At 63.7% G+C, this 111,856-nt stretch carries 108 protein-coding genes, 1 tRNA gene and 1 pseudogene (2 of these 110 running past the window's edge); 57 read left to right on the top strand and 53 right to left on the bottom strand.

Going from position 1 to position 111,856, the window contains the following annotated elements; all coding sequences use genetic code 11:
* Window positions 1-859, top strand: partial view of a ComEC/Rec2 family competence protein gene (locus BLR26_RS14320; RefSeq protein ID WP_093381590.1) — the 3' portion only. 428 nt of this gene lie to the left of the window's left edge; 859 of the gene's 1,287 nt are visible here — the last part of the coding sequence; its start codon lies beyond the left edge, outside the window; its stop codon occupies window positions 857-859.
* A 27-nt stretch (window positions 860-886) separates the two neighbouring features.
* Here the strand turns inward: BLR26_RS14320 and BLR26_RS14315 are convergent, their stop codons facing one another.
* Window positions 887-1,507 (bottom strand): TetR/AcrR family transcriptional regulator, encoded by a 621-nt coding sequence (locus BLR26_RS14315; RefSeq protein ID WP_045194080.1) that lies wholly within the window; start codon window positions 1,505-1,507, stop codon window positions 887-889.
* Between the two features lie 159 nt (window positions 1,508-1,666).
* On the opposite strand from BLR26_RS14315, the gene dkgB reads away from it, so the two are divergent.
* Window positions 1,667-2,470, top strand: a complete 804-nt coding sequence (dkgB, locus tag BLR26_RS14310; RefSeq protein ID WP_093381587.1) for a 2,5-didehydrogluconate reductase DkgB — start codon at window positions 1,667-1,669, stop codon at window positions 2,468-2,470.
* Here dkgB and BLR26_RS14305 read toward each other — a convergent pair.
* Window positions 2,467-2,709 carry a DUF2790 domain-containing protein gene (locus tag BLR26_RS14305; RefSeq protein ID WP_045194082.1) on the bottom strand — a complete coding sequence of 81 codons (243 nt, stop codon included), beginning with the start codon at window positions 2,707-2,709 and terminating at the stop codon, window positions 2,467-2,469. The genes dkgB and BLR26_RS14305 overlap by 4 nt on opposite strands.
* Before the next feature lie 160 nt (window positions 2,710-2,869).
* On the opposite strand from BLR26_RS14305, the gene BLR26_RS14300 reads away from it, so the two are divergent.
* Both BLR26_RS14300 and BLR26_RS14295 read left to right on the top strand, forming a co-directional pair.
* Window positions 2,870-4,300 carry a MocR-like pyridoxine biosynthesis transcription factor PdxR gene (locus BLR26_RS14300; protein WP_045194083.1) on the top strand — a complete coding sequence of 477 codons (1,431 nt, stop codon included), beginning with the start codon at window positions 2,870-2,872 and terminating at the stop codon, window positions 4,298-4,300.
* A gap of 102 nt (window positions 4,301-4,402) precedes the next feature.
* Window positions 4,403-4,840: a carboxymuconolactone decarboxylase family protein gene (locus BLR26_RS14295; protein ID WP_045194084.1), complete on the top strand. Its 438-nt coding sequence runs from the start codon at window positions 4,403-4,405 to the stop codon at window positions 4,838-4,840.
* 47 nt (window positions 4,841-4,887) lie between these two features.
* On the opposite strand, the gene BLR26_RS14290 is transcribed toward BLR26_RS14295, so the two are convergent.
* The 3 genes from BLR26_RS14290 to BLR26_RS14280 form a co-directional block, all read right to left on the bottom strand.
* Window positions 4,888-6,318 carry a short-chain fatty acid transporter gene (locus BLR26_RS14290; protein ID WP_093381584.1) on the bottom strand — a complete coding sequence of 477 codons (1,431 nt, stop codon included), beginning with the start codon at window positions 6,316-6,318 and terminating at the stop codon, window positions 4,888-4,890.
* 135 nt (window positions 6,319-6,453) lie between these two features.
* Window positions 6,454-7,110 (bottom strand): CoA transferase subunit B, encoded by a 657-nt coding sequence (locus BLR26_RS14285; RefSeq protein WP_045194086.1) that lies wholly within the window; start codon window positions 7,108-7,110, stop codon window positions 6,454-6,456.
* A 32-nt stretch (window positions 7,111-7,142) separates the two neighbouring features.
* Entirely contained in the window at window positions 7,143-7,841 is a 699-nt protein-coding gene (locus tag BLR26_RS14280) for a CoA transferase subunit A (protein ID WP_038994784.1), read from the bottom strand.
* Between the two features lie 137 nt (window positions 7,842-7,978).
* Between BLR26_RS14280 and BLR26_RS14275 the strand changes: the two genes are divergently transcribed.
* The gene (locus BLR26_RS14275; protein WP_093381581.1) at window positions 7,979-8,872 is read left to right on the top strand and encodes a LysR family transcriptional regulator; all 894 of its coding nucleotides are present in this window, start codon (window positions 7,979-7,981) and stop codon (window positions 8,870-8,872) included.
* Between the two features lie 13 nt (window positions 8,873-8,885).
* Here BLR26_RS14275 and BLR26_RS14270 read toward each other — a convergent pair whose 3' ends face one another.
* Complete coding sequence (locus BLR26_RS14270) at window positions 8,886-9,989, bottom strand: DUF2235 domain-containing protein (RefSeq protein WP_093381578.1); 1,104 nt, start codon at window positions 9,987-9,989, stop codon at window positions 8,886-8,888.
* Between the two features lie 130 nt (window positions 9,990-10,119).
* Here BLR26_RS14270 and BLR26_RS14265 point away from each other — a divergent pair, with 130 nt between their 5' ends.
* From BLR26_RS14265 to BLR26_RS14255, 3 genes are read left to right on the top strand one after another with little or no spacing between them, the layout of a single operon-like run.
* Complete coding sequence (locus tag BLR26_RS14265; RefSeq protein WP_093381575.1) at window positions 10,120-12,339, top strand: AAA family ATPase; 2,220 nt, start codon at window positions 10,120-10,122, stop codon at window positions 12,337-12,339.
* Entirely contained in the window at window positions 12,336-13,193 is an 858-nt protein-coding gene (locus BLR26_RS14260) for an HNH endonuclease family protein (RefSeq protein ID WP_093381572.1), read from the top strand. Before BLR26_RS14265 ends, BLR26_RS14260 begins: the two co-directional genes overlap by 4 nt.
* Window positions 13,193-14,041, top strand: coding sequence for an aldo/keto reductase (locus BLR26_RS14255; protein ID WP_093381570.1), 849 nt, complete (start codon window positions 13,193-13,195; stop codon window positions 14,039-14,041). Before BLR26_RS14260 ends, BLR26_RS14255 begins: the two co-directional genes overlap by 1 nt.
* Before the next feature lie 15 nt (window positions 14,042-14,056).
* Here BLR26_RS14255 and BLR26_RS14250 read toward each other — a convergent pair whose 3' ends face one another.
* The 4 genes from BLR26_RS14250 to lexA are packed head-to-tail and all read right to left on the bottom strand — an operon-like array spanning window position 14,057 to window position 19,793.
* Complete coding sequence (locus BLR26_RS14250; protein ID WP_218124484.1) at window positions 14,057-17,161, bottom strand: error-prone DNA polymerase; 3,105 nt, start codon at window positions 17,159-17,161, stop codon at window positions 14,057-14,059.
* Window positions 17,137-18,552: a Y-family DNA polymerase gene (locus BLR26_RS14245; RefSeq protein ID WP_093381567.1), complete on the bottom strand. Its 1,416-nt coding sequence runs from the start codon at window positions 18,550-18,552 to the stop codon at window positions 17,137-17,139. Before BLR26_RS14245 ends, BLR26_RS14250 begins: the two co-directional genes overlap by 25 nt.
* A 6-nt stretch (window positions 18,553-18,558) precedes the next feature.
* Entirely contained in the window at window positions 18,559-19,176 is a 618-nt protein-coding gene (gene imuA / locus BLR26_RS14240; protein WP_093381566.1) for a translesion DNA synthesis-associated protein ImuA, read from the bottom strand.
* Window positions 19,176-19,793, bottom strand: coding sequence for a transcriptional repressor LexA (gene lexA / locus BLR26_RS14235; RefSeq protein WP_045194093.1), 618 nt, complete (start codon window positions 19,791-19,793; stop codon window positions 19,176-19,178). The genes imuA and lexA overlap by 1 nt, the downstream gene beginning before the upstream one ends.
* A gap of 77 nt (window positions 19,794-19,870) precedes the next feature.
* Here lexA and BLR26_RS14230 point away from each other — a divergent pair, with 77 nt between their 5' ends.
* From BLR26_RS14230 to BLR26_RS14215, 4 genes are all read left to right on the top strand, one after another.
* Window positions 19,871-20,527 (top strand): HAD family hydrolase, encoded by a 657-nt coding sequence (locus tag BLR26_RS14230; protein ID WP_093381565.1) that lies wholly within the window; start codon window positions 19,871-19,873, stop codon window positions 20,525-20,527.
* 293 nt (window positions 20,528-20,820) lie between these two features.
* A complete protein-coding gene (locus tag BLR26_RS14225; RefSeq protein ID WP_093381564.1) occupies window positions 20,821-21,540 on the top strand; it encodes a DUF899 domain-containing protein in 720 nt (239 codons plus the stop codon).
* Window positions 21,541-21,584: 44 nt separating this feature from the next.
* Entirely contained in the window at window positions 21,585-23,456 is a 1,872-nt protein-coding gene (locus BLR26_RS14220) for a hypothetical protein (protein WP_143013273.1), read from the top strand.
* A gap of 83 nt (window positions 23,457-23,539) precedes the next feature.
* Complete coding sequence (locus tag BLR26_RS14215) at window positions 23,540-24,457, top strand: bestrophin family protein (RefSeq protein WP_093381557.1); 918 nt, start codon at window positions 23,540-23,542, stop codon at window positions 24,455-24,457.
* Here BLR26_RS14215 and BLR26_RS14210 read toward each other — a convergent pair.
* On the bottom strand, window positions 24,438-25,430 hold the full coding sequence (locus BLR26_RS14210) for a bile acid:sodium symporter family protein (RefSeq protein WP_093381554.1): 993 nt from the start codon (window positions 25,428-25,430) through the stop codon (window positions 24,438-24,440). The two genes, BLR26_RS14215 and BLR26_RS14210, sit on opposite strands and share 20 nt — an antisense overlap.
* A gap of 79 nt (window positions 25,431-25,509) precedes the next feature.
* Between BLR26_RS14210 and BLR26_RS14205 the strand changes: the two genes are divergently transcribed.
* The 5 genes from BLR26_RS14205 to BLR26_RS14185 all read left to right on the top strand — a co-directional run bounded on the left by BLR26_RS14205 (window position 25,510) and on the right by BLR26_RS14185 (window position 30,966).
* The gene (locus BLR26_RS14205) at window positions 25,510-26,322 is read left to right on the top strand and encodes an AraC family transcriptional regulator (RefSeq protein ID WP_093381551.1); all 813 of its coding nucleotides are present in this window, start codon (window positions 25,510-25,512) and stop codon (window positions 26,320-26,322) included.
* 81 nt (window positions 26,323-26,403) lie between these two features.
* Window positions 26,404-26,799, top strand: coding sequence for a hypothetical protein (locus BLR26_RS14200; protein ID WP_093381548.1), 396 nt, complete (start codon window positions 26,404-26,406; stop codon window positions 26,797-26,799).
* A gap of 5 nt (window positions 26,800-26,804) precedes the next feature.
* A complete protein-coding gene (locus tag BLR26_RS14195) occupies window positions 26,805-29,465 on the top strand; it encodes a DUF4132 domain-containing protein (RefSeq protein ID WP_093381544.1) in 2,661 nt (886 codons plus the stop codon).
* A gap of 29 nt (window positions 29,466-29,494) precedes the next feature.
* A complete protein-coding gene (locus tag BLR26_RS14190) occupies window positions 29,495-29,920 on the top strand; it encodes a hypothetical protein (protein ID WP_093381540.1) in 426 nt (141 codons plus the stop codon).
* A complete protein-coding gene (locus BLR26_RS14185) occupies window positions 29,917-30,966 on the top strand; it encodes an NAD(P)/FAD-dependent oxidoreductase (protein ID WP_093381535.1) in 1,050 nt (349 codons plus the stop codon). Before BLR26_RS14190 ends, BLR26_RS14185 begins: the two co-directional genes overlap by 4 nt.
* Here BLR26_RS14185 and BLR26_RS14180 read toward each other — a convergent pair.
* On the bottom strand, window positions 30,956-31,831 hold the full coding sequence (locus BLR26_RS14180; RefSeq protein ID WP_093381532.1) for a LysR family transcriptional regulator: 876 nt from the start codon (window positions 31,829-31,831) through the stop codon (window positions 30,956-30,958). The two genes, BLR26_RS14185 and BLR26_RS14180, sit on opposite strands and share 11 nt — an antisense overlap.
* Before the next feature lie 131 nt (window positions 31,832-31,962).
* Between BLR26_RS14180 and ampC the strand changes: the two genes are divergently transcribed.
* On the top strand, window positions 31,963-33,120 hold the full coding sequence (gene ampC / locus BLR26_RS14175; protein WP_093381529.1) for a class C beta-lactamase: 1,158 nt from the start codon (window positions 31,963-31,965) through the stop codon (window positions 33,118-33,120).
* A gap of 12 nt (window positions 33,121-33,132) precedes the next feature.
* Here ampC and BLR26_RS14170 read toward each other — a convergent pair whose 3' ends face one another.
* Both BLR26_RS14170 and BLR26_RS14165 read right to left on the bottom strand, forming a co-directional pair.
* The gene (locus tag BLR26_RS14170) at window positions 33,133-33,756 is read right to left on the bottom strand and encodes a glutathione S-transferase family protein (RefSeq protein ID WP_093387487.1); all 624 of its coding nucleotides are present in this window, start codon (window positions 33,754-33,756) and stop codon (window positions 33,133-33,135) included.
* A 3-nt stretch (window positions 33,757-33,759) separates the two neighbouring features.
* Entirely contained in the window at window positions 33,760-34,551 is a 792-nt protein-coding gene (locus BLR26_RS14165) for a helix-turn-helix transcriptional regulator (protein ID WP_093381526.1), read from the bottom strand.
* Between the two features lie 166 nt (window positions 34,552-34,717).
* On the opposite strand from BLR26_RS14165, the gene BLR26_RS14160 reads away from it, so the two are divergent.
* The 3 genes from BLR26_RS14160 to BLR26_RS14150 all read left to right on the top strand — a co-directional run bounded on the left by BLR26_RS14160 (window position 34,718) and on the right by BLR26_RS14150 (window position 38,141).
* The gene (locus BLR26_RS14160) at window positions 34,718-35,812 is read left to right on the top strand and encodes a DmpA family aminopeptidase (protein ID WP_093381523.1); all 1,095 of its coding nucleotides are present in this window, start codon (window positions 34,718-34,720) and stop codon (window positions 35,810-35,812) included.
* Window positions 35,813-35,898: 86 nt separating this feature from the next.
* A complete protein-coding gene (gene ppnN, locus BLR26_RS14155) occupies window positions 35,899-37,272 on the top strand; it encodes a nucleotide 5'-monophosphate nucleosidase PpnN (RefSeq protein WP_045194108.1) in 1,374 nt (457 codons plus the stop codon).
* Window positions 37,273-37,454: 182 nt separating this feature from the next.
* The gene (locus tag BLR26_RS14150; RefSeq protein ID WP_093381520.1) at window positions 37,455-38,141 is read left to right on the top strand and encodes a TIGR04211 family SH3 domain-containing protein; all 687 of its coding nucleotides are present in this window, start codon (window positions 37,455-37,457) and stop codon (window positions 38,139-38,141) included.
* Between the two features lie 60 nt (window positions 38,142-38,201).
* Here BLR26_RS14150 and BLR26_RS14145 read toward each other — a convergent pair whose 3' ends face one another.
* Window positions 38,202-39,086, bottom strand: a complete 885-nt coding sequence (locus BLR26_RS14145; RefSeq protein ID WP_093381518.1) for a DMT family transporter — start codon at window positions 39,084-39,086, stop codon at window positions 38,202-38,204.
* A 96-nt stretch (window positions 39,087-39,182) separates the two neighbouring features.
* Here BLR26_RS14145 and BLR26_RS14140 point away from each other — a divergent pair, with 96 nt between their 5' ends.
* A complete protein-coding gene (locus BLR26_RS14140; RefSeq protein ID WP_093381515.1) occupies window positions 39,183-39,740 on the top strand; it encodes a helix-turn-helix domain-containing protein in 558 nt (185 codons plus the stop codon).
* Window positions 39,741-39,754: 14 nt separating this feature from the next.
* Complete coding sequence (locus BLR26_RS14135; RefSeq protein ID WP_093381512.1) at window positions 39,755-40,264, top strand: methylated-DNA--[protein]-cysteine S-methyltransferase; 510 nt, start codon at window positions 39,755-39,757, stop codon at window positions 40,262-40,264.
* A gap of 235 nt (window positions 40,265-40,499) precedes the next feature.
* Here BLR26_RS14135 and BLR26_RS14130 read toward each other — a convergent pair whose 3' ends face one another.
* The 3 genes from BLR26_RS14130 to BLR26_RS14120 form a co-directional block, all read right to left on the bottom strand.
* A complete protein-coding gene (locus BLR26_RS14130; RefSeq protein WP_093381510.1) occupies window positions 40,500-42,899 on the bottom strand; it encodes a TonB-dependent siderophore receptor in 2,400 nt (799 codons plus the stop codon).
* 97 nt (window positions 42,900-42,996) lie between these two features.
* Entirely contained in the window at window positions 42,997-43,962 is a 966-nt protein-coding gene (locus BLR26_RS14125; protein ID WP_093381508.1) for a FecR domain-containing protein, read from the bottom strand.
* Entirely contained in the window at window positions 43,962-44,495 is a 534-nt protein-coding gene (locus BLR26_RS14120; RefSeq protein WP_093381507.1) for a sigma-70 family RNA polymerase sigma factor, read from the bottom strand. Before BLR26_RS14120 ends, BLR26_RS14125 begins: the two co-directional genes overlap by 1 nt.
* A 189-nt stretch (window positions 44,496-44,684) precedes the next feature.
* Here BLR26_RS14120 and BLR26_RS14115 point away from each other — a divergent pair, with 189 nt between their 5' ends.
* The 3 genes from BLR26_RS14115 (at window position 44,685) to BLR26_RS14105 (ending at window position 47,313) form a co-directional block, all read left to right on the top strand.
* Window positions 44,685-45,272, top strand: coding sequence for an SMI1/KNR4 family protein (locus tag BLR26_RS14115; protein ID WP_093381506.1), 588 nt, complete (start codon window positions 44,685-44,687; stop codon window positions 45,270-45,272).
* A gap of 94 nt (window positions 45,273-45,366) precedes the next feature.
* Complete coding sequence (locus tag BLR26_RS14110; protein WP_093381505.1) at window positions 45,367-46,182, top strand: carbon-nitrogen hydrolase family protein; 816 nt, start codon at window positions 45,367-45,369, stop codon at window positions 46,180-46,182.
* 36 nt (window positions 46,183-46,218) lie between these two features.
* Entirely contained in the window at window positions 46,219-47,313 is a 1,095-nt protein-coding gene (locus BLR26_RS14105; protein WP_093381504.1) for a polyamine ABC transporter substrate-binding protein, read from the top strand.
* A 32-nt stretch (window positions 47,314-47,345) separates the two neighbouring features.
* On the opposite strand, the gene BLR26_RS14100 is transcribed toward BLR26_RS14105, so the two are convergent.
* Window positions 47,346-47,927 carry a DUF4174 domain-containing protein gene (locus BLR26_RS14100; protein WP_093381503.1) on the bottom strand — a complete coding sequence of 194 codons (582 nt, stop codon included), beginning with the start codon at window positions 47,925-47,927 and terminating at the stop codon, window positions 47,346-47,348.
* Window positions 47,928-48,150: 223 nt separating this feature from the next.
* Between BLR26_RS14100 and BLR26_RS14095 the strand changes: the two genes are divergently transcribed.
* Window positions 48,151-48,654 carry an anthrone oxygenase family protein gene (locus tag BLR26_RS14095; RefSeq protein WP_045194118.1) on the top strand — a complete coding sequence of 168 codons (504 nt, stop codon included), beginning with the start codon at window positions 48,151-48,153 and terminating at the stop codon, window positions 48,652-48,654.
* A gap of 62 nt (window positions 48,655-48,716) precedes the next feature.
* On the opposite strand, the gene BLR26_RS14090 is transcribed toward BLR26_RS14095, so the two are convergent.
* The gene (locus BLR26_RS14090) at window positions 48,717-51,077 is read right to left on the bottom strand and encodes a DNA polymerase II (protein ID WP_093381500.1); all 2,361 of its coding nucleotides are present in this window, start codon (window positions 51,075-51,077) and stop codon (window positions 48,717-48,719) included.
* Between the two features lie 66 nt (window positions 51,078-51,143).
* Entirely contained in the window at window positions 51,144-52,352 is a 1,209-nt protein-coding gene (locus BLR26_RS14085) for an MFS transporter (RefSeq protein ID WP_093381498.1), read from the bottom strand.
* Between the two features lie 113 nt (window positions 52,353-52,465).
* Between BLR26_RS14085 and BLR26_RS14080 the strand changes: the two genes are divergently transcribed.
* Entirely contained in the window at window positions 52,466-53,371 is a 906-nt protein-coding gene (locus tag BLR26_RS14080; RefSeq protein ID WP_093381496.1) for a LysR family transcriptional regulator, read from the top strand.
* Here the strand turns inward: BLR26_RS14080 and BLR26_RS14075 are convergent.
* Window positions 53,368-54,267: a LysR substrate-binding domain-containing protein gene (locus tag BLR26_RS14075; protein WP_093381494.1), complete on the bottom strand. Its 900-nt coding sequence runs from the start codon at window positions 54,265-54,267 to the stop codon at window positions 53,368-53,370. The genes BLR26_RS14080 and BLR26_RS14075 overlap by 4 nt on opposite strands.
* Before the next feature lie 112 nt (window positions 54,268-54,379).
* Here BLR26_RS14075 and BLR26_RS14070 point away from each other — a divergent pair, with 112 nt between their 5' ends.
* The 6 genes from BLR26_RS14070 to BLR26_RS14045 all read left to right on the top strand — a co-directional run bounded on the left by BLR26_RS14070 (window position 54,380) and on the right by BLR26_RS14045 (window position 58,202).
* Window positions 54,380-54,997 carry a LysE family translocator gene (locus tag BLR26_RS14070; RefSeq protein WP_093381492.1) on the top strand — a complete coding sequence of 206 codons (618 nt, stop codon included), beginning with the start codon at window positions 54,380-54,382 and terminating at the stop codon, window positions 54,995-54,997.
* A 118-nt stretch (window positions 54,998-55,115) separates the two neighbouring features.
* Window positions 55,116-55,844 carry a hypothetical protein gene (locus tag BLR26_RS14065; RefSeq protein WP_045195644.1) on the top strand — a complete coding sequence of 243 codons (729 nt, stop codon included), beginning with the start codon at window positions 55,116-55,118 and terminating at the stop codon, window positions 55,842-55,844.
* Between the two features lie 104 nt (window positions 55,845-55,948).
* Window positions 55,949-56,647 (top strand): AzlC family ABC transporter permease, encoded by a 699-nt coding sequence (locus tag BLR26_RS14060; RefSeq protein WP_045195646.1) that lies wholly within the window; start codon window positions 55,949-55,951, stop codon window positions 56,645-56,647.
* Window positions 56,644-56,967, top strand: a complete 324-nt coding sequence (locus BLR26_RS14055; RefSeq protein WP_093381490.1) for an AzlD domain-containing protein — start codon at window positions 56,644-56,646, stop codon at window positions 56,965-56,967. Before BLR26_RS14060 ends, BLR26_RS14055 begins: the two co-directional genes overlap by 4 nt.
* Window positions 56,964-57,794 (top strand): helix-turn-helix transcriptional regulator, encoded by an 831-nt coding sequence (locus BLR26_RS14050; RefSeq protein ID WP_045194125.1) that lies wholly within the window; start codon window positions 56,964-56,966, stop codon window positions 57,792-57,794. The genes BLR26_RS14055 and BLR26_RS14050 overlap by 4 nt, the downstream gene beginning before the upstream one ends.
* 12 nt (window positions 57,795-57,806) lie before the next feature.
* A complete protein-coding gene (locus BLR26_RS14045; RefSeq protein WP_093381488.1) occupies window positions 57,807-58,202 on the top strand; it encodes a hypothetical protein in 396 nt (131 codons plus the stop codon).
* Window positions 58,203-58,221: 19 nt separating this feature from the next.
* On the opposite strand, the gene BLR26_RS14040 is transcribed toward BLR26_RS14045, so the two are convergent.
* Window positions 58,222-58,992: an AraC family transcriptional regulator gene (locus BLR26_RS14040; RefSeq protein WP_093381485.1), complete on the bottom strand. Its 771-nt coding sequence runs from the start codon at window positions 58,990-58,992 to the stop codon at window positions 58,222-58,224.
* 100 nt (window positions 58,993-59,092) lie between these two features.
* Between BLR26_RS14040 and BLR26_RS14035 the strand changes: the two genes are divergently transcribed.
* Window positions 59,093-60,220 carry a Bcr/CflA family efflux MFS transporter gene (locus BLR26_RS14035; RefSeq protein WP_093381482.1) on the top strand — a complete coding sequence of 376 codons (1,128 nt, stop codon included), beginning with the start codon at window positions 59,093-59,095 and terminating at the stop codon, window positions 60,218-60,220.
* A 1-nt stretch (window position 60,221) separates the two neighbouring features.
* Here BLR26_RS14035 and BLR26_RS14030 read toward each other — a convergent pair whose 3' ends face one another.
* The 6 genes from BLR26_RS14030 to BLR26_RS14005 all read right to left on the bottom strand — a co-directional run bounded on the left by BLR26_RS14030 (window position 60,222) and on the right by BLR26_RS14005 (window position 67,062).
* Window positions 60,222-62,501, bottom strand: a complete 2,280-nt coding sequence (locus BLR26_RS14030; RefSeq protein WP_093381479.1) for a KAP family P-loop NTPase fold protein — start codon at window positions 62,499-62,501, stop codon at window positions 60,222-60,224.
* A 126-nt stretch (window positions 62,502-62,627) separates the two neighbouring features.
* Window positions 62,628-63,383 carry an ABC transporter permease gene (locus tag BLR26_RS14025; protein ID WP_093381477.1) on the bottom strand — a complete coding sequence of 252 codons (756 nt, stop codon included), beginning with the start codon at window positions 63,381-63,383 and terminating at the stop codon, window positions 62,628-62,630.
* A complete protein-coding gene (locus BLR26_RS14020) occupies window positions 63,383-64,582 on the bottom strand; it encodes an ABC transporter substrate-binding protein (protein WP_093381475.1) in 1,200 nt (399 codons plus the stop codon). The genes BLR26_RS14025 and BLR26_RS14020 overlap by 1 nt, the downstream gene beginning before the upstream one ends.
* A complete protein-coding gene (locus BLR26_RS14015) occupies window positions 64,548-65,396 on the bottom strand; it encodes an ABC transporter ATP-binding protein (RefSeq protein WP_093381472.1) in 849 nt (282 codons plus the stop codon). Before BLR26_RS14015 ends, BLR26_RS14020 begins: the two co-directional genes overlap by 35 nt.
* Entirely contained in the window at window positions 65,393-66,454 is a 1,062-nt protein-coding gene (locus tag BLR26_RS14010) for an acyl-CoA dehydrogenase family protein (protein WP_093381470.1), read from the bottom strand. The genes BLR26_RS14015 and BLR26_RS14010 overlap by 4 nt, the downstream gene beginning before the upstream one ends.
* A gap of 50 nt (window positions 66,455-66,504) precedes the next feature.
* Window positions 66,505-67,062: a carboxymuconolactone decarboxylase family protein gene (locus BLR26_RS14005; protein ID WP_093381468.1), complete on the bottom strand. Its 558-nt coding sequence runs from the start codon at window positions 67,060-67,062 to the stop codon at window positions 66,505-66,507.
* 106 nt (window positions 67,063-67,168) lie between these two features.
* Here BLR26_RS14005 and BLR26_RS14000 point away from each other — a divergent pair, with 106 nt between their 5' ends.
* The gene (locus BLR26_RS14000) at window positions 67,169-68,080 is read left to right on the top strand and encodes an AraC family transcriptional regulator (RefSeq protein ID WP_093381466.1); all 912 of its coding nucleotides are present in this window, start codon (window positions 67,169-67,171) and stop codon (window positions 68,078-68,080) included.
* 139 nt (window positions 68,081-68,219) lie between these two features.
* Complete coding sequence (locus BLR26_RS13995; RefSeq protein ID WP_093381464.1) at window positions 68,220-69,845, top strand: methyl-accepting chemotaxis protein; 1,626 nt, start codon at window positions 68,220-68,222, stop codon at window positions 69,843-69,845.
* A gap of 63 nt (window positions 69,846-69,908) precedes the next feature.
* Here the strand turns inward: BLR26_RS13995 and BLR26_RS13990 are convergent, their stop codons facing one another.
* Window positions 69,909-70,262 (bottom strand): DUF1428 domain-containing protein, encoded by a 354-nt coding sequence (locus BLR26_RS13990; protein WP_093381462.1) that lies wholly within the window; start codon window positions 70,260-70,262, stop codon window positions 69,909-69,911.
* 140 nt (window positions 70,263-70,402) lie between these two features.
* Window positions 70,403-72,622 carry a TonB-dependent receptor gene (locus tag BLR26_RS13985; RefSeq protein WP_093381460.1) on the bottom strand — a complete coding sequence of 740 codons (2,220 nt, stop codon included), beginning with the start codon at window positions 72,620-72,622 and terminating at the stop codon, window positions 70,403-70,405.
* A gap of 236 nt (window positions 72,623-72,858) precedes the next feature.
* Here BLR26_RS13985 and BLR26_RS13980 point away from each other — a divergent pair, with 236 nt between their 5' ends.
* Window positions 72,859-73,719, top strand: a complete 861-nt coding sequence (locus BLR26_RS13980; protein WP_371128678.1) for an AraC family transcriptional regulator — start codon at window positions 72,859-72,861, stop codon at window positions 73,717-73,719.
* 165 nt (window positions 73,720-73,884) lie between these two features.
* Here BLR26_RS13980 and BLR26_RS13975 read toward each other — a convergent pair whose 3' ends face one another.
* Entirely contained in the window at window positions 73,885-74,361 is a 477-nt protein-coding gene (locus tag BLR26_RS13975) for a hypothetical protein (protein WP_093381455.1), read from the bottom strand.
* Window positions 74,362-74,515: 154 nt separating this feature from the next.
* Between BLR26_RS13975 and BLR26_RS13970 the strand changes: the two genes are divergently transcribed.
* From BLR26_RS13970 to BLR26_RS13955, 4 genes and pseudogenes are all read left to right on the top strand, one after another.
* The gene (locus BLR26_RS13970) at window positions 74,516-74,710 is read left to right on the top strand and encodes a hypothetical protein (RefSeq protein WP_176794245.1); all 195 of its coding nucleotides are present in this window, start codon (window positions 74,516-74,518) and stop codon (window positions 74,708-74,710) included.
* A complete protein-coding gene (locus tag BLR26_RS13965; RefSeq protein WP_045194142.1) occupies window positions 74,707-75,039 on the top strand; it encodes a low molecular weight protein tyrosine phosphatase family protein in 333 nt (110 codons plus the stop codon). The genes BLR26_RS13970 and BLR26_RS13965 overlap by 4 nt, the downstream gene beginning before the upstream one ends.
* A gap of 89 nt (window positions 75,040-75,128) precedes the next feature.
* Window positions 75,129-76,000 (top strand): annotated as a pseudogene (locus BLR26_RS13960) (diguanylate cyclase domain-containing protein).
* A gap of 4 nt (window positions 76,001-76,004) precedes the next feature.
* Window positions 76,005-76,163 (top strand): DUF2986 domain-containing protein, encoded by a 159-nt coding sequence (locus BLR26_RS13955; protein WP_093381451.1) that lies wholly within the window; start codon window positions 76,005-76,007, stop codon window positions 76,161-76,163.
* Between the two features lie 150 nt (window positions 76,164-76,313).
* Here BLR26_RS13955 and BLR26_RS27130 read toward each other — a convergent pair whose 3' ends face one another.
* The 5 genes from BLR26_RS27130 to BLR26_RS13935 form a co-directional block, all read right to left on the bottom strand.
* Entirely contained in the window at window positions 76,314-76,604 is a 291-nt protein-coding gene (locus tag BLR26_RS27130; protein ID WP_143013272.1) for a hypothetical protein, read from the bottom strand.
* Window positions 76,601-77,329: a DUF4225 domain-containing protein gene (locus BLR26_RS13950; protein WP_256326721.1), complete on the bottom strand. Its 729-nt coding sequence runs from the start codon at window positions 77,327-77,329 to the stop codon at window positions 76,601-76,603. The genes BLR26_RS27130 and BLR26_RS13950 overlap by 4 nt, the downstream gene beginning before the upstream one ends.
* Window positions 77,302-77,796, bottom strand: a complete 495-nt coding sequence (locus BLR26_RS13945) for an Hcp family type VI secretion system effector (protein ID WP_093387481.1) — start codon at window positions 77,794-77,796, stop codon at window positions 77,302-77,304. The genes BLR26_RS13950 and BLR26_RS13945 overlap by 28 nt, the downstream gene beginning before the upstream one ends.
* Window positions 77,797-77,937: 141 nt before the next feature.
* A complete protein-coding gene (locus BLR26_RS13940) occupies window positions 77,938-78,417 on the bottom strand; it encodes an isochorismatase family protein (protein WP_045194144.1) in 480 nt (159 codons plus the stop codon).
* A 16-nt stretch (window positions 78,418-78,433) separates the two neighbouring features.
* Complete coding sequence (locus tag BLR26_RS13935) at window positions 78,434-78,901, bottom strand: NUDIX hydrolase (protein WP_093381448.1); 468 nt, start codon at window positions 78,899-78,901, stop codon at window positions 78,434-78,436.
* 131 nt (window positions 78,902-79,032) lie between these two features.
* Between BLR26_RS13935 and BLR26_RS13930 the strand changes: the two genes are divergently transcribed.
* The 4 genes from BLR26_RS13930 (at window position 79,033) to BLR26_RS13915 (ending at window position 82,890) form a co-directional block, all read left to right on the top strand.
* A complete protein-coding gene (locus tag BLR26_RS13930; RefSeq protein WP_093381446.1) occupies window positions 79,033-79,419 on the top strand; it encodes a hypothetical protein in 387 nt (128 codons plus the stop codon).
* Window positions 79,420-79,671: 252 nt separating this feature from the next.
* Window positions 79,672-81,258 (top strand): hypothetical protein, encoded by a 1,587-nt coding sequence (locus tag BLR26_RS13925; protein WP_093381444.1) that lies wholly within the window; start codon window positions 79,672-79,674, stop codon window positions 81,256-81,258.
* A gap of 169 nt (window positions 81,259-81,427) precedes the next feature.
* Window positions 81,428-82,366: a YncE family protein gene (locus tag BLR26_RS13920; protein ID WP_093381442.1), complete on the top strand. Its 939-nt coding sequence runs from the start codon at window positions 81,428-81,430 to the stop codon at window positions 82,364-82,366.
* Between the two features lie 11 nt (window positions 82,367-82,377).
* Entirely contained in the window at window positions 82,378-82,890 is a 513-nt protein-coding gene (locus tag BLR26_RS13915) for a hypothetical protein (RefSeq protein ID WP_093381439.1), read from the top strand.
* Here the strand turns inward: BLR26_RS13915 and BLR26_RS13910 are convergent.
* The 7 genes from BLR26_RS13910 to BLR26_RS13880 form a co-directional block, all read right to left on the bottom strand.
* Window positions 82,878-85,313: a TonB-dependent siderophore receptor gene (locus BLR26_RS13910; protein ID WP_093381437.1), complete on the bottom strand. Its 2,436-nt coding sequence runs from the start codon at window positions 85,311-85,313 to the stop codon at window positions 82,878-82,880. The two genes, BLR26_RS13915 and BLR26_RS13910, sit on opposite strands and share 13 nt — an antisense overlap.
* 108 nt (window positions 85,314-85,421) lie before the next feature.
* Complete coding sequence (locus BLR26_RS13905) at window positions 85,422-86,381, bottom strand: DUF4880 domain-containing protein (protein ID WP_256326720.1); 960 nt, start codon at window positions 86,379-86,381, stop codon at window positions 85,422-85,424.
* 5 nt (window positions 86,382-86,386) lie between these two features.
* Window positions 86,387-86,890 (bottom strand): sigma-70 family RNA polymerase sigma factor, encoded by a 504-nt coding sequence (locus BLR26_RS13900; protein WP_045194157.1) that lies wholly within the window; start codon window positions 86,888-86,890, stop codon window positions 86,387-86,389.
* Window positions 86,891-87,050: 160 nt separating this feature from the next.
* The gene (locus BLR26_RS13895; RefSeq protein ID WP_045194159.1) at window positions 87,051-87,863 is read right to left on the bottom strand and encodes a class I SAM-dependent methyltransferase; all 813 of its coding nucleotides are present in this window, start codon (window positions 87,861-87,863) and stop codon (window positions 87,051-87,053) included.
* A 164-nt stretch (window positions 87,864-88,027) separates the two neighbouring features.
* Window positions 88,028-90,232, bottom strand: coding sequence for an OsmC domain/YcaO domain-containing protein (locus BLR26_RS13890; protein ID WP_093381433.1), 2,205 nt, complete (start codon window positions 90,230-90,232; stop codon window positions 88,028-88,030).
* Between the two features lie 233 nt (window positions 90,233-90,465).
* Entirely contained in the window at window positions 90,466-90,945 is a 480-nt protein-coding gene (locus BLR26_RS13885) for a DUF1842 domain-containing protein (RefSeq protein ID WP_093381430.1), read from the bottom strand.
* 19 nt (window positions 90,946-90,964) lie between these two features.
* A complete protein-coding gene (locus tag BLR26_RS13880) occupies window positions 90,965-91,564 on the bottom strand; it encodes a DUF1842 domain-containing protein (RefSeq protein ID WP_093381428.1) in 600 nt (199 codons plus the stop codon).
* A 446-nt stretch (window positions 91,565-92,010) separates the two neighbouring features.
* Here BLR26_RS13880 and BLR26_RS13875 point away from each other — a divergent pair, with 446 nt between their 5' ends.
* Window positions 92,011-92,997 (top strand): AraC family transcriptional regulator, encoded by a 987-nt coding sequence (locus tag BLR26_RS13875; RefSeq protein WP_371128645.1) that lies wholly within the window; start codon window positions 92,011-92,013, stop codon window positions 92,995-92,997.
* Here the strand turns inward: BLR26_RS13875 and BLR26_RS13870 are convergent.
* Complete coding sequence (locus tag BLR26_RS13870) at window positions 92,994-94,913, bottom strand: tyrosine-protein phosphatase (protein ID WP_093381423.1); 1,920 nt, start codon at window positions 94,911-94,913, stop codon at window positions 92,994-92,996. The two genes, BLR26_RS13875 and BLR26_RS13870, sit on opposite strands and share 4 nt — an antisense overlap.
* Window positions 94,914-94,924: 11 nt before the next feature.
* On the opposite strand from BLR26_RS13870, the gene BLR26_RS13865 reads away from it, so the two are divergent.
* From BLR26_RS13865 to BLR26_RS13835, 7 genes are all read left to right on the top strand, one after another.
* A complete protein-coding gene (locus tag BLR26_RS13865; protein ID WP_093381421.1) occupies window positions 94,925-95,755 on the top strand; it encodes a histidine phosphatase family protein in 831 nt (276 codons plus the stop codon).
* 129 nt (window positions 95,756-95,884) lie between these two features.
* On the top strand, window positions 95,885-96,298 hold the full coding sequence (locus tag BLR26_RS13860) for a hypothetical protein (protein ID WP_045194173.1): 414 nt from the start codon (window positions 95,885-95,887) through the stop codon (window positions 96,296-96,298).
* Window positions 96,299-96,303: 5 nt separating this feature from the next.
* Window positions 96,304-96,582 carry a barstar family protein gene (locus BLR26_RS13855; RefSeq protein ID WP_371128677.1) on the top strand — a complete coding sequence of 93 codons (279 nt, stop codon included), beginning with the start codon at window positions 96,304-96,306 and terminating at the stop codon, window positions 96,580-96,582.
* A gap of 193 nt (window positions 96,583-96,775) precedes the next feature.
* Window positions 96,776-98,452: an MFS transporter gene (locus BLR26_RS13850; protein ID WP_093381417.1), complete on the top strand. Its 1,677-nt coding sequence runs from the start codon at window positions 96,776-96,778 to the stop codon at window positions 98,450-98,452.
* Between the two features lie 149 nt (window positions 98,453-98,601).
* On the top strand, window positions 98,602-101,019 hold the full coding sequence (locus BLR26_RS13845; protein WP_093381415.1) for a glucose/quinate/shikimate family membrane-bound PQQ-dependent dehydrogenase: 2,418 nt from the start codon (window positions 98,602-98,604) through the stop codon (window positions 101,017-101,019).
* Between the two features lie 103 nt (window positions 101,020-101,122).
* Window positions 101,123-102,388 (top strand): carbohydrate porin, encoded by a 1,266-nt coding sequence (locus BLR26_RS13840; protein WP_093381412.1) that lies wholly within the window; start codon window positions 101,123-101,125, stop codon window positions 102,386-102,388.
* A gap of 89 nt (window positions 102,389-102,477) precedes the next feature.
* Window positions 102,478-102,909 carry an MAPEG family protein gene (locus tag BLR26_RS13835; RefSeq protein ID WP_093381410.1) on the top strand — a complete coding sequence of 144 codons (432 nt, stop codon included), beginning with the start codon at window positions 102,478-102,480 and terminating at the stop codon, window positions 102,907-102,909.
* 49 nt (window positions 102,910-102,958) lie between these two features.
* On the opposite strand, the gene BLR26_RS13830 is transcribed toward BLR26_RS13835, so the two are convergent.
* The 4 genes from BLR26_RS13830 to BLR26_RS13815 all read right to left on the bottom strand — a co-directional run bounded on the left by BLR26_RS13830 (window position 102,959) and on the right by BLR26_RS13815 (window position 106,402).
* Window positions 102,959-103,033, bottom strand: a tRNA-Gln gene (locus BLR26_RS13830).
* A gap of 270 nt (window positions 103,034-103,303) precedes the next feature.
* Window positions 103,304-104,539 carry a saccharopine dehydrogenase family protein gene (locus tag BLR26_RS13825; RefSeq protein WP_093381407.1) on the bottom strand — a complete coding sequence of 412 codons (1,236 nt, stop codon included), beginning with the start codon at window positions 104,537-104,539 and terminating at the stop codon, window positions 103,304-103,306.
* Between the two features lie 27 nt (window positions 104,540-104,566).
* A complete protein-coding gene (gene nspC, locus BLR26_RS13820; protein WP_093387478.1) occupies window positions 104,567-105,664 on the bottom strand; it encodes a carboxynorspermidine decarboxylase in 1,098 nt (365 codons plus the stop codon).
* A 114-nt stretch (window positions 105,665-105,778) separates the two neighbouring features.
* Complete coding sequence (locus tag BLR26_RS13815) at window positions 105,779-106,402, bottom strand: LysE family translocator (protein ID WP_093381404.1); 624 nt, start codon at window positions 106,400-106,402, stop codon at window positions 105,779-105,781.
* A gap of 154 nt (window positions 106,403-106,556) precedes the next feature.
* Between BLR26_RS13815 and BLR26_RS13810 the strand changes: the two genes are divergently transcribed.
* The 3 genes from BLR26_RS13810 (at window position 106,557) to BLR26_RS13800 (ending at window position 108,571) form a co-directional block, all read left to right on the top strand.
* Entirely contained in the window at window positions 106,557-107,009 is a 453-nt protein-coding gene (locus tag BLR26_RS13810) for an Lrp/AsnC family transcriptional regulator (RefSeq protein WP_093381402.1), read from the top strand.
* Window positions 107,010-107,086: 77 nt separating this feature from the next.
* Complete coding sequence (locus BLR26_RS13805) at window positions 107,087-107,923, top strand: AraC family transcriptional regulator (RefSeq protein WP_093381400.1); 837 nt, start codon at window positions 107,087-107,089, stop codon at window positions 107,921-107,923.
* A 51-nt stretch (window positions 107,924-107,974) separates the two neighbouring features.
* A complete protein-coding gene (locus BLR26_RS13800; protein WP_093387475.1) occupies window positions 107,975-108,571 on the top strand; it encodes a LysE family translocator in 597 nt (198 codons plus the stop codon).
* A gap of 33 nt (window positions 108,572-108,604) precedes the next feature.
* On the opposite strand, the gene gltS is transcribed toward BLR26_RS13800, so the two are convergent.
* The 4 genes from gltS to BLR26_RS13780 form a co-directional block, all read right to left on the bottom strand.
* A complete protein-coding gene (gltS, locus tag BLR26_RS13795) occupies window positions 108,605-109,813 on the bottom strand; it encodes a sodium/glutamate symporter (protein WP_093381397.1) in 1,209 nt (402 codons plus the stop codon).
* A 43-nt stretch (window positions 109,814-109,856) separates the two neighbouring features.
* Window positions 109,857-110,795, bottom strand: coding sequence for a formimidoylglutamase (gene hutG / locus BLR26_RS13790; protein ID WP_093381395.1), 939 nt, complete (start codon window positions 110,793-110,795; stop codon window positions 109,857-109,859).
* Between the two features lie 18 nt (window positions 110,796-110,813).
* Window positions 110,814-111,539 carry an IclR family transcriptional regulator gene (locus BLR26_RS13785; protein WP_038995818.1) on the bottom strand — a complete coding sequence of 242 codons (726 nt, stop codon included), beginning with the start codon at window positions 111,537-111,539 and terminating at the stop codon, window positions 110,814-110,816.
* A 78-nt stretch (window positions 111,540-111,617) separates the two neighbouring features.
* Window positions 111,618-111,856, bottom strand: partial view of a LysR family transcriptional regulator gene (locus BLR26_RS13780; protein ID WP_093381393.1) — the 3' portion only. Its footprint extends 670 nt past the window's final position; only the last 239 of its 909 coding nucleotides appear in the window; its start codon lies beyond the right edge, outside the window; it ends in the stop codon at window positions 111,618-111,620.

Genomic DNA, 111,856 nt, shown 5'->3' with positions numbered 1-111,856 from the left:
CAGCGCCGTGGTCAAGCTGCTCGACCAGGGCAAGCATGGGTTGTCCGCAGAGCTGGCCAGGCGCCTGGGGTTTATCGGCGAAGACAACATCTCCAACGCCAGCGCGGTGAACAACCTGGCGAGCATGGGCAAGCGCAACGCCTATGCCTTTTTTGGCAGCGAAGATGCCCTGGCCGAACTGTTGCCCGGTGTGCGTACCCATGTTCTCGGCCCGCCCACGGTCGAGCAGAGCGCCTCGATCCGCAAGCAGCGCAGCCGTGACCCGGCCGAGTTCTGGCACCTGCACCGGCAACTGGTCGATGCCCAGGTCACTGCGCCGGACGACGACCCCGGGCCCTTTGCCGACTACCCGGCGACCCGTGGCAGCAAGCTGCCGATGAGCACCCGCTGGATCGCCCGGCGGGTGCGCGAAGCCCGTGGCGAGCAGTTGCTGCAGATCGTCACTGCGCTGGACAAGCAAATGAACAACACCAGCCTGATCCTGCTGTTCGAGGTGGCGGGCAAGAAGCTGCTGTTCCCGGGCGATGCGCAGATCGAGAACTGGAGTTACGCACTGAGCCAGCCGGACATTCGCGCGTTGCTGGCAGACGTCGACCTGTACAAGGTCGGCCACCACGGCAGCCTCAATGCCACGCCAAAAAGCCTCTGGGGCGGCTTCAACAAACGCGGCAAGGCTGGCATGCCACAACGCTTGACCAGCGTACTGTCGACCATGCCCGGCAAGCACGGCAACCCCGAGGCCGGCACCGAAGTGCCAAGGCGGCCGTTGCTGGACGCGCTGGGCAAGGAGAGCGAGTTGCACAGCACCGATGGCTTGGAGCCGGGAAGCTTGTACGAGGAGATCGAGTTCAGCTTTTGACCGCTGGCTTGCCAGCGATGCTTTGGATCAGGGCTCAAGCCCGATCCCCCTGAGGATCACACTGGTCACCGTCTGCACCGCCCGTTCGAACTGCAGCTCCGACAGCGGTTGGTGATCGTTGAGCAGCCCGACCTGGTGGCTGAAGTCGGCGTAGTGCTGGGTCGAGGCCCAGATCATGTACAGCAGGCCCGAGGGCTCCACCGCCAGGATCCGCCCGTCCTCGATCCACTGGCGGATCTTCGCTTCTTTCATTTTCGCCCAGTCGTACAGCGGGTCGTCCAGCGCCGCGCCGAGGTTCGGCGCACCATGGATGATCTCGTTGGCCCAGACTTTGGAGCCATGGGGCCGGGTGCGCGAATGGTTCATCTTGGCGCGGATGTAGCTGCTCAGCACGATGCGCGGATCGTCATACAGTTCAAAACACAGGGCATCCTGCTTCCACACATCGAGCAGGCCGAACAGCACCGCCTGGTACAGCTCGGCCTTGGTGCTGAAGTAATAGTGCACGTTGCTGCGTGGAAGCTGCGCGGCCTCGGCGATGTCGGCCATGGCGGTGCCGGCGAAGCCTTTTTCGGCAAAGACCTTTTCCGCTGCCAGAAGGATGTTGTCAACGTTGCGTTGACGAATGCTGAGCTTGTGCTGGGCCATGGCCGAATCCGTTGCGACTGACCCTGCAAGGCTACCATTGCCGGAGCATTCGTGCGCTGCAAGCAAAAAGCTTGTGCGGCAACGGGCATTTTTCTGCGCGGGCACAGTCGCAATACTGCACGTCTTGTTTATCAACGCTCGCACCGGAGGAACCCGCTCATGACTATTCCCGCCCTTGGCCTTGGCACCTTCCGCCTCAAGGATCAGGTAGTGATCGATTCGGTGGCCACCGCCCTCGAACTCGGTTACCGCGCCATCGACACCGCGCAGATCTACGGCAACGAAGCCGAGGTCGGCCAGGCCGTGGCCGCCAGCGGCATCGACCGTGACGAGCTGTTCATCACCAGCAAGATCTGGACCGAGAACCTGGCCGCCGACAAGCTGATCCCCAGCCTCAAGGACAGCCTGCACAAGCTGCGCAGCGACTACCTCGACCTGACCCTGATCCACTGGCCATCGCCCCAGGGCGCAGTGCCGGTCAGCGAGTTCATGGGCGCCCTGGCCGAAGCGCAAAAGCAGGGCCTGACCCGGCAGATCGGCGTGTCCAACTTCACCATCGACCTGCTGCGCCAAGCCATTGAGGTGGTCGGCAAGGACGCCATCGCCACCAACCAGATCGAGCTGCACCCGTACCTGCAGAACCGCAGGCTGGTGGACTTCATGCACAGCCAGGGGATTGCCGTGACCTCGTACATGACCCTGGGCTACGGCAAGGTCCTGCACGACCCGGTGATCAAGCAGATCGCCGCGCAGCACGGCGCCACCCCGGCGCAGGTGACCCTGGCATGGGCCCTGCAGCTGGGTTATGCGGTGATCCCGTCCTCGACCCGGCGCGAGAACCTGGCCGGCAACCTCAAGGCCCGCGAACTCAAGCTCAGCGCTGACGACATGGGCAGGATCGCCGCCCTCGACAGCGGCCTGCGCCTGACCAGCCCCGAGAGCCTGGCGCCAGCCTGGGACTAACCGCGGTCGGTGCAGACCCGGGCCAGTTTCAGGTACTGCAGGCTGTGTTGCCGGCCCGCGGAGTCGACATAGACCATGCTGGCCAGCACCACCTCGCAGGTGTCGCTGGCCGGTTCGCTCAGCTGCAGCACCCGGGCGACATCCACGGGCATGCCATAGTGATAGACCGGCACCGGTGTGGCGGCCTGGGCCGTCGCCGCCAGCAACAGGCTCAAACCCGGCAGATAACGCAGGCTCATGGTGATTCTCCTGTGCACGCAAGCGGTTCGCCGCAGTGCCGGCGAACCTCGACCCGTTGAGTGTGGCGCGCTGCGGGCATAGGCGTTGCACCAGGGGATCAACGGCAGCGAATCAGGTAACCTGAACGCCAGACAAACGCCTGCGGATACGCCCCTCACCATGGAACTCCACATCAGCCTGCAGGGCCGCAAGGGCCTGGCCGAGCAGCTTTACCAGCAGTTGCGCGACGGCATTGACAGCGGCCGCCTGGCGGCCGGCACGCAACTGCCCCCCAGCCGCCTGCTGGCCGAGCAACTGGGGGTGTCGCGCAAGACCGTGGCCGAAGCCTATTCGCGCCTGACCTACGACAACCTGCTCAGCGGCCAGGTCGGCAAAGGCAGCTTTATCACCCCTGCCGCCACCCGCAACCCACCACCCAGTACCAGCATCCCCCTGGCCAGCGCCGCCACCCTGGCCAAATGGCAGGCCCGGGCCAACCCGCTGGCTGACCTCAAACTGCCGATGTTGCGCTACGACTTTATCGGCGGCGCCTCGAGCAAGGTGCAATTCCCCTTCGATGACTGGCGCCGCTGCAGCCAATACGCCCTGCGCCAGATCCGCCACAGCAGCGCCCGCTACAGCGCCCACCAGGGCCTGCCGGAGTTGCGCGAGGCGATCGCCCGGCATATCGCCTTCGCCCGCGGCGTGCGTTGCAGCAGCCAGGACGTGGTGGTCTGCAACGGCGCCCAGCAAGCCCTGGACCTGATCACCCGGGTGCTGGTCGAACCCGGTTGCCAGGTGGCCATGGAAGACCCCGGCTACACCCCGGCGCGCCAGTTGTTCCTGGCCCAGGGCGCCGAGCTGCAATGCGTGCCGGTCGACGCCGAGGGCATGTGCGTCGAGCAGATCGCCGAGGGTACACGGCTGATCTACGTCACCCCGTCGCACCAGTTCCCGCTGGGCATGCCGATGAGCCCGGCGCGCCGCCAGGCCTTGCTCGAACGTGCCGCAGCGCTGGGCGCGATCATCATCGAGGACGACTACGACAGCGAGTTTCGCTATGAAGGGCGGCCCACCGACTCGTTGCAAAGCCTCGACCGCCACGGCCTGGTGGCCTATGTCGGGACCTTCTCCAAAACACTTCTGCCGGAGCTGCGCCTGGGTTACTGCATCGTCCCCGAAGCGCTGCGCGAGGCGATCTGCATCGCCAAGCAACTGACCGACTGGCACACCCCGACCCTCAACCAGTGGGCACTGGCGCAGTTCATCAGCGAAGGTTCGCTGCAAAAGCACATCCGCCGCGTGCACGAGGTCTATGCCGCGCGCCGCGAATGCATCCTGGCCCGCCTGCAGGGTGACCTGGCGCCCTGGTTCGAGGTAGTGCCGGCCACTGCCGGTTATCACCTGAGCGCCCTGGCCCGGGGCGAGCTGGATGTCGAGTTTCTGATCAGCATGGCGCGCAAGGTCGAGGTCGGCCTGTATTCACTGGCGCCCTTCCATGCCCGCGTGCCGGTGCGCCAGGGCCTGCTGCTGGGCTTTGGCGCCATCGAACGGCTGGACATCGACCCGGCCCTGGACCGCCTGCGCGACGTGCTCCAGGCCCTTGACTGATTGGCCTCCTGACAAAGGGCAAAATTGGCTATTCGAGTACGCCGTACCTGGCGCTAAGGTAGCGCCATCGCCGCCTGTGGCGGACCTTAGCGGAGAGCAGCAATGAGCAATCGTATCGAATGGGCCAAACACTCGCCTGAAGCCTACAAAGCCATGGTCGGCCTGGAAATGGCCCTGGGTAAATCGGGGCTTGAGAATTCGCTGCTGGAGCTGGTGCGCCTGCGTGCTTCGCAAATCAATGGCTGCGCCTACTGCGTCAACCTGCACGCCAACGATGCACGCAAAAGCGGCGAAAGCGAAGCGCGCCTGCAGACCCTGAGCGTCTGGGACGAAACCGAATTCTTCAGCCCGCGCGAGCGGGCGGCGCTGGCCTGGGTCGAAAGCCTGACCCGCCTGCCCGACCAGCGCGCCCCGGAGCACCAGTACCGCGCGCTGCTCGAGCACTTCAGCGAAGCCGAAGTGGTCAACCTGACCCTGGCCATCGCCACCATCAACGCCTGGAACCGCTTCGGCGTCGGCTTTGCGATGATTCCTGGCTGATCTGTGTTTGGACACAGACTGTGGGAGCGGGCCTTGCAGTGTTTCAATCAGCCCGCCGGGGTCGGCATCACCGGCGGCGTGTACTGCAAGGTGGTGCCGAGGATCCACAGCAGGAACAGCACCAGCGGCACGTGCACCAGCAACTGCACGAACGAGAAGCCGATCAGGTCGCGCGCCTTCAGGCCCAGCACGCCCAGCAGCGGCAGCATGTAGAACGGGTTGATCAGGTTCGGCAGCGCCTCGGCGGCGTTGTAGATCTGCACCGCCCAGCCCAGGTGGTACTGCAGGTCGTTGGCCACCAGCATCACGTACGGCGCTTCGATGATCCACTTGCCGCCGCCCGAAGGGATGAAGAAGCCCAGCACCGCCGAGTACACGCCCATCCGCAAGGCATAGGTGTCGTGGGTGGCGATCTGTACGAAGAAGGTCGAGATGTGGTGCGCCAGGCTCTGCGCATCGGCGCCCTGGACCTGGGTCAGGATCGCTGCGATCGAGCCGTACAGCGGGAACTGGATCAGCACCCCGGTGGTGGTCGGCACCGCCCGGGCCACGGCATCGAGGAAGCTGCGCGGGCGCCAGTGCAGCAAGGCACCGGCCATGATGAACAGCAGGTTGTAGGTGTTCAGCCCGGAAATCGCGGTGATCGCAGGTTTGGTCGAAAACTCGTTGTACAGCCAGCCAGCGGCCAGCGCCACCAGCAGCAGGATCAGGATCGGGCTGTACTCCAGCCACTCGCCCGGGCGGGTGCGCTGCGGTGTTGGCGGTGCCGAGAAGCTTGGGTCGACGCCGCAGGCTTCGGCGCTGCGGGCGCTGTTGGGGCCCGGCGCAGTGGCATAGGCCACGACCAGCGAAACCACCACCAGCGCGGCGAGCATCACCCCCGACTGCCAGAGGAAGATGGTCTCGGTGAACGGGATCACCCCGGTGATCGCCAGGATCGACGGCGGCAGGCTGGCCGGGTTGGCCTGCAGTTGCGCGGCCGAAGACGACAGGCCCAGGGCCCACACCGCACCCAGGCCCAGGTAGGCGGCGGCACCGGCGGCGCGGTAGTCCATTTTAAGGTCGGTGCGCCGGGCCAGGGCGCGCACCAGCAAACCGCCGAACACCAGCGACAGGCCCCAGTTGAGCAACGAGGCGACCATCGAGATCAACGCCACCCAGCACACCGCCGAACGACCGTTGTTGGGGAGGCGCGCCAGGCGGTCGATCAACTTGACCGCAGGTGGCGAGCTGGCCACCACGTAACCGCCGATGACCACGAAAGCCATCTGCATGGTGAACGGGATCAGGCTCCAGAAACCGTCACCGAAGGCCTTGGCGGTATCGGTGGGTTTGCCGCCCATGGCGAGGGCAGCGACCGACACCAGCACCACGGCCAGGGCGGCGAACACCCAGGAGTCGGGGAACCAGCGTTCGGCCCAGTTCGAGCAACGCAGGGCAAAACGGGCGGAGCGGCTGTCTTGGATATCAGCGGCCACGGGATTTTCCTTTTATCGTTATTTTTCTGGAACAGCCAAAAGCCCCATCGCGGGGCAAGTCGGATCGCCGCACCGCCGCTCCCACAAATACCTGTAGGAGCGAGCTTGACCCGCGATGGGGCCCGAAAGCACGACTCAGAAGGTCATTTCTTTAACATCATCCGCCACAATCAGCTTGCCCGCGGTCTTTTCGATGATCTCTTCAACCGTCACCCCCGGCGCAGTCTCGCGCAGGATGAAGGCGCCGTTCTCGATCTCAAGGTATGCCAGGTCGGTGAGCACCTTGCGGATGCAGCCGGCGCCGGTCAGCGGCAGGCTGCAACGCGGCAGCAGCTTGGACTCGCCGTCCTTCGAGGCGTGGGTCATGGTGACGATGATGTTGTCGGCACCGGCCACCAGGTCCATCGCCCCGCCCATGCCCTTGACCAGCTTGCCGGGGATCATCCACGAGGCGATGTTGCCTTGCACGTCCACTTCAAAGGCGCCGAGCACGGTGAGGTCGACGTGACCGCCGCGGATCATGGCGAAGGATTCGGCCGAGTTGAAGATCGAGGCGCCGGTGCGGGCGGTGACGGTCTGCTTGCCGGCGTTGATCATGTCGGCGTCCAGCTGCGCTTCGGTGGGGAATTCACCCATGCCCAGCAGGCCGTTTTCCGATTGCAGCATTACGTCCATATCGGCCGGGACGTAGTTGGCCACCAGGGTCGGGATGCCAATGCCGAGGTTGACGTAGTAGCCATCCTTGAGTTCACGGGCTACACGTTGGGCCATTTGTTCGCGGGTAAGTGCCATGGTCAGGATCTCTTTATTGTTCTGGGGTCGGGTCAGGCTTTGACGGTGCGTTTTTCGATACGCTTCTCGAAGGTGCCGACGATGACCCGGTCGACATAGATGCCCGGGGTATGGATTTCGGTCGGCAGCAGCACGCCCGGCTCGACGATCTCTTCGACCTCGACCACGGTGATCTTGCCGGCGGTGGCGGCCAGCGGGTTGAAGTTCTGCGCGGTGTTGCGGTACACCACGTTGCCGTAGTGGTCGGCCTTCCAGCCCTTGACGATGGCGAAGTCGCCGGTGATGGACTCTTCAAGGATGTACTTGCGGCCGTTGAATTCGCGCACCTCTTTGCCTTCGGCGACCGGGGTGCCGTAGCCGGTGGCGGTGAAGAAGGCCGGGATGCCGGCGCCGCCAGCGCGCATTTTCTCGGCCAGGGTGCCTTGCGGGGTGAGTTCCACTTCAAGTTCGCCGCTGAGCAGCTGGCGCTCGAACTCGGCGTTTTCGCCCACGTAGGAGGCAACCATCTTGCGGATCTGGTGCTCTTCAAGCAGCACGCCCAGGCCAAAGCCGTCGACGCCGCAGTTGTTGGAAACCACGGTCAGGCCCTTGACGCCACGGCGCTTGATTTCGGCAATGAGGTTTTCCGGGATGCCGCACAGGCCGAAACCACCGGCCAGTACCGTCATGTTGTCGGTCAGGCCTTCAAGGGCCTGTTCATAGGTTGCTACGCGCTTGTCCAGTCCGGCCATGCTGATCCGCCTTTTGTAGTTGTTGATCCGACAGGGGTGTCGGCGAGCGTTTGAACCATCTTCACCCCTGAGCACTTATTTGTTAATTTTGTTTTTATGATCGATTGATTAACTTTTCAAAAGAATAGCCTAGCCCGATGAACGTCAAACAGCTGCGCGCCTTCGTCACCGTCGCCAAATACCAGAGCTTTGCCCAGGCTGGCGAACACCTGCACCTGTCGCAGCCTGCCCTGAGCCTGACCATCAAGGCCCTGGAGGACAACCTCGGCGGCGCCCTGCTCAGCCGCACCACCCGCAGCGTCAGCCTGACGCCGGAGGGCGAAGTGCTGCTGCCGCTGGCCCGGCAACTGCTGGCCGACTGGGACAACACTGAAGAATTGCTGCGCCAGCGCTTTACCCTGCAGCTTGGGCGGGTGTCGATCGCCGCCATGCCGGCCTTTGCCGGCAACTTGCTGCCGGCGGCGCTGAAGGTGTTCCGCCAGCGCTACCCGCGGGTCAACGTCACGGTGCACGACGTCATCAACGAACAAGTGCTGGAACTGGTGCGCCACCGCCGCGTCGAACTGGGCATCGGCTTCGAACCCGAAGCCAGCGAGCCGCTGCGTTTCACGCCGCTGTACCTGGACCGCTTCGTCGCCGTGGTGCCGGCCGACTCGCCGCTGGCGCAACAGCCAAAGGTGAGCTGGCGTGAACTGCTGGGCGAAGACTTCATTGCCCTGCAACGCCCTTCGGCGGTGCGCCTGCTGCTGGAGCAGCACCTGGCCGCCGAACACGGCAAGCTGGCGGTAGCCTTTGAAAGCCATCAGCTGTCGACCATCGGCCGCATGGTTGCCAACGGCCTGGGCGTCAGTGCCGTGCCGGCGCTGTGCATCGGCCAGATGCAGGAGCTGGGTGCGCGTTGCGTGCCGCTGATAGAACCGAGTATAGAACGGCGTATTGGCGTGACCCTGCTGGCCGACCACAAGCTTTCGGCAGCGGCGCAGGCGCTGCTGGAGGTGCTGCTGGAGTGCAACGCCGGCAACCTGCTATGAACTGCCGACTCACTCAAGGCAGATCGGCGACATAGGTCACTTGCGTCACACCGTTGACGATGCTTGCCGACGCATAACCGCCTGCCTTGATTCGTGCATCAACCGATTCATGCACCAGCAATGCGTTGGGCAATACCCGCGGGTAAGGCTGGCGTAACGGCGGCATGGCGCCAATGACCAGTTTGCGCCTGCCCTTGCTCCACACCAGCCGCGGGACCCATTCGGCGATTCGCCAGGCACGGTTCATCGAGTCATGGGATTGCGCCAGAGGGTCCGGGGCTACGCCGGCCAACGGGTTCAATTGCGCCTGGCAGGCCTGGGCGTCCAGGGCCAAACCTGCGGCACCGGCCTGGGCGAACATCCAGCGCAGGGCCACCAGGGCCAACTGCGACTCGGCAACCGCATAACCGCCACCGACATCACAGTGCACGCCGCGAAAAAACACCTCTTTGACATCGGTCGGATCTGTCGGCTTGGCCCGCCACAAGTGCTGGCGAAAGAAGCAACGACGCTCATCAAGCGACACGGCATGACGCACCTTCGCCACACTTGGGTTGCTGGCGGTAAAGGGAATACTGACCGGGTCATAGATCCAGCCCAGGGATTTCACCGTGTCGAACAGGCCAAGAAAGCTGATCTCCAGGTCGCGGCCAAACGTCTCCTTGAACTGGCGCTGTAGAGCAAAATCAGGGGTCTTGTCCTGGTCTCGGGCCAGCAGCATGGACCAGGCATAATCGAAAAGATGAGTCTGATGGGCCGGCACCAACCCCAGCCCATGCACCAGGGCGGCGAGCACCCTGGCCGCGTAAGCGCCGCGCGAGAAGCCGAAAACAAACACCTGGTCGCCCGGCTGATACTGCTCGGCAAGAAAACGATACGCCCCTTCAACATTGCGCTTGAGCCCCCAGCCGAAGGCCAGGCCAAAGATCCGCGCCGGCAGTTTCTGCCATTCGAACAGGGTTTCCTTGAGGCCGAAGGTACCGACGCCCTGATCATAGTAAGACAGGACTTGCTGCGGGTCAGGATTGAGTGCCCGCACAAGGCGCAGTATATGCGTCGGTTGCTGACTGAAACGGTTGTTGGTGCCGTCCAGGCATATCACCAGTTGCCGCGCCATGTGCAGAGCCTCCTGTGCTGACGCTTTGACTATAGGTCAATGATGCTTTATCGCCATCAGCTGCGTTGCAACAGCTATAGTCAGCACATCACGCGCAGTCGCAACTCCCTCTTCACTGGAGTCTAACCCGATGATCAGGATCGAACGCGGGCCAATCCCAGAGGTGTTTTCCTCCGCGGCGTTTACCCGGCTACGCAGTGAAGCCGAGGCGTTCTATCGCCAGCCTGCGGCGAAACGTGCCCAGGCGCGTTTTGGCTTCCAACGCATCGCCGCACGCTTGCACCCGGATATTCGTCTGCTCTGGAGTGAACGCCAGGTCAATAAGTGTGCCTATTGCGAGCAGTTGGTCAGCCGCCCGGAAATCGAACTGTTCAGACCGCGCTACGGCAGCACCGACTTCAGCGGTGGCGTCTCCGATGACCACTATTGGTGGTTGACGTTCGAATGGAGCAACTACCTGCCCAGCTGCGCCGAATGCAATGCACTCAAGGGGCCGCGCTTTCCGGTGCAAGGGCCACGGGCCAAAATGGGGACCACCGGGGAAGCCCTGCGCCAGGAAAAAAACCTGCTGCTCGATCCCGCTGAAGATGATCTTGATGGAGTATTCCTGTTTCTCAGCGACGGCAAGATCACCAGCGCAACCGAACGCGGCCAGGCCACCATCGATGTGCTGGGCCTGAACCGCAGCAACCTGATCAAGGCCCGGTCGGATGACCTGCGCAATCTCGAACACCTGCAAGCGCTGATGAAAAACAAGCGTCCCGACACAAAGAGCCTGGAATACCTGGCGCAAATGGTCAGGCCGCAGAGCCCGTTCTGCGCCATGCGCCGCCAGTTTGTCCGGGCCTGGGCGGAACAAGTGGTCGCGCAGTTCCCCAGCAGCCACAAGCGCATGACGGATTTCCTCAATTTCAACACCGCGCTGGGTGCCTCGAGCAGCGCGAGTAACAGCAAGGCGCTGCGCGATGCGTCCAGAGACCTGACACAACGAACCAAGGCGCTTGAGTCATTCTCGATCGAGCAATCGCAGCCGCCCGAACAACTGTATCGGATGTCTCAGTACATTGAGCGCATGGAATTCAGGCATATCCGCGCGGTTGACCACCTTCAACTCGAACCCTCGTTCAGCGATGGCAAGATCGGCTCCTGGTACATGCTGCTCGGTGAGAACGGCACGGGCAAGAGCACCTTGCTCCAGGCACTGGCGTGCGCGCTGATTGGCCAGAGTGGCGTTGAACGGTTGGGCGTGCAGGCCACCGACCTGCTGCAAAAAGGCGCAGCCCGCGGCGAAGTCAGGGTCGAGCTGTCTGGCATGTCGGAACCTATCGTCATGACCCTGACCCGGCGCGGCAACAAAATCAGCATCAAGCCAGCGGAGCCGAAAGTCATGGTACTGGCTTATGGCGCGACTCGTTTAATGGGTAAACCGCAGCCAGCCGACCCGTCAGCTGCGGCCAGAAGCAAAGTGGAAAACCTGTTCGACCCGACACGCTTCCTCGACAACGGAGTCCCCTGGCTGAACACCGCAAGTTCGGCAGAATTCAATCGCTTCGCCCGCTCTCTGACCTCGTTGCTGCCCAGCGCCGACGGCGTCCAACTGGTTCGGCGCAATCATCAGATCATCGTCAAGAGCCCCTCCGGGCAAGATACCCTGACAGCCGTCAGCAGTGGCTACCAGGCCGTGCTGGCATTGGCCATGGATATCATGAGCATCATGCGCCTGGGCTGGCAGGATATGTCCTCGGCTGAAGGCATTGTGCTGATCGACGAAGTCGACGCCCATCTGCATCCGCGCTGGCGAATGCGTATCGTGCAGCGCCTGCGCGAAGTGTTTCCGCGGGTACAGTTCATTGCCACCAGCCATGAACCCCTCACCCTCAGGGGGCTGGACAGCAGTGAAATCGCCGTACTGACCCGCATTCTCGATGGCCCGGTCACGGCCATGACCACCAAGAACACTGAACTGCCCTCCCCACGCTTCATGCGCGTCGATCAACTGCTGGCGTCAGAATACTTCGGCCTGCATTCGACCGAGGACGTGGAGATCGATCGCCTGTTCGAGGAGTACTACCGCCTGCTGGCCATGGAGCAACGCAGCCCTGGCCAGCAGGATCGCCTGCAGACCATCAGCGAGCAGTTGCGGGGCAACAACAAGATGGGCCTGACGCCTCGGGAGCACATGGTTTTTGAAGCGGCCGACAAGTTCCTGGCCGAGCGCATGGCCAGTGCCCGCGAGCTGCCGGCGGAGGATGAGCATGATGCGCTCATCGAACTCAAGAGCCTGTGGGAGGAAATCCAGCTTGAACCGGCCCAGCCTGTGGCGCACGACGGGAAAGGGCCTGAATCATGATCAAGGTACAACGCAGCGCCGCTCCGGCCGTGCTCGATGGGGCGCAGTCTGCCGGCCAGGACGAGACCCGGCGCGCGATCGCGCATATCGTCAATGCCACGCCTGCAACCCCGCCTCCGCCCTTTGAGTTCAGCGTGTACAAAGACCCGGAAATCGTCGAGGCCCTGCGCGTGCTGTTCCACAAGAAATGTGCCTACTGCGAATTCAATTACGCCGCCGGTGGCCCGGAAGACATCGAGCACTTTCGCCCCAAAGGCGCTGTGGTGATCAATGGCAAAATGAGCAAACCCGGCTATTACTGGCTCGCTGCCGACTGGGACAACCTGCTACCGTCGTGTATCGATTGCAACCGCAAACGCGGCAAGACCTTTGCCGATGACAGCACCGGCATGTCCGGCAAAGCCAATCTGTTCCCTGTGGTCAATGAAACGCTGCGCTGGCGCGACCACGCCGCGCAAAAAAATGAAATTGAGTTGCTGCTCAATCCTTGCGTGGACGACCCCGAGCAGCACCTGGAGTTTCTTGCCAAGGGCCTGGTCCGCCCCAGGACAATCCAGATAGCTGCCAACCTGGTGCCCAGCCCGAAGGGGCAAGTCTCCATTGAAGTGTACGGTTTATTGCGTCGCGACCTCGTCGAACAGCGCCAGCTCAAGGAAAAGCGCGTCAAGGCGGCGCTGGAACGAGCGCTCAAAGCCATTGAAATGATGCGCCAGGCTACCCATCCGGCGCTCAAGCAAGATCTCAGGGATCACGCCCGGCAATTACTCGAAGATGCCAGAAGCCACCTGGCACCAAACGAGCCTTTTCTGGCCGTTGCCCGCACCATTTTCAAGAACTACGGACTCGATTGCTGATGACTGACACGAAGGCCCCCCTCACACGATTGCAAACAACCTCCCACAAGCTTTCCAGGATTGGCCAGGGCACCTGGTACATGGGCGAAGACCCGGCCCGCCAGCACGCCGAAGTCGCCGCCTTGCAGCACGGTATCGAGCTGGGCCTGAACCTCATCGATACGGCCGAAATGTACGCCGAAGGCGGCGCGGAAACCGTTGTAGGCAAGGCCATTGCCGGGCGTCGCGAGCAGGTGTTCCTGGTCAGCAAGGTGTACCCGCACAACGCCAGCCTCAAAGGTATTCCCGCGGCCTGCGAACGCAGCCTCAAGCGCCTGGGCACCGAACACATCGACCTGTACCTGCTGCACTGGCGCGGCCAGTACCCGCTGGCGGAAACCGTCGAAGCCTTCGAGCGCTTGCGCGTCGAGGGCAAGATCGGCCGTTGGGGCGTGTCCAACTTCGATGTCGACGACCTGCGCGAGCTGTATCAGCTGAGCGGTGATTGCGCGGTCAACCAGGTGCTCTACAACCCCTCCCAGCGCGGCATCGAATACGACCTGCTGCCCTGGAGCCACAAGCGTAACCTGCCGACCATGGCCTACTGCCCGCTGGCCCAGGCCGGGCGCTTGCTCAAGCACCCGACCCTGGTCGAGATTGCCGAGCGCCATGGTGCGACGCCGGCGCAGGTGAGCCTGGCCTGGGTGATTCGCCAGGACGGCGTGATTGCCATTCCCAAGGCGGCGGACCTTGAGCATGTGCGCCTGAACGCGGCGGCGGCCAACCTGGTGCTCAGCAGTGAAGATTTGCGCGCGATTGACCGGGCCTTTGCGCCGCCGACACGCAAGCAGCATCTGTCGATGGTATGAGGGCCGCGATGCTGTTCAGTGAAAATCCCGACTGCGCACATCCAGCCCCTGCAACAGCGGGCTCAGATCCTCCAGGCGCTGGGCAATCAGGTGACGCACCCCGCTCTCGCACTCCAGCTTTCCGCTCACCCGCAGCAGTTGCGCGCCCACCAGCACCCGCCGCTGGCGCTCGGCCAGGTCGCGCCAGACCACCACGTTGACGTTGCCGAACTCGTCTTCAAGGGTGACGAAGGTCACCCCGCTGGCGGTCCCCGGTCGTTGGCGCCCGGTCACCAGCCCCGCCACGCTGACCCGATCGTTGTGTTCGGCCTGCTCCAGCGCTTGCGAGCTACGGCAACCCAGGGCATTGAGGCGGCGGCGCAGCAAGGTCAGCGGGTGCGGGCCGAGGGTGGTGCCGACACTGGCGTAGTCGGCGAACATGTCCTCGCTCAGCGACGGTTGCGGTAAATCCACCGGCGCCTCCTCTGGCGCCTCGATGCCAGCGAACAACGGCAGTTGCGCCTGCACCGCGGCCACGCTCCAGCGCGCCCGGTAACGGTCGCTGGCCAACCCGCGCAAGGCCCCGGCATCGGCCAGCAGCTCACGCGCACGGGCATCGAGCTGCGCCCGCAGGCACAGGTCACTGACATCGCGCCAGCCGCACTCGGCCCGCGCCTGTTCGATGCGCAAGGCGTCCTGCTGGCGAAAGCCGCGCACCTGGCGCAGGCCCAGGCGAATGGCCAGGGCGTCCCCTGCCCCCGGCTCCAGGCTGCAGTCCCAGTCGCTGTGGCAGACATCCACCGGGCGGATCTCGAGGTGATGACGGCGGGCGTCCTGCAGGATCTGGTCGGGGCTGTAGAAGCCCATGGGCCAGCTGTTGATCAGCGCACAGGCAAAGACTGCCGGCTCGTGGCACTTGAGCCAGCAACTGGCATAGGTCAGCAAGGCGAAGCTGGCGGCGTGGGACTCAGGGAAGCCATAGCTGCCAAAGCCCTTGATCTGCTCGAAGATGCGCTCGGCAAATTCTACGCTGTAGCCGTTGTCGAGCATGCCCTGGGTCAGCCGTTGGCGGTGCGGCTCCAGGCCGCCGTGGCGCTTCCAGGCGGCCATGGCCCGGCGCAGCTGGTCGGCCTCGCCGGCCGAATAACCGCCGGCGACCATCGCCAGTTCCATCACCTGCTCCTGGAACAACGGCACGCCGAGGGTGCGTTCGAACACCTGCTTCAGCGCATCCGACGGATAGCTCACCGGCTCAAGCCCCTGACGCCGGCGCAGGAACGGGTGAACCATGTCGCCCTGGATCGGCCCGGGGCGAACGATAGCCACCTCGATCACCAGGTCGTAGAAGTTCTTCGGCTTGAGCCGCGGCAGCATGGCCATTTGTGCCCGCGACTCGATCTGGAACACACCGACGGTGTCGGCGCGGCCGATCATCGCGTAGGTCGCCGCGCAGTCGGCTGGCACGCTGGCCAGGGTCAACCGGCGGCCACGGTGGCGATACAGCAGGTCGAAACAGCGGCGCAAGGCGCTGAGCATGCCCAGGGCAAGAATATCGACCTTGAGCAGGCCGACCAGGTCGAGGTCGTCCTTGTCCCACTGGATCACCGTGCGCTCGTCCATGGCGGCGTTTTCCACCGGCACCAGGCTGTCCAGCGGCTGCTCGGAAATCACGAAACCGCCCGGGTGCTGGGACAGGTGGCGGGGAAAGCCGATCAGCTCGCCGGTCAACGCCAGCACCCGGCGCAGCAACGGGCTGTCGGGGTCGAAACCGGCTTCGCGCAGTTGCTCGGGCGGCGGCAGGCGGTCGCTCCAGCGCCCGCAGCAATCGGCCAGGGCGTTGATCTGCTGCACCGGCAAGCCCAGCACCCGGGCGATATCGCGCACTGCACCGGCAGCGTGGTAGGTGCTGGCCACGGCGGTGAGCGCCGCGCGATGGCGACCGTAGCGGCGGAACACGTACTGCAGGACTTCTTCGCGGCGGTCGTGTTCGAAGTCGACGTCTATGTCCGGCGGCTCGTCGCGCTCGCGGGACAAAAAGCGCTCGAACAACAGGTGGCTTTTCATCGGGTCGAGCTCGGTGATGCCGAGCACGAAACACACCACCGAGTTGGCCGCCGAGCCGCGCCCCTGGCAGAGAATGCCCTGGCCCCGGGCGAAGTTGACGATGTCGTGGACGGTAAGAAAGTAGCTTTCGTAGTTGAGCTCGGCGATCAGCTGCAGCTCGTGTTCCAGGGACTGGCGCGCCTTGTCGCCAATGCCCCCGGGCCAGCGCTCACGGTGGCCGCGCTCGCACAGATGGCGCAGCCAGGCGCTGGCCGTCTGGCCTTCGGGCACCAGTTCGCGAGGGTATTGATAGCGCAACTGGCCCAGGTCGAACTGGCAACGCGCAGCAATGCGCAGGCTTTCTTCGAGCAATGCCGGCGGGTACAGCTCGGCCAGTTGCGCCAGCGGGCGCAGGTGCCGTTCGCCATTGGCGAACAGGCGCTGGCCGGCCTCGGCCACGCTGCAGTGATGGCGGATGGCGGTCATGCTGTCCTGCAGGGCACGACGACCACGGGCATGCATGTGCACATCACCGCTGGCCACGGCCGGAATATCGAGGCGCTCGGCCAGGGCCAGCAACTGTTGCAGGCGCCGCGGGTCATCGGCGCCACGGTGCAGCTCGACCGCCAGCCACAGCCACTCGGCGAACACCTCGCGCAACCAGTGGCCGCTGGCCTGGTCAGCCTCACTGCCGTCCGGCACCCACAGCGCCAGCAGGCCGTCCAGGGGCGTGGCGAAGTCTTCGCGCAGCAGTTGGTACTCGCCCTTCTTCGCCCGTCGCCGGCCCAGGGTGATGAGTTTGCACAAGTGCTGGTAACCGCCGAGGTTCTCGGCCAGGAGCACCAGCTTGGGGCCGTCGTGCAGGCGCACTTCGCTGCCGACGATCAGCGCCAGGCCCGCCGCCCTGGCTGCCTGCCAGGCGCGGACGATACCGGCCAGGGTGCACTCGTCGGTGATCGCCAGGGCCTGGTAGCCCTGCTGGCGGGCACGCTGGAACAGCTCCTGGGCACTGGAAGCGCCGCGCTGGAAGCTGAAGTTGGACAGGCAGTGCAGCTCGGCGTAGCCCGGGGTGTTCATGCGAACCAGCCCTGTAGCCACAAGCGGCCGTCTTCACCGAGGGTGCGGTAGGCCCAGCCGTACAGACCGCTGGCGGTACGCACCCGGTAGTAATCGCGGCGCACATCGCCGCCGTCCCACCAGCCGGACTCGATGCGCTCGGCGCCGGTCAGCAACTGCACGCCGACGCCGGGCAAGGCCTGGGGCTCGGCCAACAGCCAGCCCGGGCGTGGCGCACCTGGTAGCGCCAGCGCCTGGCGCGGCCCGTCGCCCGCCTGCCAGGCGCACTCGGGGCGGTGATCGGCCTGGGCCGCAAGCCCCCGTACCGCTTCGTCGCCCAGCCGCGCGCGCAGGCGTTCGCGCAGTTGCTCCCAGGGCTGGTTCTGTTGCGGGCGCGGGTCGAACAGTTCGGCGCGCTGCGGCACGAAGGCCGGCAGGTCTTCGGCCAGCAGGCGCAGGTTGCGCACCGGCGCGGCAATCTGCAGTTGCTCAAGGCGGCCACGGGCCAGCTCGAACAGCAGCGACGGATCACGCTCGGCCGCCAGCAGGCCGACCGGCACGCAGGTGTCGGGCCCTTCGCCGTGCTCCAGGTGCAGGGCAAAGCGCTGCACGCCGCTGTCGCGCCCGGCGAGGAAGGCGGCAAGGTCGTTGATCAGCCGGCGCAGGGGGAACAGCAGGGCTTGATGGGATTCGACATCGAAGTTCAGCTCCAGGCGCGCATCGAAGCGGTCCGGTGGCAAATAGAATTCCAGGGCCATGGGCCGGCGCCCGAGCAGGCGGTCCAGGTGCAGTTGCACCGCTGCGGCAAAGCGCCGGGCCAGGGCATCACGGGGCAAGGCCAGGACCTGGCCGAGCTGGCGCAGGCCCATGCGCGCCAAGGCGTTGGCGGCCTCGGCGGGCAGGCCGACGCGGTCGATGGGCATCTGCTCCAGCGCCGCGCGGGTTTGCTGCGGGCACTCAAGGGCCAGGCCGTCGTGGGCATTGGCGAGCATGCGCGCCGCCACCGGGTTGCTGGCCAGGACGATGCGGTGACGAAAACCCAGCGCCTTGAGCTCTGCGCGCAGCCGCGCTTCAAAGGCCGGCCAGGGCCCGAACAGGCCGAGGCTGGACTCGACTTCAAGCAACAGCACCCGTGGGTAATGCAGGCTGACCTGGGAGCTGAAGCGATAGGCCCAGGCGGCCAGAAACTGCTGCAATTGCTCGATAGCTGCCGGGTCGTGCTCGACGCAGGTAAAACTGCCGGCCAGGGCCTGGGCGGTGGTCAGCGCCTGCCCGGCGCGCAGGCCCAGGGCAGCGGCTGGCGGGTTGACCGCCTGCAAGACCCGGCGCTGGGCCGGGCCGCTAAGCAACACCAATGGCGTGTCGGCGTCGTCGCGGGCGCGCAGCACGGCGTCGAGTGCCAGCTGCGGCAGCAGGATACAGGCCCAGAGCATGATCCATCAGCCTCGCCCGGGGCAGGCAATGGGCGTGGCCGGAGCCAGGCCGCCGCGGCACTTGAGCACCCGCCACTGGGCCGGCTGGGCATCGACGGCAATGCGCAGCGCCGCCGGTGACGGGTTGAGCGCAGCCTGTTGCGGGCGACAGGCAAAGGCCAGGGTCTGGCCGCTTTCGGCGGCAACCTGCAAGCGGCGCAAGGCGCGATCATCGGCCTTGTGCGGCCAGCACAGCACGGCGCCGCAACTGCCCGAGCGCAAACACTGCTCGGCGGCCCAGAGTACTTCGCCGGCAGTGGCCTGGACCACTGCCAGCCACTGCAGGTCGACCCCGGCCGCCTGCCAGGCCGGCGGGTAGGGAATGAACGGCGGCGCAATCAGCACCACCCGCTCGCCGGCCTGGGTCAGGCGCGCCAGGCTCGGCCACAACAATTGCAGCTCGCCACAGCCTTCGGCCGCCAGCAGCAGCTCGGTCAGCGCCCCGGGCGGCCAGCCGCCACCGGGCAGTGCCGCATCCAGGGCGGCATGACCGCTGGGCTGCAGGCCCTGGGGCAAGGCCTGCGGGCGGCCCTTCCAGAGCCGTTGCTGGTCGAGCAGGCCGTCGAGGCTGACCACCGCGCCCATCAGCCGCGCCTCACCAGGCCGCAGAACACCCCTTCGATGACGAAGTCGTGCTCCGGGCCGACCTCGATGGGGGCATAGGCCGGGTTGCGCGGCAGCAGGCGGTAATGCCCGCCGGCACGTTCGAAGCGCTTGATGGTCACCTCGCCGTCCAGGCGCGCGACGATGATCTGCCCGTCACGGGCCTCGGCCTGCTGCTTGATGCCGACCAGGTCGCCATCGAGGATGCCGGCGTCGATCATCGAGTCGCCGCGCACCTTGAGCAGGTAGTCCGGCGAGCGGCTGAACAGGTGCGAATCGAGCATCAATTGTTCGTGGATATCCACGTCCGGGCCGATCGGCCGGCCGGCGGCGACCTGGCCGAGCACCGGGATCTCCAGCACCTCGGGGCGGCGCAAGGCACCGGCCAGGCGGATGCCACGGGCCTGGTTGGGGGTGACCTCGATGAAACCGGCCTCGGTCAGCGCCTGGATGTGCTTGCGCGCGACACTGCGCGAGGCAAAACCGAAGGCCGTGGCGATGTCGGCCAGGCTTGGCGGCTGGGCCTGATCGGCGATGCGCTGGCGAATGAAATCGAGAATAGCGCGGCGTTTGGGCGATAGTTTATTCATGGAGTACATTTGTACTCTTTTCCTACGCATCTGACCAGCCCCGCTGATCCGGTTATCATGGCCGGCCACCGCAGCGGAAGCCGACCATGCTTGATGCCCTGTTGTTCGACCTCGACGGTACCCTGACCGATACCGACAAACTCCACCTGCTGGCCATGCAACAGCTGTTGCTCGAAGAAGGCCGGGTGTTCACCGAAGCCGAGTTCGATGCCCACGTCAGCGGCCGGGCCAATGCCGACCTGTGCCGTTACCTGTTCCCCGACCGCCCGGTGAGCGAGCACCAGCTGTTCGCCGAGCGCAAGGAGGCGCGCTTTCGCGCCCTGTCGCCAACCTTGCAGCCCACCGCCGGCCTGCTGCGTTTGCTCGAACATGCCGAACGCCAGCGCATCGGTATTGCCGTGGTCACCAACGCGCCACGGGCCAACGCCGTGCACATGCTCGCCGCCATGGGCCTGGAGCAACGCTTCGAGCATGTGCTGGTGGCCGAAGAACTGGCCCGGGCCAAGCCCGACCCGCTGCCCTACCTCACCGGCCTTGAACGCCTGCAGGCGCGGGCGGCGCATTCGCTGGCGTTCGAGGATTCGCTGCCGGGGGTGAAGGCGGCCAGCGGCGCGGGGATCTTTACCGTCGGGCTATCGACCAGCCAGCGGCCTGAAGCCTTGCTGGAGGCTGGTGCGCAGTTGGTGGTGGAGGATTTCGACGATGAGCGCTTGTGGGCGTTGATCGGGCGGATGTCCGGCTGAAAGTGGGAGCGGGCCTTGCCCCGCGATCGAGCGCGAAGCGGTCGTAATCCGGGCACCACTTGATGGGTTGGCTGTACTGGCCTCATCGCGGGTCAAGTCGGGTCGCCGCACCGCCGCTCCCACAGTGGGTCTGTGGGGGCTTAAAGCCAGCCACAAAGGGTTGATGCAAAACCTGTGGGAGCGGGCTTGACCCGCGATGAATTCACCACCGTTCATCAGCCCTGCACTCACCTCTGTCGAATCCCCCACCCGACAATCGACCATGAGTACATTCCCCCAGCGGAGTCGTACCCATGGACAACCATCAAAATCCCCAGGTGGTCTCGCGCAGCGAATGGCTCAGCGCCCGCCGCCAATTGTTGCTGCATGAAAAGGCCCTGACCCACCAGCGCGACGAACTGAGCAAGGCCCGCCGCGCCCTGCCCTGGGTGCGGGTCGACCAGGACTACCGCTTCGAAGGCCCCGAGGGCCACCTGAGCCTTGGCGACCTGTTCGCCGGTCGCAGCCAGCTGCTGGTCTATCACTTCATGTTCGGCGAAGGCTGGGATGAAGGCTGCCCGGGCTGTTCGTTCCTGGCCGATCATTTCGACGGCGCCAACCTGCACCTGGCCCACCACGATGTTTCGCTGGTGGCGGTGTCGCGCGCGCCCTACGTCCAGTTCCAGGCGTTCAAACAACGCATGGGCTGGAAGTTTCCCTGGGTCTCGTCGCATGCCAGCAGCTTCAACCAGGACTTCGGCGTCGGCGCCAAGGGCAGCGACCAGTACAACTATGAGCCGTATTCGGGCGAGGAAACCGAGCTGCCGGGCCTCAGCGTGTTCTACCGCGATGCCGGCGGCACGCTGTTCCACACCTACTCAAGCTACGCCCGCGGCCTGGACATGCTGGTCGGTACCTACAACTTTCTCGACCTGATGCCCAAAGGCCGCAACGAGGAAGGCACCATGGACTGGGTGCGCCATCATGACCGTTACCAAGACCTCGCCCAACCACCCCACTGCTGCCATGAATAGCCGCGCTACCTAGTATTTTTGCCAGTAGCCAGCACGCCCTGGCGGTGCTCGAATGCACCGAGGCCTGTCGATCGACAGGCTCCACCCCGGAGGCAGGGCGTATGGAACTGTACTACGATCACACCTCTTTCGAGAGTAGCGATGCCCCTTGGAACGGCTGGGAAAAGCAACAGTACGGCCAAACCCTGGTGGTGACCTGCGATGCAGCAGGCTGCTTCGCAGCATTCAGCAACTTTCGTGGCAGCCTGCAAGGCGAGGTTCTGGGCAAGACCCTGAGCGGGCTGACGCCGACCCACGAATACCGGGTCTCACTGCGAGCCAGGCGCAACCGCCAAAGTGAGCAGACTCCGGCCCTGAGCTTTGCCCTGGACGGTGTACCGCTCGAGCACAGCCATACGGTGATCGAACCCTACTGGCGCACCCTGTGCTGGTACTTCCGGGCAACCGCGCCCAGCCATCGGCTGACGCTGATCGCCCATGACCAGCCATCCGACGGTGACGACGGTGCGGATTTCAGCTTCGACGACATCTGGATCCGGCCGCTGGTGAGCAGCGAGAATTTCGACGGCCAGCCCAATCAACTGATCGGTCCAGGCCAGAGCCTGCAACTGCCCACCCTGACGATCACGCCAACATCGGGCCCCGCCGACATCAGGACCGGCATCGTCACAACGCGACCCATCCCCGGCATGCGCGAAGGCCCTGCCATCGTCCTGCAACGCAGCCCGTCCCAACAAGTCCGTCAACGTGTGCGGCTCGACCTGGGCGTACCCTGCGAATCACTCAAGTTCTTCTGGACCATGCCGTACGGTGTAGGCGATATCAAATACTTCAACGCCCAGGACCAGTTGCTGAAAAGTAAAACCTACAGCAGCGGTCATGCCACCGCTCATGAAGTCGACTACCATGCCCCGGTTGAAAATAACATTGCCTGGCTCGAACTCAACTCGGGTTTCGAATCGTATCTGGACTTTTTTACCTTCTCGCAAGTACCCCGGCAGGACCGACCGCCGCTGTTTGTCGACCATAGCGATTTCGAGCCCCGTCCACAATCAGACCCCTGGAATGGCTGGCGCAAAGGTTCCAACGGCCAGGCGCTGGTATTGACCGACGACCAGCCAGACAACTTTGCGCGATTCGAGAATTTCCACGGCAACCTGCTCGGCGTGGTGCTTGGCAAATACATTCAGCGACTGGTGCCCGGCACCGACTACAGCCTGTCGATGCGGGTGCGGCGCGCAGGGCAGAGTTCGAAAACCCCGACACTTTCCTTTGATCTCGACCATACACCTGTCGAGGGCAGCTTTGCCGTGACCGACAGCCAATGGCACAGGCTGTTCTGGCGTTTCACCGCCACCCAGGAAACCCACCGGCTCGAACTGATCGCGCGTGACGATACCGGTAACGGCAACGACCAGGGCGCGGACTTCTGCTTTGACGACATTCGTATTCAGCCCGCCGTTGCCTTTGAAACCTTCGACGATGTCGAACTTAAGCTCATTGAAGCAGGACAGACCCTTACCCTGCCCACGTTATGCTTTACCCTGCTGCCAGGTTCCGGGGGCAACGCCGGAACTATCGAACGTACCAGCAACGAAGTGCCTGGCATGATGGAAGGCGGCGCCTTGGTGCTTTACGCTCCGGGGGCGCCGGACCGTACTCCACAACGTGTGCACATCGACCTGCTGGGGAGCTATTCAGGCATTCGCTTTGCCTGGACCTGGCACGATCTCCCCGGGTATGTGGCGTTCTACGACCAGCACGGAGTATTGCTCGAGGAGCGCGAAACGGTGCCAGCCGAAGATAAGCACCTGTGGGTGGAATACCGCGCGCCTGCCAACCGCCTGGTCTCGCGCATCGAGGTGCATGCACGCAAGCAATCGCTACTCGATTTCTTTACCTTTACCAGCGAGTGACCTACGCCGGGCTGTAACCGTGCAAGGCTTTCCCCTACAGTGTCGGGCAGACGTCCATGCGCCACTGTACAGGTTTGCCTTGCATGATCATCCAGCCACAAAAACCCTCCATCCGCGTCCTGCTGTTTTCGCTCAAGGGCTCGATCATCCCGGCGATCTGGCGCAAGGTGCTGTACACCGTGCTGATCAGCTCGGCAGTGGTAGCCACCCATGGCACCCTGTTCGAGTACAAGGTGATCCTCACCGCCACGCCCTTTACCCTCTGGGGCCTGACCCTGGCGATCTTCCTCGGCTTTCGCAACACCGTGGCCTACCAGCGCTTCTGGGAAGCGCGCACGCTGTGGGGCGAGCTGCTGATCGTCAGCCGCAACCTGACCCGCCAGACCCTGAGCCTGCTGCCCGACCTCGACGCCAACCAGCGCCGCGCCCTGCTCGACCCCTTGATTGCATTCGCCTACGTGCTGCGTGACCAGTTGCGCGGCACCCCGGCCTGCGCCGACCGCCAACGCCTGCTCGACACGCCGACGCGCACCACCCTGGCCAGCAGCGATGCGCCTGCCAGCCGCCTGCTCGGCCTGCTCGGCCAGCGCTTCATGGCCCAGGCCCGCGATGCCGGCGCCGGCGAGGTGATCCAGGCCAACCTCGACCAGCAGCTCAACCGGCTGTCGTACGTGCTTGGCGGTTGCGAGCGGATCAAAAACACGCCCATCCCCTACCCCTACATCCTCATGCTGCACCGCATCGTCCACGTCTACTGCTTCCTGCTGCCGTTCTGCCTGGTCGACAGCATCGGCTGGTTCACGCCGTTTGCCGTGTGCGTGCTGGCCTATACCTTCTTCGGCCTGGATGCCCTGGGTGACCAGATCGCCGACCCGTTCGACACCCAGCCCAACGACCTGGCCCTGGACGCCATGTGCCGCAACCTGGAAATCGCCGTGCGCGAGCTGGCCGATGAGGCGGCGCCGGCACCACTGCAACCGGTCAAAGGGGTTCTGTTGTAAGCGAGGGTTCTTCAGTACGCGCGGCATAGCGCTGGGCCAGTACCGCGCAGACCATCAGCTGGATCTGGTGGAACAGCATCAGCGGCAGGATCATTGCACCGATACCGCCGCCGACGAACAGCACCTGGGCCATCGGCACGCCGGTGGCCATGCTTTTTTTCGAGCCGGCAAACAAAATGGTGATGCGGTCTTCGAGGTTGAAGCCCAGCCAGCGCCCAAGCGCGCCGGTCAGCCACAGCACCAGCGCCAGCAGCAGGCAGCAGACCAGCGCCAGGCCCAGCAGGCGCGACGCAGGTACTGCATGCCACAGGCCGCTGACCACCGCATCGCTGAAGGCGGTATAAACCACCAGCAGGATCGAACCCTGGTCGACGCTCTTCAACCAGCGGGCATTGCGCGCCACCCAGGCGCCGATCCAGCGCCGCGCCAGTTGCCCGGCCACGAACGGCACCAGCAGTTGCACAACGATCTTCAGCACGGCATCGAGGCTCGAGCCGCTGTCACCCTCGACGCCCATCAGCAGCACCACCAGCAACGGCGTCAAGACGATGCCGAGCAAACTCGACGCCGCCGCGCTGCAGATCGCCGCCGGTACGTTGCCACGGGCCAGCGAGGTAAAGGCGATGGCCGACTGCACCGTGGCCGGCAAGGCGCACAGGTACAGCACGCCCAGGTACAGTTCATCGCCCACCAGCGGCAGCAACAGCGGCTTGAGCAGCATGCCCAGTAGCGGAAACATCACAAAGGTGCAGGCAAACACCAGCAGGTGCAGGCGCCAGTGCCCGGCACCGGCGGCGACCGCCTCGCGCGACAGCTTGGCGCCATGCAAAAAGAACAGCAGGCCGATGGCAAGGTTGGTCAACCAGCCGAACAGCACGGCGCCACTGCCTTCGCAGGGCAGCAGCGTGGCAATGAGGATGATCCCGAGCAGCGCCAGGGTGAAATTGTCGAACAGCATCCGCAGGTACTTCATGGCCGCTCCCGGCTTGTTATTGTGGCGCCGCAGACGTTAAGGTCTTTGCCCGATCTTGACTAACGCCAGCGCCCCGCCAGTGTCGCCAAAAGGACAACCGCCCGCCTTCACCCCGCAGTCACTGGAGCAGCTGACGGCACTGCCGCGCCCGGTGTATGGCCATGTGCAGGCGCTGCCCAACGTGGTGCTCGGCTACCGCCATAGCCATCCGTGGGGGCAGTTGTCCTATGCCATTCGCGGCGTGCTGGAGGTGCACACCGACCAGGGTTTCTACCTGGTGCCGCCGCAGCGCGCAGTGTGGCTGCCGGCGCACGTGCCGCACCGGGTCAGTTGCGCCGACGACACCTGCCTGCGCAGCCTGTACCTGGAGCAAGCACCGGCAAGCTGGCGCGAGCCGCAATGCCGGGTAGTCGCGGTCAAGCCGCTGTTGCGCGAGCTGATCCGCAGCTTCAGCGAACTGCCGGTGGAATACGACAGCGAGGGCCCCGACGGGCGCCTGGTGCAGGTGCTGCTCGACCAGTTGGACAATGCAGAACAACAGCAATTGATGCTGCCGCTGCCACTGGACTCTGAGTTGCGCGCCCTGTGCAGCCACCTGCAGGCACAACCCGATTCGCCGACCGGGCTGGCCGACTGGGCGCGGCAAGCCGGCGTGTCGGAGAAAACCCTGAGCCGGCGTTTTCAACGCGAAACCGGCCTGAGCTTTCGCCTCTGGCGCCAGCGCATGCGCCTGCTTTGCGCCCTGCCGGCCCTTGAGCGCGGCGAGCGGGTCACCGACGTGGCCCTGGCCTGCGGCTACGAATCACTGTCGGCGTTTATCGCCGCCTTCGGCAAGCAGTTCGGCCTACCGCCGGGGGAGTTCTTTCGCGCACGCAACGGCAGTGATGGTTGAGCGCCTGCACGTCGAAATCCGCCGACCAGCCTGATACTCTTGCGCCCATTCGTTTTGCCTCTTGCCAGAAAAGGAGTTCCCATGGCAACGCTCACCGTCCGCGACGAGTCGGTTTCGGGCGAAGTCTTCGACGATTTCGCCCTGCACTTTGCCACCGACACCATCACCGTGCGCCAACTGATCCGCGAACGGGTCCATCAGGAAGTCCTGCAGCGCAGCACTGAAACCGGCCACAGTCGGCGCCAGCGCCTGGTCAACCCCGAACCGCTGGAAGCTGCGCTCAATGGCGAGCCTGTCATCGAGCGCCAGACCATCGATTGGCGCAAGCAGGTCGACATCGCCTGTGAGGCCTTCGAGCGCAATGGCTTTTTCATCCTGCTCGACGAGCGTCAGGCCGAAAGCCTCGACGAAGTCCTGACCATCCGCCACGACAGCGTGGTCAATTTCATCAAACTGACCCCGCTGGTAGGAGGCTGAACCTCATGGCACTGGAACAACTTCAGGCGTTTCGCCACGACCGCGCGCAAACCGAACTGGGCCCGGTCGAGCACATCGGCCCGGACGGCTACCCGCTGCTGGCCGGCTCCGAACTGCGCCACGAGCATGAGCTGATCGGCGAACTGCTGCCGCTGCTGCAAAAAATTCACGGCCGCCCCGACGCCATGGTCTTCGCCCTGGGCAAATTGCCGGCGGTGATGGCCCTGAGCCCTGACCCGGCGCTGCGCACGCGCCTGGTGCTGGCGCTGATCGAACGGGTGGTGGCCTACAACGGTGAGCTGAGCACCGCCAGTGCCGGGCATGCCTTCTCGCACATTTTCGACTACGGCGTACTGCCGGCGCTGATGACCTGGCTGATGGAAAACGGCGCCGACGTCGGCCAGCTGGCCGAGCCTGTGCTGCAGTGGTTCACCAGCTACCGCTTCGCCTATTACGGCACCCTGCCGACCCTGACGGTGACCGACTGGGTCATCGCGCAACACTTCAGCACAGTGCCAACCGACCTGCGTGACCTGCTGATCATGCTGCGCAGCCAGTGCGCCGACCTGGGCCACTACGGCAACTTCGGCGAACAACTGCTGGCCAAGCTCGACCCGCTGCTGGGCAGCGGCGCCTGGCAGGTGTTGGCGCCGTGCGAACACTGGACCCAACTGGCCCTGGAAGACCTCGAACAACTGAGCCCCGAGGTGCGCGAAGACTGGCTGGCGCTGTTGCGTCAGGCCGCTGCGGCAACTTCGGCGCGGCCCTCGGCGAAATGGCTGAAGAACGCCCAGGCGCTGTTGGCCAAGGTCGGTGAAGCACCGCTGCGGGCGGCACTGCTGCGCTGGTTTGCGCGGGTCGATGCCGGGCGCTGCGGCGCGTTGCTCAACGTCGGCTGGGAAAGCACCGATGACCGCGCACGCATGCACGATGGCAACGCCACGGTGCTGCGCGGCCTGTTGTGGATGTGCGCGCCGCTGGCCGACAGCGAACTGACCCGGGCCATCGCCCGCCTGGCCCTGAGCGCCTACCGCAAGGTGCGCGGCATCGGCCCACGGGCGCCCAAGGTCGGCAACGCGGCGGTGTTCGCGCTGTCGTCGATCCCAACCAGCGAAGCGGTCGGGCAACTGGCCTTGCTCAAGGTGCGGGTCAAGTTCGGCACCGCGCAGAAGGAAATCGAAAAAGCCTTCACCAGCGCCGCCGAAGCACTGCAACTGCCCCGTGACCAGATCGAAGAACTCGGCGTGCCGACCTACGGCCTGGAACAGGTCGGCCTGCGCCGCGAAAGTTTTGATGACGGCGCCTTTGTCGCCGAGCTCAAGGTCGATGGCAAGGCCGCTACCCTGAGCTGGTTTCGCGCCGACGGCACGCCGCAAAAATCGGTGCCGGCCAAGGTCAAGGCCGACTACAAGGACGAGCTCAAGGAGCTGCAAGGCGCGCTCAAGGACATCGGCGCCATGCTGCCGGCCCAGGCCGAGCGCCTGGACAGCCTGTTCCTGCTGGAAAAGCACTGGCCGTACGATCAATGGCAGGAGCGTTACCTCGACCACCCGCTGATCGGCACCCTGGCGCGGCGGCTGATCTGGGTGATCAGCGACGGCGGCCAGCAGCACGCCGTGGTGTTCAACGAAGGCTGCCTGCAAACCCTGGACGGTAAAACCATCAGCCCTTCCAGCGCGGCGCAAGTGCGCCTCTGGCACCCGATCGGCCGCCCGCTGGAGGAGGTCCTGGCCTGGCGCGAGCGCATTGAAGCGCTGCAGATCACCCAGCCATTCAAGCAGGCCCACCGCGAGGTCTACCTGCTGACCGAAGCCGAGCGCAACACCGCCAGCTACTCCAACCGCTTCGCCGCGCACATTTTGCGCCAGCACCAGTTCCACGCCCTGGCCGCCGCCCGCGGCTGGCGCAACAAGCTGCGACTGATGGTCGATGACACCTACCCGCCGGCCAGCCGCGAACTGCCGGCCTGGGGCTTGCGTGCCGAGTTCTGGATCGAGGGCGTGGGCGACGACTATGGCGTCGATACCAACGAAGCCGGCGCCTTCCTGCGCCTGAGCAGCGACCAGGTACGCTTCTACCCCATCGACGCCGCCCAGCGCAGCGCCCATGCCGGTGGCGGCGGTTATGCCTTGAACCGCTGGGATAACGCCGTGGACGCTGCGCCCTTGCCGCTGGACCAGGTGCCGCCGTTGGTGCTCAGCGAAGTGATGCGCGATGTCGACCTGTTCGTCGGCGTCGCCTCGCTGGCCAACGACCCGCTGTGGGCCGACGGCGGGCCGGACGGCCGCTACCGCGATTACTGGCACAACCACTCGTTCGGCGAGCTGGGCGCCACCGCGCAAACGCGCAAGCAATTGCTGGAAAAACTGCTGCCGCGCATGACCCGCCTCAAAGACAAATGGACCCTGCACGGGCGCTTCCTGGAGGTCACCGGCAAGCTGCGCAGCTACAAGATCCACCTGGGCTCGGGCAACATCCTGATGCTGCCCAACGATCAGTACCTGTGCATCGTCCCCGACGCCAAGGCGCGGCAGAAAAACACCCCGCAGTACCTGCCGTTCGAGGGCGACGCGCTGCTGTCGATCATCCTCTCCAAGGCCTTGCTGCTGATTGACGACGACAAGATCAGCGACCCGACCATTACCCGGCAGTTGGCTTTGAAGTGAACGTACAAGAGGATCGCCCCGTGCCTGCCATGAGGCTGTTGCTGCTGAGTCTGTTGCTGGTCGGCACGGTTTGCGTAGCCGATGACGAGGACTATCCGGACCCGCTGTACGGCTTCGTGGTCGGGCCTTATGCACTGATCGGCAAAGCGCCGGACAACGGCGCCACGTATTCGGGCCGGGCCACGCTGCGCTATGTGGACGGGCAACTGCTGCTGGCAACGACCATTGACGGCAAGACCCGCACCGCCATCGGCCAGGTCGAGGTCGCGGCCATTGCCAAGGCCAAGGTGCTGCGTTTCACTTGGCCCGGTCACCGTTCGACCTGCCTGATCCACGGCGACCTGGACAACTACGCGCGCCTGACCTGCTACTGGCAACGCGACGGCGTCGAGCACAAGGAGCCGGGCATGGAAAGCTACTTCCCGACCGCCACCTGGCCGGAGAATCGCCAATGACAGCCGAGGCCGAGCGCCCGCACGTGGTGGTCATCGGCGCCGGTATCGTCGGTGCCTCGATTGCCTATCACCTGAGCAAGCACACCCAGGTGACAGTGATCGACAAGGGCCAGCCGGGCCTGGGGGTCACCTCGCGAGCCTTTGGCTGGATCAACACCACGGCGCCGCAGCCTGGCGAATTCGCCGCCTTGCGCAATCTGGCGATTGGTGAGTATCACCGCCTGCAAGACGAGCTGGGCGCGGCGCCGATCAACTGGAGCGGCGCACTGTCGTTCAGTGCAGCGCCCTCGCCCGCCGCTGGCGTCGAGCCGATCGACCCGGCTCGCGTGCGAAAGCTTGAGCCGCAGTTCAAAGCGCCACTGCAGCAGGCGCTGTTTGCACCGCAGGAAGGCTCAATCGACCCGCTGGCGATGACCCGCTTGCTGCTGGAACGCGCCCAGGCCAACGGCGCCAGGGTGCTCAGCGACACGCAGGTGCTGGCGATTGAATGCCGGGACGGCGCCGTCGCCGCGCTTGTCAGCGCAGAGGGACGGATCAGTTGCGAGCGCCTGGTCGTAGCGGCAGGCACCGCGTGCAAGGCCTTGCTGCAGCCCTTGGGCATCAGCTTGCCACTGCATCCGTCGCCGTCGATCCTGATCCGCCTGCGGGCGCAACGGCGGCTGGTACACACCCTGATCGCCAGCAGCGAACTGGAAATCCGCCAACCGACGCCGGAGCTGATCCTGGCCGCCGAAGACTACCTCGACGCCGACGGCGAAGACGGTCCCCAGGGCATTGCCCAGCGGGCGCGCAATACCATCCGCAACAGTTTGCACGGCGGCCAGGGCCTTGAGCTAATCAGTACCGAGGTTGGCTTGCGACCCATGCCGGATGATCGCATCCCCATTATCGGTGCCTTGCCAACTGTCAGCGGCCTGTACCTGGCGGTGATGCACTCGGGCGTGACCCTGGCGGCCGTGGTCGGCCGGCTGGTGGCGCAAGAGCTGATCGACAGCCGACTGGCGCCCGAGCTGCAAGGCTGCCGGCCTTCGCGTTTCAGCCTGTAGCTGCCTTCAACAGCCAGGCTTTGAACGCCGCCATCGCCGGGCTTTCGGCCTTGGACTGCAGGCGCGTCAGCCAGTAGCTGCCGGTACTGATGCCCAGGGCAAATGGCTGGCGAATGGCATCGCTGGCCAGCAGGCGTTCGAACATCAACGGTGGCGCCAGGGCCACACCGGCGCCTTGCAGGGCGGCGTCCATCATCCCCAGCGACGAATCGAAGACCATGGTCCGCGACGGCTGTACCGCGCCCGGCAGGCCAGCGGCCTGGAACCATTCGGCCCACTCGTCGCTGCGGTAGGAACGCAGCAGGGTGTGTTGCAGCAGGTCGGCCGGGCTGTGCAACTGCACGGCAATCGACGGCACGCACAACACCGACAGCGGCGCCTCCAGCAACGGCTGGGCATCGATGCCATGCCAGGCGCCGCTGCCAAAGCGGATGGCGTAGTCCAGGCCTTCGGCGGCGATATCGACGCGGTTGTTGTTGGTCGACAGGCGCAAATCGATAAACGGGTGCAGGGCCTGGAACTCGGGCAGGCGTGGCAGCAGCCAGCCGAGCGCAAAGGTGCCCACCGCGCCGACGGTGAGTACTTCGCGGTAGTGGCCGCCATCGAAGCAGTCGAGGGTCTGGGCGATGCGGTCGAAGCATTCGCGCAACACCGGCAGCAAGGTTTCGCCTTCACGGGTGAGCATCAGCCCGCGCGGCAGGCGCTTGAACAGGGCGACCTTGAGCTGGGCCTCGAGGCTCTTGACCTGATGGCTGACCGCCGCCTGGGTCACGCACAGCTCGATGGCCGCGCGGGTAAAACTCAAGTGCCGGGCCGAAGCCTCGAAGGCACGCAGGGCATTCAGGGGCAGGTGTGGTCGGATCATGCAGACTCCCAAATTTTTCTAATGGCTGCTGCGAAATATCATCGTTTGTGCAACCTGGGCAAAGCGCCTAGATTGGCGCTCCCTGCTGCAGCCAGGCTCACAACAGTCCACTTAAGGAAAGGTTGCCGATCATGCACCAAAAAACCAACCTCAAGCCAGGGATTCTGGCTGCCTTTACCCTTTGCCTGGTTGCCGGGCAAAGCCTTGCACAGACGCCGCTGGAGTCAACGGTGAGCGCCGCCGTGCGCCCGCTGATGCAGCAACAGGCAATCCCCGGCATGGCCGTGGCCATCAGCATCGATGGCCAGCAGCACTACTTTAACTACGGAGTGGCCTCGAAACAGAGCGGCCAGCCAGTCAATGCCGACACCCTGTTCGAGATCGGCTCGGTGAGTAAAACCTTCACCGCTACCCTTGCAGGCTTTGCCCAGGCCAGTGGCAAGCTGAGCCTTGGCGATACGGCCAGCAAGCACTGGCCCGCACTCAAAGGCACCGCGTTCGATGGCATCACCCTGCTCAACCTTGGTACCTACAGCGCGGGCGGCCTGCCCTTGCAGTTCCCTGACGCGGTCAAGGGCGAAGCCGACCTGGCCGGCTACTACGGCCACTGGAAAGCCGACTACGCGCCGGGCACTCAGCGCTTGTATTCCAACCCCAGCCTGGGCCTGTTCGGCTACCTCACGGCGAAAAGCCTGGGAACGCCGTTCGCCCAGTTGATGGAACAACAGCTGCTGCCGCAACTGGGCCTGCAGCACAGCTACCTGCAAGTGCCTGGCGCGCAGATGGGCAACTATGCCCAGGGATACAACAAGCAGGACCAAGCGGTGCGCGTCGGCCCCGGGCCGCTGGATGGCGAGGCCTATGGATTGAAAGTGACCGCCGTGGACCTGCTCCACTACCTGGACCTGAACATGCAGCCGCACAGCCTGAGCAAACCGCTGCAACGGGCCATCGCCACCACCCAGACCGGCTATTACCAGGTCGGTGCCATGACCCAGGGCCTGGGTTGGGAGCAGTATGCCTACCCGGTCAGCCTTGAGCAGTTGCAGGCCGGCAATGCGCCGTCGATGGTGCTGGAGCCGCAACCTGTGAGCTGGCTGAAACCGGCGCGGCCGCTGCCAGCCGACACCTTCTTGAACAAGACCGGCTCGACCGATGGTTTTGGTGCCTACGTGGCGTTCGTACCGTCAAAACGCATCGCCATTGTGTTGCTGGCGAACAAGAACTACCCGATTGCCGAGCGGGTGAAGGTGGCGCATCAGATCCTCACGGCTCTTGACCCGCAATGAGGCCAGTAGGCCTCACGGCAACCCGTTGCGCCCATGCAAGCGATAGCCTTCACGCACGTTCAGGCGCTCATAGTAAGCCTCGACCGCCGGCAACGCCGGGCGCTCCATGGGGGTCTGCAGCCAGCGGTTGACCGACAGGCCGATGGCAATGTCCGCCAGGGCAAAGTCCTGGCCACTGACATAGGCCCCGGTACGTTCCAGCTGACGTTCGAGGATGGTCATGTGCTTCGCCCAGTTGCGGCAACCCGCCGCCAGCGCTTGCGGGTCCTGGTGGGTCGGTGCCTTGCGCACCAGCGAGACAAAGGCGTAGCTCCACGAACCATTGAGGTCGGTGGCCTGCCAATCCAGCCATTGATCAACCCGCGCCCGCGCCTTCGGTTCGGCCGGGTACAACGCCTGGCCGCCATACTGGGCGGCGAGGTAGCGGATGATGCTGTTGGACTCCCACAAGACAAAATCGCCGTCGACGATCACCGGCACCATGGCGTTGGGGTTCAGCGCCAGGAACGCCTCATCCTCGGTCGAGCGAAAGCCCGAGCCCCAGTCCTCGCGCTCGAACGGCAACTGCAATTCGGCGCAGGTCCACAGCACCTTGCGCACGTTGATCGATGAAGCCTTGCCGAGTATCCGTAGCATCATTCACTCCTGATGGTCATGTTGTCCCAGGTGTTGCAAAAACAGGCTGAACAGCTCCGATTGGGACGAGACCCCAAGCTTGCTGTAGAGGTTGCGCCGGTGCACCTTGACCGTCTCCTGGGAGATGTCCAGGCGCTTGGCGATGGCCTTGCTGGAGTTGCCGCGCAGCACCAGGCGGGCGGTTTCCAGCTCACGCGCCGACAGCGTGTCGCTGCCAAAATGCTCCAGCGCCCGCTCGACCGGGGTCGAATGCTCGGCAACCTGCCGGGGATGCTGCTGGTGCCAGTGCTGGCGCATCAAGGCCAGCAGCCACGGCGCCAGCAGGCTCAGCTGGCCTATGGTCGCGGTGTTGTAACGCTGGTTGGCGCCCAGCGAGATGGCCAGGACCTTGCCCGCATCGAGGTTGAGGATCAGTTGCAGCTCGTCCTCGCCGACCAGGGCACGAAAGTAGTTGTTGAAGTAGTCGCTCTTGCGAAACTCGTCCGGGGCGACCTCTTCCATGCGGTACACGCCATCGGCAAGGCCGTCGCGCATGGCCTGGATGAACGGGTCGAGCAGGTACAGACCGCCCAGGTACAGGGGCGCTGCCGCCGGCGCATCGCGAAAGCCGCGGTCGAATTCCTCCAGCACCTGCGGCGCGCCCTCGCGCTCCACCAGCAAGGCCAGGGCGGTGTCGCACGGCAGCAGTTGATCGAGCAGCACGATCAGCTGATGCCAGAACCCCGGCTTGCCCAACTGGTCGATGACCCGGGCCAGGCCATGGTGGTGGGCAGCGGCTTCGAATAGCAGGTTCACCGGTAACTCCTAGGGGGTAACGATTGGGGGGAATCGCCAGCGGCAGGTCGGGCTCCTAGACTCTGCACACCGGCACGCAGTATTGCCGTTGCTCAAGCACTTGTCATGCGCTGCGAACAACGGCCCTTGCGCGCCCCTCGAACCTTCCAACAGGAGCTGTGAATCAATGCGTGTACGTGATCTGGGCATTCGTATCGGCGTCGGCACCCCTGGCGCGTTCAACGCCATTACCGACGTGCCGGGCGTGCGTGTCGGCCATCACACCGTGCAGCGCGGCAGCGGCGACCACGCGGTCAATACCGGCGTCACGGTGATCGAACCACGGGCCCAGGCCGCCAGCCTGCAGCCGTGTTTTGCCGGTGTGCACGTGCTCAACGGCAACGGCGATGCCACCGGCCTTGAGTGGATTCGCGAAGCCGGCCTGCTGACCACGCCGATTGCCTACACCAACACCCACAGCGTCGGCGTGGTCCGCGATGCGCTGGTGGCGGCCGAGCGCGAGATGGCCAAGGCCCGCACCTACTGGTGCATGCCGACGGTACTGGAAACCTACGACGGCGTGCTCAACGACATCTGGGGCCAGCACGTAACGGCCGAGCATGTCCACGCCGCACTGGCCGCGGCGCAATCGGGGCCGGTGGCCGAAGGGTGCGTCGGCGGCGGTACCGGGATGATCTGCCACGAGTTCAAGGGCGGTATCGGTACCTCGTCGCGGCTCCTGGACCGCGCGGCCGGCGGCTGGACCGTCGGCGTCCTGGTGCAGGCCAACTATGGCGTACGCGGCGCCCTGCGGGTGGCCGGCTACCCAGTCGGCCAGGTGCTGGGCGAGGTGCATTCGCCGTTCAGCGCGCCGCGCAATGTCGGCGAGCCGGGCATGGGCTCGATTGTCATCACCCTGGCCACCGACGCCCCGCTGCTGCCGCACCAATGCACGCGCCTGGCGCAACGGGCCAGCGTCGGCCTGGCACGGGTCGGCGGCGGCACCGAGGACTCCAGTGGCGACATCTTCATCGCCTTCTCTACCGGCAACAGCCTGCCGGCAGCCAACTTCGGCCACCCCGGCGCGCCGACCAGCACAGTTGAGATGGTCAACAACGACCATATCTCGGCGTTGTTCAGCGCAGCGGCGGACGCCGTCGAGGAAGCCATCGTCAATGCCCTGCTGGCTGCCACCGACCTCGAGGCCCATGGCAGCAAGGTCCTGGCGCTGCGCCCCGAGCGTTTGCTTGAGGCCCTGCAGGCGGTCGGCTGGAAGGCCTGACAGCGAAAGGCACTCGTTGCTGCGACAATTTGTCGGTATGGTGGTGTTCTGAAGATGGACGTTTACCCGCTCACAGGAAACCCAGAATGCCCCAACGTGAAGTTATCAATGCATCTGTCAGCCCAAAAGGCAGCCTGGAAACACTGTCTCAACGTGAAGTACAGCAACTGAGTGAAGCCGGTTCCGGCAGCCTGTACACCCTGTTCCGCCAGTGCGCGCTGGCAATCCTCAACACCGGCGCGCACGTCGACAACGCCAAGACCATCCTCGAAGCCTACAAGGACTTCGAGGTACGCATTCACCAGCAGGACCGCGGCGTGCGCCTGGAACTGCTGAACGCCCCGGCCGATGCCTTCGTCGACGGCGAAATGATCGCCAGCACCCGTGAAATGCTCTTCAGCGCCCTGCGCGACATCGTCTACACCGAAAGCGAACTGGCCAGCCAGCGCATCGACCTGGAAAGCTCCCAGGGCATCACCGACTACGTCTTCCACCTGCTGCGCAACGCCCGCACCCTGCGCCCTGGCGTGGAGCCGAAAATGGTCGTGTGCTGGGGCGGTCACTCGATCAGCACTGAGGAATACCAGTACACCAAGAAGGTCGGCCACGAGCTCGGCCTGCGCAAGCTGGACGTCTGCACCGGCTGCGGCCCAGGCGTGATGAAAGGCCCGATGAAGGGCGCGACCATCGCCCACGCCAAGCAGCGCATGAGCGGCAGCCGTTACCTGGGCCTGACCGAGCCTGGCATCATCGCCGCCGAAGCGCCGAACCCGATCGTCAACGAACTGGTGATCCTGCCGGACATCGAAAAGCGTCTTGAAGCCTTCGTGCGCGTCGGCCACGGCATCATCATTTTCCCTGGCGGCGCCGGTACCGCCGAAGAGTTCCTGTACCTGCTCGGCATTCTCATGCACCCGGACAACCGCGGCCTGCCGTTCCCGGTCATCCTCACCGGGCCCAAGAGCGCCGCACCGTACCTGCAGCAACTGCATGCCTTCGTGCGCGCGACCCTCGGCGACGAGGCCCAGGCGCACTACCAGATCATCATCGACGACCCGGCCGAAGTGGCCCGGCAGATGGTCGACGGGCTCAAGGAGGTCAAGCAGTTTCGCCGCGAGCGCAACGACGCCTTCCACTTCAACTGGCTGCTGAAGATTGAAGAAGGCTTCCAGCGCCCCTTCGACCCGACCCACGAGAACATGGCCGGGCTCAAGCTCAGCCGCGCGCTACCGCCTCACGAACTGGCCGCCAACCTGCGCCGGGCGTTTTCCGGGATTGTCGCCGGCAACGTCAAGGACAAGGGCATCCGCCTGATCGAAGAGAAAGGCCCGTACGAAATCAAAGGTGACAGCGCCGTGCTCGAACCCCTCGGCCACCTGCTGCAGGCGTTCGTCGACCAGCACCGGATGAAACTGCCGGGCGGTGCCGAATACGTGCCCTGCTACCGCGTCGTGAGCTGATTCAAGCCCCGCCCCCGCTTGCGGGCACAGCCTGTGCCCGCAACATTTGCTGCTATTTTCCTACCCCCTTCAGTGAACCTGCCCGCAGAAATATGGTCTTTCAGCAGGCGGCCTGCGCGCACGCCGACTGTTCACCGGCCCAGTCATCGGGCTTTTATTGTTTATTTCACGCGAAGACCATCATGCCTATCTCTCGTCCCGTTTCTGCGGCGCCCGCGCTGTTTTCCTCCTGCAACCCGGGCGCGCGCCGCCTGCTGACCGGCAGCCTGATAGGCGCCCTGCTGGTTTTGGCCAACCCGCTGCATGCCGAAGAGGCAGCGCCCAGCAGCGAGCGCTGGGTCAGCGACAGCTTGAGCACCTACGTGCGTAGCGGCCCTACCGACGGCCACCGCATTGTCGGCAACCTCAAGTCCGGGCAAAAGGTCACACTACTGACCACCCAGGGCAACTACAGCCAGGTGCGCGGCGAATCCGGCGACACCGTGTGGATCACCAGCAGCGACCTGCAGGCCGTGCCCGGCCAGGCCGAGCGCCTGCCGCAACTGACCGAGCAGGTGACCCAGCTCAGCGAACAGCTCAAGACCATCGACGACAGCTGGAAGACCCGCGTGCAAGGCATGCAAGAGACCCTCGACTCGCGCAAGGCGCTGATCGACGAGCTGCAAGCACGCAGCAAGGCGCTCAATGCCGAGCTGAGCGACACCCAGTCGGAACTGCGCAGCACCCAGGCGCGCCTGGGTGACGAGAACAAACAGGTGTTGATGCGCTACATGGTGTACGGCGGCGGCATCGCCGGTGCCGGCTTGCTGGCGGGCTTGATCTTGCCGGCCTTGAGCCGTGGGCGCAAAAAGAATGACCGCTGGTTCTGATGGCTGATTACGGGGCTACTGCGTAGCCCATCGCCGGCAAGGGCGGCTCCCACAAGAGCGCTACTTAGCGGTCGTGATCCGCAGCATCCAGCCAAAGGTCATCCCCGCCGCCGCCAGCAATATCAAGCCGGAACCGGCCAGTTGCAGCGCACTCAGCGGATGCCCCAGGGCCAGCCAGTCGACCAGGATCGCCACCAGCGGATAGATGAACGACAAGGCGCCGACCAGGCTGGTGGGGATTTTCTGGATGGCGCTGTACAGCAGGGTCGACATCAACCCGGTGTGGACGATGCCGATCGTGGCCAGCAGTGCCCAGGTAGCGGGCGCCAGGGCCAACCCCGGCAGCTGCGCAAACGGCGCCAGCAGCAGCACCCCGACCAGCATCTGGATCAACACGATCAGGTGCGGCGCCACCCCCTGCAAACGCTTGGTGATAGCGGCAGCGACGGCATAGAAAAACGCCGCGCCCAGGGCCATCAGCACGCCCAGGCGGTAGTCTCCGGCAACGCTGTCAACGCTCGATCCGGCCATGACGATCAGCAGCATCCCGGCGAACGCCGCCAGCAACCAGCCGACCTTGTTGACGGTCATCTTCTCGGCGAACAGCAGCATACCCAAACCCACCAGCATGAACGGCTGGGTGTGATAAACCACGGTGGTAACGGCAATCGAAGCATGGGTATAGGCACTGAACAGCAACACCCAGTTCAGCACCAGCGCGACCCCGCCCAACACCGCCGCCAGCGCCTGGCGGCCGCTAATCACCCTGCGCCGGAGCAAGCCCAGGCCGGCACAGGCCAGCAGCAACGCCAGCGCGCCAAACAGGCAACGCCAGAACACCACAGCCGCTGCCGGCTGGTCTGCGGCCAGCACGAACCAGCCCACCGTGCCGGAGATCACCATGGCTGCAGTCATCTCCAGGGTGCCACGTGTTTTCAGGTGCATGCTGAATCGACTCCTGTCATATCGAACAAAGGTCCGTTATGCTGAACAGATGAACAGCGTTCGTCAAGGCGAACAAATGACCGGTATAAAGAACATATGATCGAAGCCCATTCCCCCATCCTGCTGCTGGCCAGCGCCATCCGCCGCGAGCGCGAGCGCCTGGGCCTGTCGGTGACCGAGCTGGGCAAGCGCGCGGGCCTGGCCAAGTCGACCCTGTCGCAACTGGAGTCCGGGGTCGGCAACCCCAGCCTGGAAACCCTCTGGGCCCTGGCCACTGCGTTGCAGGTGCCGGTCAGCCGGCTGATGGGCCAGCCGCGCCAGCACGTGCAGGTGATTCGCGCCGCTGAAGGCGCCGCCAGCCATAGCGAGCAGGCCCATTACGCCGCCACCCTGCTCGCCGCCTGCCCGGCCGGGGCGCAGCGCGATATCTACCGGCTGCGGGTGCAGCCGGGTGAACCGCGGCTGTCAAAACCGCATCCACCGGGTACCCTTGAGCACGTGATCCTCTGCAGCGGCCGCGCCCGGGTCGGCCCGCTCGAGCAAGCGGTGACCCTGGAGGCCGGTGACTACATGAGCTATTCGGCCGACGCCCCGCACGTGTTCGAGGCCCTGGCCGCCGACACCCTGGCGGTGATGCTGATCGAACACGGCTGAAACGAGGACTGCCCATGAGCGAACTGCTGCTGCGCCGCCTGCACGTGCCGGAGCCGATTGGCCAGGTGCTGATCATCGGCGATGACCAACGGCTGTTGGCGCTGGAATTCGATGAGCCAGAAAAACGCCTGCTGCGGTTGCTGCGCACCCGTTTTGGCGCCGCTGTGCAATTACGCGAAACCGCTGGGCTGACGGCGCTTGCCGATGCTGTGCAGGCTTATTGCTCAGGCCAGTTGCAGGCGTTTGATGCGCTGGCAGTTGATGCCGGCGGCACGCCGTTCCAGCAACGGGTGTGGGCGGCGTTACGGGAAATTCCGCCAGGCACTACCCGCACCTACGGGCAGATTGCTGCACAGCTGGGTAACCCGGCAGCTGCACGGGCAGTGGGCTTGGCCAATGCGCTGAACCCGGTGAGCCTGGCCATTCCCTGCCATCGGCTGGTGGGCAGCAATGGCGCACTGACAGGTTATGGCGGCGGTATTGAACGCAAGCGCTGGTTGTTGCAACACGAACGCCACGCCTAGTTATATTATTTATAGATGTTATAATCGTCAGTTAATTGTTTTGGAGGGCAGTTTATGACTACATTTCAATTCATTGCCGGCATGGCCTTCTGCTTTGCAGCCCTTGCGCTAAAAGCCTACCTGATCCTGAAGCCGCCCGTAGAAGCCGGGCCTGATGCTCGATAAGCATATATAAGCCGGAATAACAGAACGCCCCCTTTTTTATAGATCAAGGGGGCGTTTTTTATTTAACCGATCAGAAATCCCAGCGCGTGGTCAGCATCAAATTGCGCGGGTCACCGTACGACATCGAGTTATAAAAACCGATGTTGGTGTAATAACGTTTATCGAACAGGTTATTGGCATTTACCGTGGCCGAAAAACGCTCGGTGAACTGGTAGCGGGCCATCAGGTCCACCAGCCAGAACGGGTCCTGGGCGAACTCCTCGTCGATGCCCTTGGGGCGGTTGCGCAGTACCTGCCAGCCCTTGCCCTGCCAGCGCGCGCCGCCGCCGACCGTCAAGCGATCAAGCGCGCCCTTGAGTTTGTAGCTGGTGTAGAAGCTGACCTGGTCTTCCGGCTCCCAGGTCGACACCTTCTGGCCCTCGTCATCGCGAATCACTTTGTGGGTGTAACCGCCCTGCAATTGCCAGCCCGGCGCCAGCTCACCCGAGACTTCAGCTTCGAAGCCCTTGGTCTTGGCTTTGACGCCCATCCAGGCGAAGCCCACCGCCGGGTTGGTCGGGTCGCCGTTGTACTGGTTGTCCTCGACGGTGCGGTTGCTCTGGTGGATCTCGAAATAGGCAAGGCTGGCGTTGACCCGGCCATCGAGGAACTCGCCCTTGATCCCCACCTCGTAGTTCTGCCCTTCGTCCGGGTCCAGCAGGCGGTCGGTGCGGTCGCGGAACCAGCTGTCCTGAGGCATGAAGATGTCGGTGTAGCTGGCGTACAGCGAATAGGTGTCGTTGAGGTCATAGACCGCGCCTACGTAAGGGATCAGGCGGTCGTTTTCCTTGTTGTCGGCGTCGATGCCGTCGTAGCTGTAGTTGACCAGGCGCCCGCCGAGCAGCAGGGTCAGGTCGTCGATCGGGTGCAGGCGCGCGGTGAGGTAAGTGCCGTTCTGGCGAACCTTGTCGTCGGTGCGCGCCGACACCGGGCCCCAGTCAGGTTCGCCGATGTCGCCGTCCCAGTTGGGAAAGTCGAGGATGTTGTTATTGGCATGGGTAACGTCGCGGTAGTCGTTGCCCTTCCAGCGCGAGGCGGTATAGGAGTTGCCGATCACCAGTTCATGCTCGCGACCGAACAGCTGGAACGGCCCGCTCAGGTACAGGTCGAGGGAGTCGCTCACGGTTTCGCCGGTGTACTTCTGCGCATAGATGCCGGCGGTGCCGTCCTTGCGTGGCTGGTAGCCCTGGATCGAGCCGAGCGGCGCGTGGTAGCCGTTGATCTTGTGATCGAACTGGGCCTTGGCCACCCAGCCGTTGTCCAGGTGATGCTCAAGGCTGGCGAACACGGTGCGGGTGTACTGCTCCCAGCTGCTCCATTTCGCTGCGTTGTTGAAGTGGTGCGAGACATTGTTGGTGTCGCCATTGCCATCGTATAGCGGCACGGTGCCCGACCAGCTGGAGCCTTTGGGGTTGTTGTCCTGGTAGTCGGCGCCGACGGTCAGCAGGGTGTCGGGGTCGAGGTCGAACTCGAGGATGCCGTAGTAGACGCTGGTCTTGCGCTGGTAGTGGTCGAGGAACGAGTGCTTGTCCTGATAGGCCGCCACCGCCCGGCCACGCACGTTGGCGCTGTCGGTCAACGGGCCGCTGACGTCCAGTTCGCTGCGGTAGTTGTCCCAGCTGCCGGCGCCCAGATCAAAATGGCCCTTGAACTCGGCGGTGGGTTTCTTGCGCACCAGGTTGATGGTCGCGCCCAGCGAGCCTGCGCCGGTGAGCAAGCCGGTGGCGCCCTTGAGCACTTCGACGCGGTCGTAGATGGCCATGTCGCTGAGGCTGTTGCCAGCCGAGTAACCGACGTTGCGCGAAGTCGAGGGAATGCCGTCGTACTGGAAGTTGCTGATGGCAAAGCCGCGGGCGTAGTAGCTGTTGCGCTCGGTGTCATAGGCCGAGACGGTGATGCCCGGGGTGTGGCGCATCACATCGTCGATGTTGTTGAGGCCGAAGTCATCCATGTGCTGGCGGGTCACCACGGTGATCGACTGCGGCGTCTCGCGCGGGGTCAATACCAGGCGTGTGGCGGTGGCAATGGTGCCGGGGGTGTAGGAGCGGCTTTCTTCGGTGATGGTCCCCAGCTGGTTGCTGGTGACCTCGGTGGCGCTGAGGTTGATCGCACCCGCCTCGTTCACTTCGCGCACCAGGCTGTAGCGCCCGTCGGCTTCCTTGATCAGCGCCAGGCCCTTGCTGGCGAGCAAGGCGCGCAGGCCCTCCTCGACCCCGTACTGGCCGTGCAGGCCTTCGCTACGCTGGCCCCGGGTCAGCGCCGGGTCAAATGACAGCACCACGCCGGCCTGGGCGGCAAAACGGGTCAGCACCTGGCCAAGATCGTCCTGGGCCAGGTCGTAGCTGCGCGCGGCCGATTCGGCCTGGGCCATGCTCAAGGGCAACAACAGCGCGCAACAGCGCAGGGCGTGGTGAATCGGGCGGGTTCTCATTCGATGCGTTCTCTTCTGGTTGGCATTCAGGCAGTGGGCCTGCCTTCCATAAGTCGAACGACAAGACGAATTAATATCATTTGCATGAAAAATACTTTTATTTGCGTGCCTCTACCGTCACCCAATACGGCGTGCGCTGGCTGACCCGCACCGGCAACGTGCTTTCAAGGGCGCGGAAGATCTGTGCCTGGTCGTCGAGCCTGAAGGTGCCGCTGATGCGCAGCCCCACCACTTGCGGCGCGCAACGCAACCAGCCGCGGCGGTAGCGCGCCAGGTCAGCGATAAAGGCCCCCAGGTACTGCTCGTTGGCGATCAGCAGGCCCTTGCTCCAGGCATCCAGGTTGCCCTCCAGTGGCGAACTGAGCACCAGCGCCGGGTTGGCGAAGCGGCATTGCTCGCCCGCCTCCACCAGCGCACCGCCGCCCTGCTCGCCCGCCAGCACCTGTACGCGGCTTTCGAACACTGCCAGGCGTGTGGTGTTTTCGCCGGCCAGCAGCGAAAAGCGTGTGCCCAATGCCTGCACGGTGCCGTGGCGGGTTTGTACCAGGAAGGGCCGGTTGGCCGGGTCCTTGGCGGTGGTGATCAGCACCTCGCCATCGCGCAGCACCAGCAGGCGCTGTTGAAGGTCGAAGCGCACATCCAGGGCGCTGGCGGTGTTGAGCTGCACCTGGCTGCCGTCGTCCAGGGTCAGGTTCAGGCGTTCGCCGGTGCGGGTGTGATAATCAGCGAACCAGGGGCCCTGGCGCGCCTGCTGGTAACCGCCCCACCCCACAGCACCGGCTCCCGCCGCCAGCACCAGCCCCTTGAGCACACCGCGACGGCCCAGCGCCGGTTGCTGGCCGGCCAGTTCCAGGGTGCGCCCGGCCAGGCGCGTGGGCATTTGCTGCAGGCGTTGCTGCACCCGCTCGACCTGCTGCCAGGCCCAGCGGTGCTGCTCGTCGGCCTGCAGCCAGGCGTGCCAGGCGGCGTGTTCGGCGCTGCCGGCGCTTTCATCATTGAGGCGCGCACGCCAGGCGCCGGCCTGCTCAAGGGCAGCGAGCTGGCGCGAATCGAGGGCGGCCATCAGTCAGCCTCGTGTTGCAGGCTATACAGCGTGCAATGGTGCAGGGCCTTGGCGATGTCACGATTGACCGTGACCACCGAGATGCCGAGGGTTTCGGCGATGGCCTTGTAGGTCATGCCGTCCAGTTGCGAGAGCAGAAAAGCCTTGCGCACCCGGGCGCCGAGGCCGGCGAGCATGGCATCCAGCTCGCACAGGGTTTCCAGCAGGATCGCCCGCGCTTCAGCGGAAATATCCAGGGCTTCAGGTTGCTCGGCCAGCGCCTGCAGCCAGGCGCGTTCGAGCCGCGCACGGCGAAAATGGTCGATCATCAAGCGCCGGGCGATGGTCGCCAGGTAGCCCCGCGGTTCGCGCACGGCGCGCAGGCGGTCGACGGCATCGTCGGCGCTGAGCACGCGGACAAACACGTCCTGCATCAGGTCGGCGGCCAGGTCATGGCACGCCACTCGCGGGCGCAGCCAGCCGGTCAGCCAGCGGTGATGAGCCTGGTACAGGTGGCTGACCTGCTGGCGCAGGGCGGGGTTGGAATCGCTCATGATGACTCGAAAAAGTAAATGAGAATTTCTATCATTCTATGCGAATGTAGGACGCCGGTGGAAGCGCGGCGTCAGGCTGATCACGGGCCAAGTCGAGTCGTCGCACCGCCGCGCCCATAGCACTGGCAATCCCGGTGAATTTCAGTCAGCCTGCCACACACCTCTGCGCTTTCAGGAAGGAACCGCCCCATGTCACTCGTCGAAACCTACCTCAGCGGCCTGCGCCAGGCGCTGCCAAGCGAAGAGCTTGAACAATTGAACCTCGCCCACGGCGCTTCGGCCGCAGACCTGCAAAAACTCAGCGCCCACTACCCGCTGTGCCCCGACAGCCTGCTGCGATTGCTCGGGCAGATCGACGGCACTCATTTTCGTGATTACCCGGGCGGCACGGTCATCGTCCTGGTGCTCGGTTCGGACGTGTTCGAATACCCCTATTACCTCAGCGCCAGCGAGCAGATCCTCGAAGACGCCCGGAGCTACACCGACAGCATTCGCGGCATGTACGGCGAGTACCTGGAGGATTACCCGGAAACCGTCGGCGCGGGCATCGACAGCGACCTGGCCATGAACCAGCGCCTGTGTTTCTCCCATTGCATGAACAACGGCGGCAGCTCGAAGCTGTACATCGACTTCAACCCCGCCGCCGGTGGCACTGTCGGCCAGGTGGTGCGCTACCTGCACGACCCGGACAGTTATGAAGTGATCGCCGACAGTTTCGATCAGTACCTGCAGCAACTGATCGACGATGACTTTGCCTTTGTCGAACGCGAGATCTGAGCGCCATTACCCATTCAGGGTTACTCCATCAACGTAATTAACGCCCACGCCGTCGCGCCGCATACTCGGTTCCAGCCCCCCGCAAGGAACCCCGATGAAGATCGAACTGATACAACTCGCCGGCCGCGACGGCGATACTGCCTACAACCTGCAACGCACCCTTGAAGCGATCGCCAGTTGTGCGGCCGACACCGACCTGCTGGTGTTCCCGGAAACCCAGCTGATGGGTTTTGCCAGCGCCGAACAGCTGCCAAAGGTTGCCGAAACGGTGGATGGCCCCAGCGTCCAGGCGGTGCTGCAGGCGCTGCGCAAACGTGACGTGGCGGTGGTGATCGGCCTGGCCGAAAAGGCCGATGGCCGCTTCTACAACACCTCGCTGCTACTCACCCCCGAAGGCATCGCCCTGCGCTATCGCAAAACCCACCTGTGGCCCTCGGAGCGCGGCCTGTTCACCCCCGGTGATCGCTACGCCACCACCACCTTCAAAGGCCTGCGTATCGGCCTGCTGATCTGCTACGACATCGAGCTGCCGGAAAGCAGCCGCGCCCTGGCGCAACTGGGCGCCGAGCTGATCGTGGTCAGCAACGGCAACATGGACCCCTACGGCCCGGTGCACCGCACCGCGATCATGGCCCGCGCCCAGGAAAACCAGGCCTTCGCGCTGATGGTCAACCGCGTCGGTGCAGGCGATGACAACCTGGTGTTCGCCGGTGGCAGCGCCGTGGTCGACCCGCACGGGCGCCTGCTGTTCGAGGCCGGGCGCGAGCCCTGCCGGCAGCTCATCGAACTGGACCTTGGGCAACTCGAACTGGCTCGCCGCGACTACGACTACCTGGCCGACCGGCGCCTGCACCTGCCTGGCCAGCGCCTTGAACACGCCGATGGCCGCCGCGAACTGCTGATCCCCTGAGCGCTACCCCTATAACAAGAATCCGGAGTGCCCTTCATGAAGTCGATCTGTCGCCTGCCCCTGGCCCTGGCCGCGCTGCTAAACCTGGCCGCCGCCCAGGCCGCCGCGCCCAGCGTGCACATCTATAACTGGTATGACTACATCGCGCCGAACACCACCAAGGAGTTCCAGCAGGCCTCGGGGATCGCCCCGGTGTACGACGTGTTCGACAACAGCGATGTCATGCAGAGCAAGCTGATGGCCGGGCGCAGCGGCTATGACGTGGTGTTCGCCAGCGCCGACCTGCTGCCCAACCTGATCAAGGCCGGGGTGCTGGCCGAGCTCGACCGCAGCCAGTTGCCCAACCTGGCGCACCTGGACCCGCAGATCCTCGCCAAACTGCAGGGCAACGACCCCGGCAACCGCTTCGCCGCCCCCTACTTATGGGGCACCACGGGCCTGGGCTATGACGTCGACAAGGTCAAGGCGCGCCTGGGCAAGGATGCACCGCTCAACTCCTGGGACCTGATCTTCAAGGAAGAAAACATCGCCAAGCTGGCCGACTGCGGCGTGGCCATGCTCGATGCACCCGGCGAGATCATCCCCATCGCCCTGCACTACCTGGGCCTGCCCTACAACAGCAAGAACCCCGAGGACTACCGCAAGGCCGAGGCGCTGCTGCTCAAGGTGCGCCCGCACATCGCCTACTTCGACTCCTCGCGGTTCATCTCCGACCTGGCCAACGGCAACGTGTGCGTGGTGCTCGGCTGGTCTGGCGGGGTGTTCGATGCCAAGCTTGCCGCCAACAACGCCAACAATGGCCGCGACATCCGCTACAGCATTCCGCACGAAGGCGCACCGTTCTGGCTCGAAAGCATGGTCCTGCTCAAGGACGCGCCCAACCCGCAGCAAGGCCTGGCCTTCATCGACTACATGCTGCGCCCCGAGGTAATCGCTGCCTCGACCAACTACCTCGGCTACCCCAACGCCAACAAGGATGCCGCGCCGCTGGTAGACGCAAAAATCCGCGACAACCCCTCGGTGTACCCGCCCCAGGCGGTGCTCGACACCCTGTTCGCCCTGGAGCCGCTGCCACTCAAGTACGAACGCATCCGCACCCGGGTGTGGAGCAAGGTCAAGACCGGCAGTTAGTTGCCCGAAGGGGGCTCGGCGACCGCTGAGCCTCAATCCTCCAGCGGCTTGGGTGGAGGCAGGGGCTTAGGAGGTTTCGCCGGTTTGGCCGGTTTGCCATCCTTGCCGGGCTTGGCGTCCTTGTCCTTCGTGGCGTCGGTTTTCAGGTCGGCAACGGTCGGCGGCACGATGGCTTTCTCTGCCGCTGGCAACTGGTCGACCGCATCGAAAATCGCCTTGGGCTCGAGGGTGCCGGTGTGTTCGATCCGGTGCTGTTCGCCGTCTTTGCCTACCAGTACCACCTGGGTGACCATCGTATCCCGGGCACTGAACTTGAACCGGCGGATCAGGGCCATGGTCTCCTGTTGATCCATGAACTTGTCATCGCGCTTGCCGATCATGCCGGCAACGCTGTACAGCACCAGCTTGCGCTCCTCGAATGCCGCCTTGCTGGCCGGGTCTTCCAGGGCCTTGTTCAATTCGCGCAGAGTCGGGTCGGCGGTGCTGGGGGCAAGGACAACCAAGGGACGGGCCTTGTTCAGATCCCGGGCCAGAGGGTCATCGCTATCGGCAGCGAGGGCGGGGCCGGCAACGAAGGCCAGCAAGGCGGCGAGGGTCAGTGACCGAACAAGCATGCGCATCTCCTTTCAATTTCCATGCATCAAAGACTACAAATCGCGACGAAAGATCCGGGTTGCGAGCCTAAACTACAGGGCCAGATGAGTGGGCAAAGCAAAGGTAACTTCCGATTACCAAGTGCGACCTTGGATACCTACCGAAAGGTCTGTCATCCGATTCTGAGGATAGCTGAAGGCCGCCAGCCATGCCCGTCGACCACCCTGGAAAAAGGCCTGAACCATGAGCATTGCCGATACCCTGCTGTTGCTGCTGATCCTTGTTACCGCCCTGGGCTGTGGGTTGATGGGCGGGTTGTTCTTCGCCTTCTCCAACTTCGTCATGCAGGCCCTGGAGCGCATTCCGGCACAGAGTGCGGTGACGGCCATGCAATCGATCAACCAGGTGGTGCTCAACCGCCTGTTCCTCTCGCTGTTTCTCGGCACCGCCGTGACCTGCGCGATTCTGCTGACCTGGGCCTGGTTGCGCTGGCCATTGCCGGGCAGCCTGTGTATCGGCATCGGCAGCGGCCTGTACCTGCTCGGCAACGTACTGGTGACCCTGCTCTTCAACGTGCCGCGCAACCAGAGCCTGGCGCGCCTGGACCCGGCCAGCAGCGAAGCGGCCAGTGCCTGGCCAACCTATGCACGGGTGTGGAACCGCTGGAACCATGTGCGCACCATCACCGCCCTGGCGGCGACGGCGTGGTTGATGGTGGCCTTGCTGCGGGTGGTGTGGACTCAATAGCGGCTGCTACGCAGCCATCGCTGGCAAGCCAGCTTCCACAGTGTCGGTGCATGCAGGTCCGGCTAGAACAAGCCCATCTGCCGATCGATCAGCACCGTGAAGTCATCCTCCACGAACGGCAGGATCGCATCCGCCACCGGCTGCAGTTGCCGGGTCAGGTAGTGGTCGTAATCGATCGCCGAATGCCGCGTCTCCAGCGGCTCCGGCCCCGCCACGGTTATCACGTAGCTGATCCAGCCGCCATTCTGATACTGCCGCGGCCGGCCCTGACGGTCATTGAAGTCATCGGCCATGCGCGCCGCCCGCACATGCGGCGGTACGTTGCGCTGGTAGTCAGCCAGCGGGCGGCGCAGGCGCTTGCGGTAGATCAACAGTTCATCCTGCTCACCGGCCAACGTCTTGCGCACATACTCACGCAGGTACTGCTGGTAAGGCTGGCGCTTGAAGATGCGCTCGTACAGCTCCTGCTGAAACTGCCGGGCCAGCGGCGACCAGTCGGTGCGCACGCTTTCCAGGCCTTTGTAGATCATCTCTTCAGTGCCCTGGCCACGTTGCACCAGGCCGGCATAGCGTTTCTTGCTGCCTTTCTCGGCGCCGCGAATGGTCGGCATCAAAAAGCGCTTGTAGTGGGTTTCGTACTGCAGCTCCAGGGCACTGTCCAGGCCATAGCTGTCGCGCAGGTGCTCACGCCACCACTGGTTGACCTGCTGCACCAGCTCGCGGCCAATTTGCGCCGCGTCCGCCTCGTCATGGGCACGCTTGAGCCAGACGAAGGTCGAGTCGGTGTCGCCATAAATCACCGTATAACCCTTGGCTTCGATCAACTCGCGGGTACGGCGCATGATCTCGTGGCCGCGCATGGTGATCGATGAAGCCAGGCGCGGGTCGAAGAAGCGGCAACCGCTGGAACCGAGTACGCCGTAGAAGGCGTTCATGATGATCTTCAGCGCCTGGGACAGCGGCGCATTGTGCTCGCGCTTGGCTGTCTCACGGCCCTGCCAGACCCGCTCGACAATCGCCGGCAGGCAATGCCGGCTGCGGGAAAAACGCGCCCCGCGAAAGCCTGGCACCGAGGTCTCATCGCCCGGCTCGCGCAAGCCTTCGACCAGCCCCAGCGGGTCAATCAGAAACGTGCGGATGATCGACGGATACAGGCTCTTGTAGTCGAGCACCAGCACCGACTCGTACAAGCCCGGTCGCGAATCCATGACAAAACCGCCCGGGCTGGCCTCCTCCGGGCGCTCGCCCTGATTGGGCGCGACGAAGCCTTGGCGGTGCATAAAAGGCATATACAAATGACAGAACGCCGCCACCGAACCGCCGCTGCGATCAGCCGGCAAACCGGTGACCGTGGCCCGTTCGAGGAGGAAGGTCAACAGTTCGGTCCTGGCGAAGATCCGCGTCACCAGCTCGCAGTCCTTGAGGTTGTAGCGGGCCAGGGCCGGCTTGTCCTCGGCGAACATGCGGTTGATTTCGTCCATGCGCTGGTACGGGGTGTCGATCGCCTTGCCTTCGCCGAGCAGGGTCTGGGCGACGTTCTCCAGGCTGAACGAGGGGAAGCTCCAGGTCGCCGAACGCAGCCCTTCGATACCGTCGATGATCAGCCGCCCGGCCGCCCCGGCAAAAAAATGCGCGCGGCTGCCGTGCTCGCGCCAGTCCATTGCCTCACCGCCACGGCCCAGGCGCAGCGGCACCTTGAGCTGGGTGGCGTGCTGCTGCAGTACGCGCAGGTCGAACTGCACCAGGTTCCAGCCGATGATCGCATCGGGGTCGTGCACGGCCAGCCAGTCGTTGAGGCGTTCGAGCAATTGAGCGCGGCTGTCGCAGTATTGGAGGTCGAAATCCACGCCTGCGGCGTCGCCATTGGCCGGGCCGAGCATGTACACCTGGCGCTGGCCACAGCCTTCGAGGGCAATCGAATACAACTCGCCGCGTTCGGTGGTTTCGATGTCCAGCGACACCAGCTTGAGCGTGGGACGGTAATCGGCGGCGGGCTTGAGCTGGGCGTCGATCAACACGCCGCTGGCATCCGCCGTGCCGCTGAAGCTGACCGGCGCGGTGATGAAGCGCTCCATCAGGTAGCGCTCCGGCGGGCGCACATCGGCTTCGTAGATTTGCACGCCGGCGGCGCGCAGGCGCTTTTCCAGCTGGATCAACTGGCGGTGCTGACGGCAGTACAAGCCCAGCACCGGCCGTTGTTCAAAATCGCGCAGGGCCAGCTCGCGCAACTCGACCTCGCGCTCGCCGCGCAACACCGCCTCGGCCTGGCGCCGCTGTTCGGCGGGGATGAACGCCACTGAAGTCTGCAGCGGCAGACGCAAGCGCCGTGGGCCCTGGTCGGTGGCCAGCCAGAACTCGACAACGGTACCGGCCGGGGTATCGCGCCAATGCCGGGTCAGGACAAAGCCCTGCTGTAACTCCACCGCTGCAACCTCGAAAACGCCTGTGTATGCGCCGATTCTACCCGTCTGCGCGGCGGCCTGGCGAACTTAGCTCGGCACCCGTGCGCCCGGGGCGAAACCGTGGCCATGGGCGCGACCGGCAATCAACAGGGCCAGGGCGATCAGCGCCAGCAACACCCAGGGGAAACTGCCCACGCCCCACTGGCTGAGCAACACACCGCCAAGCAGGCCACCGGCGGCAATGGCCGAGTTCCATACCGTGACGATCATCGACTGGGCGACATCGGCGCCCTCCCCGGCGGCATCGGCGCTGGCGGTTTGCAGCAGGGTTGGCGCGCCGCCGTAGGTCAGGCCCCAGAGCGCGACACTGACATACACCAGCGGCGCCGACTGGCTGACAAAACCAAGCACCAGCGCCACCACGGCAAAACCGAACAAACTCAGCAGGACCATGTTGCGCAGGTGCTTGTCGATCAGCGCACCGACCACGCCGATGCCGGCCAGGGCGGCAATGCCGAAGGTCAGCAGGACCATGCCGGTGCTCGCCGCCAGGCCCACCGAGGCCAGGTACGGCACGATGTAGGTGTACAGCACGTTGTGCGCCAGCACCCAGCTGAGGATCACCAGCAGCACCGCCAGCACCCCGGGTGTGCGCAGCACCTGAGCGATACCGGGGCGTTGGCCGGGGGCATGGCCGTCGAAATCCGGCACCTTGCACAGCACCCAGGCCACCAGCACCAGGGTCGCGCCGGACACCAGGGCAAAGGTCATGCGCCAGCCCAGCAACTCGCCCAGCCAGGTGCCGGCCGGCACCCCCAGCGACAAGGCCACTGGCGCACCAATCATCGCCACCGCCATGGCCCGGCCTTGCTGCTCGGGGCTGACCATGCGCCGTGCATGCCCGGCAATCACGCCCCAGGCCAGGCCCGCGGCAACACCGGTCATGAAGCGCGCGACCAGGGTCAGCCAGTACGAGCTCGACAACGCCGTCACCGTGTTGAACAGCAAGAAGCCGATAATCGCCAGCAACAGCACCGGCCGCCGGCGCCAACCCTGGGTCAGGGTCACCAGCGGGATGGCGGTCAAAAGCGAGCCCAGGGCATAGACGCTGACCATCTGCCCGGCCATCGCCTCACTGACCTGCATGCCGCTGGAGATCTGCCCAAGCAGCCCGGCCGGCAAGGTTTCGCTGAGGATGGCGATAAAGCCGGTCATGGCCAGGGCCAGCAGGCCGCTGACCGGCAAGGGCTGCTCCAGTGCGGCCGGCCCATCGGCGCTGCAGCTGATGTGGGTCATGGTGAAACTCCTGTAGGAAAGATGGGCGAACCTTAAGCCTGCGCGCACTGCGGAAAAAGCCGGGTACAATTCCGCTCATAACGGACACGGGTGTCCGCAATCGGGAAATGCAGATGGATAGCCTCAGCGGTTTCGTGGTGTTCGTGCGGGTGGCAGAAACCGGCAGTTTTGTCGGCGCTGCGCAGTCGCTGGGGGTCAGCGCCTCGGCCATTGGCAAGCGCGTGGCGCGCCTGGAGCGCCGCCTGGGCGTACGCCTGTTTCACCGCAGCACGCGCAGCATCACCCTCACCGCCGAGGGCAGTCAGTTTCTGGAGCGCAGCCGGCGCATCCTTGCCGAGATCGAGGCCACCGAGCTTGAGCTGTCCCAGGCCAGTGAAGTGCCGCGCGGGCGTTTGCGCATCAGCCTGCCGCAAGTCACTGCGCTGGTGATGCCGGCCTTGAGCGAGTTCATGGCGCAGTATCCGGAGATCGAGCTGGACCTGGATTTCGACGACCGCATGGTCGATATCATCGGCGAAGGTTTTGACGTGGTAATGCGCGGCGGCACGCCCAGCGACTCACGCCTGAGCGCGCGCTTTCTTGGCCATTTTCACCATGTACTGGTGGCCTCGCCGGCGTACCTGGCGCGCAATGGCAGCCCCGCGCACCCCGCCGAACTGGCCCGCCACACCTGCCTGCACTACCGCTTCCCGAGCACCGGCAAGCTCGAACAGTGGCCGCTGCGTCAGGAGCCCGCCGGCCACGCCTATGAGATCCCGGTGTCGATGGTCTGCAACCACGTCGACACGCGCATCTGCTTTGCCATGCGCGATCGCGGCATCACCTGCATTCCCGACTTCACCGTGCGCCAGCAGTTGCAGCGCGGTGACCTGGTGACCGTGCTCGATGACTACATGGAGCGCCGCGGCAGCTTCTACCTGCTGTGGCCCTCGGGGCGGCAAGTGCCGCCACGGCTGCGGGTGTTCATCGACTTCATGAGCACGCGCCTGCTGCCCGATGCTGGCGCGCCGCAGTATTAGTCATATAAATAATCAAAGCCTTGGGCAGGCAATTGTGGCACCTGCTGCACCAGGAACGCCCCCAGTTGTTGCACCTGGCGGGCCTTGGGGCTGGCCTGCAGCCAGGCCAGGTAATAGCCCTCGCCGGTGGCCACCGCCTGCGCAAACGGCGTGACCAGGCGCCCGGCGGCGAGCTCGGCGCTGGCCAGCAACAGGTCGACCACGGCCACACCCAGGCCTTGCTGAGCCGCCGAGATGCCCTGGTCAAGGGTGTCGAACAGCTGGCCGCGCTCAAGGCTGATGGCCGCAGCCCCGGTGCGCTGCAACCAGCGCCGCCAGTCGCGCCGGTCGGGAGATGGGTGCAGCAGCTCGCAATGGGCCAGGTCTGCCGGGTAACCGGGCTGGCACACCGGTACCAGCCATTCGTCAAACAGCTTGAGGCTGGCGATGCCGGCGCCGAAATGTCCGTCGCCCAACAGGATCGCGCAGTCGTAGGGCTCGCTGTAAAAATCCACCGTATCGATGTCCATCCACACGCTGCTCAGTTGCACCTGAGCGTGCTCTTCACATTGCTTGAACAGCGCCAACTGGCCAAGCAACCAGCGCACGGTCAGGGTCGAGGGCGCCTTCAGGCGCAGTTGCTGGCGGTCCTGTCTGAGCAGGCCACAGGCGCTTTCGATGATCTTGAAGCCGATTTTCAGCTCCTGGGCCAGCAGCCGGCCCGCTTCGGTCAGCGCCACTTTCGGCCCGCGGCGCTCGAACAGGGCGCAGTCGAACAGACCTTCCAGGGTTTTGATGTGATGGCTGATGGCGCCCTGGGTCAGGGCCAGTTCTTCGCCGGCGCGGGTGAACGAACCGTAGCGCGCGGCCACCTCGAACGCCCTGAGCGCCTGCAATGCGGGAATGCGTTCGGTCATGGCCGCCTCTAGCATGAGTCAAACTAATAGAAGGCCACAGTAACAGGCGTTTTACAACCGGACCGGGCCTGCCGAGAATTGCGCTCCCGCCAAACGCCCTCGAGACCCGCCCGTGAACAGTGCCCTGCTTGCTACCTACGCCCTGACCGTTGTGCTGCTGATCGCCAGCCCCGGCCCGGTGGTGGCGCTGGTGGTCAACACCACCGCTCGCGCCGGGCGCAAACAGGCACTGCTGACCGCCCTGGGCACCAACGGCGCGTCACTGGTGCTGATCGCCCTGGCGGCGCTGCTGATCTTCAGCAGCGCCGCGATCAACCCGCTGCTGCTTAGCGCCTTGAGCGTGTTTGGCTGCCTGTTCATCGGCTTTCTGGGCCTCGGCGCGCTGGCCGAACTGCGCCGGCCCGCGCACGCCGCAGCGCCGCCTGCGGTGCGCCAGGGCGGGCTATGGCAGGGGTTTGCCATTGGCCTGTCAAACCCCAAGGACATCCTGTTTTTCGTCGCCTTCTTCCCGCAGTTCATTCAGGTCACCGAGCAGTTCAGCCACAGCCTGATGCTGTTGGCGCTGGTCTGGCTGGTGCTCGACCTGGGCATTCTGGGCCTGTACATCCTGGTCATCGGCCGCCTCGCCGAGCGCCTCGACAGGCGCCTGATCAGCGCCATCAGCGCCGTGGTACTGCTGGCCATCGCCGCCGTCGGGCTGGCCTACAACATCCGGCAACTGTTGCCCTGACGGGCTACGCTTTCGGGCGCGGGCCCGGAGCGGTTAGAATGGCGCGCTATCACCCAGGCCAGCCACACTATGGACAGTCGGATTGAACCCTGAACAGCGCAGTCGTCTCCAAGCCAACATGCATACCCGCCCGGCCCCGAATTCCAGAGGCACTTCCTTGATCCGCTCGCCCCTTTTGCACGGCCTGCTCGCCGTCGTGCTGCCGACTTCGGTACTGGCTGCCGGCGTACAGATCGACCCGCATGCCGACCTGCTGTACCGCCAGGCCGTGAGTTTGCTGGAACAGGCCGACAACCAGAGCGCCAGCTTCACCCTCAAGACCAGCACCACCGACCAGGATCTTGCCCAGCAAGGCCAGGCCCTGGGCCGCACCCTGGCGCCTGCGGTGAGCCTGTTGAAAAAAGCCGTGGAGCTTGACCACCCGGCTGCCCAGTATCGCCTGGCGCTCTACTACATCACCTACCTGCCGGCAGCACAGATTTCCGCTGCCGCCTGCCCGCTGCTCGAAGCCAGCATGGGCCAGGGCTTTGCCCCGGCGGCCCTGGGCATCGAGAACTGGTGCCCCAACTACAGCCGTAGCGACTACCGCAACGCGCTCGAAAGCGTGCCAAACCTGGCCAGCCTGTACGCCCCCTACTACCCGCAACCGGCCGTGCGCCTGTTGTGCCATCGCGAGCAACCGCAGGGCCTGGCCATGCAGTGGGGCCGCCAGCGCGACTACCAGGCCGAGGTCTACCGCCTGCTGGCCAGCGCCGACCCGGCGCAGAGCAAGGCCTACTGGCAAAAAGCGGTGGACATCAATGGCTGCATCGCCGCGCAGCGCCGCCTGGCCAGCAACCACTACTGAGCGCCAAGCCCTCTGCCGCGCCGCTGACAGCAAGATCGTTCAAGTCAGCGGCGCCCGCCTCTGGCATGCTGTACAACCTTGTTCATTGGTTGTTGCTGCCGTCCATGTCCAGTCCGCCGTTCGCCCGCCAGGCCTTCATCCGTGGCGCCATCGCCATCCTGCCGTTGTCCCTCGCCGTCGCTCCCTGGGGGCTGCTGGCCGGCTCCATGGCCATCGAAGCCAACCTCAGCCCCTGGGAAGGCCAGGGCCTGTCGGCGATCGTCTTTGCCGGTGCCGCGCAATTGGTGGCAATCGGCATGCTCAAGGGCGGCGCCAACCTGTTCTCGATCCTGCTGACCACCCTGTTGCTGACCTCCCAGCACTTGTTGTACGGACTGTCGATGCGCCCGGTGCTGTCGGGCCTGCCGACCCGCTGGCGGCTGGGCCTGGGCTTTTTGCTCACTGACGAGTTCTTCGCCCTCACCAGCCAGTACGACCAACAGCAGTTCAATCGCTGGTACGCCCTGGGGGTCGGCCTGACGTTCTACATTGCCTGGAACCTGTTCACCCTGGCCGGGATCATCCTCGGTCAGAACATTCCGCACCTGGACCAACTGGGCCTGGATTTTTCCATCGTCGCCACTTTCGTTGCCCTGATCGCGCCGCTGGTGCGCAACCTGCCCACCGTGGTGTGCGTGGCGGTGTCGCTGTTCTGCTCGGTGCTGTTCAGCGCCTGGCACTGGGACATCGGCCTGGTGGCCGCCGGGTTGCTGGGCATGAGCGCCGGCTTTGTCTGCCAGAAATTCAGTGGAGCACGCGCATGATCTTCGCCCTGATTATCGGCATGGGCCTGCTGGTGTTCCTCAACCGCTATGCCTTCCTGGAACCGCGCCTGCCCTTGCGCCTGAGCTCCAATGCCCGGCAGTTCCTCGGCTTTGCCGTGCCGGGCATGCTCACCGCCATTTGCGGGCCGATTGTGTTCTTGCCCGGGCACCAGCTCGACCTGAGCCTGAGCAACCCTTACCTGGTCGGTTCGGTAGTGGCGGTGGTGCTGGTGCTGTTGACCCGCAGCACCTTGATCAGCATGCTGCTGAGCATGGCCTTCTTTTTTGTCTTTCGTTGGTGGTTGAACGGCAGCCCATGAACCCTGCACACAAGGAACAGACCCGCTTCTGGCAAGCCTCGGCGCTCGGTGATACCGAGATGCTGCACGCGCGTTATTTTCAGCAGCGCTTCGCTCCCCATGTGCACGAAGGCTACGTGATCACCATCATCGAGTCCGGTGCCCAGCGTTTCTGGCACCGCGGCAGCGAACACCTGGCGCCGGTGGGCAGCATGGTGCTGATCAACCCCGACGAGCTGCACACCGGTGCCAAGGCCAGCGAAGATGGCTGGCGCTATCGCGGTTTTTACCCCGACAGCGAGCGCATCACCGGCGTGCTCGACGAGCTGGAGCTCAAGCGCGACGGCCTGCCGCGCTTTGACGCCAGCGTGCTGCACGACCCGCAACTGGCCAAGGCCTTCAGCTGGCTGCACTGCTCGGCCGAACACGGCGCCAGTGCCCTGGAACAACAAACCGCCTGGCGCGAAGCGGTGCTGTTGCTGGTGCAACGCCATGCCCGCGCCGGCACCGCGCGCACGCCCGGCAACGAACCCTGCGCCGTGGCCCGGGCCAAGGAACTGATGGACAGCCGCCTGGCCTACCCGCCATCGCTGGAAGAACTGGCCACGGCAGTCAACCTCTCGCCCTTCCACTTTGCCCGGGTGTTCCGCCAGGCCACCGGCCTGCCGCCCCATGCCTGGCTCAAGCAACGGCGTCTGAGCCGCGCCCGCGAACTGCTGAAAAACGACTGCCTGCCGTTCAACGTCGCCTTCGCCCTGGGCTTTTCCGACCAGAGCCATTTGAACCGGCAGTTCAAGCAAGCCTATGGCGTAACGCCGGGCGAGTACCGCCGCGCCTGCATTCACTGACGGACCAACCCCATGCCCTACCCGCTTGCCTACCGCTGGTTCATCCACAAAGGCCTGACCGACTGGGAGCCGTGGTATTTCTGCGACACCCCGGCGTCACTGCAACAAGGCCCGGACCTGAGCAAAAACGCCTTCGCCGCCCGGGCCTTTGCCAAGGAGACCGGCGCGGACTTCGAGGTCTACCTGTTCGCCCGCCGCCAGGACCGGGAAGACTTTGCCTTCTTCGTGGTGCGCGACGGGGTGATCGAAGACAAGGTAATCACCGCGCACCTGTCGTTCGCCGACAAGCTGGAGCTACGCTCGCGGCTGAGCTATGAACAGGTGACCCGCAGTTTCAGTGAGTGGGTGGCCGAAGTGGCGCTGGCCGATGCCGTGGAGTGGATGAGCGAGGACGACCTGCAAGATTGAGCCTGGGCTGCTCTTCTGCTCAGCGGCAATACGCCCGCGGCGTGCTGCCGGTCATGCTTTTGAAGAAGGCGATGAACGCACTGTCGCTGGCAAAGCCCAGCTCCAGCGCCACCTGGGTCAGCGGCTGATGGATCGCCAACTGCTCCACCGCCCGCACCAGCCGCCACTGCTGGCGCCATTGCTGGTAGGACATGCCAGTGTCGCGGCGAATCAAGCGACCGATGGTTTTCTCGCTGGCGCCCACTGTGCGGGCCAGCTCTTGCAGCGGCGGCGGTAACTGCTCAAGGTTCTCGACCAGGCGCGCCAGGCGCCGGTCCCTGGGCAGCGGCAAGCGCATCGGCTGCTGCCCGGCAGCCTGCAGTTCGGCGATGCACAGGCCGGCCAGGTGCGCGGCGGCGCCTTGGCTCCAGTCGGTTTCGAACGGCGCCAGGGCGATGCGTTCGAGCAGTTCGCGCAGCAGCGGGTTGACGTCGAGGATCACCACTTCATCCGGCAAACGCGGCCAGTGGCGGGTGTCCAGGTACACCGAGCGATAGTCCACGGTCGCCCGCATCCGCGCCCGATGGGCTACGCCGGCGGGAATCCACGCCGCGCGGGTCGGCGGCAGCAGGCAGAGCAGGTCCGGCGCCTGGGCATCGATGCGCACACAGCCCTGGCGGGTGAACAGCACCTGTCCCATACGGTGCTGATGGACGCCGGAATCGTGCTCGCCCAGGGCCGAGCAGATACCGACGATGGGCGCATCGACGTGCTCGGGGTTGAAGAGGGCGGTAGGTTCCAGCCAGGCCATGCAGGTTGTCCGATTTTCACTATTTCTAGACCAGACCGCGACAATACACCCATCGCCCGCCGCCTACCATGAGCGCCCTTTTACCCACGGGACCCTGCTCATGACCCAACGCACCTGGTTGCCCCTGGCCACGGCCCTGCTGATGTTCCCGCAGATCGGCGAAACCCTCTACAGCCCCGCCCTGGTGGATATCGGCCAGGGCTTTGGGGTAACGCCTGCACAGGCGGGGCAAACCCTGTCGCTGTATTTCGCCGCCTTTGCCGTCGGCGTGCTGGTCTGGGGCCGCCTGTGCGACCTCTGGGGCCGACGCCCGGCGTTGCTCGCAGGTTTGCTGCTGTACGGCCTGGCTTCGCTGGCGGCCCTGTTGGTCACACATTTCGCCGGCCTGCTTGGCGCGCGCATCGTCGCCGCGTTCGCCGCAGCGGTCGGTTCGGTGGTGACGCAAACCGCGCTACGCGATGCATATAGCGGTGCGCAACTGGCGCGGGTGTTTTCCCTGATAGGCATGTTCCTGGCCATCAGCCCGGCGATTGGCGTGCTCAGCGGCTCGCTGCTGACCCAGGCCTTGGGTTACCGTGGCGTGCTCGCCGCGCAGTTGCTGATGGCCCTGGCGTTATGGCTGTGGAGTTGGCAACTAATGCCGGAAACCCGCCCGCAAACGCCCCACCACGCCAGTGTGATCGGCACATTGCGGCGCATGCTCGGTGATCGCCGGGTGCTGCTGGCGACGCTGCTGGTGGCGTTGTTCAACATCGGCGTGTTCAGTTGGTACAGCCTGGCACCGTTCATTTTCCAGCGTTTGCAGTTGCACAGCCTGTTTGGCTACAGCGGCGTACTGCTGGCGCTGGGCTCGCTGCTCGGCGCGCGCCTCAATGCGCGATTGCTGGCACGGGGTGTCAGCCAGGCAACCCTGCTCAATCTGGCATGCGCGGTGAACCTGCTGGCGGCGCTGGCGATCCTGCTGCTGGGCGAGCACTGGCTGATCGCGGTGGCCATGGCCTTCATGCTCGGCGCCTTCGCCATGGCGATTCCGCTGCTGCTGGGGTCGGCGCTGATCGAGTATGGCGATTGCCGGGGGACGGCGGGGGCGTTGTTCGGGTTGTTGTATTACGCGTTGATTGGCGCGGGCCTGGCGCTGGCCGGCTGGAGCCAGGCGCTGGGAGCGGCGCTGGTCTGCTGCTCCGTTTGCACCGCTGGCGCAGCCGCTTTCTACCGGCCACGGGCATGACTCAGCGGCGTCGTTGCCTGTCCAGCTCTGCCAGGTTTGCTGGCAGTTCAATCCAGCTTTTGTCGATGCCGGCATTGACTAGCGTGTCCCATTTACCGAGCAATTGCTGGGGGGAACGGTGGTACTCGCTACCCTTCATCGCCGCCGCCCAGGCAAAAGGTATCAGCGCCTGCAGCCTTTGCACATCATGGCGCTCACCCTCAGCACTGTTATGGTTGTGAAGCGCCAATCCCACAAGGTAATCAAGCATGTTACTGGCGACGATGCCTTCGATAAGCCCGTCATCGGCAATACTTTCCAGCCGTGCCACCAGGCTGGTCTGAGCCGCCTCCTGGTAAAAGGGCGACTTGGCATCAAGCAGACGCCACTGTCGTTGAATGGCCACTGGCGAAGGGTCCTTGAACAACCGTTCGACGCCACTTGCGGCCTCGAACACCGTCAACAAATCCGCTACCGCATCCTCCTTGATCAGATCGGCGAGACCTTCGAGTCTTGTCCTTTTATGCGAGTCATACAGGTAAGCGATGCCACCGGAAAGCAATTTTTCCATCGCCCAATCGTACAGCCGTACACGCTCACTGCAGGTAGTTGCCGCTGCTGTCACCAATGCAATTTCGCGCTGGTACTGCGCTTGCCCTGGCTGACCTTCATCGCGCTCGCGCAGCGACAACAAGCCGTCGATCAAGCTGCAGCACAAGCCGTAATGGTCTGCTACATCACGAAGCGCTGCGTGCGGTGTATCACCCCAGACTTTTTCAAGCAGTTTGAGCTGAACACCAAGGGACTGCAGTTGCTGGTCATAGACACGCTGATCAACCTGGGACGCCAGATCCCGCATGCCCTGGCAGTATGATTCGATCGTCAACCAGACCAGGTTCGAGGCAGCTTCGCGCACTTCGAACTGAGCGGCGTCCGCCCCTTCTTCAATGATCAAATCAATTCGCTGGTCGTCGAAGTCAGCAGCCCATTCATTCAAGAAACGCCGATGCTCCTGAAGGGTGATGCTCGGCTCCTGCGCCAACAACCCCATCTCATACCGTACACGTGCGGGGTCAGTAAATTTTCGCAGATCATGAAGGGCTGAAAGCTGATTCTTCAGCCGCTTAAAAGCGGGCGCAAGATCAGGCACTGTTGATCCCAGCGAAAGTTGAATGGCTTCGCGTTCGAACGCCTCCCGCTCTTCTTCGGTTTCACCGCGCAGCGACCGCCCGCCGAGGCCCAGCAAGGACGGCTCCAGACGTTCGAGGGTTTTCGGGGCTTCATGCTTGATGATGGTCTGCAAAATGATTGCATCCCACGCGAGTTCGCCTTCGCCGTGGCGAACTGCAACCGTCTTCAACTGCCCCAGGTCACGGCTGATGGCTTTGACCAGACGAGGGTTGCCAGGAAACCACTGCGCAATTCGCGTGAACGCTGCCTCGGGAATAAACGGGCAACATTCGCGAAATGCCCGCCACGCCAAGCGCCTGGCCTGCTCTGGTGTAGGCTCCGGCAGGGTAATGGAGATATCAATGATCTTCTCGAGAAAGCGTTGGCCGTTCTCACCATAGGCGGCCGAGTACAGGCTCAGTGCTTTGCTCACAACATCCAGGTCGAAGGCCAGGACGAAGGCGAAGCTGGGCCAGTCGAGCAACTCGCGCAACGCCAGCATGGCCTTGGGGATTGCGGTCGGGTCGGCGCGGTCAAGGTCATCGATGAACACCACGATGCGCGTGCGCTCGAGTTCGGCACACAGCGCTTCGAGTTCTTTTCGGTTGAAGGCCAGCTTTGAACTCAGCAGCTGGCCCGTTTGCTCGGCAATCTGGGTACCCTTGCTAACCATCATCCCGGATACAGGGTCCATGACTTGAACAACTGACTTGCCAATCTCGGCAACATTGCCCAGTAGCCTGGCAATTCCACGCCCCAGATCCTTGAATGACTTGCCCGACCAGGCGCCTTTTTCAAGTTGCTCCAACAACGCCTGATAAAATCGCTGGATCACCCCGTCACGGCCTTCGGCATCCCACGCCGAAAAGCGTACGACCACCCAGGTGATACCGTCCGGCTTGCTTTCATTGCGCATGCGCGCCTGCTCTTCAATGAAGTTCAGCACGCTGGTCTTGCCAGAACCCCACTTGCCATACAAGCCGATTCGGGTCGACCAGCTGTCTGGCGCCGACTCGATCGAGCGCAGCACCGAGCGGGCGATTGCCCAGCGCTGCAGGTCGTCATCCTGTTGCTGACTGATCGCCGCGTCATGGCCCTTGCCGCTACGCCGTGGGTTTGCTGGTGCTGTCATGGGGTGATCCTTCGACCGTGCAGTTGAACCAGTCGGGAAGTCTATCCAACTGAGTTCGGTGCTGCACCTGAGCTTTCAAAACTGCGCTGTCTGCATCGCGGGGCAAGCCCGCTCCTACCTCCACGATCAGGCATGCACCCAACGCCGATGCAGGCCACGGGCAATGGCATCGAGCATAAAGCCCAGCACGCCGATCAGCAGCACCATCGCCATCAGCTCCGAATACGCCAGCCGGTCACGGGTATCGAGGATGAAGTAGCCCAGCCCGGCACTGACTCCGAGCATCTCGCACGGCACCAGCACGATCCACAGAATACCGATGGCCAGGCGCACGCCGGTCAGTACATGGCCGAGCACGCCGGGGATGATCACCTTGCACAGGGTCTCCCAGCGTGTGGCGCTGAGGCTGCGGCTCAACTGCAGCCAGCGCGGGTCGAGCTGACGCACCCCCGCAGCGGTGTTGAGCAGGATCGGCCACAGCGCGGCAAAGGCCAGGAGGAAGTAGATCGGCTGGTCGCCCACCCCCATCAGCATCACCACCACCGGCATCCACGACAGCGGTGAGATCATCCGCAAGAACTGGAACGCCGGGGTAGTCGCCGCCTCCAGGTGACGATAGCTGCCCACCAGCAAGCCCAGCGGCACGCCGATCAGCAAGGCCAGCAGCAAGCCGACAAGGATGCGCTTGAGGCTGACCCAGATGTGCTCGTACACCTCGCCCTGGCCCAGCAGCTCGATCAGGCTGCTGAGGGTCGCCTGCGGCGAAAAACGCGCCGACAGGCCATCGGCCTGGCCGAACACCTGCACGCCCAGCCACCACAGCAACAACAGACCGAGCAGGCCGGCGACGCCCAGGGCGCCATGGATTGCATGCTTGCCCATCAGATCGAAAACTCCTCGCTACGCTCGAAGCTCTCGGGCAAACCGAAGGCCTTGAGCCCGCCAACGGCGGCGATGCTGTTGCGCACGAAGCGGTCGTCGACCAGGTCGCGGGCGGTCTGTTGCGGGTCGAGGCCGGCAAGAAAGCCCTTGTCGCCCTCGATCAGGGTGTTCTGCAGGCGACGCACCAGTTCTTCGGTGTAGCTGGGGAACGGATAAGGCTGAAAATCGATGCGCTTTTCGTCCCACTGCGCATGCTGGATCGCACCGCTGGCGATGTAGGCTTCGCGGGCCGCGGCCGCCGGCGCCAGCACCTGGCTGAGCACCTGCGGGGTGTGCGGGGTGTATTTGTTCGGCCCGCTCTTGGACAGCAGCGCGGCGGCTTCGGCGCGGTGCTCGCGGGTCCACAGCTGGGCCTTGACGATGGCGTTGACCACCTTCTGCGACCACTCGGGGCGGTTGTTCAAGTCGTGCTCGTGCATGAACACCACGCAGCAGGCATGGTTGCGCCAGATGTCGCCGGTAAAGCGTTGCACGCGGCCAACCTTGAGGTCTTCGGCCAGGGCGTTGAACGGCTCGGCGACGATGTAGCCGGCGATGCGCTTGCTGGCCAGGGCCGGCGGCATGTCTGACGGCGGCAACACCACCAGGTTGACCTCGTTGGCGGCCAGCTGGGCTGTGGCGGCCTTGGACACCGGGGTCAGGCCGTGGTCGCGAAACAGCTGCTGCACCACCACGTTGTGGATCGAATACCAGAACGGAATGGCCACGGTCTGCCCGCCCAGTTGCTTGACCTCGGTGATGCCCGGGGCCACGGTCAGGCCCGAGCCGCCGACATGGTTCCAGGCCACCACTTTGGCCGGCACCTTGCTGGCATAACGGGCCCAGACGGTCATCGGCGACAGCAGGTGAATGACATTGACCTGCCCGGAGATGAACGCCTCGATCACCTGCGCCCAACTGCGCAGCAGCACCGGCCGCTCGGCCTTGATGCCTTCGGCTTCGAACAGGCCATTGTTGTGCGCCACCAGCAACGGCGTGGCGTCGGTGATCGGCAGGTAGCCGATGCGTACCGGGGCGTCCGGGTCGCTCGCGGCGCGGGCCTGCAGGCTGCCGAGCAGCGGCATGGCGCCGCCGGCGGTGAGCAAGGCGCTGAGTTTGATGAAGTCACGACGAGTGTGGGTGAAGTCGTCCAGGCACATGGGCAGTCTCCGACGGCAGCGGCATAGGTTCAGAAGAAGGTTCGGGTGTGCGGCTGGCCCGCCGAAGGGTTTTGAGTATGTCGATGCGCAGCGCGCCCAGTTCCTCGACCCGCTGCTCGCGGGGCTGCGGCAGGTCGATGAGCCATTGGCCGAGGGTGCGCGCCGGGTGGTTGCCCAGTAGCAGCACGCGATCGGACAACAGCAGGGCTTCGTCGATATCGTGGGTAATAAGGATGGCCGCGGTGTTGTGCCGGGCAATCAGTTGCAGCAGCAGTTGCTGCATGTCGGCGCGGGTGACTTCATCCAGCGCACCGAAGGGTTCATCGAGCAACAGCACTTGTGGCTGGCGCGCCAGGCAGCGGGCCAGCGCGGTGCGCTGGGCCATACCGCCGGAGAGCTGCGCCGGGTACTGCTCGCGTGCATGCTGCAGGCCGACCGCCTCGATGGCGTGATCGATGCGCGCCCGTCGCTCACTGGCAGCGAGCTTGGGCTGGCGGGCGAAGTCCAGGCCGAAGGCAACGTTGCTTTCCAGGCTCAGCCAGGGCAGCAGGCTGGGGTCCTGGAAGGCCACCGCCAGGCGCGGGTGCGGGCCCTGCAACGGCTCGCCGAGCAGGCTGACGCTGCCGGCGCGGGCCTGCTGCAAGCCGGCCAGCACCCGCAACAGGCTGGATTTGCCAACGCCACTGGGGCCTAGGATGGTGATCACCTCGCCCGGCGCCAGTTGCAGGTCGAAATTTTCCAGCACGCTTTGCCAGCCTTGTTCACGCGGGTAGCCGAGGCTGATGCCACGCGCTTCGAGCAACACTTCGGTCATGCTGACGACGCCTGGCGCTGCAGCTCGGCGCGCAGTTGCACCAGGCTTGGGGTGACGATCGGCACGAACGCCGACTCGCGCCAGCGCCGGGCAAAACCTGCGCCGTAGGCGGTCAGGTAAGCCTTGCCGCCACTGGCTTGCAACTCAAGCTGCACGGCATCGGCAGCCGTTTCGGCAAGGGTGATGCGCAGCTTGAACAAGGCCGCCGGCTGGCTCAGGAAACGGCCGTCGAGCAAGCCCTTTTTCAGTTCGGCCACGGTGTTTTCCAGGCGCTCGCGCAGCACCTGCAGCGCCTCGCCAAGGAACGAGCGCATGCCCTGAAGGTGCCCTTCCACTTCGCTCAACGAGCGGCGCGCCAGGCCGATGGCCATGCCGCATTGCAGGCCCAGGAACGACGGGCGCACGGCAGGCAGAAACTGCTTGGCGTTGTCGTGCAGCAGCCAGTCACGGCTGATCGACACCTGTTCGAAACTCAAGGCTGCGGTGTTGCTCGACTGCAGGCCCATTAACTCAAGGTCGTCAGAGCGGCTCAGCCCTGCAGCGTGATCGGGGATCGCCAGCACGAACGGCGAGGCGCCCTCTTCTTCAATCGCCGCCGCCACCACGAAACCGCCCTTGCGCAGGTTGGTGACCCAGTGCAGGCGCCCGGCCAGGGTCCAGCCCTGGTCGTCGCGCAGGCCCTTGACCTGCAGCGCTTCGATACCGGAGAGGTACTTCATGGCGTTGGACAGGCCGGTGGCGCCAGCCAGTTGGCCGCTTAGCAGCTCAGGCAGCAGGCGTTCACGCAGCCCGGCGTTGGGGCTGTGCAGCAGGTATTCGATAAAGGCGCGCTGGCCCCAGAACACGAAGGCTGCCGCCAGGGAATGGCTGGCAACCGTGGCCAGCGTCTCGACCGCGTCGGCGACCGTGCCGCCACTGCCGCCCAGGTTCTGGTCAATACCGACGCGCAGCACCTGCGCCGCCGCCAGTTGCCCCAGTACCGCCTGCGGGTCGCCGTGGCCCTGGTCGAGGGCTTCGGCCTGGGCATCCAGCCACGCGACCAATGCGGGATCGAGCATAGGGTTTACTCCTTTAACAATGCGCCAGCTTGCGCTGGCGCCGAGGGTCGTTATGCCGAAGGCTGCCAGCGGTACTTGCTCAGCTCGTCATTGAGCGGCGTCTGGGCGAACACATTAGCAAAGTTGCACAGGGTTGCCAGACTGACACCGAGGATCACCTCCAGGGCATTGCCTTCGCAGTAGCCGGCTTCGCGAAACGCACCGTAGCCGGCTTCGCTGACATTGCCGCGGGTGGCGATCACTTCGCGGGTGAACGCCGCCAGGGCTTCGAGCTTCTCTTCTGGCAGCTCGCCCTTGGCGCGCAGGGCGTCGACCACCTCCTGCGCCAGCTTGGCCTTGTTCAGTGCGACGGCGGTGTGGCCGGCCACGCAGAAGTCGCAGCCATGATTGGTGGCGGCCACCAGTTGCACCACCTCACGCTCGGCGAGGCTCAGCTCGGCCTTGCCGTTGAGTGCCGAGACGGTGACGTAGGTTTCCAGCGCCGCCGGGGCGCTGGCCAGCACGCCGAGCAGGTTGGGGATGAAGCCCGAAGCCTTCTGGGCGTTTTCCAGGTAAGGGCGGGCAGCCTCTGGGGCGCTTTGCAGAGTATGGACAGTGACGCGCGACATGGAGTGGACTCCTGCTGACTGAGGGTGTGCCACAAGTCTGTTGGTTATAAGAATTACCTGCCATATTCTGCAGTCGCTATTACTTGCTCCTGAGTCTTTTCATTAGATGATTTCATCCAGCCCAGTAGTCGATTGGTTATTAGAAAGCCTTGAGCTAGACGCCAGCCTGTTCCATGTCGGGCGTTACTGCGGTGGCTGGCACGCCAGCACCCATGGCCTGGCGCGGGCCAGTTTCCACCTGATCGTCCAGGGCCACTGCTGGCTGCATATCGATGGCCAGGCCGAGGCCATTCGCCTGCAAGCGGGCGATGCGGTGTTCCTGCTGCGCGACTTCAACTATCGGCTGTCCAACGCCGAGGAGTGCGAGCTGGCCCAGCAGCAACCACGCCAGGTCATGCAGCCGCTGGACAGTACAGCCGCCGATGGCGTGGGCCTGGTGTGCGGCTTCTTTCATTTTCAGCCGGGCTTGTCGTCGCTGATCATCGAAGGCCTGGACGACTGGATCATCCTGCGCGCCGGCGACCCGGCGCTAAGCGCAGCGCGGGCGCTGTTCGAGCTGATCCTGGCCGAGTGCCAACGCCTGCCTGCGCCCTCCTCGGCCTTGCTCGAACGCTTGAGTCATTTGCTGTTCTTGTACGTGCTGCGCCAGCGGGTCAGTGACGACCAGGGCATCCGCGGCCTGGTCGCCCTGGCCCGCCACGGCAACTTTGCCAGCCTGCTCGAGCAGTTGATCGAACACCCCGAGCAGCCCTGGTCGCTGGAAAGCATGGCGGCCTGCACCGGGCTGTCGCGCTCGGCATTTTTCAAGCGTTTCAGCGAACTGGCCGGGCAATCGCCGGGGCAGGTATTGCTGGCCCTGCGCATGCGCCATGCCTGCCAGTTGCTCAAGGCCAACAACACCGTCGAGCAGGTGTGCGCGGCGGTGGGTTATCAGTCGATTGCCGCGTTTACCCGCGCCTTCAGCAAGGCCGTTGGCGTGCAGCCGGGGGCCTATCGGCGCCAACATGAGGGGCGCTGAGGCAAACAGCGTGCGGTAATCGAACACAAGCAGGCTAAGCGCCCTCAAGTCCGCCGCCGGCGACTCCGATAGCAGACCACCCACCGCCGTTGCCGCGGCAAAGCGTGGTGCTGATAACAACTCAAGGAGTACTGCCCGCATGTTCGCCGACCTGAAAATCCGCACCGGTATGTTCTGGGTGCTGTCGCTGTTCAGCCTGACCTTGCTGTTTTCCACCGTCAGCGCCTGGCGCGCGGCGGTGGGCAGCGACCAGCAGATCAGCGAACTGGACCAGACCGCGCACCAGTCGGATCGCCTGAACAACGCCTTGCTGATGGCGATCCGCGCCAGCGCCAATGTCTCTTCGGGCTTTATCGAACAGAGCGGCGGCCACAGCGACAGCGCCAACAAACGCTTGAAGCTCTCGCAAGAACTGCTGGGCAACAGCGCGCAACTGATCAGCGAGCTGGTCAGCAATGCCCAGGAGCCCACCTTTAAAGGCATCGCCGTCGAGCTGCAAACCACCTTCGGCGACTACGCCAAGGCCGTGGCCGGCCAGCGTGAAGCGACCGGCAACAACGACCTGCAGCATTACTTCAGGGTCAACACCGACGCTGGCAACGCCATGGGCCGCTTGCAGGCGCTGCGCCAGCAACTGGTGGCGGCGCTGAACGAGCGCAGCCAGCAGATCATGCTCGAATCCGATCGACGTCTGAGCAGCGCCCAGGTGCTGAGCGTGGCGCTGGGGCTGCTGACCTTGCTGCTTGCCGCACTGTGCTGGAGCTTTATCGCCCAGCGCGTGCTGCGCCCGCTGCAACAGGCCGGCCAGCACTTTCAGCGCATTGCCGGCGGTGACTTGAGCGTACCGGTGGCGGTGCACAGCAGCAACGAGATCGGTCAGTTGTTCAGCGAACTGCAGCGCATGCAGCACAGCCAGCGCGACACCCTGGGGCAGATCAGCAGTTGCGCCACGCAACTGGCCGAAGCTGCCGGTGCGCTCAACGGCATCACCGAACAGAGCTCGCACAGCCTGCGCCAGCAGGACCAGGAGCTGGAACAGGCTGCCACCGCCGTCACTGAAATGACCACCGCGGTGGAAGAAGTAGCGCGCAATGCCGTGTCCACCTCCCAGGCCGCCAGCGCCTCGAATGACCTGGCCGAACAGAGCCGCCGCCAGGTCAGCGACAACCTCGACGGCACCCAGGCCATGGCCCGTGAAGTGCAAACCAGCAGCGAGCACCTGGAGCAACTGGCCGGGCAGATTCGCGATATCGGCCAGGTGCTGGAAGTGATCCGCTCGGTGTCCGAGCAAACCAACCTGCTGGCGCTCAATGCCGCCATCGAAGCGGCCCGTGCCGGTGAAGCCGGGCGTGGCTTTGCGGTGGTCGCCGATGAAGTACGCACCCTCGCCTACCGCACTCAGCAATCGACCCAGGAAATCGAGCAGATGATCGGCCGCGTGCAGCACGGCACCGAAGCGGCGGTGGCCTCGATGCATGCCAGCACCCAGCGGGCGCAATCAACCCTGGGCATCACTCAGGCCTCGGGACAGGTGCTGGAGGGGATCTACAGCGCCATTGGCGAGATCAACGAGCGCAACCTGGTGATTGCCAGCGCTGCCGAGGAACAGGCGCAGGTGGCGCGGGAAGTGGATCGCAACCTGCTGAACATTCGCGACCTGTCGACCCGCTCGGCGGCCGGGGCGCAGGAAACCCGCGAAGCCAGCCAGGCGCTGGCGGGGTTGGCCGGGCAGCTGACGGCGCTGGTGGCGCGGTTCAGGGTTTAGCGGGGAGCCTATCGCGGGGCAAGCCCGCTCCTACAGTGGGAGCGGGCTTGCCCCGCGATACATCTAGACTTCCACCAGAATCCTGAACCCACCAAAAATCATTCGCATGCCATCAAACGGCATCGGATTCTTGTCAGGCTGCATGCGCGGGTCTTTCATCATCTTCTGCATCCCGGCATCGCGCACCTCGCGCGACGGCCAGAGGATCCAGGAAAACACCACCGTCTCATCGCCCTTGAGCTTCACGGCCATGGGGAACGAGGTGACCGTGCCATCCGGCACATCGTCGCCCCAGCATTCGATGACCTTCAAGGCACCGCACTCCTTGAACACTACGGCTGCTGCTTCGGCGTGCTTTTTAAAAGTGTCGCGGTTGGCGGTGGGGACTGCGAGGACGAAACCGTCTACATAGGACATGGGGGCACTCCTGCACGTGGGGTATGTGCAGGATGGTCGATTGGGCCGGGGGTGGATCGACAGGCTTGCACGCAAGCCCGACCGATGGTCATCGCACCCTGTGGGAGCTGCTTGCCAGCGATGAGGCCGACAGCCCCGGCTCAAAACCGCGTCGTCGCACTCACCCCGAAGGTACGCCGATCCCCGCGCGCATCCCAGGCAATATCAAACGGCAGCGGCACGCTGTCGGTCTTGTACTGCTTGTCGGTCAGGTTGTTCACGTAAGCGGTCAGGTCCAGGTCATAGCGCCCGCCCAGGTGATAGGTGGCACTGGCATTGCCCAAGGTATAGCCGCCCTGGGACACGCTGTGATCCTGCTGCGCCGTGGGCAGGAAGAAGATCCGGCTCTGGTAGCGCCAGTCCGTGCCCAGGCGCACTTCGTCACCATTTTCCAGCGGTATCCGGTAACTGCCGCCCACCGCCAGGGTCCGCGACGGCGAGCGGGCAATGCGGTTACCGGAGTAATCCACCCCACCCGACTCGAAGTCCTGCAATTCGGTATGCAGCAAGCCGAGCGAGCCATGCAGCTCCAGGTTGCTGAACGGCAAGGCCTGCAGCTCGAACTCGGCGCCGCGAATCACCCCCTGGCCGCTGTTGGTCAGCAGCGACACCACCTGCCCGTCGCGCACCGACACGGCGTTGACCTGGATGTCCGAGTAGTCGTAGTAAAAGACGTTGGCGTTGGCGATCAGGCGCTCGTCGAACCACTCGCTCTTGACCCCCAGTTCATAGGCATCGACGTTCTCCGGCGCCACCACCGAGGCCTCGGCCTGCACCTGTGCACCGCCGCTGAAACCACCGGAGCGAAAGCCCTTGGCATAACGAAAATACACCCGCGCGTTGTCGTTGAGCTGGTACTCGGGAGTGAAGTCGTAGGTGAGCTTGTTCCAGGTGCGCTTTTCGTCCTGTTCAACGCGGGTCACCAGGTCGCCGCTGTAGTGCTTCCACCAGTCGCGTTCGCTGCTGTAGCTGACCCCGTCGGCATCCGGCGCGGCGACGCGGTGCAGGTCGATGTCCTTGGTTTCGCGGGTCCAGCGCAGGCCGGCGGTGAGGCTCAGGTTGTCAGTGGCCTGCCAGGTGCTGCTGCCGAAAATCGCGAAACTGTCGGTGCGCTGGTCGATATCGGTACGGCCATAATCGGCCACGCCAAAGGCCTGGTTGTAGGGCTTGGGCAACAGGCCGTTGTCGTTGCGGCTGTCGAGCTGCTCATGGAACAGATGGGTGCCGACGATCCAGCTGAGCGGCTGGTTTTTCGCCGAAGACAAGCGCAACTCCTGGGACACCTGCTTCCAGCGGTCATCGTTAAAACCGCGGCCGAACTCGTAGATGCTCATGTTCGGGCTTTCAGCTTTTTCGTGAATATCGTCGAAGGCGGTGATCGAATCCAGTTGCAGGTCGCCCAGGTCCCACTTCAACGCCAACTGCACACCGTTGTGCTCGATGCGGTCTTCGGCCTTGCCGGTAAATGCGGCCTCATCGGTATCCGGCTTGGGTGCCGGGCCAAACAGCGTGCTGCCGCCCGGCCCCGCCCCCCAGGCGCGGGTGGCAATGCCCTGGCCTGTGTAGTCGCGGCCATGCAATTGCAGGGTGGCCTGCAGGTCGTCGTTGATCTGCGCCAGCAACTGCAGGCGCAGGGCCTGGTCGTGGATATCGCCGACGGTGTGGCCATCGACCTGGTTCTCCAGTTGGCCATCGGCGCTCTGGTCGACAAACGCCACCCGTGCGGCCAGCTTGTTGTCGATCAGCGTATCGCCATAGGCACCTTCGTACAGGCGCGAATTGTAGTTGCCCAGGTCGAGCTTGAAGTAACCGTTGGCTTTCTCGAAATCCGGCTTGCGCGAAACGAAGTTGATCGCCCCGCCGGTGGTGTTCTTGCCCCACAGCGTGCCCTGCGGCCCGCGCAGCACCTCGACGCGCTCCATGTCGTAGAGCGGAAAACCAGTGGCTACGTGAGGGTCGATATACACGTCATCGGTGTAGATGCCCACCGGGTAAACCGTGGTCGAGGCCATGTCCCCCGAGCCCATGCCACGAATGTACCAGCGCGGCCGCTGGTGCCCGGCAAACTCCGGGGCGATGGCGTTGGGCACGTTCTGCAACGCCTTGCCGGCACTGAAACCGCCGCCGCTGTCGGCGATCTGCCTGGCGCTGACCACAGAGATGGCCGAGGGCACGTCCTGCACCGACTCTTCGCGCTTTTGCGCGGTGACGGTAACGGTGGGCAGGGCTTCGGGGGCTGGCTCGGCGGCGAAGCCGGGGAGCGTGGGCAAGGCAGCGGCGATGGCCAGTAACAGGGGCACGCGGGCGAAGGGAGCGGTCATGAACGTCAATGTTCCACAAAGGGGGAAAGAGACGGGGGCTTCGCAATGGTTGTGCCAGGTGGTTAATTGATTGATTTGTATGATTTTTTTATTGATAAATTGAGATGAATGCTGCGCTACAAGCAGTGACTCAGCATAGGTTGCACGAAGATCAGCAAACCCGGCTAGGCACCGCCATACGCGTATAGTCGATTCTATGCCGACCGTACTTCCAAGAGCCTGAAGCCGTGCCCGAACTGCTGCCCAACGCCGCCTACACCCTGCGCTTCAGCGCTGTACTGGCCTACATCGACGCCAACCTCGACGGTGATCTGTCAGTAAAAACCCTGAGCCAGGTGGCGAACTTTTCGGTGTTTCACTTTCACCGCCAGTTCACGGCGTACGTCGGCGTGCCGGTCTCGCGTTATGTGCAGTTGATGCGCTTGCGCCAGGCGGCGCACCGGTTGGCGGCCAATGCAGATCTTTCGGTACTGGAGGCCGCCCTCGCGGCAGGTTTTGAAAGCCCCGAGGCGTTCAGCCGGGCGTTTCGGCGGGCGCTGGGGATGTCGCCGAGTGGCTTTCGCCGGCAGCCGAACTGGCAGGCCTGGAATGCGGTGTTCGCTATCCCTCACTTTTCCAGGAGCGTCATCATGCAGGTACGTATTGTCGAGTTTGCGCAAACCCGGGTCGCGGCGCTGGAGCACTGCGGGCCGCCCGCGCAGGTCAGCCAGAGCGTGAACCGGTTCATCGCCTGGCGCATGGCCAGCGGGCAGTCGCCGGTGGCGTCGAGCCGTACTTTTGGCATCCCCTATGGCAACCCCGATACCACGCCGGCGGAGGATTTTCGTTTCGCCATTTGTGGCGAGATCGACGAGGCGGTGGCGGCGAATGAAGCCGGCGTGCACGAGCGGCTGATTGCTGGCGGGCGCTATGCCGTGGTGCGGCATGTGGGTTCGCCCGACCATATTGCTGAATCCATCTATCCGATCTACCGCGACTGGTTGCCGGACAGTGGTGAGGAGCTGCGCGATCAGCCGCTGTTTTTTCATTACCTGAGCGTGTATCCAGAGACGCCGCAGGCGCAGTGGCAGACGGATATCTACGTGCCGTTACGCTAGAGAGGTGTATTGGGGCCTGTGGGAGCGGGCCTTGCCCCGCGATCGAGCGCGAAGCGGTCGTAACTCAGGCGCCGCCTTATGTGCTGGCTGGGCTGGCCTGATCGCGGGGCAAGCCCGCTCCTGCAATGGATTTGCAAACCCCGGCTTACCAACCGCTGAGGTCGATCACAGTGCCCACATCCGCACCCGTGCAAACTCCAGGTCCACGCTCACGCACTCACGCCCATCCACCCATTCGTCCTCACGAAGACGGCGCCCGGTAGTGGTTTCCCGCTCACCATTAGCGATCACCAGCACAAACAACCGGGTCGGGCACTCGAACGAGCGCAACCGGTCGACATCAGCACGGACCGACCAATCGCCTTCCAGGCACTTGGCTTGCGATACATCGCCCAGGCATTTGATTTCAGCAACCATCGCCGGGGCGCCACTGGCATCCAGCGCGTACAGGTCCGCTTTACGCCGCTCGCCTATCGGCAGCTCTGTCCAGATTTCAATGTTCTGTTCAAACCAGGCGTGCAGGCTGATTTCGGCCTGTATCCAGTGTTCGCGGCAGCTGTTCAGTTGCACGACTTGCTCAAGTTTCTTTTCCATTTTGCGAAAAGCGTGCTCGAACAAGGCGAGCCATTGCGGTGTGTTCATTGAGTACTTCCTGTATCCGCCGACTGGATCGCGGGGCAAGCCCGCTCCTACATGAAAACTAGCGACTAGCTAGCCGCAACGCTGATTCGCGCTTACTATAAGCCCAACTCGTATTACCGCGGCTGCTGAACCCGGTACTCACGAGGAAATGATCATGCACAGAACCCGCGCCTGGAGACGCTCCCAGGCCCGCAAAAACGGCAAGAGCAAAGCGCCAGACCCGCTGCTGTTCAAGCCTGAAAAGAACTGGAAGCTGCTCTACACCCGTGGCGACAAGTTGCTACGGGCACGCCAGCTCGGCCTGAGCTACCCCGTTCGCTCAACCCGCCAACTGTTGGATCAAGAGTGACTAACCTCCTGTTCGTCTGCAGCCGCAACCAGTGGCGCAGCCCTACCGCAGAAGCGCTCTGGCGCCGCCGCCCAGGCTTCGATGCCCGGTCGGCGGGCACCAGCCCGAATGCGCGCAAACCCATCGGCCCGGCGGACATTCGCTGGGCCGATGTGATTTTTGTCATGGAACGCAAACACCACAATCGCCTGCAGGCGCAGTACGCGCGGCTGCTTGAGCACAAGCGGCTCCATACCCTGGATATTCCCGACGATTTTCAGTACATGGACCCGGAGCTGGTGGCCTTGCTCGAAGACAGCGTCGGGGCTTTTCTAGCCGCCCAGGGTTGATGTACAAACGCTGGCAAGCGCAGTGTAACTGCACTAGCAATGCGGCGATCGCGCTACGATTCACCGACACCCACCGGACGTGCCAGCCTATGCCCGTTGACCTCCAAGCGCTGTACCCGAAACTGATCCACCTGATGCTGGACACGGTCTTCGTGGTCGACAGGGATCACCAGATTGTCTTTGTCAGTGATGCCTGCGAGGCGCTGCTGGGTTACCGCGCTGGCGAGCTGACCGGCACGCCGATCACCGACTACATTCATCCGCACGACCTTGCGGTTACAAAGGCCTCCATTGTCCGGGTCATGAACGGCCAATCCCACGTCGATTTTCGTAACCGCTACATCCGCAAGGATGGCGGCATCGTGCACATCCTCTGGGCGGCGTTCTGGTCCGAGGAGGTGGGTGCGCGCATCGGTGTGGCGCGGGACGTGACAGCGCTGCACGAGGCCGAAGCGGAGTTACGCTTTCTGGCCCATCATGATCCGTTGACGGCGCTGAGCAATCGCGCGCTGTTCAATGATCGGCTGGAGTCGGCCGTGCGCACGGCGCAGTGCCAGCAAAGCGCACTGGCGTTGCTGTTTCTCGACGTCAATGATTTCAAGGGCATGCCATGGGTGACCGCATCCTCTGCATGATTGCCCGGCGCCTGGAAGACTGTGTGCGCGAGGCTGGCACGGTGGCACGGATTGGTGGCGATGAATTCACCGTGCTGTTGCCGGGTATCGCGTCGCAGGAAGCCGTCTACGCCAAGGTGGGGCAGATTCTCGCGGCCATGGCCGAGCCGCTGGGTGCCGAGTTCGGCGCTGTCTCGATGCCGTCGTGCAGTGTCGGCGTAGCCTTTTACCCTCAGGACGCGGAGAATGCCGATACCCTGCTCAGCCATGCCGATGGCAATATGTACCGGATCAAGAAGCACCGCGCCGCGCAGCGGGTAGCTCTCAAGCAATTACCAGTCGAGTGACAACGTGAACCGTCAAAAGAAAATCAAGCAGCTGTTAAAGGCCCACGCGAAAAAGGCCAGCGCCAAACTGGCGCCCAAGAGCAAGCCTAAATACATCAGCAAGGCTGACCGGTTGAAACTGGAAGCTGAGGCCAGCGAAGCTGTCGTTTCGACTGCCGAGTGAATCGTCACCCGCTGGACTGCCATTCGATAATTGAAGTGGGGTCACCGGGCCGTTTGGGCAGCGCGGATAACGCGCGTTGTTGCCGGGTATGAAGAAATGGGCAGTGCGTGATTCAGGAACGTCGGGACTGCACATTTCAGGATGCTTCATTTAGCGAGCAAGTCGCCATTTCACCGGACTAGCAAAACAATGCAACAGCATCGCGAGCAACGACACCCAACCGACAACGGGATATTGCCCTTCCAGCGCTGAGTATTCTCCCAACAGCAACAAGTAGCCATTGTCTTGAAAGCGCAGATGGTAGGTCACAAAAAACAGGTTGAAGGCCAGGCAGCCAAGGAAGCGCCAACCGCTGAAGGCATCGCCCGACGATTTGTGTCTCAAAACAAAGGCTACAACTACTGCTGATATGGACAAGAGTACGAACAGCCCGGGAATCACTTCTGCGACTCTACGTACACTTGCTCACCGGTCATCATGTCGATGCCAACCTCAAAGACGAGCGGGCCAGAGCCCATGACCCGATGAGCCCGAGTTTTATCAGCGTCGATATAGCGGAACAGGCGCCAAGCATCAGGCTTAAGTACCATTCGCCACAACCCGTAAACTGATAAACCGATATCACTCAAGCCATAGGCCATGTTCCCGTGCACCACCCGCCCGCCCACTGACTGCGCCGTCATTTGATACGCTTTTCTGAGGGGACCTTGCGTATCTGTGCGACCTTGAATGATGTTCCGACCACTCTCATACGCGTTGTTCAATCCATGCAGCATCATGGGGGCACCTGCCAGGCCGCACAATACTCCAGCCGAGCTGTAACACAGCATCGCCCCTGTACCGAACTGCAAGGCGCCAGCGCTCAAACCAGCAACCAGTTTTGCATATTCAGTGACCTGTTGCCTGAGAAACCGATATTCGTTGTTGATTTCCTCAAGCCCGTGCTCAACGGGCTTTCTTGCCTGCTCAACATCCTCAACGACCGACTTCCCAAAGGCAGTTACTTCTCGATTGAAGCGACTTCGCAATCCTCCGTCTTCAATGTGCTGAGCGCTGATGGTGCAAGCATATTGGCTCAATCTGACGGCAGCATCGTTAACCGCCCAGAATTCGTGCGGGGTCACCTTGTGGGGTTTGCTCACTCTATCCACGGAGAGTTCGTCCACGAGGCACTACCAGTGGTAGCGGCAATATGATGAGTCCAGTTGATGTCGGTGTAACTGATTGCCAACTGTTCCTGGGAATCTTGATCGTTAAACAGAACGGAATGGGGCATTTCCATTCTTTGATCAACAATCACACCACCCCAAAGTTGAATGCTGAAATATCGCTCCTGGTTGCCACTCCTGCTGGTGCGGTAGAAGTCGAATTCGCAGTTCACTCTCTCGCGACGAGCCAAGGCTTGCGCCAGCAATGGTGTTGCCTTGTCGACGTGCTTGATGAGGACGATGGGGCGGTGCGTCGCGTACTGGGTGTTATCTACATTGGATAGGTTGTGAGAGAAAGAAAGCACCAAGATCTTGTCAAGGTGAGCGGACTGGCATCTATTGCCAATGGAGTCCAAGGATGAACAACCTGCAGAGATCAACCCTTGATGCTTGCCAACAATTGACATGTAACCATGATGCGCCACTGTGCGTACTCCTTGTAAGTAGAGTACCTAGACTATGGAAAACATGACCCGCGCGTCTGTCGGACGTTTCCGAACGTCACCTATCTGATGCGCTAAAAGCGCTCTCTATCAAAATATCCCTCAAGCATCTGCCGCGAGGTCTCAAGCATCAAGCTCAGCAATCACCTCTGCCCGGGTCGTAACCTGACGAAAGTGATGCTTCCACAGACTGATGCCCAACTGCCCCGAGCGGTCCAGCGATGAGCCCACCGTAAGGTCGGTCACCAGCGTCGGCGAGAGCCCGGCATCGAACAGCGCAAAGCCGGCGGCGAGCACGCAGGTTTCGGTCTGGATGCCGCACACCAGCACGCGCTCAACGCCGAGTTGCTTGATGTACTCGATGGTTTCAGCGGTCTGCCCGTAACCGTGCTTGATAAACACTTTATCGGCCTCGACCAGGCTTTCGTCTTCGGCCGCAGGATGCCAGCCGAGTTGCTGTTCAAACGGCGTCACCTGCTCATCGTGCAACTCGACCGAGGCAATCGTCAGGATCCGTTCTGACAACGCCCGCACGCCATCGACCAGCCACTCGGGCGGGCTGAAGGTGGACTGGACATCTACGATAAGCAAAACCTGGCGCATAACGTTCTCTTGAGCATCAATCAATGGCGCGGAGTATATCGTCCTGCAACGGCTGTTCGCCTGCCCAATGACCGCGCGCTTTCAGGCTTGCCGATAAAAACTGCAGCGCGCGCTGAAAGACCGGATGGCAATCGGCAAGGGGCAAATGCTCGAGCGCAGCCCAGAAGAATTCGAACCTGTGGCCGTGGTCGTCAAGCGTCTGATGCGTCCATTGCTCCGGCAAAGGTCCGCTCGCCTGGCACAGGTGGAACGACCAGACCTGCCCCAGATGCCCAGCGTCCCAACAGCCAAGATCATCGGCAAGGGTCGCGGCATTGATGCCAGACTCTTCGGCCAGTTCCCGCAGCGCTGCCTGGCCCGCCGTTTCGCCTTGTTCAATCGTGCCCTTTACTAGCTGCACACCCGCCAGCGGATGACGAAACAAGAGGATTCTGGGGTTCGGGGTGGCGGCAACAACCACGGCGCAGGCCTTGTTGGGGAGCATGGCGATATCCTTGTCGGCAAAGAGGGCTGCGCATCATACGCCAGCGCTTTAGCCGCGCAGCCATAGAACTTTTCTCTGTTTACCGGTCTATTGGGATACGTTCAATCGTCATTCAGAGGTTGTCTTCGCTCATGAAACTCCATGCCCCACGGATGCTGCTCGTTGCCCTGTTCGCACTCGCAGCAGCAGGCTCGGCATCAGCCACACAGATGAAGACGTCCACCCCGCTGCTGGCCCCTGAAGCCCGTGCTGTACAACCTGCGCCAAGCCCCTGGCCGAGCCTGGCGAGCATGACCGAGCAACAGCCTGGGCCATTGCTGGCCCATGACGACCGCTACCGCGATGACCACCGCTGGCACGACCGCAGGGATGATTGGCGCCGGGAAAACTGGCGCAGAGAACAATGGCGCAGGGAGCAAGCCCGACGCGAGGCCGAGCGCCATCGTTATTGGGAGCGCCACCATGACCGGGCCATGCGTTACCGTTACGAGGACGACCGCCGCTACTATCGTCGTTAGGGCTGCTCGGCGACCTCGACGTAGCTCGACTCCCCGCCCCCGCTCGCCCCCGACAACTACCGTCAACCTGATAGTGGAACAGCAGTGCAGCATGCGCTGATCCTAACCCACTGCGCCGCAAAGTGCTGGTCTTGGCGCACGCCGACGGCAGCGCGTTGGTCGCATCCCGGGGCAGGCCGGCCCCTGCACACTAAAGCTTTGAAATCCACCGCCGATATCCCTGAACACGTATGGAAACCACGGGTACCGACCATGAACCCAATCAACGCAGGACTGCGCATTGCCCCTGCATACGCCGCCCCCCAGGCGACACCGGCCAACGCTGTCAGCAGTCGCACCGATCAGCTCGCGACGCCGCCCAGTACCTCCGTCAACCTGGGCCAAAGCCCTCGTAGCGAAGATGCAGCGACTTATTCGTCGCGCGGGACCCTCGCGGTGCCGTTGCGCTATGTGCTGGAAAACGACAACCTGAACAAGCTGAGCATGAACATGATGGTGGGTGTTCAGGCCAGCGCTATCGGTTCGCGCTTCCACGGGCTCGGCGCAGCCTTGGTAAATCAACTGGTAGCCAACGGCGGCCAGTCGTTTACGCAATCGGTGTTCGCCTTCGCCGACGGCGCCCAGCCAAGCGCCGAAGCACTCAAGGTGCAGAGCAACAACCTGCGCCAGCACCCGGCCAATGCGGTAAACCTGAGCTTGACCACCGCTTCCGGTGCCACCGTGAACCTGTCCCTGGCCAGCAATGAGCAAGGCCTGGCGGTCAGCGCCGAAGTACAGGGCGGCCAGCTCAGCAGCGATGAGCTCAAGGGCCTGGCGTCGCTGGCCGAAAGTTTCCAGGGCGCCATCAACGGCCTGAGCGAGCAACCACCACGCCTGCAACTGGGCAAGCTGGCCACGCTCGACTCGACCCTGTTCAGCGCGCTGCAGATGAACGCCAAGCTGGACACGGTAAATGGCCAGCAGCTGACGTTCGACCTGACCCTGGATGACAGCGCACGCAAGCTCAGCCTGCAGGGCCCGGCCGGTAACGTACAACTGAACCTCGATACCCGCGACACTTCGCTGCTGGGTAAAAGCGCCCAGCGCCAGGCGGCGATCAGTAATTACCTGAGCCAGTTCGATGCGGCGCAGAGCCGCGGCAAAGGCGACGAGAACCTGGTGGCCCTGCTCAAGGACGCCTTCGTCCAGCTCAACAGCGCCGACGATATCGCCAGGCCAGCGACCGGCAGCATCCCGCTGCTGGCCGCCAAAGACACCGCCCTGCTCAGTGGCCTGGCCGACTTCAGCGCCTCGATCAGCCAGACCAGCCAACAGCCCAACCCGCTGCGCCCCACCGAGCTGGATCGCTTCGACTACAAAGTGTCCCAGTCAACCACGATCAGGGGTGCGTCGCCGGCGAACCGCGCGGTGCAACAGGATCAGCAAGCGAACCTGTCGGCCGCCTACCACACCAGCCTCAACCCGCAGATGGCGCTGGTCGACGCCCTGGCGACGCAGAACTACCGTTACCACGAGGTCAGCGACCAATCGAGCACCAGCACGCGCTTGCGCTACGACAAAAACAGCCTGGTCGAAGCCAGCGTCAGCCAACAGGCCAGTCGCAATGAACGTGTGCGCTCTTACGCCGATGGCGTGCTGCAAAGCGACGTGAGCACTCCGGCGTCGGTCTCGGAATCACGCAACCTGCTTGGCTTGCTCACTGACCTGTTCGAACGCGAGCGCATCTCCCAGCGTGACCGCGGCGTATCGATCCTGGAGGCACAGCTGCAGTCGCAACGCAGCCAGTGGCAGTTGCAGTCCGATCCGGCGCTGATCCGCCCGCAGGATCCCCAGCAATAGCCGTGACATTACTGGCCTCATCGCCGGCAAAACCGGCTCCCACAATGGATCTGTGCACCCCGGACCAGTGGGAGCGGGCTCGACCCGCGATCGAGTGCACAGCGCTCGCCATACAGCCGGCACACGCTTTATCCTTGCGCCTCTTTGCCCAATGGCCTTCGGAGTTGCAATGTACATTGATGTACCCCGCCGCCTGGTGTTCTTCGATAAAAGCGACAGTATTCGCCCCGCCTGCCTGACCCAGTACGATCCGGACACCGGTGCATTGACCCACCCCGTCGGTACCCAGGCCGACGACAGGGTTTGCGACATCTCCCACGATGGCCGGCGCATGGCCCTGCAAGGCACCGATTGGCGGGTGGTGCGTGGCGCCAGTCGCTCGCGCCTGAGCTTTCTTGAAGATCGCACGGCGCTGCATGAAACCGACAGGTTCCTGGCGTACTGGTCGCACCTGGACCCCAGCGGCCGGTACGCGCTGGTCGGGGTCGGCAACGATAAAAAGCGCCCGGTGGTCATCGACCTGGACAGCGGCGAATGCAGCGAACCGATCGCCCGTAATGTCGATGCCCGGTTTGGTTGCATCGACCCCGTGCAAGGCAAACTCTGGGCACCCGATGAGCGGGCCAGCAACAGTGTGCTGACGGTTGATTGCGCCAGTGGCGAGATCAACAAGATCACCCTGGTGCTGGACGCCAAGGTCAGAAGCCTGCGCTTTTCCCGTGATGGTCAATACCTGTTTGTCACCGGTGAAAACAACCGCCTGCTGTGCTGCGATCGCAACGGCGCGACATTGTGGTCCAGGGACATCGACGAATATGGTCAGGTAGGCGCCGGGACAATCCTGTTCAATGAATCCGCTACTCACCTGTGCCTGCCGATCTCGGCGACGCAGCGTTCGAATTGGGGTGAAGACATCATCCTTGCGGCTGACAGCGGCCAGATCGAAACCACGGTTGTACGCCACAAAGGCCCACCCGGCCGGCTCACCGCTGACTGGTTTGGCGATCAGTTGCTGACCCACCGTCTGGAGGTCGTGGACTTTTTCAGCGGTGCGGTCGTCGATGTGCTTGATCTGACCAGCCCCCTCTCCCCGGATAGCCCCATTTGAGATTGCCCAGCATGCTTGTACTGCCAAAGGGAGAGCGCCACGGGATACGAGTATCCCCGCGCTGGCCGTCCTCTGAAGTAGCCATCGATGAAGAAACTTTCCATAAATTGATTGAGGCCCAATCAACGCTGCCACCCGACATTGAGCTGTTGCTGGTGCGTGGGTATGAAAACAAAAACAGCCATCTGGGTTCGTTCAGAACACTCTCACGCTGGCTGGGCATCAAGGTGTTCTGCGCCTGCTACCCCGGTCGCAAGGATGAAGTCGGCGAGATATTTGGCGCCAATGGACATGACGTGGATGGCTCACATGTCGATGTCTCCATTGTGTTAAAGGGAAAAAGGCTGCGCTTTCTGCCCTTTGGCGTCTTTACCTCGCTGACTCGCCAGCGCGCACGCGCAGCGCACTACCTGGTGGTTATCGACAGGGTCAAAGACGCATTGAAACAATGCGGCTTTGACATCCATCGAAACGAAACAGAGAGCATGCAGATCCATTGCGACTACAAACCTCAGAAGTCGTAACGCACATTCATCATCACATTGCGCGGCGGCCCGTAGTGCCCGTAGCTGCCAGAGAAGCCGGCGTAGTATTTCTCGTCCAGCAAGTTGTTGAGGTTGAGGGTGGTAGAAAGATGATCGCTGAGCCGGTAGCGCGCCATCAGGTTGAACACCGCGTAGTCATCCTGGCTGACGCGACTGTTGTAGCGGCTGAAGTACAGCGAGTTGCTGGAGTTCCAGCTGGCGCCGCCGCCGAGGGTCAGGCGCTGCCATTGGCCGGGTAACTGGTAGGTGGTCCACAACCGGAAAGTGTCCAGCGGCAGCTGGCTGGTCAGGCGCTGGCCTTCGGCGTCTTCGGTGCGCGAGTGGCTAAAGCCCGCTTGCAGCTCCCAGCCCGGGGCGAGCTCACCGGCCAGTTCCAGGTCAACGCCCTTGGTCTTGGCCCCGCTGACCGCGCGGTAGGCGTCCTGGTCGGTGCCCGGCACGGTGTAGCCGGCATCCAGCTCGGCGACGTTATCGCGCTTGATCACGTAGGCGGCGACGTTGGCGTTGAGGCGGCCGTCGTAGAACTCGCCCTTCCAGCCCAGTTCATAGTTTTTGCCGACCACCGGCTCCAGCACCTTGCCGCTGCGGTCCTGGCTCGACTGTGGCTTGAAGATATCGGTGTAGCTGACATAGATCGACTGCTCGGGCGTCAGGTCATAGACCACCCCGGCGTAGGGCGTGACTTCGCCGCGTTCGGTCATGCTGTAGTCCAGCACGTAACCGGAAGCCAGGCTCTTGGAATAGTAGTGATAGCGGTAGTTGCTGGCCCGGGCGCCGAGGATCAGGTGCAGGCTGTCGCTGAGGTTGAAGCGCCCGGCGACGAAGTAGCCGCTCTGGCGGGTGTCGACGTCGTAGTCCAGCGCCGGGGCGAAGCTGTCCTTGTCGGGCTTGGGCAGTTCGTTGTTCCAGGTATTGAAGTCGACGATGGCCGAACGCCCGCTGGTGGCGTAGTGGTGGTTGACGTAGTCGAGGTAGTTGGCGCCGACGATCAGTTCATGGGTTTGCCCGAACAGCTCGAATGGCCCCTGCAAGGTGGCATCGACGGCTTTCTGGTGCTGGGTGGCTTCGGACCAGCCCTGGCTGATGGTGGCATTGCCCTCGGGGGTGATGTACGACATGCCGGTGGAGCTCTGGTAGGAGCCGCTACGGGTGTCGCGATCGACATCCATGAAGGTACCCGCGACCTTCAACTGCCAGTCGTTGGCCAGCTGCTGTTCGAGCGCCAGGCTGTAGTTGTTGGTGTCGAAGCGATCTGACGCCCAGCGCGCGCCGGAACTGGCATCACGGGAGAAATCCGTTGGCTGGCCGTTGCTGAACAGGATCGGCACCCCCTGGCCGCCGGTGGGCCGGTAGCGCTGGTGATCGATGCTCAGGCGCACCAGGGTGGTGTCGCTGAGGTCGGCTTCGAGCGCTGTGTAAAGAATGTCGCGGTCCTGCTGGTACCAGTCCATGAACGTGTCGTTGAGCTGCTTGGCCGCCACCATGCGCCCACGCAGGTTGCCGGTCGGGGTCAGCGGACCGGAGACGTCTGCTTCCAGGCGCTTGAAATCCCACGACCCGATGCCGCCTTGCACATAACCCTGAAACTCGCGGGTCGGGCGCTTGCGGATCACGTTGACCACGCCGCTGGGGTCGCCCGCCCCGGTCATCAGCCCGGTGGCACCGCGCACCACCTCTACCCGGTCGTAGATGGCCATGTCCAGCAGGGTGCTGGGCATGGTGCGGGTCTGGTTTTCCTGGTAGGTGGTGACGCCGTCGAACTGATAGGTGTTGATGGCACTGCCGCGCGAGTAGATGTTGAAGCGCTCGCCGCCGTCCTGGGACATGGTCACGCCGGGGGTCTGGTTGAGCACATCGGACATGTTGCGCAGCTGCTGGTCGTCCATGCGCTGGCGGGTAACGACACTGATCGATTGCGGTGTTTCGCGGATCGACAGGTTCATCTTGGTTGCCGTGCTGGTCGAGCCGCTGGTGTAGGAGCCCGTGCCTTCGGTGGTGGCGCCCAGGCCGGCGGCGCTGACACTGGTCGCTCCCAGCTCAAGGGCACCGGCATCCGCGGCGCGGGGTATCAACCGGTAACGTCCCTGGCCCATGACCACAGGTTGCAGGCCGGTGCCGGCCAGCACTTGCGCCAGTGCCTGGTCGACGGCGAACTGGCCGCGCAGCCCGGGGCTGTGCAGGCCGTTGGACACCTGCGAGTCCACCGCGACCATCACCCCGGCCTGCTGGCCAAACTGGCCGAGCACGCTGTCCAGGCTCCCCGGGGCGATGTCATAACTGCGCACACCGGCCTGCTCCGCGCTCGCCTGGGCAGCCATTACGGTTGGGTTGAAGGTGACCAGGGTAACACCCAGCATCAGGGCGCGAACGGCAGTGGCAAGGGGGGTAAGGCGACAACGCATCGAGACAGTCCTTGGAGAGCAGAGGTGGGCATGGCGCTGGCTGTTCAGCGCTTTCCCTTGTCTTGATGCGCGAAGCAAGAAAACCTGCCAACGCCAATGAACATTATTTCAGGCCGGGACAACGCTGGCCCAGTAACCCAGCAGCCGCTGCACGCGAACCGGCAACACCTGGGTGATCAGCTCAAGGCTGGCATCGGGTTGATCAAGGGAGAACGAGCCGCTGACCTGCAGCCCGGCAACCTGCGGATCACAACGCAGCACGCCGGGGCGGTAGCGGTCGAGCTCGGCCAGCAGTTCGGCCAGCGGCATGCGCTGCGCCACCAGCAGGCCCTGGGTCCAGGCCTGCGCGCCCGCTGCCAGTGGCAGCAACGGCCCGGCCCGGGTGCTGCTGTAAAGCTGTTGCCAGCCGGCCTGCAGGGTCAAGCCTGAGTCCTGCCCATGCTCGACCTGCACGGTGCCCTTGAGCATCTGCACCAGCGTCGCGCTGGGTTGCCGGCTGACCACCAGGCGCGACAGTGCCGCTGGCCGTACCCGGGCCTCGCCCGTGCGCAGGCTGACGCTGATGCCCTGCCCCACCTCCAGCAATACCCGCCCACGGTTCAAAGTCAGCACCCGGACGCCATCGAGCAAATCACTGTCCAGGGCGCTACGGGTATCCAGTTGCAGCGCCAGCCCCGAGGCCAGGGTCCAGTTGCGGCGCTCGCCGGTGGCAGTGGCGTAATCGCTGAACAGGCCCGGCAGCACACTGCGCTGCTGTACCCCGTAGCCACTGGCGATCAGTACGCCACCGGCGACCAGGCTCTTGAGGACTGCCCTGCGCGAAGGCAGCGAACGCGCCTCAAGCAGGCTGCGCGCGCCCGCCGCCGACAAACCGCAGGTGCCTTCTCGCAGGCCTTGGCCGATACCACTGAGCCGCTGCCAGGCCAGTTCATGGGCCGCGCTTTCCTGGCGCCAGCGCTGGCAGGCGAGTTGCTCGGCATCGCAGCTCACCCCCGATTGCAGGCGCACCATCCACAGCATCGCCTGTTCCAGAACGTGCGGGTCAAGGCGCGGCTCGGCTGCGGGCATCGGCTTCATTCGCCGTGCACGGCAGCGTAGCAATGCCGATAGGCCTTGAGCATGGCCTTCTGCACGACATTGACGCTCAGGCCCAGGCGCTCGGCGATCTGCGGGTAGGTCAGGCCATCGAGCTGGGACAGCAAAAACACCTCCCGCACCCGGCTGGCCAGGCCATCGAGCACCTGGCCGACGGCGTCCAGCGCCTCGAGCACCAGCACCCGGGTTTCTTCCGACGGCTGATGCTGCGGCTCAAGCTGAGCCAGGCTTTGCAGGTAGGCACGTTCAAGCGCCTGGCGGCGAAAATGCTGCAGGCACAGGCGGCTGGCGATGGTGCCAAGGTACGCCCGCGGCTCGCGCAGCAGTGGCGGCACCTCGCTGCGCAGAAGCTTTACGAAGGTGTCCTGGGCCAGGTCCAGCGCCTGCTCGCGATTGCCCAGCTTGCGCCGCAGCATGGCCACCACCCAGCTGTGATGCTGCAGATACAGCGCGCCAACATCGTGAGGGCTGGACGGGGGCATGGACGGGATCTCCTGGCAGCTAAGGAAAGCCGTGCATGGTAATACTTCTCATTCATTTACTACTACTGGTTTTGCTTTGCTCGACCATGAAACAACACAACCGACCGTTTCGCGGGGCAAGGCCCGCTCCCACAGCTTGCGCGCAGGACCCGCGATGATTTCAGCGGCGGCTGATGACCACCTCAAGGTACTCGCTCGGCACCACCAGCGATGCACCTCCCGCCACGTTGTTGTCGTTCAGCAGTTGGGTCAAGTCGCTTTCCAGCGCGCGGGCCTGGTCGCTGTCGAGCGAGGCAAACGCCTTGTGCACCGGCCCGTACCAGGTTCTGAATACGTCGATGAAGTGCGCCGGCGAACGATAGCGAAAGTTGAAGTGTTCGCGGCTGACCTTGATCGCACCGATGTCGTCGCCGAACAAATTGTGCAACTGCTCTTCATCGCCCCAGCGCGACGGCGGTTGTGCACCGGCCGGTGGCGGCACGTGACGGCCGAGGGTCTTGAACATCTGCCCGATAAAACCTTGCGGGGTCCAGTTGGCCAGGCCGATGCGCCCGCCCGAACGACATACGCGACCCAGTTCCCTGGCCGCCTGCGCCTGGTCGGGGGCGAACATCACGCCAAAGGTCGAGACCACGGCGTCGAAGGCGCCATCGGCAAACGGCAAGGCTTCGACATCGGCCACTTGGAAGGCCACGTTGAGGTGCTCGGCCCGGGCGCGCTCCTCGCCGCGCTTGAGCAGTTCGGGCACGTAGTCGGTGGAGGTCACCTGACAGCCACGGCGGGCGGCGGCCAGGGTGACATTGCCGTTGCCGGCGGCGACATCCAGGACCTTTTCGTCCCAGCGCAGGTCGCAGGCTTCGGCCAGGCGCTCGCCAACCAGTTGCAAGGTGGTGCCAATCACCGCGTAGTCGCCGCTGGCCCACGCCGCCTGCTGGCGCGCCTTTAACGCATGCAAATCCAGGGGTGTGCTCATGGTCTGCACCTGATGAGGTTGTTCACACGAACGCTCAGCTAAACGCCAACCCCCGCCTGCGGCAAGCGCCAGCGTTTGAGCGGCAAGACCGGTTGGCTACATGGCTATAACCTGTGCGCATAAACCAAAACAGCACCCGAAGGTGCTGTTTTTGCTGGCGCCTTTTAGCGCGACAAATTGGCCACTTTGGCCCGCGCCGCGTGCAGTTTCTTGTAGCTGTCGATCAGACGCTGGTGACGGTCTAGGCCTTCGAGCTTCATGCTGGTCGGCGTCAGGCCATGAAAGCGCACGCTGCCGTCCACCGAGCCGAGCACCGCGTCCATGCGCGGGTTGCCAAACATACGGCGGAAGTTGGCTTCGTAATCGGCCAGCTCCAGCTCGTCGTCCATGGCCACTTCGAGCACCACGTTCACCGCCTGGTAGAACAGGCCGCGCTCGACGGTGTTGTCGTTGAACTGCAGGAAGGTTTCGACCAGCTCCTTGGCCGGCTCGAACTGCTGCAAGGCCAGGTGGATCAGCAGCTTCAGTTCGAGGATGGTCAGCTGGCCCCAGGCGGTGTTGTCGTCGAACTCGACGCCGATCAGGGTGGTGATGTCGGTGTAATCATCAAGCTCGCTTTCTTCCAGGCGCTCGACCAGCGACTGCAGTTGCTCGTCATCCAGGCGGTGCAGGTTGAGGATGTCCTCACGGAAGAACAGCGCCTTGTTGGTGTTGTCCCAGATCAGGTCGTCCACCGGGTAGATTTCCGAGTAATCCGGCACCAGGATGCGGCAGGCGGTGGCACCCAGGTGCTGGTACACCGCCATGTACACCTCTTTGCCCATGTCTTCGAGGATGCCGAACAGCGCTGCGGCTTCTTCGGCGTTGGCGTTTTCACCCTCGGCAGAGAAGTCCCATTCGACGAACTCGAAGTCGGCCTTGGCGCTGAAGAAGCGCCACGAGACCACACCGCTGGAGTCGATGAAGTGCTCGACAAAGTTGTTCGGCTCGGTCACCGCGTGGCTTTCGAAGGTGGGCTGCGGCAGGTCGTTGAGGCCTTCGAAACTGCGGCCCTGCAGCAGCTCGGTGAGGCTGCGCTCCAGCGCCACTTCAAAGCTTGGGTGGGCGCCGAACGAGGCGAACACGCCGCCAGTGCGCGGGTTCATCAAGGTCACGCACATCACCGGGAAGGCGCCGCCGAGCGAGGCGTCCTTGACCAGCACCGGGAAACCCTGCTCTTCCAGGCCCTGGATACCGGCGAGAATGCCCGGGTACTTGGCCAGCACCTCCTGCGGTACGTCCGGCAGGGCCAGCTCGCCTTCGAGGATTTCACGCTTGACCGCGCGCTCGAAGATCTCCGACAGGCATTGCACCTGGGCTTCGGCCAGGGTGTTGCCGGCGCTCATGCCGTTGCTCAGGTACAGGTTCTCGATCAGGTTGGAGGGGAAGTACACCACCTCGTCGTCGGACTGGCGCACAAACGGCAGCGAGCAGATACCACGCTCGATATTGCCAGAGTTGGTGTCGTACAGGTGCGAGCCGCACAGCTCGCCATCGGGGTTGTAGATCTCGCGGCAGTATTCGTCGAGGATCTCCGCCGGCAGCGCATCTTTACGGCCTGGCTTGAACCAGCGCTCGTCGGGGTAATGGACGAATTCGGCATTGGCGATGTCTTCGCCCCAGAACTGATCGTTGTAGAAGAAGTTGCAGTTGAGCCGCTCGATGAACTCGCCCAGCGCCGAGGCCAGCGCACCCTCCTTGGTGGCGCCCTTGCCGTTGGTGAAGCACATCGGCGACTGCGCATCGCGAATGTGCAGCGACCAGACATTGGGCACGATGTTGCGCCACGAGGCGATCTCGATCTTCATCCCGAGGCCGGCGAGAATCCCCGACATGTTGGCGATGGTCTGCTCCAGTGGCAGGTCCTTGCCGGCGATGAAGGTGCTGGTGTCCGAGGACGGGTCGAGCATCAGCAGCGCCTGGGCGTTGGCGTCGAGGTTTTCCACTTCTTCGATGACGAAGTCGGGGCCGGTCTGCACAACCTTTTTCACCGTGCAGCGGTCAATGGAACGCAGGATGCCCTGGCGGTCTTTCTCGCTGATATCGGCCGGCAACTCGACCTGGATCTTGAAGATCTGCTTGTAGCGGTTCTCCGGGTCGACAATGTTGTTTTGCGACAGGCGGATGTTATCGGTGGGGATATCGCGGGTCTGGCAGTACAGCTTGACGAAGTACGCCGCGCACAGGGCCGACGAAGCCAGGAAGTAATCGAACGGCCCCGGTGCCGAGCCATCGCCCTTGTAGCGGATCGGTTGATCGGCCACCACCGTGAAGTCATCGAACTTGGCTTCAAGTCGAAGGTTGTCGAGAAAGTTAACCTTGATTTCCATGCGGGAATACCATACGAGCAAAACGATTTGGCCGCCATTATCCGGGTTTTCGCCGGGAAGTCTTGTGCCTGACGCAATTACTCGGGCAAACCCGCCACGAAGCACTCAAAGTCATCGCCCTGCTGAATCGGCAGCCATCGTCAGCGTTGTCGCCGATGCAGCCTTGTTTGGCAGCGCCTGGATGCAGTCGATAAGCAGCCCGGGCTACCGGGCTGCCCTCTTGTCACGCGCCTTTACGCGCTTTCCAGCTGACCAATCGCCGCCTGCAGGCGGCTGCGGCTACGTTCGCTGACGTCCTTCTGGCTCTGGTGAGTCTCGGTCGGCGCCTGGCGTACGTTGGCATGCGGTACCACTTGCCAGCCGCCGCCATCCAGGCGCAGGTAGCGATAGCTGGCGGTGCCGCTGGCCCACTTGGCATCAAGGATTCCGTGCAGATGGAAAGTCTGCTCCAGGGTACTGAACGGGCCGCTGGGGCTGCCGGTGAGGTTGATAACAATATGGCCCTCACCTTTGAGGCCGAGCTTGAGGTCCGAGTAATCCCCCCAGACATCGGCATGGAAGTTCAGCGGCGGGTAGGTGGCAGCAAAGATGCTGGCCACGCCGGTGATCTTCTTGTGCACGGTGTTGACCAACAGATCGAGGGTCAGCACGGGGGCGCCGAGCAGGCCGGTGCGTACGTTGAGACGGGTGTGGAACAGTCCGATTGCGGGCATGGTACGACTCCTTGTCTGGTCAGGCGCGGCTGGACTTGCCGGCTTTGCCGGAAGCGCTCTTGGTCGAATCGATGGCGGTGTTCAGGGCTACGCCCGCATCACCGGTCGCCAGGGCCTTGAGGTGGGCGACATCGCCGGTAGCAATGGCCGCCTCCAGGGTCGCGGTGTGCAATAGCGCCTGGATGTCCTGATTACCGAAGGCCTTGATACGGGTGTCTTCGCGGTGCGCTGGCGCCTCGACCACGATCCATTGCCCCTGGTTATTCAGGTAGCGGTAACCGGCCTGGCCTTTCTGCCAGTCCGAGCCCACCGCCAGGTGCAGGCTGAAGATGATCGGCGAATTGGCCGTCGGGCCGCCGTGGTTACCTTGCAGGGTGATGAGGATATTGCTCGGGCTCGGCGGCAGGAACAGCTGGTAGCTGTAGGTGCCCCAGACGTCCAGGTTCAGGTCCAGTGGCGGGTTGGTGGCCTGGGTGAGCTGGGCGCTGCCGCGCAGGGTGCGGTCAGACGGATGCACCAGCAAATCGAGAACCAGGCGCTGGGCGCCGGGTGCATCGGTGCCGATGACGTAGGACAGGGGGAAGAGTCCTATTACAGGTGCTTGTAGTGAGTCAGTCATGGTGCCTCCATTGCAAACAATGAGTGGAAACAAGCGCGTGGCTGTTTCTGGCGGGCGACTTCCTTGGCGCACAGTTGGATGCAGGCGAACGGCGTCGCAACCTCCGCGCTGCGTCACGCGCAGATTGCCTGCGGCGAAGACGCTGCGGTCCGGTACGGCCATGCCCGATTGGGCACGGTTTACCGAGGTGCAACGGGTATGAAACCCTCCCTGGGCGCATAGCTGCCTGCCTGGCAGCCCAGATCAGTTAAGCAGGGAAATACGGGCTGGCCAGAGGGTGGTGGCAAAAGTGCATTATGTCCGACAAATGGTCGGCCAGCCTGGGTAAAGCACCCTGTTATCCCTCATATGGGTCACGCCGCTGTCACGTCCAGCTGCTAGCCTCTTGATGTTTTGCTGCCCCGAAACCTCTCGCACGCCAGGTGACCCCGAAGGTGTACTCAAGCATGACCCGCAAACAGATCATCCTGCGCTCAGACAGCATGCACAGCGACGACTTCGGCGCAGTGTTCAGCAGCCTGTTCGGCAACCTGTACGCCGATATCCCACCGCTGCCCGGTAACATCAACATCGGTGGCGTCTATGGCCGCCATGACGGCGTGAGTTTTCGACGCATGCATTACCGCGGTGACTTCACTTTCTGCTTTCCCGAGTCACAGGATGAAATCACCTTCGTCATTCCCTCCTCCGGGACCCTGATCCTTAACCCCGATCGTGACGCGGCGGGTTTTCGGCACATGGGCCTGGCGATCGACAAGGCCGATGTACGCTCGATGCGCTTGATGGATGATCACGACCAGTGCGGTATCTCGATCCGCCGGGCGCTGTTTACCGAGCGGCTGGCAACGCTGCTGGGCAAGCCGATTCTCGGCAGGTTGTATTTTGAGCCTGTGGTGCCGCTGGCCCACCTGCAGGGCATCAGGGCCCTGGTGGAGCTGGCCACCGGCAGCCAGTTCGACCTGCTGCTGCACGCCGGGGCGCTGATGCCGGCGCGCCTGCAGGAAATGCTCGTCGATGCGCTGCTCGAAATCTGGCCGCACAACTTCAGCCAGGCCCTGCAGCGCCCGGCGCCGATGATCGCGCCGCGACATGTGAAGCTGGCCATCGAGTACCTTCAGGCCCATCCGCACAGCCAGGTGAGCGGCACCGAGCTTGCGCGAATGTGCAACGTCAGCCTGCGTGCCTTGCAGGACGGTTTTCGGCGTTTCATGGGGTTGTCGATCGTCGCCTACCAGCGCCAACTGCGCCTGGAACACGCGCACCATGCACTGCGCCAACGCGGCGCGGCGTCGGTCACCGAGGTGGCGCTGGCGTCTGGCTTCAGCAATGTCGGCAGGTTCTGTCAGTACTTTCACAGTGCCTTCGGCGTCAGCCCTGCCGACGTGCGCAACGGCGCGGGCCAGCGGCGCAGGGCTGGCCCGGCTGGCAGTTAGAACAAGTAGCTGGCCTTGAGGCTGCCACTGGCGCCGTGGCTGTCACCGCCGCTGCTGGCGCCGGCTTCGGCAGCGAAGCTCAGCGCCCCCAGGCTGACCATCAGGTTGACCCCGGCAGTGAACTGGTCGCGGTTGTCGAAGGCGGCGCGCTGTTCGATGTCAAGGCCCAGCAGGTGGCCCTGGCTGTCGACCTGGTGATCGCCCAGCACATGCTCGTAGCCCAGATGCACGCCCGGCACCAGTTGCCAGCCCGCCAGGTCAATGGCGCCGAGTGCAACATCGAGGTTGGCGAATGCGCTGCGCCGGGTTTGCTGGATGCCATCGACCTCAAGGGCCAGTTCGCTGCCTTTTTCGTTAAAGCCCGAGAGGTCCAGGTGACTGATGCGCAGGCCCAGGCTTGGCTCCAGCATGATGGCACTGGATGGCATGCGATAGCCCAGGGCCAGGCTGGCGCCGCTGAGGGTGCCATGGCTGTCGCCCTTGGCCGCGCCCAGCCCACCGCCAAGCTCGCGCTTACTGGTGTAATCGAGCCAGCCGGCACTGAGGCCGGCATCGACGAACAGGCCACGCTCAAGCCCCGCCGGAGCGTAGCGCGCACCGGCCTTGAACAAGGTCAGGTCGGTGTCCGCCTCACCGCCCGCGCCGCCGACATTGCCACGGCTGTAGCCAAAACCGGCGTGGCCGCTGAACTGCTCGGAAAAGCGCTGGGTCAGGCCGATCATCAGGCCCTGGCTGTGCTCGTTGCTGCTGGCGGCATGGCTTGAACCGTCGGTGCCCAGGTAGCTGGCCAGGGCAGTACTCCACAACCGGTACTGGCCAACCTTAAGCTCAGTGCCGCGGCTGTAAGGCGCGGCGGCGCGGTCGATCAGCGCGCCCTGGCGCAACAGGTAGCTGGCGGCGTCGGCATGCACCTGGCCGCCGACGGTCGACTCGACGCCAGCCAGGTCACCGGCATCGATGGCCGACTGCAAGTAATAGTTGTAGGCACTGTAGGTGCCCGACAGGCTGCTGTCTTGCAACTGCTGCAACAGCTGCGCGCCGGACGCGGCGTTGCCAAGCAAGCCCAACTGGCCGGGCAGGCTGTTGTAGGAAACCATCTTGGCCCGCAGTACGTAGAGGGTCTCCTGAGACAAGCCCAGGCCCTCCTTGAGGTAGTTGTCCATGCTGCCGTACTGCGCAATGACCTGGTCGAGGCCGGCTTGCAGATAGCTGGCGTCCACCGCCAGCAGCGGCGCATAGATCGCCGCCATGCCCGGCGGCATGTGCGCCAGGGTCGCCGCCACGCGTGCGGCGGTGTAGTCGTTGGTGGCCAGGTAGTTGTCCATGATCGTCGCGCTGTCGACCCCGGCAATGCTCAGCAATACTGCGGCGGTCCAACCGGTGCGGTCCTTGCCGGCGGTGCAGTGGAACAGCGCCGCACCATCGCCCGCCGCCAGCTCATTGAACAGCGTGGTGAACTGCCCACGCATACCGGCATCGTTGACGAAGGCGCGGTTGGTCTCCTGCATCATGGCAATGGCATCGGCGGCACTGGTGAAGCTGACGCGGGTGATATCGGCGCCGGAGGTGTTGTTGCCGATGATGTCGATATTACGGTAGCGCGCGCCCTCGATCAGGGTGTCGGGGGTGGCGGCAATCTCGTCCGGGGTGCGCAGGTCGTAAATCGCCTTGATACCCAGGCCGTTGAGCGTGGCCAGGTCAGCTGGCGACGGCGTCAGGGCGTTGGAGCGGTAGAACACGCCGCTGCGCATCGTGCCGTCGTGGGCAGTGGAATAGGCATGGGTGGTGCCGGCGATATCGCGAAAGTTGTCGATACGCGCCAGGCGCGGGGTATCCAGCGGCACACTTTCTGCGGCCTGGGCGGCGGCGATGGACAGGCTCAAAACGGACAGCGAACACAACAGTCGTTGATACACGATGCAGCCTCATGGAAGTCACGTTGGGCTGGCTACTATTGCGGGCTGACCTGCGACTTAATATTGCAAAAAGCCCGGATTGGCGAATCGCTGCGCGATCTGTCCGGGGCATGCGTTTTTTGTCCGTATTGCGTCGTACTTGCGGCGTTTTATCGCTGCAAACTGCCAGTTCTGGCACAATCGCCGGCCTGTCAGCGAACACTTACGAATGGAAGAAAAGTGAACTACCTATGAAGCGGTATTACATTGTTACCCACGGACAGGCGCAACATCACATCGATAACCTTGTCGGCGGCTGGTTTGATTCCAGGCTAACGCCTAAAGGGATCGAACAGGCCCAGGCCCTGGCCAGTTTTTTTACGGCCCAGGGGTTTTCAAAAAGCCCGGCAATTTACTCTTCTGACCTGCTGCGTTGTAAAGAGACCGCAACAATAGTTGCCGATGCCCTGGGGCTTGAGCCGAACCTCGACGCACGGTTGCGCGAGATGTCGTTCGGCAGTCATGAGGGCATGGAGCAGGCGCTGCATGACAGCATCATGAAACCTTGCGCCGAGAAACCCGGCGAGCGCATGGACCATGCCATCTGCGACGGGGCTGAAACCCGTCGGCAATTCGCACGTCGAATTTACGACTTTGTCGCAACGCTGGATGCTGAGGTTGAATGCGCAATTATCGTAACCCACGGCTTTGCCGCCAGTTTCCTGATTAGCGCGTTACAACGCGTGCCGGTCGAGAGCATGGCGTTTATCTCGTTCAAAATGTCTGCAGGCGGTGTGTCGGAGTTGATAGAGGATGATCTGTTCAAGAACGTCACCCTGACAAAGTTGAATATGCAGGTTTAGTTGTTGGCCAGACATTTTCGTTGGCTTTAGGAGCTGGCTTGCCAGCGATCGAGCGCGCAGCGGTCGTAATCCTGAACATCGATCACTGGTAACCTGCAGCCCCTTTCCGGCCAGCCCGCAAGGCAGATTATGGACAATCCAGACTACTACCCCTTCCACCTCTTCGCCGCCACCTTCGAAAGCGAAACGCACGCCCGCCAGTTCGCTTTCGAGCAATGGCAACCCGAGCCGCCCGCCAGCGCGAGTGCTGCCGAATTCGCCGCCTGGGAGGATCGCAATCCGTCCTGGCAGCTTGCCCAGGAGCTTGAGTGGTTCATGGATTCGGACTTCGTCGAGCTGGATGAGTCGCTGGAATATGTGCAGAGCCTGATGGCCGACGAGGCGCAGAAAGCGCAATTGTGTTCCCGGTCTCTGGACGCTTTCAGTCACTTCATCATCGTCGGCGACAACGCCATTTACGGCGACCGCCGCTCAGCAGATCACTCCCATTCGCGCCAGCCACAAAGCACCGCCACGCTCACCTACCTGGGGCATTTCAATTGAGCCGGGTGCGGGTGGTAAGGATTGATCTGGGCCAGGTGACCAGCGCCAGGCAATTGCATCACCTGTTAAGGGACTCTCTCGGTTTTCCCGAATGGTATGGCTGTAACTGGGATGCCTTCTGGGATGCGATCAGCGGACTTGTACAGATGCCTCGACAGTTGCAGCTCAGTGGCTGGGAGGCTTTTGCCAGGCGCTTGCCCAGAGACGCCGAACTGATGCAGAAGTGCCTGGCCACGCTGCAGGCCGAGTATCCGCAGATGGCCTCTGAAGTGCTGTTCGAGTGAGTGATCCCCACACTCGCTGATGCTGGCGAGTGGATATCCAGACAAACCTGATTATGCTTCAAGAAACCTTGCAGCAATGCGAGGCCGTCAGTCTGTGTTCATGATTTGCGCAATCCGATGACATCACCCTAAGGCCTGGGTGCGGCAAGGACAGTGGGAACTCCGGCCTACAAGCACAAGACGGAGAAGACTCATGGCGGCAATCGACAATACAACCACGGGCAGCGCGCCCAAACGCGGGATCACCAAGGAAGAGCGCAAGGTGATTTTCGCCTCCTCCCTGGGCACGGTGTTCGAGTGGTATGACTTCTACCTCTACGGCTCGCTCGCCGCGATCATCGCCAAGCACTTCTTCGCCGGGGTCAACGAGACCACGTCGTTCATCTTCGCCCTCCTCGCCTTCGCCGCAGGCTTTGCCGTACGGCCGTTCGGCGCGATTGTGTTCGGCCGGCTAGGGGACATGATCGGGCGCAAGTACACCTTTTTGATCACCATCGTGATCATGGGTATCTCCACCGCCGTGGTTGGTTTGCTGCCCGATTACGCCACCATCGGCGTGGCCGCGCCGGTCATCCTGATCACCCTGCGCCTGCTCCAGGGCCTGGCCCTGGGCGGTGAGTATGGCGGTGCGGCAACCTACGTCGCCGAGCATGCGCCCAAGGGCAAGCGCGGTTACTTCACCTCGTGGATTCAGACCACCGCCACCCTGGGGCTGTTTCTGTCGCTGCTGGTGATCCTCGCCTGCCGAACCATTCTCGGCACCGAGGCGTTCGAGGCCTGGGGCTGGCGGATCCCGTTTTTGCTGTCGATCCTGCTGCTGATCGTCTCGGTGTACATCCGCCTGCAACTGAGCGAGTCGCCGGTGTTCCAGAAGATGAAGGCCGAGGGCAAGGCCTCGAAGGCGCCGCTGACCGAGTCGTTCGCCCGCTGGGACAACCTCAAGATCGTCATCATGGCCCTGCTCGGCGGCACCGCCGGCCAGGCGGTGGTGTGGTACACCGGGCAGTTCTACGCGCTGTTCTTCCTGTTGCAGATGCTCAAGATCGACCCGCAGACCGCCAACCTGCTGATTGCCGGCTCACTGCTGATCGGTACGCCGTTCTTCATCCTGTTCGGCAGCCTTTCGGACCGCATCGGCCGCAAGGGCATCATCATGGCCGGCTGCATCATCGCCGCGCTGACCTACTTCCCGATCTTCAAGGCGCTGACCGAATACGGTAACCCCGACGTGTTCATCGCCCAGGAGAAGAACCCGGTGACGGTGGTGGCCGACCCCAACCAGTGCTCGTTCCAGTTCGACCCGGTGGGCAAGGCCAAATTCACCAGCTCCTGCGACCTGGCCAAGAGCGTGCTGGCGAAAAAAGCCATCCCCTACGCCAACGTCAAGGCAGAGCCGGGCAGCGTCGCGCAGATCCATATCGGCGACAAGGTGCTGCAAAGCTTTGAAGGCACCGGCATGCCGGCCGCCGATTTCAAGGCGCAGAACGACGCCTTCATCGCCACCCTGGGCACGGCCCTGAAAGATGCCGGCTACCCGGAAAAAGCCGACCCGGCCAAGACCAACTACCCGATGGTGTTGCTGCTGCTGACCATCCTGGTGATCTACGTGACCATGGTCTACGGGCCGATCGCCGCCTGGCTGGTGGAGCTGTTCCCCACGCGCATCCGCTACACTTCGATGTCACTGCCCTACCACATCGGCAACGGCTGGTTCGGCGGCTTCCTGCCAACCGTGGCCTTTGCCATGGTCGCCGCCACCGGCGACATCTACTACGGGCTGTGGTACCCGATCGTCATCGCGGTGATGACGGCGATTCTCGGCACCTTCTTCCTGCCGGAAACCAAGGACCGCGACATCACTGATACTTAAGTCTGATACCCGCCCTCTCCCCCAGTGGGAGAGGGCATTTGCCCTGATTTCAGCGCCAATGCAGCCCTTGCCGAATTATGTACCAACTTGTTAATTAGCTTGCTAAGGGTATAACATTCGGCCACCCCCCCCTTCGAGTTCTTTTCGATATGACGCACTCACCGCGCGCCAACGGCGCCTCAACATTCATCCTGGTTGGCCTGGGCGTGATCATCGCCCTGCTCGGCCTTGCGCTCGCCGCCGGTGGCGTGAAGCTGGTCAGCCTCGGTGGTTCCTGGTACTTCCTGCTCGGCGGCCTGCTGATGGCGCTTTCCGGGCTGCTGATCGCCCGCCGCAAGCTGGCCGGGGCCTGGCTGTTCGCCGCCTTTGTGCTCGGCACCGCGATCTGGGCCGTGGCCGATGTCGGCCTGGTGTTCTGGCCGCTGTTCTCGCGCCTGTTCATGTTCGCCGCGATGGGCCTGGCGGTGACGCTGGTGTACCCGCTGCTCAAGCGTGCCGCCGGCGCCACGCCAGGTCGTGGTGCCTATGGCCTGGCCGCAGTGCTGGCAATCGCCCTGGCGGTGGCGGCCGGCAATATGTTCGTCGCCCACCCAAGCGTTGCCCCCACCGGTGACGGCCCGGGCCTGACCGCGGTCGACCCGGCCAACGCGCAAAAAGACTGGGCCCACTACGGCAACAGCGAAGGCGGCAGCCGCTTCGCCGCCCTGGACCAGATCAACCGCAGCAACGTCGACAAGCTGAAAGTGGCCTGGACCTACCACACCGGTGACGTCGCCATCAGCGATGGCAACGGTGCCGAAGACCAGCTGACGCCGCTGCAGGTTGGCAACAAGGTGTTCATCTGCACCCCGCACAACAACCTGATCGCCCTTGATGCCGACACCGGCAAAGAGCTGTGGAAGAACCCGATCAACGCCAAGTCGGCAGTCTGGCAGCGTTGCCGCGGCATGGCCTATTTCGATGCCAGCGCGCCGATCGCCCAACCGACCCAGCCCAACAGCACCCCGATCATCGCCGCCAGCGTGCCGGCCGGTGCCAACTGCCAGCGCCGCCTGCTGACCAACACCATTGACGCCCGCCTGATCGCGGTCGACGCCGACACCGGTGAGTTCTGCCAGGGCTTTGGCAACAATGGCCAGGTCGACCTCAAGGCCGGCCTGGGCAATGTCCCGGACGCGTTCTACCAATTGTCCTCGGCGCCGCTGATGGCCGGCACCACGGTGGTGGTCGGCGGCCGGGTTGCCGACAACGTCCAGACCGACATGCCAGGCGGCGTGATCCGCGGCTTTGACGTGATCAGCGGGCAGATGCGCTGGGCCTTCGACCCGGGCAACCCGCAAGATCGCAATGCGCCGACTGGCGACAACACCTACGTGCGCAGCACCCCCAACAGCTGGGCACCGATGTCCTATGACCCGGCGATGAACACCCTGTTCCTGCCGATGGGCAGCTCGTCCACCGACATCTATGGCGTCGAGCGTACCGAGCTGAACCACAAGTACGGCGCTTCGGTGCTGGCCCTGGACGCGACCAGCGGCGAAGAGAAGTGGGTGTACCAGACCGTGCACAACGACCTCTGGGACTTCGACCTGCCGATGCAGCCAAGCCTGATCGACTTCACCACGGCCGACGGTCAGTCGGTGCCGGCGCTGGTCATCGGCACCAAGGCCGGGCAGATCTACGTGCTCGACCGCGCCAGCGGCAAGCCGCTGACCGAAGTAGTCGAGACCCCGGTCAAGCCGGGCAACATCCCCGGCGAGCCGTACTCGCCGACCCAGCCTAAATCGGTGGGCATGCCGCAGATCGGCGCCCAGCAACTGACCGAGTCGGACATGTGGGGCGCCACCCCGTATGACCAGCTGCTGTGCCGCATCGACTTCAAGAAGATGCGCTACGACGGCCTGTACACCGCACCGGGCACCGACCTGTCGCTGAGCTTCCCGGGCTCGCTGGGCGGCATGAACTGGGGCAGCATCTCCACCGACCCGGTGCATGGTTTTATCTTCGTCAACGACATGCGCCTGGGCCTGTGGATTCAGATGATCCCGTCGCAGAACAAAGGCCAGGCCGCCTCCGGGGGTGAAGCGCTGAACACCGGCATGGGCGCGGTACCACTCAAGGGCACGCCGTATGCGGTGAACAAGAACCGCTTCCTGTCGGTGGCCGGCATTCCGTGCCAGGCGCCGCCCTTCGGCACCCTCACTGCCATCGACATGAAGACCCGCAAGGTTGCCTGGCAAGTGCCGGTCGGCACCGTCGAAGACACCGGCCCACTGGGCATCCGCATGCACCTGCCGATCAAGGTTGGCCTGCCGACCCTCGGCGGCACCCTGTCGACCCAGGGCGGCCTGGTGTTTATCGCCGGCACCCAGGACTTCTACCTGCGCGCGTTCAACAGCGCCAACGGTGAAGAAGTGTGGAAAGCCCGCCTGCCGGTCGGCAGCCAGGGCGGCCCGATGACCTATGTGTCGCCGAAAACCGGCAAGCAGTATGTGGTCATCACCGCCGGTGGTGCGCGTCAGTCGACGGACCGTGGCGACTATGTAATGGCCTACGCGCTGCCGTAAATCGCATCGCCCTCATCGCGGGTCAAGCCGGCTCCCACAGAAGCTGTGGGAGCGGGCTTGACCCGCGATGGGACTTTTACCGAACTCCCAGGAATACCCCGCAATGCCCCGCGCTTCTCGCATCACCCCTGCCCTGCTCCTGGCCCTGGCCAGCACCACGGCCCTGGCCGACGACCTGATGACCCGCAACACCCTGACCGGCGACTGGGGCGGCCTGCGCCATCAGCTCGACGAACAGGGCATCAAGTTTACTGGCGACTACAGCGGCGAAACCGCCTACAACGCCGATGGCGGCCTGCACCGCTCGGCGCGTTACTCGCAGAACCTCAAGCTGGGCGTGCAGTTCGACCTGGGCAAGCTGTACGGCCTGGACAACGGCGGCAAAGTCCAGCTGACGATCAACGACCGCCGCGGCAACAGCGCCTCCGAAGACCTGGTGGGCAACCGCCTGCCGATCCAGGAAAACTACGGCGGCCTTTACACCCGCCTGACTGAACTGAGCTACGAGCGCACCCTGTTCACCCCGGCGCTGAACCTCAAGCTCGGCTACATGGCCATGGGCAACGACCTCGGCGGCCTCGACAGCGGCATCCTCTGCAACTTCATGAACGCCGGTTTCTGCGGCCATCCGCTGAACATGTCCGGCGGCAGCGGCTGGACCAACTACCCCAACGCGCACCTGGGCGTGCGGGTCAAATACGACCTGTCGCCGGCCTGGCAACTGCGCGTGGCGGCGTTCAACGTCGACCCCGAAAGCAACGGCAACTCCAGCCGCGCCTGGCACCTGGGCCCCAAGCACACCACCGGCACCGTGGTTCCGGTGGAGCTGGTGTACAAGCTGGCCGGCGAACTGCCGGGTGAGTACAAGCTCGGTTACTACTACGACAGCTCCGATGTGAAACGCATTGGCAGCGACAAAGAGGTGTCCGGCCGCAGCGGCCATTACCTGCTGGTGGACCAGGCCGTCTGGGCCTCGCAGAGCTCCGAGGGCCGCAGCCTGCATGCCTTCGGCCAGTACTCGGCCGCCAGCGCCGCCGCCTCGCCATTCAGCAAGTGGTATGGCGCAGGCGTGGTGCTGTACAAGCCGTTCGAAGGCCGCCCGCGTGACACGCTTGCCTTCGGCTATGGCCGCGCCGTGCCCAACCCGCGCAGCCGTGATGTGCAGCAAGACGCCGCCGTGGCCGCAGGGGTTGCCTACCCCAACCTGGACAGCGCCGAGCAGTTGGTTGAGCTGAGCTACGGCTACCAGGCCACCCCGTGGCTGACCCTGCGCCCGGATGTGCAATACATCATCGAGCCGGGGGCGTTTTCCGCTGAGAACATCGACAACGCGCTAGTGTTCGGCCTGCAGGTCAAAGCCACGTTCTGAGCCTTGCTGACACCGGTGAGCGCCGGTTGGTCTATACGCGCCCGGGCAATCCGGGCGATGATCGCGCTCCCGGTTTTCAAGGATTGAAGATGAATACGCTGCTTTCCATCTACGCGCTGTGCGTGGTCGTGCTGTTTGTGAAGATGCTGGCGATCTCCTGCTACCAGGGCTTCTATCGCATCAGCCGCCTGACCTTCAAGAACCCCGAAGACGCCGGCCTGGTCGGCCGCCCGCCGAGCGCCGAGGAACTGCCGCAGGTCGCCCGTGCGGCTCAGGCCTGGGCCAACGATCTGGAGAACATTCCGCTGTTTTTCGTGCTCGGCGCGCTGTGCCTGGTATTCAACCCACCGCTCATGCTCACGGCCGGGCTGATGCTGTTGTTCACCGTCGCCCGCCTGCTGCACACAGTGTGCTTTCTGGCCCGCTGGCAACCGTGGCGCACGATCGCCTACGCCGTGGCAATCGTCTGCCTGTTGGCGATGGCGGCGCTGGTCAGCATGGGCGCCCTGCGGCATTTCTGATCGGGCTTGCCAGGAAGTTCTTAAGTATTGGGAATTTGCAACGAGAAAATGGCAGGGGCGGCTGGATTCGAACCAACGCATGGCAGGATCAAAACCTGCTGCCTTACCGCTTGGCGACGCCCCTGTAATTGTAGCGATGAGTGCCTGGCACTCGCTTGCGATGATGCAGCGTGGTGCAACCTGGAAAGTTGCGGGCCTGCGCTGCCAGCCGGTGAAGGCCGTTGCAAGAATGGCCGGCAATTTAACAAACTTGATTGCATCTGGGAAGCCCCCAGGCAAACAAATTGTTGTTAAAACAGCCACTTACTCTGAATCGAGGCGCCAGGTCGGCGCCTCGACCGTTCACCGGCTACGCCCGACAAGGCGCAACCGGTGTTTTACCGCCGCAAGAAACTCAGTTCCACGGACGGTCGCCGTTCTCGTCTTTGACCCGAGTCGGCAGGCCCATCACATCCAGCGCCTTGAGGAACGGCTCGGCTGGCAGCTCCTCGACGTTGACCATGCGCTGCACGTCCCACTCGCCACGGGCAACCAGCAGCGCTGCTGCTACGGGTGGTACGCCTGCGGTGTAGGAAATACCCTGGCTGTCGGTTTCGGCGTAGGCCTCTTCGTGGTCCGCTACGTTGTAGATGAACACTTCACGCGGCTGGCCGTCCTTGGTGCCCTTGACCAGGTCGCCGATGCAGGTCTTGCCGGAGTAACCCGGAGCCAGCGAGGCAGGATCCGGCAGCACGGCCTTGACCACTTTGAGCGGTACCACTTCAAGGCCTTCGGCGGTCTTGACCGGTTGCTCGCTGAGCAGGCCAAGGTTTTTCAGCACGGTGAAGACGTTGATGTAGTGCTCGCCGAAGCTCATCCAGAAACGCACGTTCGGCACGTCGAGGTTCTTCGACAGCGAGTGCACTTCGTCGTGGCCGGTCAGGTACAGGTTCTGCGAGCCGACTACCGGCAGGTCGTCGGTACGCTTGACTTCGAACATGGTGTTGCTGGTCCACTGGCTGTTCTGCCAGCTCCACACCTGCCCGGTGAACTCGCGGAAGTTGATTTCCGGGTCGAAGTTGGTGGCAAAGTACTTGCCATGGGATCCGGCATTGACGTCGAGGATGTCGATCGAATCAATGCTGTCGAAATACTGTTGCTTGGCCAGGGCGGCATAGGCGTTTACCACGCCCGGATCGAAGCCCACGCCAAGAATGGCGGTAACGTTCTTTTGTTGGCACTCTTCGAGGTGTTTCCACTCGTAGTTGCCATACCAGGGCGGCGTCTCGCAGATCTTGCCCGGTTCTTCGTGAATGGCGGTGTCCAGGTAGGCCACGCCAGTATCGATGCAGGCACGCAGCACCGACATGTTGAGGAAAGCGGAACCGACGTTGATGACGATTTGCGATTCGGTTTCGCGGATCAGCGCTTTGGTCGCTTCGACGTCCAGCGCATTCAGCGCGAAGGCCTTGATTTCTGCGGGCTGCTTGAGGCTACCCTTGGCCTTGACGCTGTCGATGATGGCCTGGCATTTGGAGATGTTGCGCGACGCGATAGCAATACGACCGAGTTCGTCGTTGTGCTGCGCGCACTTGTGGGCCACCACCTTGGCGACACCTCCTGCACCAATGATAAGAACGTTCTTCTTCAATTTCTCTTGCTCTCCTTTACTGCCAGCTTACGACAGGCTGGACAAGTAGTCTTCGAAACCAAACTCACGAACCAGCTCGACACTACCGTCGAGTTGTTTCACTACGATGGACGGCATTTTCAGGCCGTTGAACCAGTTTTTCTTGACCATGGTGTAACCCGCTGCGTCAACAAACGACAGCCGATCGCCGATGGCCAGCGGACGATCGAATTGGTATTCGCCGAAAATGTCGCCGGCGAGGCAGGATTTGCCGCATACCATGTAGGTGTGTTCGCCCTCGCTTGGCGCCAGCTTGGCGTTCAGGCGGTAGATCAGCAGGTCGAGCATGTGTGCTTCGATCGAGCTGTCGACCACGGCCAGGTGCTTGCCGTTGTAGAGGGTGTCGAGCACGGTAACTTCCAGCGAGGCGCTCTGGGTGATCGCCGCTTCGCCCGGCTCCAGGTAAACCCGCACGCCGTACTTCTCGGAGAAGGCTTTCAGGCGCGCGCAGAAGGCGTCGATTGCATAGCCTTCGCCGGTGAAGTGGATACCGCCGCCAAGGCTGACCCACTCGACCTTGTGCAGCAGGTGACCGAAGCGCTCTTCGATGGTGCACAGCATCTGGTCGAACAGGCCGAAGTCGCCGTTCTCGCAGTTGTTGTGGAACATGAAACCGGAGATCTTCTCGATGACGGCCTCGACCTTCACCGGGTCCCACTCGCCCAGGCGGCTGAACGGGCGCGCCGGGTCGGCCAGCAGGTAGTCGGAGCTGCTCACCTGCGGGTTGACGCGCAGGCCGCGGACCTTTCCTTCAGACTGTTCGGCAAAACGCTCGAGCTGGCCGATGGAGTTGAAGATGATCTTGTCGCAGTTGTCGAGCATCTCTTCGATTTCATCGTCGGCCCAGGCCACGCTGTAGGCGTGGGCCTCGCCGGCGAACTTCTGGCGGCCGAGCTTGAGCTCGTACAGCGACGACGAGGTAGTGCCGTCCATGTACTGCTCCATCAGGTCGAACACCGACCAGGTGGCGAAGCACTTGAGTGCCAGCAGGGCCTTGGCCCCGGACTGCTCGCGCACGTAGGCGATCTTTTCCATGTTGCGCAGCAGCTTGGTTTTGTCGATGAGGTAGTACGGCGTTTTGATCATTTCGAGGCCCCCGGCCAGGCCGGCCAAAAAAAGGACACGCATTGTGCCTTCCCTTGTCCCAAGTCGAAAGAGCAAAAGCGCTTTTCCCTGGATCGGCGGTCAATTTCGGTGCATTCAACCGTGACCGAGCCATTGCTCGAGGAGCAAAACCGCAGCAATCACTACCATTGCCAGCCCCGACACCCGGCTGACCACCTGCGCTGCCGCTGGCCGCGCCTGCAATACCGCCTGGGAGCCAAAGCCCACCAGCAGGTAAACCACCGCGCAACTGCCGGCATGCACCAGGCCCAGGGTGACGATCTGCACCGGCACGGGCCAGGCGGCCATGGCATCGGTGAACTGCGGCAGCAAGGCCAGAAACAGCAGGAACACCTTGGGGTTCAGACCACTGACGCAGACGCCCTTGAACGCCCAGCGTGCCCACGACGCCGACTGCTGCGCCAGCCCGGCCTGCGGCGCTGAAGGATGAACAAACATGTTGATGCCCAACCACAGCAAGTAACCGCAACCGGCCACAGTCAGCAGGGTCAGGGCCATGGGGTTGCTGGCCACCAGCCCCCCTACCCCGGCGGCGACAATCAGGGTTGCCAGCAGATGGCCGAGCAGCAACCCGGCCACTGCCGGCACCACCACCCGCCCGCGCAACCCGGCGGAAATCGCGTAGGCCCAGTCCGCCCCCGGGGTAATCACCAACAATAACGACACCGCCCAGAACGCGGCCAGCATGTTCAAGGTCATGGCCACAGCTCCGGGTGCTGAATCTGGAATTTTCTTGCCTGCATGCTTGCCTCCGCTCGCTGATCTGACGTTGAGCGGGAGATTAGAGAAAAGCTGATAGGATTATCTTTCTAATATTCCAGAACTAACGGCCAGAACAGAAAGGTTCTTCCCCATGGACAGGATTGACCGCAAGATCCTTGCGCAGCTGCAAAACGACGGGCGCCTGTCGCTGACCGAACTGGCCGACCGGGTGGGCCTGAGCCTGTCGCCCTGTCACCGCCGGGTGCGCGCGCTGGAGCAATCCGGGGTGATTCAGGGCTACCGCGCGCAGTTGGCGCCGGGCGCCCTGGGGCTGAATTTTTCGGCCATGGTCTTCGTCACCTTGCGCGAAGGTGATCGCCAGGCGGTCAGCGCCTTCGAAGCGGCGCTGCAGGAGATTGCCCAGATCGTCGAAGCGCAGCGGCTGTTTGGTGATCCGGACTACCTGCTGCAGGTGGTCACCCGCGACCTGCCAGCCTTCCAGCAGTTGTACGACGAGCGACTGTCGGCCCTGCCCAATGTGCAGCGCCTGACCTCGACCCTGGTGATGAAACGGGTGATCGAGAACCGCTCGTTGCCGATGTAAGCTGCGCGCACAATTGTTCTAAACCCCGCCGCATAAACGGGTTATGGTCGTGCATGCCTCACTGCCCGGAGCCCGCCGTGCCCAGCCACAACTGGATCGATCTCGCCCAGGACGCCGACACCGGCATCGAGTCGGTGCGCGCGCATTTCAAAGGCCACGCCTATGACCCGCACTGGCATGACAGTTACCTGATCGGGGTCACCGAGCAAGGCGTGCAGCAGTTTCATTGCCGCCAGTTGCAGCACTTCAGCACGCCGGGCAAGGTATTTATGCTCGAACCTGGGGAACTGCACGACGGCCATGCGCCAACCGCGGACGGCTTCACCTACTCGATGCTCTACCTCGACCCGCAGTGGCTGGAGCGCGAGCTGCAAGCATTGTTCGAGCAGGCGCCAGCGGCTAGTCAGCCCAGCTTTGCCGACACCTTGAGCGCCGACCCGCAGCTGTGCGGGGCCATTGCCCGGGCCTTCCAGGCGCTGCATGGGGGTGAGCTGAAAATGCTCCGGCAGACGGCAATGGACGAGCAGCTCGGCTGCATGACCCGCCATACCCTGTGGCGCAAACGCATCGACCCCGACCCGCGCCTGCCGCAGGTGGCGCGCAGGGCCCGCGAGTATCTGCACGCCCATTACACCGAGGACATTGGCCTGGTGGAGCTGGCCGAGGCCTGCCAGGTCGATCGCTTTCGCCTCAACCGTGCCTTCAAGAGCGCCTTTGGCCTGGCGCCCCATGCCTACCTGATCCAGCTGCGCCTGGCCAAGGCGCGCCGTTGGCTGGCCCGTGGCGACAGCCCGGCAGTGGTCGCCGCCGCCCTCGGCTTTGCCGACCAGAGCCACCTGGGTCGCTGGTTCCGCCGCGCCTATCGACTCACACCTGCCGATTACCGTCGCCGCTGCGCAAAGCTTCCAGACTGAAAGCCCACCAGCCGGGAACATGGGGCTCCCCTGCACTGGAGTCCGATCATGTTGCCCAACCTGCTGCCTTTCGCCCTGTTCGCTTTTGTCGCCAGTATCACGCCTGGGCCGACCAATATCCTGATCCTCGGCCATGGCGCGCGCTTCGGTTTGCGCGCGACCCTGCCGCTGATACTCGGCGCCTGCCTGGCCGCCGCGCTAGTGGTGCTGCTGGTCGGCCTGGGGCTGGGTGAAGTGCTGCTGGCCTACCCGCGAGTGCAGCAACTGATGACTTGGCTCGGCGTGGCCTGGTTGAGCTGGCTGGGCTGGCAATTGCTCAATGCTGGCGCAGCACCGCTGGCCAGCCCCGACAGCCCCCGAGACCTTCGGGCCCGGGACGCGGCACTGTTGCAGTTGATCAACCCCAAGGTGTGGTTGATGGCGGTCGCGGTGCTCGGGGTTTTCAGCAGCGCCAGCGCGAACCCGTTGCAGGACAGGCTGCAACTGGCGCTCTTGTTTCTGCTCATCGCCCTGCCGTGCATGACCAGTTGGGCGCTGATGGGCGTCGGTAGCGCACGCTTGCTGCGCTCGCCGCAAAAGGCCCGGCGCTTCAATCAGCTGTTGGCGCTGCTGCTGATTGCCTCGGCCTGGCTGGCGGTGCTGGGATAGCCACGGCGGGGCCTTGCGCCCCGCCTCGGGCCATCAACTGAAGGCGTTGATGAACCAGGTAATCAGCGGCAAGGCGACGATGTCGATCAGCACCGCCCCGCACAGCGGCACGATGATGAAGGCCTTGTACGAGAACACCTTGTAGTGGTCGCAGATCGCGCCCATGTTGGCCACCGCGTTCGGCGTCGCGCCCAGGCCATGGCCCATGTAGCCGGCGCACAGTACCGCCGCGTCGTAGTTGCCGCCGAACAGGCGGAACAAGACGAAGATGCACAGCAGCACCATGATCAGCACTTGCACCACCAGGATCACCAGCAGCGGCAGGCCCAGTTGCTCCAGCTCCCAGAACTTCAGGCTCATCATCGCCATGGTCAGGAACATGCCCAGGCTGATGTCGCCCAGGGTGCTGACGGCATTGTCTGGAATCTCGATGACCCGTGCGCGGTCGTTGAAGTTGCGCGCCAGGATGGCGACGAACATGGCGCCGACGTACACCGGCAGGACGATACCCAGGTGCGCCTTCAGCGCATCGCCGATCCAGAAGCCGAGCACCATGATCACCAACATGCAGGTCAGCAAGCGCAGCAGCACCGGCGTATCAATGCTGACAACGGGGGTTTCATTGGCTTTTTCCAGGGCTTGCAGGGCATCGACCTGGTCTGCCTGTACCACCAGTTTCTTGCGTTCGATCAGGTAACGCGCCACCGGGCTGCCGAGCAGGCCACCGGCAACCATGCCGAAGGTCGCCGAGGCCAGCGCGGCTGTAGTGGCGCCGACCGTGCCGAGGCTCTCGGCGATCGGGCCAAAGGCTGCGGCGGCGCCAAAGCCACCTTCCAGCGACACGGCGCCGGCCATGATCCCCAGCAGCGGGTCGATGCCCAGGGCCTTGGCCATGCCCACGCCGACCAGGTTCTGCAGCAGCGCCAGGCCCCAGCAGGCACCCAGGTAGATGAACAGGATCTTGCCGCCCTGGCGCAGCAGGCCAAGGCTGCCGCCCAGGCCGACGGTGGTGAAGAACGCCACCATCAGCGGCGTTTGCATGGCGGTGTCGAGCTTGATGTCCAGCCACTGCTGGTCACGCAGCAGCCACACCACCAGGGCAAAGCCAAAACCGCCGATGACCGGCGCCGGGACACAGAGCTGGCGCAGCCAGTAGCTGTGCTTCTTCAGTTGCGCACCCATCGCCAGCAGCAGGAGCGCCAGGGCGACGGTGGTCAGAGCATCGAGTTGCAGGGTCAGCATGGTTAACACTCTTCTTTTTATAGTTGGATCGGGGTTGTGGATTTCAGTCGACCAGGCTGGCCAGCAGCCGTGCAGCGATGCGCGCGGTGCGTTGGTCCTGGTCAAGACCGGGGTTGAGTTCGGCGATGTCGGCCATGCGCAACTTGCCGCTGGCCTTGGCGCGCCGCGCCAGGTGCTCGACCACCATCAGCTCGACGCCATGGGCCGAGGGCGCACTGACGCCGGGCGCCTGGCTGGCCGGCAGGACGTCCAGGCAGAGGGTCAGGTACAGGTGGTCGATGCCGCTGAGAAAGTCATCGACGAAGGTCTCCAGCGCGGCGATATTCCACGGCTGCATCTGCCGGTCGAGGCGATAACGCACGTTCAGGCGCTGGGCCTGGTCGAACAAGGCCTGGGTGTTGTTCAGCTCGCTGACGCCCAGGCAGCAGTATTCAAAGGCCATGCCGGCCTGCTGGCAGTACTCGGCAATCTGCCGGAACGGCGTGCCGGAGCTGCTCTGGGCGCTGTGGCGCAGGTCGAAGTGGGCATCGAAATTGAGAATGCCGATGCGCGGCTGCGCCTCTTGCTGGCGTAAATGGCCAGCCAGGCCGAGAAAACTGGCATAGGCGATTTCGTGCCCGCCGCCCAGGCCCAACGGCAGATGCCCTTGCCCCAGCAGTTGCGTCACCCGCTTGGCATAGGCCTGCTGGGCACCTTCCAGGTCAGTACCGAGGCAGACGAAGTCGCCGCTGTCATAGACCGGGCGCTGGCCACGCCAGGCCAGGTTGGCCAAGGCCTTGCGCAGGGCCGGCGGCCCCTGGCGGGCGCCGCTGCGGCCCTGGTTGCGGATCACCCCTTCGTCACAGGCCAGGCCCACCAGGGCGTTGCCAGCCGGTTGGTCATCAGCCCAGGGCTGCACCCATTGGTGCCAGCGCAGGGCCGCCGTGCCTTCTGCGGCGTCGACGCGGCCCTGCCAGAGCGGCAGTGCGGTAGTGCTGTTCATGCGGATACTCCAGTAGATTCAGTCCAGCCGCGCACCGATGCGCAGGGCCACGTCGCAGGTCCAGCGGGTCAGGCGCTCGCTGTTCTGCCGGGCGCGAATGGCCGGGGCCATCAGGCTGATTGCGCCATGCAGGCGGTTGCGGCTGTCGAGCACCGGGGCACTGACGCCCCAGATGCCGTCGTCGATTTCACCGAGGCTGATGGCATAGCCCTGGTCACGGATCTGCACGAAGCTCTGGCGGTAACTGTCCAGTGCTTCGGCTTCCAGGCCCTGCTCTTCAAGAATCGCCAGGCTGCGCGCCGGCTCCATGTGCGCCAACAACACCCGCGCCGACGCGCCGACCCGCAGCGGTTGCGCCAGGCCCTTCTGGTAACAGCAGCGCAGTGGCTGCGGGCTGTCGATCAGTTCGATGCAAATGGCCTGGCCGTTGCTCGGCACCATCAGTGCCACGCTTTCCTGGCTGAGTTCGGCCAGGCGCTTGAGCTCGGGCTTGGCCAGCGACACCAGCAGTGCTTCGCGGTCGAACTTCTTCGCCAGTTGCAGGCAGGCCGGGCCCGGCAGGTAGCGACCATGGCCGTTGTCTTCGGCCAGGCCCCAACGCAGCAGGGTCTTCAGGTGCCGATAGGTGCTGCTCAGGGGCTGGTCCAGTTGCAGGCTCAGCTCCTTGGCCGACACGGCCTCGTTGGCCTGGCCGAGGGCGACGAGGATCTGCAGCAGGCGATCGGTGGGCGTGGTGTAGGTCATATGTGCTCCTTGGCGCCATGGTGCACAGTCTTTCTCAATAGGTGAAACTCGATTCCCATTGAGTGGGAAATATCCTACTTATAGCCCCTTGGCCGCCCACTGCAGGCAGCGTGTTTGCAAAAAGCCCTGCAACGCCTTGACCCGCTCGGTCACCTGCGCCCGGTGCGGGCACATCAGGTACACCGGGGCGTGCTCGCCCTGCCAGTCGCCGAACAAGCGCTGCAAACGCCCGGCCGCGACGTCCGCGGCCACGTCCAGCCAGGCCTTGTAGACCACGCCATGCCCGGCCAGGGCCCAGCGCCGGGCCACTTCACCGT

The organism is Pseudomonas sp. UC 17F4, from assembly GCF_900101695.1.
GTDB lineage: Bacteria > Pseudomonadota > Gammaproteobacteria > Pseudomonadales > Pseudomonadaceae > Aquipseudomonas.
The sequence above is the reverse complement of the archived record's forward strand: the minus strand, read 5'-3'. Positions and strand labels throughout refer to the sequence as shown.

Bases quoted from the DNA above. Each gene is read 5' to 3' on its own strand.
- BLR26_RS14315 (WP_045194080.1), bottom strand. From the start codon at position 1,507: ATGGCCCAGCACAAGCTCAGCATTCGTCAACGCAACGTTGACAACATC.
- dkgB (WP_093381587.1), top strand. From the start codon at position 1,667: ATGACTATTCCCGCCCTTGGCCTTGGCACCTTCCGCCTCAAGGATCAG.
- BLR26_RS14305 (WP_045194082.1), bottom strand. From the start codon at position 2,709: ATGAGCCTGCGTTATCTGCCGGGTTTGAGCCTGTTGCTGGCGGCGACG.
- BLR26_RS14300 (WP_045194083.1), top strand. From the start codon at position 2,870: ATGGAACTCCACATCAGCCTGCAGGGCCGCAAGGGCCTGGCCGAGCAG.
- BLR26_RS14295 (WP_045194084.1), top strand. From the start codon at position 4,403: ATGAGCAATCGTATCGAATGGGCCAAACACTCGCCTGAAGCCTACAAA.
- BLR26_RS14285 (WP_045194086.1), bottom strand. From the start codon at position 7,110: ATGGCACTTACCCGCGAACAAATGGCCCAACGTGTAGCCCGTGAACTC.
- BLR26_RS14280 (WP_038994784.1), bottom strand. From the start codon at position 7,841: ATGGCCGGACTGGACAAGCGCGTAGCAACCTATGAACAGGCCCTTGAA.
- BLR26_RS14275 (WP_093381581.1), top strand. From the start codon at position 7,979: ATGAACGTCAAACAGCTGCGCGCCTTCGTCACCGTCGCCAAATACCAG.
- BLR26_RS14270 (WP_093381578.1), bottom strand. From the start codon at position 9,989: ATGGCGCGGCAACTGGTGATATGCCTGGACGGCACCAACAACCGTTTC.
- BLR26_RS14265 (WP_093381575.1), top strand. From the start codon at position 10,120: ATGATCAGGATCGAACGCGGGCCAATCCCAGAGGTGTTTTCCTCCGCG.
- BLR26_RS14260 (WP_093381572.1), top strand. From the start codon at position 12,336: ATGATCAAGGTACAACGCAGCGCCGCTCCGGCCGTGCTCGATGGGGCG.
- BLR26_RS14255 (WP_093381570.1), top strand. From the start codon at position 13,193: ATGACTGACACGAAGGCCCCCCTCACACGATTGCAAACAACCTCCCAC.
- BLR26_RS14245 (WP_093381567.1), bottom strand. From the start codon at position 18,552: ATGCTCTGGGCCTGTATCCTGCTGCCGCAGCTGGCACTCGACGCCGTG.
- imuA (WP_093381566.1), bottom strand. From the start codon at position 19,176: ATGGGCGCGGTGGTCAGCCTCGACGGCCTGCTCGACCAGCAACGGCTC.
- lexA (WP_045194093.1), bottom strand. From the start codon at position 19,793: ATGTACTCCATGAATAAACTATCGCCCAAACGCCGCGCTATTCTCGAT.
- BLR26_RS14230 (WP_093381565.1), top strand. From the start codon at position 19,871: ATGCTTGATGCCCTGTTGTTCGACCTCGACGGTACCCTGACCGATACC.
- BLR26_RS14225 (WP_093381564.1), top strand. From the start codon at position 20,821: ATGGACAACCATCAAAATCCCCAGGTGGTCTCGCGCAGCGAATGGCTC.
- BLR26_RS14215 (WP_093381557.1), top strand. From the start codon at position 23,540: ATGATCATCCAGCCACAAAAACCCTCCATCCGCGTCCTGCTGTTTTCG.
- BLR26_RS14210 (WP_093381554.1), bottom strand. From the start codon at position 25,430: ATGAAGTACCTGCGGATGCTGTTCGACAATTTCACCCTGGCGCTGCTC.
- BLR26_RS14200 (WP_093381548.1), top strand. From the start codon at position 26,404: ATGGCAACGCTCACCGTCCGCGACGAGTCGGTTTCGGGCGAAGTCTTC.
- BLR26_RS14195 (WP_093381544.1), top strand. From the start codon at position 26,805: ATGGCACTGGAACAACTTCAGGCGTTTCGCCACGACCGCGCGCAAACC.
- BLR26_RS14190 (WP_093381540.1), top strand. From the start codon at position 29,495: ATGAGGCTGTTGCTGCTGAGTCTGTTGCTGGTCGGCACGGTTTGCGTA.
- BLR26_RS14185 (WP_093381535.1), top strand. From the start codon at position 29,917: ATGACAGCCGAGGCCGAGCGCCCGCACGTGGTGGTCATCGGCGCCGGT.
- BLR26_RS14180 (WP_093381532.1), bottom strand. From the start codon at position 31,831: ATGATCCGACCACACCTGCCCCTGAATGCCCTGCGTGCCTTCGAGGCT.
- ampC (WP_093381529.1), top strand. From the start codon at position 31,963: ATGCACCAAAAAACCAACCTCAAGCCAGGGATTCTGGCTGCCTTTACC.
- BLR26_RS14170 (WP_093387487.1), bottom strand. From the start codon at position 33,756: ATGCTACGGATACTCGGCAAGGCTTCATCGATCAACGTGCGCAAGGTG.
- BLR26_RS14160 (WP_093381523.1), top strand. From the start codon at position 34,718: ATGCGTGTACGTGATCTGGGCATTCGTATCGGCGTCGGCACCCCTGGC.
- ppnN (WP_045194108.1), top strand. From the start codon at position 35,899: ATGCCCCAACGTGAAGTTATCAATGCATCTGTCAGCCCAAAAGGCAGC.
- BLR26_RS14150 (WP_093381520.1), top strand. From the start codon at position 37,455: ATGCCTATCTCTCGTCCCGTTTCTGCGGCGCCCGCGCTGTTTTCCTCC.
- BLR26_RS14145 (WP_093381518.1), bottom strand. From the start codon at position 39,086: ATGCACCTGAAAACACGTGGCACCCTGGAGATGACTGCAGCCATGGTG.
- BLR26_RS14140 (WP_093381515.1), top strand. From the start codon at position 39,183: ATGATCGAAGCCCATTCCCCCATCCTGCTGCTGGCCAGCGCCATCCGC.
- BLR26_RS14135 (WP_093381512.1), top strand. From the start codon at position 39,755: ATGAGCGAACTGCTGCTGCGCCGCCTGCACGTGCCGGAGCCGATTGGC.
- BLR26_RS14130 (WP_093381510.1), bottom strand. From the start codon at position 42,899: ATGAGAACCCGCCCGATTCACCACGCCCTGCGCTGTTGCGCGCTGTTG.
- BLR26_RS14125 (WP_093381508.1), bottom strand. From the start codon at position 43,962: ATGGCCGCCCTCGATTCGCGCCAGCTCGCTGCCCTTGAGCAGGCCGGC.
- BLR26_RS14120 (WP_093381507.1), bottom strand. From the start codon at position 44,495: ATGAGCGATTCCAACCCCGCCCTGCGCCAGCAGGTCAGCCACCTGTAC.
- BLR26_RS14115 (WP_093381506.1), top strand. From the start codon at position 44,685: ATGTCACTCGTCGAAACCTACCTCAGCGGCCTGCGCCAGGCGCTGCCA.
- BLR26_RS14110 (WP_093381505.1), top strand. From the start codon at position 45,367: ATGAAGATCGAACTGATACAACTCGCCGGCCGCGACGGCGATACTGCC.
- BLR26_RS14105 (WP_093381504.1), top strand. From the start codon at position 46,219: ATGAAGTCGATCTGTCGCCTGCCCCTGGCCCTGGCCGCGCTGCTAAAC.
- BLR26_RS14100 (WP_093381503.1), bottom strand. From the start codon at position 47,927: ATGCTTGTTCGGTCACTGACCCTCGCCGCCTTGCTGGCCTTCGTTGCC.
- BLR26_RS14095 (WP_045194118.1), top strand. From the start codon at position 48,151: ATGAGCATTGCCGATACCCTGCTGTTGCTGCTGATCCTTGTTACCGCC.
- BLR26_RS14085 (WP_093381498.1), bottom strand. From the start codon at position 52,352: ATGACCCACATCAGCTGCAGCGCCGATGGGCCGGCCGCACTGGAGCAG.
- BLR26_RS14080 (WP_093381496.1), top strand. From the start codon at position 52,466: ATGGATAGCCTCAGCGGTTTCGTGGTGTTCGTGCGGGTGGCAGAAACC.
- BLR26_RS14075 (WP_093381494.1), bottom strand. From the start codon at position 54,267: ATGACCGAACGCATTCCCGCATTGCAGGCGCTCAGGGCGTTCGAGGTG.
- BLR26_RS14065 (WP_045195644.1), top strand. From the start codon at position 55,116: ATGCATACCCGCCCGGCCCCGAATTCCAGAGGCACTTCCTTGATCCGC.
- BLR26_RS14060 (WP_045195646.1), top strand. From the start codon at position 55,949: ATGTCCAGTCCGCCGTTCGCCCGCCAGGCCTTCATCCGTGGCGCCATC.
- BLR26_RS14055 (WP_093381490.1), top strand. From the start codon at position 56,644: ATGATCTTCGCCCTGATTATCGGCATGGGCCTGCTGGTGTTCCTCAAC.
- BLR26_RS14050 (WP_045194125.1), top strand. From the start codon at position 56,964: ATGAACCCTGCACACAAGGAACAGACCCGCTTCTGGCAAGCCTCGGCG.
- BLR26_RS14045 (WP_093381488.1), top strand. From the start codon at position 57,807: ATGCCCTACCCGCTTGCCTACCGCTGGTTCATCCACAAAGGCCTGACC.
- BLR26_RS14040 (WP_093381485.1), bottom strand. From the start codon at position 58,992: ATGGCCTGGCTGGAACCTACCGCCCTCTTCAACCCCGAGCACGTCGAT.
- BLR26_RS14035 (WP_093381482.1), top strand. From the start codon at position 59,093: ATGACCCAACGCACCTGGTTGCCCCTGGCCACGGCCCTGCTGATGTTC.
- BLR26_RS14030 (WP_093381479.1), bottom strand. From the start codon at position 62,501: ATGACAGCACCAGCAAACCCACGGCGTAGCGGCAAGGGCCATGACGCG.
- BLR26_RS14025 (WP_093381477.1), bottom strand. From the start codon at position 63,383: ATGGGCAAGCATGCAATCCATGGCGCCCTGGGCGTCGCCGGCCTGCTC.
- BLR26_RS14020 (WP_093381475.1), bottom strand. From the start codon at position 64,582: ATGTGCCTGGACGACTTCACCCACACTCGTCGTGACTTCATCAAACTC.
- BLR26_RS14015 (WP_093381472.1), bottom strand. From the start codon at position 65,396: ATGACCGAAGTGTTGCTCGAAGCGCGTGGCATCAGCCTCGGCTACCCG.
- BLR26_RS14010 (WP_093381470.1), bottom strand. From the start codon at position 66,454: ATGCTCGATCCCGCATTGGTCGCGTGGCTGGATGCCCAGGCCGAAGCC.
- BLR26_RS14005 (WP_093381468.1), bottom strand. From the start codon at position 67,062: ATGTCGCGCGTCACTGTCCATACTCTGCAAAGCGCCCCAGAGGCTGCC.
- BLR26_RS14000 (WP_093381466.1), top strand. From the start codon at position 67,169: ATGATTTCATCCAGCCCAGTAGTCGATTGGTTATTAGAAAGCCTTGAG.
- BLR26_RS13995 (WP_093381464.1), top strand. From the start codon at position 68,220: ATGTTCGCCGACCTGAAAATCCGCACCGGTATGTTCTGGGTGCTGTCG.
- BLR26_RS13990 (WP_093381462.1), bottom strand. From the start codon at position 70,262: ATGTCCTATGTAGACGGTTTCGTCCTCGCAGTCCCCACCGCCAACCGC.
- BLR26_RS13985 (WP_093381460.1), bottom strand. From the start codon at position 72,622: ATGACCGCTCCCTTCGCCCGCGTGCCCCTGTTACTGGCCATCGCCGCT.
- BLR26_RS13975 (WP_093381455.1), bottom strand. From the start codon at position 74,361: ATGAACACACCGCAATGGCTCGCCTTGTTCGAGCACGCTTTTCGCAAA.
- BLR26_RS13970 (WP_176794245.1), top strand. From the start codon at position 74,516: ATGCACAGAACCCGCGCCTGGAGACGCTCCCAGGCCCGCAAAAACGGC.
- BLR26_RS13940 (WP_045194144.1), bottom strand. From the start codon at position 78,417: ATGCGCCAGGTTTTGCTTATCGTAGATGTCCAGTCCACCTTCAGCCCG.
- BLR26_RS13935 (WP_093381448.1), bottom strand. From the start codon at position 78,901: ATGCTCCCCAACAAGGCCTGCGCCGTGGTTGTTGCCGCCACCCCGAAC.
- BLR26_RS13930 (WP_093381446.1), top strand. From the start codon at position 79,033: ATGAAACTCCATGCCCCACGGATGCTGCTCGTTGCCCTGTTCGCACTC.
- BLR26_RS13925 (WP_093381444.1), top strand. From the start codon at position 79,672: ATGAACCCAATCAACGCAGGACTGCGCATTGCCCCTGCATACGCCGCC.
- BLR26_RS13920 (WP_093381442.1), top strand. From the start codon at position 81,428: ATGTACATTGATGTACCCCGCCGCCTGGTGTTCTTCGATAAAAGCGAC.
- BLR26_RS13915 (WP_093381439.1), top strand. From the start codon at position 82,378: ATGCTTGTACTGCCAAAGGGAGAGCGCCACGGGATACGAGTATCCCCG.
- BLR26_RS13910 (WP_093381437.1), bottom strand. From the start codon at position 85,313: ATGCGTTGTCGCCTTACCCCCCTTGCCACTGCCGTTCGCGCCCTGATG.
- BLR26_RS13905 (WP_256326720.1), bottom strand. From the start codon at position 86,381: ATGCCCGCAGCCGAGCCGCGCCTTGACCCGCACGTTCTGGAACAGGCG.
- BLR26_RS13900 (WP_045194157.1), bottom strand. From the start codon at position 86,890: ATGCCCCCGTCCAGCCCTCACGATGTTGGCGCGCTGTATCTGCAGCAT.
- BLR26_RS13895 (WP_045194159.1), bottom strand. From the start codon at position 87,863: ATGAGCACACCCCTGGATTTGCATGCGTTAAAGGCGCGCCAGCAGGCG.
- BLR26_RS13890 (WP_093381433.1), bottom strand. From the start codon at position 90,232: ATGGAAATCAAGGTTAACTTTCTCGACAACCTTCGACTTGAAGCCAAG.
- BLR26_RS13885 (WP_093381430.1), bottom strand. From the start codon at position 90,945: ATGCCCGCAATCGGACTGTTCCACACCCGTCTCAACGTACGCACCGGC.
- BLR26_RS13880 (WP_093381428.1), bottom strand. From the start codon at position 91,564: ATGACTGACTCACTACAAGCACCTGTAATAGGACTCTTCCCCCTGTCC.
- BLR26_RS13875 (WP_371128645.1), top strand. From the start codon at position 92,011: ATGACCCGCAAACAGATCATCCTGCGCTCAGACAGCATGCACAGCGAC.
- BLR26_RS13865 (WP_093381421.1), top strand. From the start codon at position 94,925: ATGGAAGTCACGTTGGGCTGGCTACTATTGCGGGCTGACCTGCGACTT.
- BLR26_RS13860 (WP_045194173.1), top strand. From the start codon at position 95,885: ATGGACAATCCAGACTACTACCCCTTCCACCTCTTCGCCGCCACCTTC.
- BLR26_RS13850 (WP_093381417.1), top strand. From the start codon at position 96,776: ATGGCGGCAATCGACAATACAACCACGGGCAGCGCGCCCAAACGCGGG.
- BLR26_RS13845 (WP_093381415.1), top strand. From the start codon at position 98,602: ATGACGCACTCACCGCGCGCCAACGGCGCCTCAACATTCATCCTGGTT.
- BLR26_RS13840 (WP_093381412.1), top strand. From the start codon at position 101,123: ATGCCCCGCGCTTCTCGCATCACCCCTGCCCTGCTCCTGGCCCTGGCC.
- BLR26_RS13835 (WP_093381410.1), top strand. From the start codon at position 102,478: ATGAATACGCTGCTTTCCATCTACGCGCTGTGCGTGGTCGTGCTGTTT.
- nspC (WP_093387478.1), bottom strand. From the start codon at position 105,664: ATGATCAAAACGCCGTACTACCTCATCGACAAAACCAAGCTGCTGCGC.
- BLR26_RS13815 (WP_093381404.1), bottom strand. From the start codon at position 106,402: ATGACCTTGAACATGCTGGCCGCGTTCTGGGCGGTGTCGTTATTGTTG.
- BLR26_RS13810 (WP_093381402.1), top strand. From the start codon at position 106,557: ATGGACAGGATTGACCGCAAGATCCTTGCGCAGCTGCAAAACGACGGG.
- gltS (WP_093381397.1), bottom strand. From the start codon at position 109,813: ATGCTGACCCTGCAACTCGATGCTCTGACCACCGTCGCCCTGGCGCTC.
- hutG (WP_093381395.1), bottom strand. From the start codon at position 110,795: ATGAACAGCACTACCGCACTGCCGCTCTGGCAGGGCCGCGTCGACGCC.
- BLR26_RS13785 (WP_038995818.1), bottom strand. From the start codon at position 111,539: ATGACCTACACCACGCCCACCGATCGCCTGCTGCAGATCCTCGTCGCC.